Genomic DNA, 113,244 nt, shown 5'->3' on the forward strand with positions numbered 1-113,244 from the left:
TTCCAGATCGCCGAGCACGGCTTCGAAGTTGTGGCCGATCGAGATGACGTCGTCAGTCATGTCGTGGCCGCCGACCTCGATCAGTACGTGGTCGCGCTCGTAGACGGAGTTGAGGATGTCGCCGATCTGCTTCTTCACGCTCTCCGGCGTGATGCCGTTGGCGGTATTGTACTCGACCTGCTTTTCGCGGCGGCGGTTGGTCTCGGCGATGGCGCGCTCCATCGATCCCGTCATCTGATCGGCGTAGAGGATCACCTTGCCGTCGACGTTGCGCGCGGCGCGGCCGATGGTCTGGATCAGCGAGGTCTCGCTGCGCAAAAAGCCTTCCTTGTCGGCGTCGAGGATCGCGACCAGCGCGCATTCGGGAATGTCGAGGCCTTCGCGGAGCAGGTTGATGCCGACCAGCGCGTCGAACGCGCCGAGACGGAGGTCGCGGATGATCTCGATGCGCTCGATGGTGTCGATGTCGGAGTGCATGTAGCGGACGCGGATGCCCTGCTCGTGCAGATATTCGGTGAGGTCCTCGGCCATGCGTTTGGTCAGCACCGTGATCAGCGAGCGGTAGCCGGCCTGCGCGGTGGCGCGGACCTCGCCGACGAGATCGTCGACCTGGGTGCGGGCGGGACGAATATCGACGGGAGGATCGATCAGCCCGGTGGGGCGAATGACCTGCTCGACGAACACGCCGCCGCTCTCGTTCAGCTCCCAGCCGCTCGGCGTCGCCGACACCGCAACCGTCTGCGGCCGCATCATGTCCCATTCCTCGAAGCGCAAGGGTCGGTTGTCCATGCAGGAGGGCAGGCGGAAGCCGTATTCGGCCAGCGTCGCCTTGCGGCGGAAGTCGCCGCGGAACATGGCGCCGATCTGCGGGATGGTGACGTGGCTTTCGTCGGCGAAGATTAGCGCGTTGTCGGGGACGTATTCGAACAGCGTCGGCGGCGGCTCGCCGGGGCGGCGTCCCGTGAGATAGCGCGAATAGTTCTCGATGCCGGCGCAGCTGCCCGTCGCCTCCATCATCTCGAGGTCGAAGGTGGTGCGCTGCTCCAGCCGCTGCGCTTCCAAGAGGCGCCCCTGGTCGTTCAACTGGTCGAGCCGCTGTTTCAATTCGAACTTGATCGACTTGATCGCCTGCACCAGCGTCGGGCGCGGCGTCACATAGTGGGAGTTGGCGTACATCTTGATGAATTCGAGCTCGTCCTGCTTGTGGCCGGTGAGCGGATCGAACTCCTCGATATTCTCGATGGTGTCGCCGAACAAATTCACGCGCCAGGCGCGGTCCTCATAGTGCGCCGGGAAAATGTCGATGACGTCGCCGCGCACGCGAAACGTGCCGCGGGTGAAATCGGCCTGGGTGCGCTTGTATTGCAAGGCGACGAGGTCGGCGATGAGCTGGCGCTGGTCGATGCGCTCGCCTTTCTTCAGTGCGAAGGTCATCGCGGTGTAGGTCTCGACCGAGCCGATACCGTAAATGCACGACACCGAGGCGACGATGATGACGTCGTCCCGCTCGAGCAGCGCGCGCGTCGCCGAGTGGCGCATGCGGTCGATCTGCTCGTTGATCGAGGAGTCCTTCTCGATATAGGTGTCGGTACGCGGGACGTAGGCTTCCGGCTGGTAGTAGTCGTAATAGGAGACGAAATATTCCACCGCGTTCTCAGGGAAGAAGTTCTTGAACTCGCCATAGAGCTGGGCGGCGAGCGTCTTGTTCGGCGCCAGGATCAGCGCGGGGCGCTGCGTCTTCTCGATGACCTGCGCCATCGTGTAGGTCTTGCCCGAGCCGGTGACGCCGAGCAGCACTTGAGTGCGGTCGTTGCGCTGGACGCCTTCGACCAGTTCGGCGATCGCGGTCGGCTGGTCGCCCTTGGGCTGGTATTCCGATTTGATCTCGAAGCGCACGCCGCCTTCGGACTTTTCCGGCCGCGGCGGCCGGTGCGGCGTCCACACCTTGGTGGAGCCGTCGTTCTTGCGGAACTCCGGCCGGCCCTCGCGGATCAGCGCCTCCAGCGCATCCGCGGTCGCCTTGACGCCGAGCGCCTCCATCTTGCTGCGCGGCGGACGCGCCAGCGCCTCGGCATCGTCCTCCTCGGTGGGCAGGCCGAGCTGCCGCGCCAGTTCCGGATCGAGCGTCGGGATCGTGGCCGCGGTTCCGTAATTGGCCTGCGGCGCTTCTTCCAGCCCGCTAACCTCGCTGGATTGCCGGGCGCCCGCCGGCTGCGGGTTGGGCCGCAGCGGCATCGGCCGCGCACTGTCCTGCGGAAACTCCTTCGGCGTCGAGGCCCGCGCGCGATGCGCCGCAGCCTCGCCGCCGGAGCGGCGGTCGCGCGAATTGTCCGGCGGCGGCTGCAGCCCGGTGCCCGAGCCAAGACCGGCATCGCCACGATTGATCGCGGGATTGAGCAGCTCGGCCAGCGCCGGCCCGATCGGCTGCACATCAGGCCGATGTGCCTTCGAGTTCGGGGCCTTGGTCTTGGGGGATTTGCCGGATTTTTCGGAGGATGCAGGTTTCTTCGCCATGAGGCGAATATGGGATGAGTCCGCCTCCCGATAAAGGGCGAATGACCGTCCTCATGCAGCCTGCTGACAGCAGGTTGGCAGCAGGGTCGGCCTCACGCCGCCGGCCCGTCCTCGTCACCCGCCTGATATGGCTTGAGAACGTCGAGATGGATGCCGCCGCAATCGGTGCAGCGCATGGTCCAGTACTCGCACCCCGCGCGGCCGCCGATCACGCGGAGCACCGAAAGATCGCCGTGGCATTCCGGGCAGTTGGACAGCACATTGCGGGCGTAGATTCTCGGCCGCGGCGTGTCTTCGATTTCGATGACTGACATGACCCGGTTCCCCCCTTTGACGCTGCGCTGCCCCTGGTTCGCTCGCCGTCCGGCTCACTTATTCGTCGTCGCTGTCGGCCCGGCGGCGGAAGCGGTCGATGTGGTGCTTGGCGTCGGCGATCGCGGCGTTCTGATCGGGCCAGGCGAAGCCGACTTCCATCGCCGGAAACAGCACGCCGTCGATGGCGACGGGGCTGAGATCGGCGCGGCGGATGCGGGCGTGCCAGAGGCCTTTGCCAGCCTCGAAGGATTCAATGTCAAAGCCGTCGTAAAGGGTCGTCATTCTTGTCGGTCCCACGTTTCTTTTCGGAGGGTCAGGGGACCACGTTTGCGGATTCCGGAATGTGAAGTCGTTCACAAGCGGCAGGCTTTTTTGCCTCCGGCGTCAGTTTCGCGCGGCGACACGGCCCGTCCGCTTGACGGGGCGGGCGGCGGGTTCCGAGGCCGCGCGCATGATCCAGCGGCGGAACGCGGCAAAGTCGCGGTGCTCGGTTTGAAAGCTGCGATAGAGCAGGTACCAGCGCATGCCCTTGGGCACCGAAAGGTCGAACGGGGCGACCAGCCGGCCGGCGGCAAGATCGTCGTCGATATAGGGGCGGATACCCATGGCGATGCCGAGCCCGTCGGCGGCGGCCTGCAGTGCCTGGCCGTAGAACTGGAACTCCGGCCCGCGCGGATTGATGCGGGTAAGGTTCGCGGCTTTCAGCCAGATCGGCCAGTCCTCCGGCGAATGTTCGACGCGGATCAGGCTCGGTCCCTTCAGGTCGGCCGGCCGCTTCAGGCCGCTCGCAAGACGGGGCACGCAGACGGGCGTGAGATCGCCGGCGAACAGGGGCTCGGCGACCAGGCCAGGCCAGTCGCCGGTGCCGAGCTTGATGCCGCAGCTCCAATCCTCGCCGAACGGGACCGACGCGCCGCCGGTGGTAAAGCGCACCTCGATGTCGGGCTCTTCGCTGCGAAACTCCGACAGGCGCGGGATCAGCCAGCGCATCGCAAAGGTGTGGCCGACGCCGATCGTGAGCACGCGGACGCTTGCCGGCGCCGTCACCTGCGCGGTGAGGCTGGCCAGCGCATCGAAGATCGGCGTCAGGCCGCCCTGATAGGCGCGGCCGGGCTGCGTCAGCACCAGGCGATTGGCCTTGCGCTCGAACAGCGCGACGCCGAGCCGCTCTTCCAGGAGATGCACCATGCGGCTGACGGCGGCCGCCGACACGCTCAGCTCGAGCCCGGCCGCAGCAAAGCTGCCGGTCCGCGCCGCCGCCTCGAATGCCTTGATGCCGTTGAGAAACAGCAGACGCCGCAAAGGCCCAACCCTCAGGAAAGCTGATGCCAGGCCAAGATAACTCAGTTTGCGCGGAAGGAGCAAGCGAGGCACGTTCTCCTTCGCCTCTCCCCGCGCGCGGGGAGAGGCCGACGCGCAAAGCGCGGCGGGTGAGGGGGAGTCTCCGCGAGTCCATCTACCACCGTGATTGCGGAAGCGGCCCCTCACCCCACCCTCTCCCCGTAAGAACGGGGCGAGGGAGTGAAGCAGTCTGCGTCCCTTACGATGAGCCACCACCGGAGATTCCCCACGTGACGCCCATCATGATCGCTGCCCTCGGATTGCTGATGGTCGCCACCGCGTTCCTGTCGGGGCTGTTCGGCATGGCGGGCGGGCTGATCCTGATCGGCGTGCTGCTGGCGCTGATGCCGCTGCCGACCGCGATGGTGCTGCATGCGATCACACAGATGGCCTCGAACGGCTGGCGCGCATTTCTGTGGCGCGCGCATATCCGCTGGCGGCCGGTCGCGAACTATATGGTCGGCGCTGCCGTCGCGCTGGCGGCCTGGTCGCTCACCCGCTACGTGCCTGACAAGCCGATGGCGCTGCTGCTGCTCGGCGTTACACCGTTCATGGCGCGGCTGTTGCCCGCCAACATCAAGCCGGATCCCGACCGCCTCTGGCAGGGCACCGTCTATGGCACGATCTGCATGGGCTTGATGCTGATGACCGGCGTGTCGGGGCCGCTGCTCGACACCTTCTTCCTCGGCGGCGATTTCGGCCGGCGCGAGAAGGTCGCGACCAAGGCGATGTGCCAGCTCGTCAGCCATTTCACCAAGCTGATCTATTTCGGCGGCATCATCGACCAGGCGGCGAGCCTCGATCCCGTGCTCGCCGGCGTCGCCATCCTTGCCTCGATGCTCGGCACCACGCTGGCGCGGCGCATCCTCGAAGCCATGACCGACCAGCAATTCGTGGCCTGGTCGAACAAGCTGATCACCACGATTGCCTGCTACTACATCGCCTATGGCGGCTGGCTCATGGTTCGCACGCCAGTGCTGGCCGCCTTCGACAAGGGAGGTTTGCAATGAACGAGACTGCCGATCCCCTGGTGCTGGACTTCGTCGAATGGGTCGCGCGCGAGCCGCGCGCCTATGCCGAAGTGATCGCGACCTGGAAGACCTCGTGCCCGCGCCTCACCATCTGGGAAGATGCCACTGAGCGCGGCTACGTCGCGCGCGAGACGCTGCCCGGTTTTGGGCTGGTGATCGCGGTCACCGAGGGCGGCGAGAAATTGCTGCGAACCAACGGGCGCTAACTCTCGCCACATCGTCATTGCGAGCGCAAGCGAAGCAATCCAGAATGTCGCCGCGCGGCAGGCTGGATTGCTTTGTCGCAAGAGCTCCTCGCAATGACGGAGCCAGTGGAGGCGCCTTTGTCACTCAAACTCTACGAACTCGTCGGCACCGACGCCTCGCGTCCCTTCAGCCCATATTGCTGGCGCACGCGGATGGCGCTGGCGCACAAGGGCCTCGCGGCGGAATCGCTGCCCTGGCGCTTCACCGAGAAGAGCGCGCTTGCGCCGCACGGGTCGGAGAAGGTTCCGGTGCTGCTGCACGATGACAGACCGGTCGTCGACTCCTGGACGATCGCGACCTATCTCGAGGACAATTTCCCGGACCGTCCGTCGCTGTTCGGCGGCGAGGGCGGCCGCGCCATGGCGCGCATGATCAACGCCTTCGGCGACATCGCCGTGGTCGGCGGCATCTTTCCGCTGATCGTTGCCGACATCCCGAAAAATCTCGCCGAGATCGATGCCGCCTATTTCCGCAAATCGCGCGAGGCGCGCTTCGGCGGCAAGAGCCTGGAAGCGGTCATGGCGAGTCGCGACACCGGCGTGGTCGCCTTCCGCAAGTCGCTCGAGGTGATGCGCCAGACATTGAAGAAGCAGCCCTTCATCGGCGGCGAGACGCTGAACTACGCCGACTACATCGTGTTCGGCGGCTTCCAGTGGGCGCGCGTGGTGAGCCCGTTCAAGCTGCTCGAGACGGACGATCCGGTATATGCCTGGCGCGAAAAGCTGCTCGATGCGTTCGACGGCATGGCGCGGAAATCGCCGGGGCATGAGGTGTAAGGCACACTCTCTCCGATGTCGTCCCCGCGAACGCGGGGATCCATACCGCGTGATCTATCGAGCGCCGATGGTCGAAGTACCGCACGACGAGTCTTCACCAAACTTTTCCCTGGGGGTATGGATCCCCGCGTTCGCGGGGACGACATTGAGGGTGTGGCGGCTCTCCCGCGCTTAACGGGTAGCGCTCGCCGCCTCCGCCGCCTTGCGCAAGCACTCCCGGCACAGGCAGTCTTCCCCTTCGACCGGCATCGGCAGCTTCGCGGTTTCCTCCGCGCACCAGCAGGCGCCCGAGAGGTCGCAGCCGAACTCGGTGCCGCAGCGCGCGCAGGCGAGGCGGCGCGGTTCCGGTGATGCGGATTCTTTCGGATTTGTCATGATTTACGTCGAAGCTTCGCCGTGATTTTCATGTCGGGTTCATCGGTCGCTGCGGTATATTAGGCGTCGCGCGCGGACTCCGAAAGCGGCTCCCGACACGAAGGACAAATCGATGGCCCGCGATTCGCAAGCCGCGCTCGTCGCGCTCAACCGTTTTGGCTTCGGCGCCCGCGGCGGCGCCTCGGGCGATCTCATCAACGCAGCCTCCGATCCTCGCGGTTTCGTGAAGGCAGAGCTGGTCCGTGCGAGTGGGGTGCTGCTGGAGGCGCCCGGTCTGCAGTCGACCCAGCAACTCGGGCAGGCCGTCTTCGCCTATCAGGATCAGGTCAGGCAGGCGCGCGAAGCGGCGAAGGCCGCTACGCCCGCCGAGACGCAGCCGCCTGCGCCGAGTGAACCGAAGCCCGGGCTCCGCCGCAATCTCTCGCTGAATGCGGTAGCAACGGAGGTCGCCGGCCAGATGACCGAGGCCAGGCCGGCGGACAATGCGGCGAAGCCGGACGCGATGCAGCCCAATGCGGCTGCACCGCCGGCGGCCAAGCCGGCCCCGCAGCCGCTCAACGTGATCCAGAAGACCTTCCGCAGCGAAGCGCTGGCGCGCCTGCAGCGCGCGACGCTGGCCACCTGCGGCTTCACCGAGCGTCTCGTCGCGTTCTGGTCCAACCATTTCTGCATTTCCGCGACCAAGGGCGAGCTGGCGCGGATCTGGGCCGGCGCGTTCGAGCGCGAGGCGATCAGGCCGCATGTGCTCGGGCGCTTCGCCGACATGCTGAAAGCGGTCGAGCAGCATCCGGCGATGCTGTTCTTCCTCGACAACCAGCAATCGCTCGGCCCGGATTCGCGCGCAGGCCAGAACCGCAAGCGCGGCCTGAACGAAAATCTCGCGCGCGAGATCATGGAGCTGCACACGCTCGGCGTCGGTGGCGGCTACACACAGGAGGACGTCACCTCGCTCGCGCGGATCATTACCGGCTGGACCTTCGCCGGACGACAGGGGCAGCTCGGCACACCCGGCTCCTTCGTGTTCAACACGAATGCGCACCAGCCCGGCGCGCAGATGTTGCTCGGCAAGAGCTACGAGGCGACGGGCCTCGCGCAAGGCGAAGCCGCGCTCGCTGACATCGCGCGCCATCCGTCGACCGCGAATTTCATCGCCACCAAGTTCGTCCGCCATTTCGTCGCCGACGATCCGCCGCCGGGATTGGTGGCGCGGCTGCGCGAAATCTTCGTCAAGTCCGACGGCGACCTCAAGGCGCTTGCTGCGGCGCTGGTCGATTCCGACGAGGCGTGGAAGGCGCCGCTGACCAAGATGCGCTCGCCCTATGATTTCCTGGTCGCGAGCGGCCGGCTGCTCGCGCGCGTGCCGGAGGATCCAGGCGCCTATCTGAACAATCTCAACCTGCTGGGACAGCCGCTGTGGTCGCCGGCCGGCCCCAATGGTTTCCCCGATACCAGCGCCGCATGGGCCGCGCCCGAGGGCATGAAGCTGAGGCTCGATATCGCCGCGCAGATGGGCGCACGGCTCGGGCCCAACATCGATCCGCTGGATCTGCTGGAATTCGCAGCGGCGGATGCGGCCTCCATCGAAACGCGGCGGACCATCGAGCGCGCGGAGTCGCGCCAGCAGGCGCTGGCGCTGCTCTTGATGTCGCCGGAAATGCAGAGGAGGTGACGATGGACTGCACCGAGAACCGGCTCCTCACCTCGCGCCGCAGTCTCCTGCTTGGCGGCACCTCGTTCGCGGCCTGGGCTTATTTGCCGAAATTCGCGCGCGCGGCCGATGGGCGCGATCCCAGGCTGATCGTGGTGATCCTGCGCGGCGCGCTCGACGGTCTTGCGACCGTCGCGCCGATCGGCGATCCCGATTATGCCGGCCTGCACGGCTCGATCGCGCTCACTTCTGACGGCGCGCATCCCGCGATCATGCTGGATTCCTTCTTCGCGCTGCATCCGGCGATGCCGGAATTTACGCGCATGTATCGCGACCAGCATGCCGCGGTGATCCATGCCGTGGCGACGCCTTATCGCGACCGCTCGCATTTCGACGGCCAGGACGTGCTCGAGAGCGGCTATGCCGGTCCGGGCCGCGTGCAGTCCGGCTGGCTCAACCGCGCGCTGGAAGCGCTACCGCGCGGCGAGCGCGTATCGAGCGCTCTTGCGGTCGGGCCCACCACGCCGCTGGTGCTGCGCGGCAATGCGCCGACCGTCGGCTGGGCCCCGGTGGCGCTGCCGCAGGCCGATGACGATACCGCCATGCGCCTCGTCGATCTCTACCGTCATCGCGATCCCGTGCTGGCGATGGCCTTGTCGCAAGGCCTTCAGCTCGACAAGGCCGCGAGCGGAGACGACATGAAACCGAAACCCGGCAATGCGGTGGCGCAGATGCGCCAGGTCGCGCGCGGCGCGGCCAAGCTGATGGCCGCGGACGATGGCCCGCGCATCGCCGCGCTCGCCTTCGATGGCTGGGACACCCATGCCAATGAAGGCGGCCCCGTGGGGCGTCTCGCCTTCCTGCTCGGCGGGCTCGATGGCGCGCTCGCCGAATTCCAAAGCGGTTTGGGGGAGCGCTGGCGCGACACCGTCGTCGTCGTCGCCACGGAGTTCGGCCGCACCGCGCGCATCAATGGCACCGATGGCACCGATCACGGCACCGGCACGATCGCGCTGCTCGCCGGCGGCGCCGTGAAAGGCGGACGCGTGATCTCCGACTGGCCGGGCCTCAAGCTCGCGAACTTGTATGAAGCTCGCGATCTCAAGCCGACCACCGATCTGCGCTCCGTGATCAAGGGCGTGCTGCAGGGCCAGTTCGGCCTATCCGATCGCGTGCTGGCCGAGACGGTGTTCCCGGATAGTGCGGGAGTACGGCCGATGAAGGGATTGGTCGCCTAACCCCACGCGCCGTCATTCCGGGCCTGCGCCTTGCGGCGCATCCCGGAATGACGAGATAATGGTGCAGCATCAGGAGAACCATCCCCATGTACATCGCCATGAACCGCTTCCGTGTCGCCAAGGGCTCCGAGGCCGCTTTCGAGCAGGTCTGGCTCGGCCGCGATACGCATCTGGACAAGGTGCCGGGCTTCGTCGAATTCCATCTGCTGCGCGGACCCGAGCTCGAGGACCACACGCTCTATGCCTCGCACACCGTGTGGGCGAACCATGCCGCGTTCGAGGCCTGGACCAAGTCCGAAGCGTTTCGCGCTGCGCACCACAAGGCAGGCGACAACAAACCGCTCTATCTCGGCCATCCCCAGTTCGAGGGCTTCGAGGTGATGCAGACCGTGGGACGCGGCGCGAAGTAGCGCGCCGCGCCGGCCTTTGTTTGTCTGAGCATGATCTTTCCGGAAAACCGCTGCACACTTTTCCGGATCATGCTCTAGCCCAGCGTGATCCTGTCGATCTCCGCCATCTCCTCCGCGCTGAGCTGCCAGGCGATCGCCTTGACGTTCTGCTCGATCTGCTCGACGCGGGTGGCGCCGGCAATTACGCTTGATACTTGCGGGCGGGCGGCGAGCCAGGAGAAGGCGAGCTCGAGCATGCTGTGGCCGCGGGCCTTGGCGAAGGCCTGGAGCTTCTCGACGATATCCTCGTTGCGCGGCGTGACGTAGCGGTCGCGTAGCCGCTCCACCTTGCCGAAGCGGGTATCATCAGGCGCGGCCTCGCCCTTCCGGTACTTGCCGGTCAGAAGTCCGCTGGCGAGCGGGAAGAACGGCAGAAGGCCGAGCTTGTATTCCGTTGCTGCCGGCAGCAGGTCCTTTTCGATGTCGCGCACGAGGAGCGAGTATTCGTCCTGGCACGACACGAAGCGGCTGAGGTTCATCGCGCGCGCGACGTACTCGGCTTCCGCGACGCGCCAGGCCGGAAAGTTCGAATTGCCGATGTAGCGGACCTTGCCCTGGCGGACGAGATCGTCGAGCGCGCGCAGGCTCTCCTCGATCGGCGTCAGCGGGTCATAGTCGTGCTGCTGGTAGAGATCGATGTAATCGGTCCTCAGCCGCTTCAGGCTTGCTTCGACGGCGTCCATGATGTAGCGGCGCGAGGCGCCCTGCTTGGTTCCGTCCTCCGCCATCGGCTTGGAATATTTCGTCGCCAGCACGATGTCCTTGCGGCGATCGCCCAAGACGGCGCCGAGCACGGTCTCCGAGCCGCCCATGTTCGAATAGATGTCGGCGGTGTCGAACAGCGTGATGCCGAGATCGAGCGCGCGATGGATCACCTTGCGCGAGGTCTCCAGATCCGTGCGCTGGCCGAAATTGTTGCAGCCGAGCCCGACCGCGGACACGCGAAGGCCGGAGGCGCCGAGATTGCGAATTTCCATGGGAGATCCTGTCAGAGAGAGCAGCCACGCATTGTGACCATCGTGCGCCACAGCAGCAAGGCGCGCGCCGCGCTGCTGCCATGCTGACAAGGCGGACAAAAAAATGCGGCCCCTGTCAGACGCGGCGACTGACGGGGACCGCTTGGGGCGCTTGATCGGTGACGGGGGGCCAGATCAGACGCAGGCGCAGCGTAGTCCCGCTATGTTACGCGGGGGTGACAGCGGGAGTTATCCACAGGGTGCGGATGGGGATCAGAACAGCTTGCGATAGACGATGAAACCGGAACGCTCCGCGACCTTGTCATACAAGCGCTGTGCCGTGAGATTGGTCTCGTGCGTCTGCCAATAGACGCGCGGCGATCCCGCCAGTTTCGCCCGCTCATACACGCCGTGGATCAGCGCCGAGGCGACGCCCTTGCCGCGCGCGGCTTCCAGCGTGAACAGGTCCTGCAGATAGCAGGACGGCTCGATCGCGGTGGTGCTGCGATGAAACAGGTAGTTCGTCATGCCGAGCAGCCTGCCGTCGCTCTCGGCGACCAATCCATGCACCGGCTCATAGGCATCGAAGAAACGCTGCCACGTCATCGCAGTGATCTCGCCCGCCAGCGCGGTCGGGCCGGAGCGGCCGTAGAAGGCGTTATAGCCGTCCCACAGCGGCAGCCATTGATCGTAGTCCTGCCTGGTGACGGCGCGAATGGTGAGCGACATGGGGAATTCCTGCGATCGATGGGACGTCCTTCATACGTGATGACGGGCGTGCCGATCAATCGCCAGTCGCATCACTCCGCGGCGCGCAGATGCCGGATCAGCCTGCGGCCCGTGGGATCACGCAGCGAGCGGTAGTAGTCGGCGCGCGAGGGCGCATCGGTGTGGCGCACGAGATCGGTCACCGGCGTGTAGCTCAGCATACGTCCGCCATCGGGCAGGGCGTTGCAGACGAAGCGCAGCACCTCGCCGTTGCGCAAGGCGATGTTGATCGGCGTGGCATCGCCGATCCGCACCATCTCCATGCGCTGGGCGATGAAGGTGCCGAGCTCGTCCTCGGGCAATTCGAACGCGCCGGTGTCGCGGCTGTGATACATCAGCGCGATGAAGGGCGGCTTGCCGTCGGCGATCTCGTCCGGCACCGCAAAATAGTCGCGGAAGGCGCGGTTGATGAATTCGGCCCGCGTCTCGGCATCGAGCAGCACGATGCCGATATCGACCTGATCGAGCGCGGCCGACAGCCGCGCGGCCGTGGCGTGGCTCTGCCGTTCGGCCGCGACCGTACCGAGCAGCCGCTCGCGCATCAGTCCGGTGATGCCGGCGGTGGCGGCAGCCGTGATCGCCATGAGGCCGAGCGGGATCAGATCGGCACTGGTGGCGCCGGAAACGCCGTGGCGGCCGAGGAGGAGCAGCGTCGCCCCGATCACCGCGACGGCCGCGCTGGCGATGGCGGAGGCGAGACCCGACAATGCGCCGGCGAGCGCCACGATGCCCACGAGCAGCGGCGCGGGCGAGGGGATGAAGCGATCGAAGTGTATCGTCAGCAGCAGGGCTGCTGCCGTCAGCACCGGACCGGAGATCGCACGCCATCCGAACCGCATGGACCCGTCTCGCTCCTCCCGAACCGAGGTAACGTCGCAACACTGGCTGATCGTTGCGCCACCGCGATACCTTTTCCTGCGGTGTGTTTAAGGTCCGCTTGCGTGCAAGCTTCAGGTTTGCGGATGATTTTAGACCAAGTGGGCGTGCTTGAGGGGCTGTTGCAGCGCCGGCGCATTCAGCGTCGAAATCCCCGGGCCCTTGCGCGTGACGACAATCAACAGCGACGCCGCGACCAAAATGGCCGCAGTCAGTGTGATTGCAACGACTACCACAGGTGATTTCATCGACGTCCCGTCGCGATGCCTGAAGGCGCGGGGCACACGGCGCCTTGAAGGCTGGACCAGGATGAAACGGGAATCAGACCGGCAGGCCCATCGCCATGGTCGCCTTGGTCGACAGCACCGTCAGGGTGACGATCAGGCACAGCGAGAGCGCGGCGACGGCGAGCGAGGCCGCGACCGCGTTGGTCAGCCGGGAAGACGCTACGGTAGCGGGATGGCCCTGAAAGCCTGCCGTGCCGGACGCCCGTATCATGGTCTAAATCCTTCAACGCGCGAGCGAATCACCCGCGACTTTCCACAATTTCCCAGTTTCAACCGGCAATATTGCGGCGGCTATCGCGCGGAAAATGGCGGGATTGCGGCGAACGTCACCTTTGTACCCGCTATTCGCCGGAGGGCAGGGGCGCGCTCAGGCACCGGCTGCAATGCTGGCGGGGTCGTCGACGTCGGCCGGCCGCCAGTCCATCGACACGAAGCCCGGCGCAGCTTCCACCCGCTTCAGCCAGTCGCGGATCGCCGGGAAGGCCTGGAGGTCGAAGTCGCAGCGATCGGCGAGGTGGGTGTAGCCGTACAACGCGATGTCGGCGACCGTGAGCTGGCGCGCGGCGAAATAGGCGTTGGTCTTGAGGTGGTTCTCCATCACCTGGAGCGCGCCATAGCCGCGCTCCATCCAGTCCTCCAGCGAATGGGTCTGGAGGTCGCGCCCGCCCTTGACCAGCGACAGCCAGAAATAGGCGGCGCCGATGTTCGGCTCCAGCGCGTGCTGCTCGAAGAACATCCATTGCAGCGCCTCGGCGCGGTCGATGCGGTTCTCGGGCGCGAGCGGGGTGCCGACTGCGACGTACCAGAGGATGGCGTTGGACTCGGCGAGAAAGCGGTCGTCGCCGACCTCGAGCAGCGGCACCTGTCCCGACGGGTTCTTGGTCAGAAAGTCCGGCGTGCGGCTCTCGCCGCGCAGAATGTCCACCTCGATCGCTTCGTAGGGCACGTTGAGCAGCGCCAGCGCAAGGCGGACCTTGTAGCTGTTGCCCGAGCGTTGCATCGAATAGAGCTTGTACATTCTGAGAATGATTCCGGAAGACGGGGAGGCACTGCGCTCGTCGCCACGCGAGGCGGCTAAACAATGATGCCGATGCGAATCCGCCGCAAGGGCCGGCCAATAGAAAAACTCGAAATCCCTACCGCACTGCAGCGCTGCGGAAGATCATTTCCGCGCGACGATGCAAATCAGATCACGCTTGCGTCAGCATGCGCGCGCTTGGCTCGCGCGATTGTGCGCAGGGTGAGCGATTGGGGAGAGCGCCGTCATCAATCCATTGCGCCGGGCATCGACGTTCTTCGTGCCGCGGGCGAGGCGTGGATGGCCGGGAAACAGGCGAGCAGAAGCGACGCCGTCGTTCGGACGGCTATGCCCGGCCATGACGGCGCTTCAGCACGCAACACGCAAAAATTGCTCCGAGGACAAGCCTTCCGGGATATGAGCGATTCGCGCGGTAAAGTTGCGGAAAATTGCTGGAAATCGCGGCTTGAACCGCTCCAAATCCGCAAGTTTTTCCGAGATCGGGCCGAAGTTTCTTGCGGCGCAGCGGCACACGTTTTAGGGTATCTCATTCCCACAATCAGAGTCGTGAGGCCTAGGGCTTTTCGACGCTTGTCAGGAGATGACGATGTCCTTCCTTGCCGCTGCGCTCGACCGTGTGAAGCCGTCCGCGACCATCGCGGTCACGGATAAAGCACGCGCGCTGAAAGCGGCGGGCCGCAACGTCATCGGTCTCGGTGCCGGCGAGCCCGACTTCGACACGCCCGCCAACATCAAGCTGGCTGCGATCCGCGCCATCGAGGCCGGCAAGACCAAGTACACCGCGGTCGACGGCATTCCCGAGCTGAAGGACGCGATCATCGCCAAATTCCAGCGCGAGAACGGCGTTGCCTACAAGCCGAACCAGATCATCGTCGGCACCGGCGGCAAGCAGGTGCTGTACAACGCGCTGATGGCGACCATCAATCCGGGCGACGAGGTGATCATTCCCGCGCCGTACTGGGTCAGCTACCCCGAGATGGTGGCGCTCGCCGGCGGCGAGCCGGTGCCGGTGGTCTGCACCGCTGCGACCGGCTTCAAGCTCCAGGCCGAGGCGCTCGAGCGTGCGATCACGCCGAAGACCAAATGGGTGATCCTGTGCTCGCCGTCGAACCCGACGGGAGCCGCCTACACGCGTTCGGAACTGAAGGCCCTCACGGACGTGCTGGTGAAGCATCCCCATGTGTGGGTGATGACCGACGATATGTACGAGCATCTCGTCTATGACGACTTCCAGTTCACCACGGTCGCGCAGGTCGAGCCGAAACTTTACGACCGCACGCTCACCGTGAACGGCGTGTCGAAGGCCTATTGCATGACCGGCTGGCGCATCGGCTATGCCGGTGGCCCCGCGCAGCTGATCAAGGCGATGTCGACGATCCAGTCGCAGTCGACCTCGAACCCGTCCTCGATTGCGCAATGGGCCGCGGTGGAAGCTCTGAACGGTCCGCAGGACTTCATCCCCGCCAACAACAAGGTGTTCAAGGAGCGGCGCGACCTCGTCGTCTCCATGCTCAACCAGGCCAAGGGGATCGAATGCCCGCGTCCCGAAGGCGCCTTCTACGTCTATCCGTCCTGCGCCGGCACGATCGGCAAGACCGCGCCGTCCGGCAAGGTGATCGACAATGACGAGACCTTCGTCACCGAGCTCCTTGAGACCGAAGGCGTCGCGGTGGTGCAGGGTTCAGCCTTCGGCCTTGGCCCGGCCTTCCGCATCTCCTACGCGACCAAGACCTCGGATCTCGAAGACGCCTGCAAGCGCATCCAGCGCTTCTGCGGTAATTTGCGCTGAGATTGTTGCGGCAAGCGGTGTTCTCTTCTCGCGCTTGTGGGTTGGGAGTTCTCTCCGCGAGTCTGGACATCGTAGGGTGGGCAAAGGCGCACTTGCGCCGTGCCCACCATCTCTCTCGATCGCAAGAAATGCGTGGGCACGCTTCGCTTTGCCCACCCTACGATATCTGCGAAAAGGTCCGCTATTGGCGGGATTGTTTGCACGCTTATCGCCGCGCCTGATCTGGCACCTCCAGCACTCTTGTGGCATAGACGCGCAACGCGGGTGGCGCTCTCTCTGCTCGCATCCCTTCATCGCCGGAGATATTTCATGCGCCGTTCGTTCATCTTCGCCGGGCTCGCCGCCGCCAGCCTCGTTGCCTCTAGCGTGGGCGGCAGTGCACAGCAGCGGATGGCGCGGGTGGGCGTGCTCGAATGCCGCGGCGGCGCCAGCGTCGGCTTCATCGTGGGATCGGTGACCCATCTCGGCTGCGTGCTGCGCGCCGACGGTCTGCCCGACGATCGTTACGTCGCAACCATCCGCAAAGTCGGTCTCGACATCGGCATCACCCAGGAGACGGCTTTGGCGTGGGGCGTGTTCGCACCCGTCGACCGGCTCGGCCCGGGCGACCTCTCCGGCAATTATGCCGGCGCGCAGGGCAGCGCCTCGGTCGGTGTCGGCTTGGGAGGCAACGTCCTGGTCGGCGGCTCCAACAATTCGATCGCGCTCCAGCCGCTCAGCGTGCAGGGACAGGTCGGCCTCAACATTGCCGCCGGCCTCGAGAGCCTGGAACTTCGTCCGGGCCGTTGACGCCCGACGACGGTGTTTGCTGCTTTCACCTCTTCCCGCCGGGGAGAGGTGGAACACGCAGCCGACAGCCGTACTCGCCGCGTTAAGACCTAATCCAGCCGACGACGCACCGCAGCGACGTTTGATGCTTGCCAAATCTCGGGGACGGGCAGAGCATCTGCGGTTGCCGACCCAATCATGGGCCGAGCTCCACACCAAGGAGGCGGCGAATGGGACAAGACGTCAGAAGTCCCCGAGGTCCACGGTGCATCGCGCTGGTGGGCCCTTTCCAAAGCGGTAAAACCACACTTCTCGAAGCAATACTGGCGCGAACGGGCGCAATCCCGCGTGCCGGCAGTGTCGACGCCGGAACTTCCGTCGGCGACGCTGCGCCCGAGGCCCGTCATCACAAGATGACCGTCGGGCTCACTGCCGCCACCACGAGTTTCATGGGCGACAGCTACACCTTTCTGGATTGTCCCGGTTCCGTCGAGTTTGCCCACGACATGCGCGCCGCGCTGCCTGCGGTCGATGCCGCGATCGTGGTCTGCGAGGCCGACGAGAAGAAGCTGCCGCAGCTTCAGATCATCCTGCGCGAGCTGGAGGAGCTGAAGATCCCGCGTTTCCTGTTCCTCAACAAGATCGACCGCGCGAGCCAGCGCATCCGCGAGTCGCTCGCAATGCTGCAGCCCGCCTCCCGCGTGCCGCTGGTGCTGCGCCAGATCCCGATCTGGAAGGACGAGCTGATCGAGGGCTTCGTCGATCTCGCGCTGGAACGCGCCTTCATCTATCGCGAGCACAAGGCCTCCGAGGTGGTCGCGCTCGAAGGCGGCAATCTCGACCGCGAGAAGGAAGCCCGCTTCTCAATGCTGGAGAAGCTCGCCGATCACGACGATGCGCTGATGGAGCAACTGCTCGAGGACATCCAGCCGCCGCGCGATGCCGTGTTCGACGATCTCGCCCGCGAATTGCGCGAGGGACTGATCTGCCCGGTGCTGCTGGGCGCTGCCGCGCGCGAGAACGGCGTGCTGCGTTTGATGAAGGCGCTGCGTCACGAGGCGCCGGGCATTGCGGAGACCGCAAAACGTCTCGGTGTGCCCGAGACCAGGGACGCGCTCGGCTTCGTGTTCAAGACACTGCATTCGCAGCATGGCGGCAAACTGTCATTGACGCGGCTGCTCGCCGGCCATCTCGACGACGGCGCCACGCTGCAATCCGCTTCCGGAGGCGCGGGCCGCATCTCCGGCATCCTCGCCGTCAACGGCGCCTACGATACCAAGCGTGCCGCGGCCGAAGCCGGCGACACGGTGGCGCTCGCCAAGGTTGATCCGATCAAGACCGGCGACACGGTCTCGAGCGGCAAGACCCCGCCAGCGGCGCTCGCGGTCTCGGAGCCGACGCCGCCGGTGCTCGCGATCTCGGTTGCGGCCACCGACCGCAAGGACGACGTCAAGCTCGGCCAGGCGCTGACGCGGCTGCACGAGGAGGATCCCTCGCTCGTCATCGTGATGAACGCCCAGACCCACGACACCGTGCTGTGGGGACAGGGCGAGATGCACTTGCGCGTTGCCAGCGAGCGGCTGCGCGACCGCTTCGGCGTCAAGATCACCTCGCATCCACCGGCCATCGGCTATCAAGAGACCATCCGCAAGCCGATCGTCCAGCGCGGCCGCCACAAGAAGCAGTCCGGCGGCCACGGCCAGTTCGGCGACGTCGTGCTCGACATCAGGCCTTTGCCGCGCGGCGAGGGCTTCAAGTTCGCCGAGAAGGTTGTTGGGGGCGCGGTTCCGCGCAACTACATCGGCGCGGTGGAAGAAGGCGTCGTCGACGGATTGACGCGCGGTCCGCTCGGCTTCCCCGTCACCGATGTGCAGGTGACGCTGACCGACGGCTCCTATCACAGTGTCGACTCTTCCGATCTCGCCTTCCGCACGGCGGCGCGGATCGGACTCAACGAGGGCCTGCCGCAGTGTCAATCGGTGCTGCTGGAGCCGATCCACGTGGTCGAGATCGTCTGTCCGACCGACGCCACCGCCAAGATCAACGCGATCCTGTCGGCGCGGCGCGGCCAGATCCTCGGCTTCGACACGCGTGACGGCTGGAGTGGCTGGGACAGCGTCCGTGCCATGATGCCGGAAGCCGAGATCGGCGAATTGATCGTGGAGCTGCGCTCCGCCACCGCCGGCGCCGGCAGCTTCACCCGCACGTTCGACCACATGGCCGAAGTCACAGGCCGCGCCGCCGACCAGATCATCGCCGCGCATCAACACGCGGCGTGATCAAGCTGGCTTAGTCAGAGACGCACGCTCTCTCACACCCTCTCCCCGCTCTTCGCGGGGAGAGGGTGGGTGAGGGGCCGTCTCTACGCGTGCGGCGTTTCAAGTGTTCGCGCCCCAACCGCAAAAGCGAAGCAATCCAGAGAGTCGTTCCGCGGCAGGATTCTGGATTGCTTCGTCGCAAGGGTCCTCGCAATGACGGCGGCGTAGCTGGGCAACCTCTTGCCTTAAGTCCGATATGATGTATTTTACATCATTGTACACGTCTCAGATATCATTTATAAGTGCTGGTAAGTGAGGCCAAGGTGATCACGTCGTTCCAGATGCGGGCAGCCCGCGCGCTGCTCGGCATTGACCAGAAAACCCTGGCCGAGCTCGCCGGCGTTTCGCTGCCGACCATCCAGCGGATGGAGGCCAGCACCGGCAATGTGCGTGGCGTGGTCGAGACCCTGATCAAGGTGGTCGAGGCGTTCGATCGGGCCGGCGTCGAGCTGATCGGCGAGCAGGTCCGCAGCGACAGCGGCGGGCGTGGCGTCCGCCTGAAGGAGCCTGGGCCGCCGCGCCGGGTGGGGGCGTGATCTTGCGGGTCATGCCCGGAGCAGACTGAACCAACGCACCGTCGCGTCCGAATCGCGACCGCACGATGCGGTGGAGCATTGTGGGGCAGCGGAGCATGAGCATCACAAGCGATCACGCAAGCCGGCTGCACCAGCTGCGTCAGCCGACTTTTGCCGAACTGTATCTGCCAAAGCTCGTCACCGTCTGGCGTGAAGGCTACGGCGTCGCGGACTTCCGCGCCGATGTCTTCGCGGGCCTGACGGTTGCGATCGTGGCGCTGCCGCTGTCGATGGCGATCGCGATCGCCTCGGGCGTGACGCCGGACCGCGGTCTCTACACCGCTGTCGTCGGCGGCTTCATCGCCTCGCTGCTCGGCGGCAGCCGGTTCCAGATCGGCGGACCCGCCGGCGCCTTCATCGTCCTGGTCGCAGCGACCGCGGAGCGTCACGGCGTTGACGGCGTCATCCTCGCCACCCTGATGGCGGGCGTGTTCCTGATCGCTGCGGGCCTGCTCCGGGTCGGCACCTACATCAAGTTCATTCCCTATCCGGTCACGGTCGGATTCACCGCCGGCATCGCCGTGATCATCTTCGCCAGCCAGCTCCGCGATCTCGGCGGGATCACGCTTGCGGGCAAGGAGCCCAGCGAGTTCGTTCCAAAGCTGGTCGCGCTCGCCGGCGGTCTCAACACCATCAATCCATCCGCCGTCGCGGTCGCGATCGTCAGCATCGCCATCATCGCGGCCTTGCGGATCTGGCGGCCGTCCTGGCCCGGCATCCTGATCGCGGTCGTGATCGCGGCCGTTGCGTGTGCCGTGCTTTCGCTGCCGGTGGAAACCATCGGGTCGCGCTTCGGCGGCATTCCGCGCGAATTGCCGTCACCGGCGCTGCCGGCGTTCTCGGTCGCAAAGGCGAGCGCCGTGCTGCCGGATGCGATCGCGTTCGCGCTGCTGGCCGCCATCGAATCGCTGCTGTCGGCGGTGGTCGCCGACGGCATGACCGGGCGCCGTCACCGCTCCAATTGCGAGCTGGTGGCGCAAGGCGCCGCCAATATCGGCTCGGCGCTGTTCGGCGGCATCTGCGTCACCGGCCTGATCGCGCGGACCGCGACTAACATTCGCGCCGGCGCGCGCGGGCCGCTGGCCGGCATGCTGCATTCCGTGTTTCTGCTGCTGTTCATGCTGATCGCGGCGCCGCTCGCAAGCTACATTCCGCTGGCGGCGCTCGCCTCGGTGCTGGTCGTGGTGGCCTGGACCATGGCGGAGAAGCACGAATTCGCCACGCTCTTGCGTTCGTCATGGGGCGACGCCGTCGTGCTGCTCGCGACCTTCCTGCTGACGATCTTCCGCGATCTCACCGAAGGCATCCTGGTCGGCTTTGCGCTCGGCGCCGTGCTGTTCATCCATCGCATGGCGGAGATGACGGGGATCGAGGAACGCTCGCCGCTGGTCGCCGGCGATCGTCCCGACGACGGCAATGGCGATCGCGTTCGCTACGATCCCGCGCTTGCGGTCGATCGCGACGTGCTGGTCTATCGCATCACCGGCGCGTTCTTCTTCGGCGCGGCCTCCGCCATCGGAGGCGTGCTCGACGAGGTCGCCGACAAGCGCAAGGCCTTCGTGGTCGATTTCGCCGCGGTGCCGTTCCTGGATTCGACGGCGGCCAACGTGCTGGGTCGCGTCGCCGCCAAGGCGCACCGCCAGGGCATCCGCCTGTTCATCACGGGGGCTTCGCCCGCTGTCCGCCGCGCGCTGCTCACCCATGGCGTGACGCCGCCGCGGGCGCGCTATCGCCAGAGCCTCGACCGCGCGATCGCCGACATCAAGGGCCGGGCGGCCGACGAGGCTGCGGCGGACTAGCGACGTCCGCACGCTTGACAGGCCCCACGGGACGCGAAATGGATCGCCTCGGAAACGACCCGAGGGAAAGATGACCGCGCCCAAAGCTCCTGCAGCCTGTCTGATCGGATGGCCGGCCGCGCATTCGCGCTCGCCGCTGATCCATCATTACTGGCTGCGCACGCTCGGCATCCCCGGCGGCTATGTCATCGAAGCGGTTCCGCCCGAGGATCTCAGGGATTTCGTGCTGCGGCTGTCGCTGCGCGGCTTCGTCGGCGCCAACGTCACCATCCCGCACAAGGAAGAGGTGCTGGCGCTGTCGGCGCCCGATGCGCGCGCCAAGGCCGTCGGCGCGGCGAACACGCTGTGGTTTGCCGACGGCGAGCTGCGCTCGACCAACACCGACGTCGAAGGTTTCATCGGCAATCTCGACGCCAGCGCGCCCGGTTGGGATGCCTCCGAGGAGGCGCTGGTGCTCGGCGCCGGCGGCTCCTCGCGGGCGGTCGTGTTCGGCCTGCTCGAGCGCGGGATCAAGCACATCCATCTTGCCAATCGCACCATCGCGCGGGCCGAGACGCTGGCAAGACAGTTCGGGCCGAACGTGCATCCCGTGACGTGGGACGGGATCGACGACGTGCTGCCGCGCGCAAAACTTCTCGTGAACACGACCTCGCTCGGCATGCACGGCCAGCCCTCACTCGATGTTGATGTCGCGCGCCTGCCGCAGGCGGCGGTGGTCGCCGACCTCGTCTATGTCCCGCTGGTGACGCCGCTGCTCGCCGCCGCAACGGCGCGTGGCCTGAAGACGGCAGACGGGCTCGGCATGCTGCTGCACCAGGCGGTGCGCGGTTTCGAGCTGTGGTTCGGCCGGCGGCCGGAGGTCACGGCCGAGCTGCGGGCGCTGGTCGAGGCCGATCTCACAAAGACTTGAGAGAATAGCACGCGTCGTCCGGAGTTCTCCATTCCTGGGGGACAATCGGAGACCGTCATGTCTGTTCAACGTGCAACTTTCACACGTCCGCTCATCGCCGTCGCGATGGTGGCCGCTTCCACCCTCTATGCCTACGCGCAGAGGGCACCGGTGCCGACGCGCGTGCGCGGCACGATCGAAAGTGTCAATGGTGACACGATGCAGGTCAAATCGCGCAGCGGCGAGGACGTCAAGCTACGCATCGCTCCCGACGTGAACGTCTCGGGGATTACCAAAATTTCACTCGCCGACATCAAAGTCGGCTCCTTCGTCGGCGCCACCACGGTGCCCGGACCGGACGGCGGCCAGAACGCGGTCGAGGTCCACGTGTTTCCGGAGAGCATGCGCGGCACCGGCGAGGGCTCGCGGCCCTATGACCTCAAGCCGAATTCGAGCATGACCAACGCCACGGTGTCGGAGAGCGTGGTCGGCAATGACGGCCATACGCTGCTGGTCAAGTACAAGGACGGCGAGAAGAAGGTGTTCGTCGCCGACAACACGCCGGTGGTGACCTTCGTGCCCGGTGACAAATCCGACCTGAAGGCCGGCGCCAAGGTCATCGCCTTCATGAAGCAATTGCCGGACGGCTCGTTCGAGACCAACCGCGTCAGCGTCGGCCGTGACGGCCTGACGCCGCCGATGTGATGAGAAAGCAATCGTAGGGTGGGCAAAGGCGCGTCAGCGCCGTGCCCACGTCTTTCTCACATTACGCAGATTGGTGGGCACGCTTACGCTTTGCCCACCCTACGGCACCGCCGCTGCCGTCACATCGCGATGACATGATCGTCGATCTCGTCGATCCGGTTGACGCCGCACAGGCCCATGGTGGTGAGCAGCTCCTTCTGGATGATGTCGATCGCCTTGGCGACGCCGGCCTGGCCGCCGGCACCCAGGCCGTAGGCATAGGCGCGGCCGAGCATGCAGGACTTTGCGCCGAGCGCGAGCGCGCGCATCACGTCCTGGCCGGAGCGGATGCCGCCGTCGAACATGATCTCCATCCTGTCGCCGACCGCATCGGCGATCTCGGGCAGCACCTCGATCGAGGACGGCGCACCGTCGAGCTGCCGGCCGCCATGGTTGGAGACGACGAGCGCCTGCGCGCCGGTCTTGGCGGCTTCCTCGGCGTCCTCGACGTCGAGGATGCCCTTGATGACGAGCTTGCCCGGCCAGATGCTGCGGACCCACTCGACGTCCTTCCAGTTCAGCGAGGTGTCGAACTGCGAGGCCGTCCATTCGGCGAGGCGATTGAGATCCTCGGTGTTCTTCACGTGGCCGGCGATGTTGCCGAAGGTGCGGCGCTTGCCCTGCAGCACGCCGGAGACCCAGCCGGGCTTGCTGGCGAAATCCAGCAGCTTCGACAGCGACCATTCGGGGGGCACCGTCATGCCGTTCTTGATGTCGGCGTGGCGCTGGCCGATCACCTGGAGGTCCACGGTGAGCACCAGCGCGCTGCACTTGGCCGCGATCGCGCGCTGGATCAATTCCTTGATGAAGCCGCGGTCCTTCATGACGTAGAGCTGGAACCAGAACGGCTTCTCGACATTGGCGGCGATGTCCTCGATCGAGCAGATCGACATGGTCGATTGCGTGAACGGGATACCGGCGGCCTGCGCGGCGCGGCAGGCATAGATTTCGCCGTCGCCATGCTGCATGCCGAGCAGGCCGACGGGCGCGAGTATCAGCGGCATGGTCGAGGGCTCGCCGAGGATCGTGGTCGAGGTGTCGCGCTTGGAGACGTCGACCAGGATGCGCTGGCGAAACTTGATCGCCTGCATATCCTCGCGGTTGGCGCGCAGCGTCTCCTCGGCATAGGAGCCGCGATCGCAATAGTCGAAGAATGCCTTCGGCACGCGGCGCTTATGCAGCGTGCGAAGATCGTCGATACAGGTGATATGTTTCATGATCGTTCCCCGGCCCGTCTTCTACCCAGAGTCTTGCATCGGAAGATTTCGGGGTCATCTAGCATGGTTGGATGCACAGCCAAATCCGTTCGCAGACCGTTTTGCAGGAGGGCGCCATGACGAAGCCGCACGCTGGACCTTCGCCGGAAGAGATCAAGGAGAAGCGTGATCTCGAGGAAGCCCTGGAAGAGGGTCTGGAAGAGACCTTTCCGGGCTCCGATCCCGTCAACGTCACCCAGCCGGCGCCGAGCCGCGGCGATGGCCACGTCAAGCGCAGCGATTAAATCGGGTTCCACCCCGACCGGCGCCATGGGTAGGAAATATAATGTTAACAAGATGTTGTCGAAGCGGCGGCGCCCCGGTTCCGTAATGATTCATCATATTTTTTGAAGCCAAGTTAGCCCCATAGGCATTATAAGACGTTTAGCAAATCAGGGATGCGGGTCCCGTTCGGGCAGCCCGTGGTTGTAGAGGGGATCCCCTGGTTGTTGCTCGGGGGACGATATGAGTCGCAAATATTTCGGGACGGACGGGATTCGGGGCCGCGCCAACGGACTGATCACGCCGGAGCTCGCGCTCAAGGTCGGCCAAGCCGCAGGCCTTGCGTTTCAGCGTGGTGATCACCGCCACCGGGTCGTGATCGGCAAGGACACCCGCCTGTCCGGCTACATGATCGAATACGCGATGGTCGCCGGCTTCACCTCGGTCGGCATGGACGTGCTGCTGGTCGGCCCGATGCCGACGCCGGCGGTTGCGATGCTGACCAAGTCGATGCGTGCCGATCTCGGCGTCATGATCTCGGCCTCGCACAATCTGTTCGAGGACAACGGCATCAAGCTGTTCGGCCCGCAGGGCTTCAAGCTGTCCGACGACGTCGAGCGGCAGATCGAGCAGCTGCTCGACGAGCCCATCGACAAGCGGCTGGCACAGAGCGCGAGCCTCGGCCGCGCCCGCCGCATCGACGGCGTGCATGACCGCTACATCGAATTCGCCAAGCGCACGCTGCCGCGCGACCTCTCGCTCGACGGCCTGCGCGTCGTGATCGATTGCGCCAACGGCGCCGCCTACAAGGTGGTGCCGGAAGCGCTGTGGGAGTTGGGCGCCGACGTCGTGCCGATCGGCGTCGAGCCCGACGGCTTCAACATCAACAAGGATTGCGGCTCGACCTCGCCGGAAGCACTGTCGCGGAAGGTGCGCGAGATGCGCGCCGACATCGGCATCGCGCTCGACGGCGACGCCGATCGCGTTATCCTGGTCGACGAGCGCGGTCATGTCGTCGACGGCGACCAGCTCCTGGCGGTGATCGCGCAGAGCTGGAAGGAAGACGGCCGCCTGTCGCGGCCCGGCATCGTCGCCACCGTGATGTCCAATCTCGGCCTCGAGCGTTTCCTGAAAGGGCAGGGGCTCGATCTGGTCCGCACGCCGGTCGGCGACCGCTACGTGCTCGAGCAGATGCTGAACGGCGGTTACAATCTCGGCGGCGAGCAGTCCGGCCACATCATCCTGTCCGACTATGCCACCACCGGCGACGGTTTTGTCGCTGCGCTGCAGGTGCTCGCGGTCGTCCAGAAGCTGCGCCGTCCCGTGTCGGAGGTCTGCCACCGCTTCGATCCGCTGCCGCAGATCCTCAAGAACGTCCGCCACAAGGGCGGCAAGCCGCTCGACGATTCCGACGTCAAGTCGGCGATCTCCGACGGCGAGAAACGGCTCAACGGCCACGGCCGTCTCCTGATCCGCTCCTCCGGCACCGAGCCGGTGATCCGCGTCATGGGCGAGGGCGAAGACCGCATCCTGGTCGAGGACGTCGTCGACACCATCGTCTTCGCGCTCGGCCAGGCGGCGGCCTGAGGTCCCAAGCACCCTGCCGTAGGGTGGGCAAAGCGAAGCGCGCCCACGCTTCTGTTGCCGTATCGAAGGATCGTGGGCACGGCGCAAGGGCGCCTTCGCCCACCCTACGATTCCTTTTTCATGGCGAGATCCATGACCTTCATGGTGAGGAGCCCGTGAAAGCGGGCCTCTTGAACCATGCAGGTCGCGCTGCTCGCGGCAGAGCGCGCGCATTCCAGCCATTTGCGATTGGCAGTGGTTCCATCGCTCGTTGCATCGTACCTACGAGGTCGCGGCAATCTGCCGCGCCGGGATGCCGCATTGAACAAGCCTGTCGTCGTCTCAGAGGAAACGCTGACCGAGCCCGTCGTCGTCGCTGACGTGGCACCCGCCGCCAAAGCGGCCGGGCCGGCCTATGTCGTGCTCGCCGGCATCAGCTTCTCGCACTTCCTCAACGACACCATGCAGTCGCTGATCGCCTCGGTGTATCCGATCCTGAAGGACACCTACGCGCTCGACTTCGCGCAGATCGGCATGATCACGCTGGCCTTTCAGTTCACGGCCTCGCTGCTGCAGCCGGTGGTCGGGCATTACACCGACAAGAAGGCGCAGCCTTATTCGCTGGCGATCGGCATGGCCTCGACCTTCTTCGGCCTCCTGCTGCTCAGTGCCGCGCACCAATATCTCGTCATCCTCGTCGCCGCCGCGCTGGTCGGTCTCGGCTCGGCGGTGTTTCACCCCGAATCCGCGCGCATCGCGCGGCTCGCCTCCGGCGGCCGCTACGGTTTCGCGCAATCGGTGTTCCAGCTCGGCGGCAGTTTCGGCACCTCGATGGGGCCGGTGCTGGCGGCGCTGATCGTGGTGCCGTTCGGGCAGGGCAGCATCGCCTGGTTCTCCTCGATCGCCTTCCTCGCGATCCTCATCCTATGGCGCATCGGCCGCTGGTACGCGCCGCAGATCAAGGCGAAGAAGACAGCGGCGGTTCAGGCCCATCCCGACGCACCGAGCTCGCGCCGCGTCGCCGTCGCGCTGCTCGTGCTGGTCGCGCTGTTGTTCTCGAAACAGCTCTACGTGTCGAGCCTGTCGAGCTATTACATCTTCTACCTGATCGATCGGTTCGGCGTGTCGACGCAGGCAGCGCAGATCTATCTCTTCATCTTCCTCGCGGCGAACGCGGTCGGTGCGTTTCTGGGCGGTCCCTTGGGCGATCGCTTCGGCCGCAAGATCGTGATCTGGATCTCGATCCTGGGCGCGCTGCCGTTCACGCTGGCGCTGCCCTATGCCGGGCTCGTCGGCAGCGCGGTGCTGTCAGTCATCATCGGTCTGATCATCTCCTCGACGACGTCGTCGATCATCGTGTTCGCGCAGGAGCTGGTGCCGCACAGATTCGGCATGATCTCCGGCGTGTTCTTCGGCGTTGCGTTCGGCATCGGGGGCCTGGGCGCCGCCGTGCTCGGCAAGCTCGCCGACCACACCTCGATCGAGTTCGTCTACCAGGTCTGCGCCTACCTGCCGGCGATCGGCCTGCTTGCGGTGTTCCTGCCCAAGCTGCAGCGGCACGCGCGTTAACGGATTCTCTCCCGCTGCACTGCGGCTTTACACATCGTTAGCAATTGCGGCGCCAGGCGCTGCAATTTTGCAACGCTTCTCATCCGTGCGCGAGCAGTCAGGAAAAATCAACCTTAAAAATTAGGGTTAAGTGGCGCTTAAACATTTGCTGGCATCGTCCGCTCCGTGAGTTTCCAGAACGTGAGGCCTGCGTATTTGCCTCACCGGCCAAAAGGACGAAGCCAATGCGTAGCGTTAAGTCTCTCCTTGCCGCGGGTGCGGCAACCCTGATCTCGTCGATGGCGTTCGCTGCCGATATGCCGATCGCGGCGCCCCCTCCCATGTACGCGCCGCCGGCTCCGCCCGCGGACTTCGGCGGCTGGTATCTGCGCGGCGACATCGGCATGACCAACCAGAGCGCCAAGCGCATCGATAGCGCCCTGCCGGCCGGCTATTCCAAGACGACGGAGGGGCTCGGCTTCGACTCGGCGGGGCTGTTCGATCTCGGCGTCGGCTATCGCTTCAACAACTGGTTCCGCGCCGACGTGATCGGCCAGTACCGTGGCAAATCCAATCTGCACGGCAGCGACAACGTCGTTGGACCCGGCTTCGTCGGCGTCAACAACTACAGCGGCAGCAAGTCCGAGTGGGTTGTGATGGCCAACGCCTATGTCGACCTCGGCACCTGGTGGTGCATCACCCCGTTCATCGGCGCCGGTGTCGGCGGCTCCTACAACAAGATCAGCGGCTTCCGCGACGACGGCGTGTCCTACAACCCGCTCCTCAACAACAGCGTTGCCTACTTCGCCGATAACGGAAAGTGGAACCTCGCCTGGGCCGCTCACGCCGGTCTCGCCTACAAGGTCAATCCCGGATTCACCGTCGAACTGGCCTACAGCTACATGAACCTCGGCGACGCCGCGCCCGGCAATTACCGCTTGTTCGACAACAGCGCCTCCGGCCCGACCTCGATCAAGGTCAAGGAGCTCACCTCGCACGACATCAAGCTCGGCGTGCGCTGGGATCTCAGCAGCCCGCCGGTCTACGCGCCGCCGCTCGTCACCAAGGGCTGATCGATACTTCGATCGGTTAGGACTTCTTAACGGCGCGGGATCATCCCGCGCCGTTTTGCTTTGCGTATTTTTCATGGCGAGTAGCGATGAAGGCGGCCGACGCAACCATTGGTTAAGGTTAACGAGCCATGATCATGGATGAAAGTTCGAGTTCGATGGAGCGTTGCGATGCGTGGCCTTTTGTTGGCGGCGGCGATGTTGGGGACGGTGTCTGCCGCGCATGCGGCCGATATGCCGGATCTTCCCATCCTGCGCGGCAGCTTCACGGACGGTCTCACCCGGTCCAGCGTCAACTGGCAAGGCTCCTATATCGGAGCCCAGGCCGGTTATGGTTCGTCCGACGAGAACTTCAACGGCTCGACCAGCAACATGATGGCTGCCCTGTTGGCGGATACGTTGATCGAGAGCTCGATGGGCGTGTCTCAGTGGAATCTCGGACTGGGCAAGGCCTCGCAGCGCACCACCGGTTACGGCGCCTTCGTCGGATACAATGCGCAATGGGACGACGTCGTCCTCGGTCTCGAAGTGAGCTGGCTGCATGGCAGGTTCGGAGGATCGTCGTCGGCCAGCGAACGGCGCGTCAGCCCCACTGCACTGTCCGACGGCAATTTCCATGATGTCACGGCGACGTCGACCTCTTCGATCAGCATCAGCGACATCGGGACGTTCCGCGGTCGCGCCGCCTACGCATGGGGATGCTTCCTGCCCTACATGTTTGCGGGGCTCGCGCTCGGTAATGCCGACATCGTTCGCACCGTCAGCGTGCAGGACCGCGTGAGCGCGACCCAGCTCGGGGTCTACACGCCGCTGGCGCCGTTGACCTCGACCGATGCCCAGCACAATCACCTGATCTACGGCTACACCGCCGGTCTCGGCGTCGACGTCAATCTGGTCGGCGGCTTGTTCATGCGCGCGGAGTACGAATATATTCGCTTCACTTCCCAGGTCGACACCAGCATCAACACCGTCCGCGCCGGTCTCGGCTACAAGTTCTGACGGGACCGCGCTGCGCCGCGGTTGACAGCTCGCTTGCGTCCTGATGCTCTGTCGCTCCAAAGCGGGGCGGCAGCGATGAAGATCTACGGCGACAGCAATTCCGGCAATTGCCTGAAGGTGAAGTGGGTCTGCGACAAGCTTGCATTGCCCTACCAGTGGATCGAGATCGATACGCGCAAGGGCGAGACGCGCACGCCGCAATTCCTTGAGATGAACGGCGCCGGCCAGGTGCCCACCGTCGCATTCGACGACGGCCGCACGCTGGCGCAGTCCAATGCCATCATCCGCTATCTCGCCCGCGACAGCGCGCTCGTTCCGCGCGACGCCTTCATTGCGGCCAAGATGGACGAATGGCTGTTCTGGGAACAGTACAGTCACGAGCCCTATATCGCGGTGTGCCGCTTCCTCCTCGTTTATCTCGGCAAGGACGCATCCGAGCTCGACCCCGAAAAGGTCAAGCGCGGCTATGCGGCGCTCGACCGCATGGAGCAGCATCTTTCGGCCAGCCGCTTCTTCGCCGGTGAAGAGGTTTCGCTCGCCGACCTCTCGCTGCTCGCCTATACCCGCATGGCGCATGAAGGCGGCTTCGATCTCGGCCGCTATGCCGCTCTCCGCCGCTGGATCGGCGAGGTCGAAGCGTTTCTCGGCCTCCCGCCGGCGCGCTGAGGTTGGAGTTGTCTGACATGAACGCCGAATCCGTCTCCATTCGCCGCGCGCGCCGCGACGACGTTCCAGCGATCGTGGCGATGCTCGCCGACGATCATCTCGGCCGCGCGCGCGAGCGCGTCGAGGATCCGTTGCCTGCCGCCTATTACGATGCCTTCGCACGGGTCGAGCGCGATCCGAACCTCACGCTCGTGGTTGCCGAGAGCGAGGGCAGGGTGGTCGGCTGCCTGCAACTCGCGATCCTGCCGGGCATCAGCTCGCAAGGCGGCGTGCGCGGCCTGCTCGAAGACGTTCGCGTTGCTTCGGATTGTCGCAGCCGCGGCATCGGCGAGCGGCTGGTGCAATGGGCGATCGCGGAAGCGAAAGCGCGCGGCTGCAGTCTGGTCGAGTTGCTGACGCATGCGAGCCGCGTCGATGCGCAGCGCTTCTACAAGCGGCTCGGGTTCGCAGCGAGTCACGTCGGTATGACTGTCCGCTTTTGAGGCAGCTCTTCGCGAGCCTTGCGCGATCAGCGAATTCGGATCGCGCGCTTGTTCATATTAACAGCTGATAAACTACCCAGCCGTCGTTCACGTTGATCCGGGAACGAACGGTGCTACGGCAGCTTCAGACACCGGGCTCTGTCGGTTCGGGGATTTCGATGACAAGCTATTCAATGATCAAGGTCGGCAACGATTACGTCGTGCAGGCCAATGACAAGTGCATTTTGAAAGTCGGCAGCCGCCGCAGAGCCGCGCAATTGATCAGCGAGGCCACGGACTTACTGAATGCGCTCGCGGTCGTTGAATCCCCTGATATCGCACCGGAAGCACCATCACGCCGCCGTGAGACGCCGGAACTTCCTTGACGACTCTTCCTGTTTCCCGTATCAGCCGCGGCGGGACACCTCCCCCCAACGGGAGGCTGACTATCTGGAAGGGTAGATATGATGACTGTAGCGAAGCCCGCTTCGCGGCCGAACGTGCCGCATTTCTCCTCCGGCCCCTGCGCCAAGCGCCCCGGCTGGAACGCCCAAAATCTCAAGGACGCAGCACTCGGCCGGTCGCATCGCGCGAAGGTCGGCAAGACCAAGCTCAAGCTCGCGATCGATCTGACGCGCGAAGTGCTCGAAGTGCCCGCCGACTATCGCATCGGCATCGTGCCCGCCTCCGATACCGGCGCAGTCGAGATGGCGCTCTGGTCGCTGCTCGGTGCGCGGCCCGTCACCACGCTCGCCTGGGAATCCTTCGGCGAAGGTTGGGTCAGCGATATCGTCAAGGAATTGAAGCTCAAGGACGTCACCAAGCTCAACGCAGCCTATGGTGAGATCCCCGACCTCTCCAAGGTCGATCCCAAGAGCGACGTTGTCTTCACCTGGAACGGCACCACGTCAGGTGTGCGCGTGCCTGATGCCAACTGGATCAGCGCGACCCGCGAAGGCCTGACCATCTGCGACGCCACCTCGGCCGCGTTTGCGCAGCCGCTGGACTGGGCCAAGCTCGATGTCGTCACCTTCTCCTGGCAGAAGGCGCTCGGCGGCGAGGCCGCGCACGGCATGCTGATCCTGTCGCCCCGTGCGGTGGAACGGCTGGAAACCTACAAGCCGGCCTGGCCGCTGCCGAAGATCTTCCGCATGACCAAGGGCGGCAAGATCAACGAAGGCATCTTCGTCGGCGAGACCATCAACACGCCGTCGATGCTTTGCGTCGAGGATTATCTCGATGCGCTGAACTGGGCCAAGTCGATCGGCGGCCTCAAGGCGCTGATCGCGCGTGCCGACGCCAACACCAAGGTGCTCGCCGACTGGAAGGCGAAGACGCCGTGGATCGACTTCCTCGCCAAGGACGCCGCGATCCGCTCCAACACTTCGGTGTGCCTGAAGTTCACCGATCCCGCCATCACCTCGCTGTCCGAGGACGCGCAAGCCGAGTTCTCCAAGAAGCTGGTGGCGCTGGTGGAGAAGGAAGGCGCCGGCTACGACTTCGCGTATTATCGCGATGCGCCGGCTGGCCTGCGCATCTGGTGCGGCGCCACCGTCGAGGCCAAGGACGTCGAGCTGCTGACGCAGTGGATCGACTGGGCTTTTGCCGAGACCAAGGCCACGCTCGCCAAGGCGGCCTGAGTTCTGACCCTCCCCTGGAGGGGGAGGGTCGACGTACCGTCAGGTGCGGCGGGGTGGGGTGATCTCTCCACACGGCGCACTGGCGAATTTCGAATTCGCAGCTTCACCCCACCCCGGCGCTTCGCGCCGACCCTCCCCCCTCCAGGGGAGGGTGTGAAGGACACATCCCATGACCAAACCCAAAGTTCTCATTTCCGACGCGCTCTCGCCCGCTGCCGTGCAGATCTTCAAAGATCGCGGCGTCGAGGTCGACTTCCAGCCCAATCTCGGCAAGGACAAGGACAAGCTGGCCGAGATCATCGGCAATTACGACGGCCTTGCGATCCGCTCCGCGACGAAGGCGACCGCAAAGATCCTCGACAAGGCGACCAACCTCAAGGTGATCGGCCGCGCCGGCATCGGCGTCGACAATGTGGAGATCCCCGCCGCCACGGCCAAGGGCATCATCGTGATGAACACGCCGTTCGGCAATTCGATCACGACCGCCGAGCATGCCGTCACCCTGATGCTGGCGCTCGCGCGCGAAATCCCGCAGGCCGACGCCTCGACCCAGGCCGGCAAGTGGGAGAAGAACCGCTTCATGGGCGTCGAGATCACCGGCAAGGTGCTGGGCGTCGTCGGCTGCGGCAACATCGGCTCGATCGTCGCCGACCGCGCGCTCGGCCTGCGCATGAAGGTGATCGCGTACGATCCGTTCCTGTCGCCGGAGCGCGCCAAGGACATCGGCGTCGAGAAGGTCGAGCTCGACGACCTGCTCAAGCGCGCTGATTTCATCACGCTGCACACGCCGCTGACCGAGAAGACGAAGAACATCATCGACGCTGCCGCAATCGCCAAGATGAAGAAGGGCGTGCGCCTGATCAACTGCGCGCGCGGCGGTCTCGTCGACGAGCAGGCGGTGGTCGATGCACTCAATTCCAAGCACATCGCCGGCGCCGCGTTCGACGTTTTCGTCGAGGAGCCCGCGAACGCCAACGTGCTGTTCGGCCATCCCAACGTGATCTGCACGCCGCATCTCGGCGCCTCCACCACCGAAGCGCAGGAGAATGTCGCGCTGCAGGTCGCCGAGCAGATGTCGGATTACCTGCTCACCGGCGCGATCTCGAACGCGGTCAACTTCCCCTCGATCACGGCGGAAGAAGCGCCGAAGCTGAAGCCGTTCATCTCGCTCGCCGAGAAGCTCGGCTCGTTCGCCGGCCAGCTCACCGAGACCGGCATCCTCAAGGTCGAGATCACCTATGAGGGCCACGTCGCCGAGATGAAGATCAAGGCGATCACCTCCGCCGTGCTGTCGGGCCTGCTGCGGCCGATGCTGGGCGAGGTCAACGTGGTGTCCGCCCCCGTCGTCGCCAAGGAGCGCGGCATGGTGGTGGACGAGATCGTGCGCGCCGCCCAGAGCGACTATGAGAGCCTGATCACCGTGACGGTCGCGACCGAACGCCAGGAGCGCTCGGTCTCCGGCACCGTCTATCACGACGGCAAGCCGCGCCTGGTCGACATCAAGGGCATCCGCGTCGACGCCGAGTTCGGCAAGTCGATGATCTATGTCACCAACGAGGACAAGCCGGGCTTCATCGGCAGCTTCGCTGGCCTGCTGGGCGACGCCAAGATCAACATCGCGACCTTCCATCTCGGCCGCGTCGAGCAGGGCGGCGACGCTATCGCGCTGGTCGAGGTCGATGGCGCGGTCCCGGCGGACGTGCTCGCCAAGGTGCAGGCCCTGCCGCAGGTCAAGCAGGTCAAGGCGCTGACGTTCTGAGACGCTGACATATTCCGACCCGCGGAACAACGCCGCCTCCGTCACGGGAGGCGGCGTTTTTATTTTCCGCAGCCTTCAAACTTTGTGTACCAATGGCGCCAGGACAACTCGTTCAAAGAGCGCTCCGTTCAAAATCGCTCGACAAGGGAGAAACACATGCGTGAAGCCGTCATCGTTTCCTATGCGCGCACGGGCCTCGCAAAATCCGGCCGCGGCGGGTTCAACATCACGCCGCCGATGTCGCTCGCGGCGCACGCCATCCAGCACGCGGTGAAGCGCGCCGGCGTCGACAAGGACTATGTCGAGGACTGCTATCTCGGCAATTGCGCCCATGGCGCGCCCAACATCGGCCGCCAGGCCGCGCTGCTGGCCGGCCTGCCGAAGACCACCGCCGGCGTCTCGGTGAACCGGTTCTGCTCCTCGGGACTGCAGACCATCGCGATGGCCGCCAACTCGATCCGCTCGGACGGCGCCGACTGCATCGTCGCCGGCGGGGTCGAGAGCATCTCGATGCCGGGCGGCGGCACGCCGAAGGAATCGATCGATCCTGAATTGCTCAAGGTCGCGCCCGACATCTTCATGGCGATGATCGACACCGCCGACATCGTCGCCGAGCGCTACAAGCTCAGCCGCGAATATCAGGACGAGTTCTCGCTGGAATCGCAGCGCCGCATGGCGGCGTCGCAGCAGGCGGGCAAGTACAAGGACGAGATCGTCCCGATGAAGACCAAGATGAAGGTCGTCGACAAGGCCACCAAGGCCGAGACCATCGTCGACTACGTCGTCGATCGCGACGAGTGCAACCGGCCCGAGACCACGATGGAAGGTCTCGCCAAGCTCGAGCCGGTGAAGGGCCCCGGCAAGTTCGTCACTGCCGGCAATGCCAGCCAGCTCTCGGACGGCGCCGCCGCCGTGGTGCTGATGGAAGCCAAGGACGCCGAGAAGCGCGGCCTCAAGCCGCTCGGCCGCTTCGTCGCCTGGGCGACCGCGGGCTGCGAGCCCGACGAAATGGGCATCGGCCCGGTGTTCGCAATTCCGAAGCTGCTCAAGCGCACCGGCCTCAAGGTCGACGACATCGATCTCTGGGAGCTCAACGAAGCCTTCGCCAGCCAGTGCCTGTACTGCCGCGACCAGCTCGGCATCGATCCCGCCAAGTACAACGTCAACGGCGGCTCGATCGCGATCGGCCATCCCTTCGGCATGACCGGCGCCCGTCTCACCGGCCACCTGCTGCAGGAAGGCGCGCGCCGCAAGGCGAAGTGGGGTGTGGTGACGATGTGCATCGGCGGCGGCCAGGGCGGCGCCGGCCTGTTCGAGATCTACAGCTGAGCCGATCCGCAACCAACGGCTTGAAGGGAAGGAAGCACGGCGCGTACGAGCGCCGTGTTTTTTTGTGCACTTCACCGTGCATAAACGCCATCGAGACCTATCCTGTGACGTGTATCGTGCATAAGTACGTAGTCATACGTGTCCGCAAATTAACGGAAGTTTCCGCGCATTGAGGCTTCATTAATCGCATCAGCCACAACCAATTTTGAAATCAAAGATGCGATTATTCTCCCTGCGGCTCACCCACAAGATCACTGCAATCGGCGTCATCGGCGTCGCTGGTGTCGTCCTGATCGGCGGCATTCACCTCTATGGTGAGCGCGCGATGGCGGTCTATCGCAACGCCGCCGAGGAGGCGCGCACCGTCTTCGAGCTCAACAACAGGATCGCGGTCGAACTGCTCGAGGCGCGCCGGGCCGAAAAGGATTTCCTTCTTCGCAGCGATCCGGCCAGAGCCGAGCGCCAGGTCGAGATCAGCCGGCAGGCGGCGCTCGACATCGAGACGCTTCGCGGCAGGATCTCTGTCCTCGGCAAGCCCGAGCTGGCGCAAAAGATCGACGCGATGAATGCATCGCTGAAGACCTACCAAGCGCGCTTTACCGCGGTGGTCGAGGAGCGGCAGCGGCTCGGCCTCGACGAGAAATCCGGCCTGGAGGGGCGCCTGCGCGCGTCGGTCCACGGTATCGAAAGCCAGGTCGACCAGCTTCAGGATTCCTCTCTCAAGGTGATCATGCTGATGATGCGCCGGCATGAGAAGGACTTCATGCTGCGTCGCGACGCCAGATATGGCGATGACATCAAGAAGCGTGCGGCTGAATTTTCGGTCCTTCTCAACGCCGCAACCATTCCCGACAATTCGAAGGCCGAGCTTCGCCAAAAGCTCGCCGACTACCAGCGCGACTTCTCCGCGTGGATGGAGACCGCGTTGAAGCTCGCGACCGAGCTGAAGGCGATGTCCGAAGCGTTCTCGGCGGTCGAGCCCGTCATCGAGCAGGTCTCGAAGTCGGTCGACCAGATTCGCATCGAGGCGGACCGGCTGAACGAGGCCGAACGTGCCAACATCCAGTTCTGGATCGCGGTCGCGATCGCGCTGATCGCATCCGGCGTGCTCGGCCTCGGCATCTTCATCGGCCGCTCGGTCTCCAAGCCGCTGTCGGCCATGCGCGCGGCGATGATCGAGCTCGCCAACGGCAATTTCGCCATCGTGCTGCCCGGGCTCGGCCGTCCCGACGAGATCGGCGAGATCGCGCAGGCCGTCGAGACGTTCAAGGTCAATGCCGAGCGCAAGGCGCAGGAAGAGGCGGAAGAGAAGATCAGGCAGGACAAGCTCGCCGCCGAGCGCCGTCGCGCCGACATGATCAGGATGGCCGACGATTTCGAAGGCGCGATCGGCGAGATCGTCGAGACCGTGTCGTCTGCCGCCAACGAGCTCGAGGCGTCGGCGACCTCGCTGACCACCACCGCCAGCCGCTCGACCGAACTTGCCACCCTGGTCGAGGCGGCCTCCGAAGAGGCCGCGACCAACGTGCAGTCGGTGGCCTCCGCGGCGGAGGAGCTGACCGCCTCCGTCCACAAGATCAGCCGCCAGGTGCAGGCCTCCGCACGCATGGCCGGCGAAGCCGTCAGCCAGGCCGGGCAGACCAACGACCGCGTCAGCGAATTGTCGAAGGCGGCTGCGCGCATCGGCGACGTGGTCGAGCTCATCAGCGCGATCGCGGGCCAGACCAATTTGCTGGCGCTGAATGCCACCATCGAGGCCGCGCGTGCCGGCGAAGCCGGGCGCGGTTTTGCCGTGGTGGCCTCGGAAGTGAAGGCGCTGGCCGAGCAGACCGCGAAGGCCACCGGCGACATCGGTCAGCAGATTTCCAGCATCCAGGTTGCGACCGAGGATTCAGTCGGCGCCATCAAGACCATCGGCGGCACCATCGAGCGGCTGTCCGAGATCTCCTCCACCATCGCTGCCGCCGTGGAAGAGCAGGGCGCCGCGACCGGCGAGATCTCGCGCAACGTCCAGAATGCGGCCGCCGGCACCACGCAGGTGAGCGCCAACATCAGCAGCGTGCGCCAGGGCGCGACCGAGACCGGATCTGCCTCCGCGCAGGTGCTGTCCGCGGCGCAGTCGCTGTCGAACGACAGCAGCCGGCTGAAGATCGAGGTCAGCAGGTTCTTGGACACCGTGCGCGCGGCGTGATGCCTCCGTGTCGTCAGCCCCGGACAAGCCCGGGCATGACGAGCTTGTGGTCGTGACTGCTAAGCCCCCGCCACCACCGGTGCGAACACCACTTCGATCAGCGTGCCGGAATTCCCCGCGCTCTTGATGTTGAAGCGGGCGCGGTTGGCTTCGACCAGGGCCTTGGTCAGCGACAGGCTTAGCGCCGAATTGTCCGCGGCGTCGCCGGGCGGCGGGGTGCGGAACGGCTCCATCGCGGCGGCGACTTCGCGCTCGGAGAGGCCATGGCCGGTGTCGCGGATGCGCAAGCAAATCTCGCCGCGGTCGGACAGCGCGGTCGAGACGATGACCTGGCCGCCGGCGCTGGCGAGCCGGATCGAGTTCGAGATCAGGTTCATGGTGATCTGCCGCATCGCGCGCGCGTCCGCCGTGACCTGCGGCAGCGCATGCGCGAGCGAGGTGCGGATGATGATGCGTTCGCGATTGGCCTGCGGCTGCATCACGGTCACGCAGGCTTCGACGAGGTCGTTGAGGCTGAGGTTGGCGAAATTGAGATCGAGCTTGCCGGTTTCGATCCGTGACAGCTCCAACAGATCGTCGATGATCGTGATGACGCGCTCGCCGGAGGCGCGGATATCCTTCATGTATTCGCCGTAGCGCTCGTTGCCGAGCGTGCCGAAGCGTTCGGAGATCATCACCTCGGCAAAGCCGATGATGGCGTTGAGCGGCGTGCGGATCTCGTGGCTGATCCGCGCCAGCATGTCGGCCTTGGCGTTGGCCGCGCTATGGACGAGGTGGCGGGCCTGCGTCAACTCGCTCTCGCCCCTCTTGCTCTGCGAGAGATCGCGGAACACGGCGAAGAAGTTCGGGCCGTCCGGCCGCGTGCGGCCCATGATCATCGCAAGCGGAATGACGCCGCCCTTCTTCTCGCGTCCGAGCACCTCGCGGCCGTGGTCGAGCAGGCTCGAAATGTCCTGGCTCTTGAGGCTTTCGAGATAGTCGGCGACGATCTGCCGGCTCTCCGGCGCGAACAGCGTCGCCAGATTCTGCTCGAGCAGGTCGGTGCCGTCATGGCCGAACAGCGCCTCGGCGCTGCGGTTGCAGGCGTGGATGTTGCCTTCGGCATCGAACATGACGATGCCCTCGGCCGTGGTGTCGAGGATCGCGGCGAGATCCTCCGCATCGGCATCGCCGGCCGCGGATTCGAGCTCGGGCGCGTAGGGGAAGGATTCGGCGACGATGGGCTCGACGACGACGGTCTCGGCGATCGAAGCCGCCGCGACGCTGGGCGCCACAACAGGTGCAGGATTGGGCAGCGCGCAGATCAGCGCATGCGCGCTCTCGCCGTCCCAGTCGATCGTGTGCAGATGAGCCTCGGTGGTCGCAAGAGGCGCTTCACCGTTCGCGAGCGTCGCGCTGATCGTGACAGGCGTGCCGGCTTGCGAGGTGCTGCTGGCCGAGGACACGCCGGGCTCGACATAGAGCGCATCGAGCCCGCCGGCATTCTCCAGCGCGTTGATGCCGTCATAGCCCATGCGCGCGAGGAAGGCCGGGTTGGCGTAGAGCAGGCGGTCGAGCCGGTAGATCAGGATGCCGGTCGGCAACAGGTCGAGCAGGGTGCGGTCGCGCGCGCTGGCGCCGCGCGGCGGCGGCGCGGGCTCGCTCAGCCATTCGGCCGCAGCTTGCGGCGGTGAGGGCTGCGGCGCCGGCGGCTCGGTGGGGGTCTCCGCCACGGGCGCTTCTGCCGCGATCGTCTCGCGCTCGCGTTCGAGCCGTTCGGACAATTGCCGGGCGAGCTCGTTGAACGCGCTGTTCTCGACCGGCGTCAGCGTCGGCGATCTCTGATCACTGGGTGATCTGACATCGCCGTGCGGGCGGAACGGCACGACATTCGGAGGGGTTTCGACTGGCGTTTCCACTGACGTTTCCGGATCGGTTGGGTGTGAATTCGCGTCGCTGGTGGGTTCGGGCAGTTCAGGTTCGGATGCTGGCTCGGGTTCGGTTGCGGGCGGCTCGATCGGCGGAGGCGGCGCCTCCGCGACCGGCTCGGCCTCGGGCTCCGGCGCGACCAGTTCGGCAGACGGGCCGTGCTGCGCCGCCGGTTCGACCACCGTCTCGAAGCGCCTCAGCGCTGCGAGACGATTGAGGCCGTCGAGATCGCGGCAGACGCCAAAGCCCTTGAAGCCGGCAAAGTTGCGCGACTGGTCGTAGACCGGCAGGCCCGCGAGCTCGACCGGCAGATGCTCGCCGCCGTCAGCCGGCCAGTTCACGGTGATCCCGGCCCAGGTGTCGTGGCGCGCAAGCGCCTCCGCGACGCGGCCATCAGGATCGAGCGAAAAGTCCCCGGCGATCTCGCGCCAAGGGCGGCCGAAGCCGGCGGCAGTGCGCGCGCCGATCAGGCGGATGAATTCGTCGGAGAGAAGCACAAAGCGGCCCTCCGCATCCATCTGCCAGAGGAAGCGCAGCGGATGCTGACGCGGTGCGGGCTCTTGGCCCGACGAATCCCGGCCAGACGATTGCTGGCCCGACGGCGGCTCGACCATGCCGGGAGTGATCGGCGCAGCCTGCGGCGACACGATGGCTTGATGCGGGTTTTCAACCGGAGTCTTTGGCGCGATGTCGGCGCCCTGATCCGGCGTTTCGTGAGCTGGTTCTCGAACAGGCTGTTCGGCCGTGTCCTCGATCCCCGCCAAGTCCTGCGGTTCAGGCGCCATTGTCCCGGTTGCCTTGGGCGCCTCGACCGGCTCGGCGAACGCATCGAACAACGAGATCCCGGCCGATCCGTGCTGCGAGGGTGGCGGCTCGCACGGCATGGCCGCGGCCTGCTGCGCAGGTTCAGCCGGCGCCTCGTTTGCGGTTTCCGCCGTGCTCACGGGCACGGAAGCTGCGGGTGCTGCTTGCGTGGCCGGCTCGATCAGCGCGATCAGGCCGACATCGGCGCCGATGCCGACCCGTTGCAGCACCATCTGGCCGATGCCGATCGGCGTCTCGACGCGGCCCTCGCGAAGCGCATCGCTGCGCGCCTGTTCGAGCCCGGCCTCGCCGAGATCGCGAAAGCCGAGCAGGGAGCGGGCGGCCTCGCTGGCGCCGACGAACAGGCCGTCGGGCGCGAACGCCGCCATCGGCATCTTCGCGCCCTCGACCAGGCGATGCAGCCGCTCGACCAGCGGCATGCTGCGCAAGGTCGGGTCCATCGCGGTGACGAGCACGGCGTGTCCGCCATCGGCAAAGTCGAGCCGGGCGCAGGCGCAGGTCATCAGCGTGCCGAGCCGGGCGCCGAAGCCGCGCAGCCGTTCGAGCCGCACAGTGCCGTTCGCCGGCAGCTGCCGGGCGAGCCGGGCGACCTGGCGGCGATGGCTGTCCGCCGGGCCAAAAGCCCGCTCCGCCAGCGCTGCGCCATTCGCCGCGCCGAACAGCTTTGCGCCGACCGGATTGGCCCACAGCACGCGCGCGCCGTCGGTCGACCACAGCCAGGTCGCGAGCGGCGAGGTCGCATGCACGGCCAGCCGGGGATCGCCCACACCTCGCAACTGGAAATCCGAACTCGTCATCCGACCGGCTGTGTCTCGCGCTTGAAGCTGGCGGCTGCCGGGAATGACAGCCTTAAGAAAGGGTTAGTATCGCCCGCGCCCGCGGGCAGGTCCACGGCCCCGGTCCCCGGCGGCGGCCCTAAGCCGCGATAACCTTAATCAGCCCGAACCCGCAAGCCGCCGCCCGGTTCATCCAAGGGATTCGAAGAGAGAAGCGGTCACAGGCCGCGCGGCATCAAAGGTCCCCATCCTCCCCTGGAGGGGGAGGATCGGTTCGCATGGAGCGAAGCGAAATGCGAGCCGAGGTGGGGTGACAGTCTCTCCACATCGCACACTGCCCGAGGGGAGAGATCACCCCACCCCGCTCGCGCTACGCGCGACCGACCCTCCCCCTCCAGGGGAGGGTAAGAAAGACCCGCCGGGCAAACCACCCACCCCCTTACCTCAACCCCCGGTTCCCCGAACCCGGAACCTCGCCCTAACCTAGATTAAATATCGCGGCGCACCCTGCCGCCGCATTGCGCTGCACAATGTTGACATGATAGGCAGCCATAATCCTGGGCGCTGGGCGAGCCATCTCGTTTGTTTCGCGTTTCCAGTCTTTCGTACCCGCTCAATGTGTGACGGCCCAGACCGGGGGCCGGCGGGCGCGCCAGAAGGCTCACTCCATTTTTCATTATCGTGAGGGACAACCATGACAGGTGCGACTGATCCGTTTTCTGCCTCGATCATTCCGTTCGAGGTGCCCGAGCAGATGCGTGCGTTCGCCGAAAAGGGCGTGTCGCAGGCCCGTGAGAGCTACGCCAAGTTCAAGGACGCCGCCGAAACCCACAACGGCACCGTCGAGGCCGTGTTCACCTCCGCCAGCAAGGGCGCGAGCGAATACACCGCCAAGCTGGTGGAATTCATGAAAGCCAACAGCAACGCCCAGCTGGACTTCGCCCAGCAGCTGTTCGGCCTGAAGTCGCCGGCCGAAGCGCTGGAGCTGTGGACCGGCCACACCCGCACCCAGCTCGAGACCTTCCAGTCTCAGGCCAAGGAGCTGGTCGAGCTGACCCAGCGCGTCGCCGCCGAGACCGCCGAGCCGATCAAGGCCAGCGCCTCGAAGTTCTATAAGCCTGCCGCCTGATCCGGCTGGTGGGTTTGAATTTGAGAAACCCGGGCCGAAAGGCCCGGGTTTTTTCTTCGCCTCTCCCGCTCTTGTCCCGCCGAAGCCTTGGCGAAGGCGGATGCGCGAGAGGCCGGCGTCCGGGCGATGCGAAGCATCGTCGGGGCGACGGGTGAGGGTTCTCTCCGCCCGGGGATTGTCTCGGTAGGCGGCAGCGGGTGCGCAACACTCCGATGCCCGTCATCAGGCCGGATTTCATCGCACTGACGGTGATTTCAGCCGGTTTTTCGCACCAATGCGGCCTTGCCAAACCGGGCCGTTACACCTAGTTTCCGCCCCGTCCAGCCCCCTAGGTCGACGGCCTTTTCAGGTAGCCCCGAGGGCGGCTCGCCAGGATGCAGTTGTAGCTCAGTTGGTTAGAGCGCCTGTCTGTGGAACAGGAGGTCGGTGGTTCGAGCCCACCCAACTGTACCAACCCCGGGGGCTAGTGTAGCGTTTTCAGTAAGGTACTGCCCTATTCCATTTGAGAGAATGTTGCTCTCGCAGTGCATTCGCATGAGATTCGTCTTACGTTTAAGAGTCTCTCTCGATTTTCGCTGCTCCGTCTCGTCTTTCATTGGTCAAACGCAAACCAACGCTCGGTCCTTGCAATAACGGATACCGGCTTCACTCCTCTGCGAGCCGCGCGCACGGTGGCTCCCTCTGCGGCATCCCGCAAGGCCATCGGATATTTTTGAAAGTTCTCGAGCACTTGCTTGCAAATCTCGGCTGGAATCGGAGAATGAGAGTTGGCGAGTTGATGGTCGAAATTGGTCCCATGTACACCTCGCGCATATCCGTCACTGACAATTTTCAGCACCTCGTTCCAATCCAGTGTGCCCTTCAGGGCGGAACGAAATGCCTGGTTCTGCCGGAATTTCAGATACACCTGCGCTGAGCCAGAATAAGTTTGGAAGAACTTAAGAAAGACTTTTTCTCCAAATCGGTCGGAATCTCTCAACGCCAGCAAGTAAGAGAATCTCAGAGAATCGAGATTTGGAGCAAATTGCGTGCTGCCTTCCTCTTTGCCGGTAGGTCGCTTCACAGTGCTCTGTTGCAAAGAAGTCATCGTTGCTAACGTGGACCATTCCTCCTCGGACATGTTGTCCAACATTTCCTTCAAAATGCCTTCACATTGTACGATCGTATTGACTTGACCAAGCAAGATCAGCGCTTCGATCAAAAGTAAGCGCAGCGACTTTGATGCTCCTTTTGATTTCTCAAGAGCGTCTAGCCACCATCCGCTATCGGATCTCCGCGCCTTCGCTCCTCTGAGCCTCTGCGTTGTCGACAGAGATTGAGCAAAGAAATCGAATGCTGCGACTGATGCTCGGATGCGCCGTTGTAGAGCGCAATCTAGCAGTGCGGCCACAATAGCAGGACGAGATCCCCAAAGTGTTCGACAATTTTCTAACGCTGCTTCAAAAGCTGCGAGTTGTTGCGTGGCCGTTGCAGCCTCAGCGTAACTACGCGAAAGTTCTACTGATAGGTCATAGCACTGCCGTACAAAGGGGAATTTCTCGATGAGCTTCTTTTCAGTCTCAGGAAGTTCTGCATCTTTGAAAGAAGTGATAGTGTCACGCAGACCTACCGGTAGATACTGAAAACCGAAAGGGGTAGGTGCAATAGCGCTGTTCAAGAGGTAGAAGGGAGCCAGCGGCGGTTTCGGCCGCGGGATGTACCCACGTTCTGCAAAGAGCACGTTGTATAAGAGTTGAAGGTTGTGTTCCGAGGACAACGCGCACTCGGTCCTTCCCGCGCGGACCAGCACAATTGCCATGCTCCTTGTCAACGCAGTCTTATTGAGCTTTTCCCGCAGAACTTGACTATCGACGCGCGCGAGAGAGCCGAGATATCGACCAATCTGAAGCCATTTCGCAGGGTCGTTCTTGAAAGCATTGCTTTCGAGCCACCGCTTGTCACAGTCCTCAGTTGATGATTGCGCCCTTGCTATTTCGGCGAATGTCTGCTGCCGGTCCAGTGGTGTACCGTCAGCCTCAAGCAAAGCAAACGCAGTCTCGAAGATTCTGCGTCCACCTGATTGTGGAGGTAGTGGCGCAATATTTTGCCCGCCATAGCGTAGCGGAGAAGCGAGTCTACCAATGTAGTCCGGCGAGGACAACAACTCCACAAGTTGCGCAACCGCTTTGGGAGATTGCTCAAAAACCCAATCCGAGAGGAGCATGGCAGTAAGCTCAATCGGATGCCGAGTCTTTCCTACGAGCTTGTCTTCGATTAACGCCTTTACGCGGTCAGCTAAATCGAGCAACTCGCCTTTGCTGAAACATCCGGCCAGGAAACGAACGACGTTAAGCCAATAGAAGTTTCGTGCGGCAGCATCGAATCTGTCAGGCTTTGTTCCTTTCTTTTCCTTGCCTGTGGGTGAATACGACGCGGTATCATAGAGGAAGCGCGCAGCGAAGTATTCCCGTAGGGGTTGGACTTCAAATTCGTACGTACCTTGGATGCGTGGGACAATCATCACCACGCGCTCCAACATTGCTCCGAAGATCTCTTCGACAACTTCTGTTGGATGGCCTTCTGCAACCAAGTAATCGTTCAAAGTGGCCCGCAGTTCGTCTGCGGAGATTCGGCCGCTCGATTTCCGTCGATTTGTCTCGGCAGTCGCGTGAAGCGTCCATCCCAAAAATCGATGCAAGTCCTTGAGCAACACTATGTGTTTGCGCACCGTGGGACTCTTTGCAGATTCGCGACTGAAGAACATGTCAACGTAGTCGTCGTAGAGATTAGTTCGCTTGTCCGGTAGAGCGGATCCTTGCGTTAGAATTAGACTGAGCAGAATAGTAAGCTGCATAGGGTTGCGAGATAGATCGCGCAGATGTGGCGCAGTCATCTTTTCTTTGAGAATTGAACGAAATTCATCCCGCTCTCGATTTGTTAGTCCTCGCACTTCCATCCATCGCTCAGCGTAGGTGAAAATTTGCGAGCGTTTGACCGACAATAGCTCGATGTGCGGAAAGTTTGACGTATCGAATCCGGGGGAATTTGCAAAGGCAGCCGGTCGAGAGGTGATGACGACGCTAAGGTGCGGGCAATTCTCGCGCAAACGTGGTAGAGCTTTGCTTACCGCTGCTACCACGTCACTTCGTTGTTTGATTTCGACTACTTCATCAAGTCCATCTAGTGCGATTAGAAGCGGTGCAAGCTTCGATACCTGCAGCAAATCATTTACGTCGAAGTGAATTCCACCGGAGTGGAGCCGAACGAGACGTGCAAGAAACGACTCCATCGTCCTTGGCTCGGGTGGCAAAGGGTCCGGACTGAGCGTCTCGAAGGGGTCGCTGCCGGCCAACCACGCGGCGAGATCGCGCAAGTCGACCTTGAATGGTATTCTCAATGCAGAATTTTGGTCTCTTGAGGGGAGCTTCTCGAAGTCGTCCGGCTTATTCAAGATTCGGATGCGATGAACCTGACACATATATTGGGCGAGCGTAGATTTTCCTTGTCCGGGTGCGCCCTCTACGACGACCTGCCTGAGACGTTTGTGTCCCCAGTCTCCGAGCAGAAGGCTCGCAGTACCAGCGGTGTCTTCGTCGTCATCCTGATTTGTGAGGATCGCAGAATTGTTCTCGTAGAAAATTCTCGCGCTCTTGTGCTCAGCGTACATCATTCCTTTCATTGTTAATCGGAAAGGTAGATCGATGAATAGGTCTAGCAGCTTATTCTGAAGCTCGACCTGCTTAAACCCCATCCAGCAGCCGATTGAGGTCGTCCCGAAACCAACAGTGGATCGGAATCCCAATTTCATTTCTTAATGCACATAGGGTCTTGTCGATTGAACCGCTGTCGAGATGCGCGGTGCCAGGTACATTGGTAATTAAGAAATACTCCTTTGCCCCCCGCGCTTTTAGCCTCTCTATTTTTTCACGCTCTCCGTCGGTTTTCTCAGTGAGCCATTCAGTTAAATTACGGACTGAGCTAGGGTGCCGACTAAATTTAACCTGAAAGACGATGAACTCATCTTTTCCGACCTCTGATCCGGTCGGCTGTAGCGCGTCTCGTCCGCCGTCCGGTTGCCCAATCGGGAGGCATACCGTGCGAGGGTTTGTGGAAACCAGAAGTGCCTGAACCATTTGTTGAAATCGATCCGGACCTAAATTTTCGAAAGAATGATCCACTCCTCCCTCCTCGTTGTACGTCTAGCATCGGTTGTTCTTTTGCGTAATGCTTACGAAAAAGAGCGCCTTTTGCCAGATCGACGAAGGGCTTATGAACAGCATTCGGACGAGTAGACGGCGGTGAGTGTATGGGTACGTCCGCAACGCCGCTCAAAGCCAATTTATGCCCCGTCACCGTAGCTCCTCGGTTCGCAATGCGATATCGGTAGCGAGCCAAAGCCGTTCATGGACAAGCAAGCGGGCGGAAAAGATCGTGGGTTTCTTCGAGCGTCTCAAGGCAGAAGCATCCGTTGAGTGGCGGGCCTACACCGAACATCCCTTCACGAACGGATTGGCAGACGGCTCGCTCCCCGAAGCGGCGTTTCGTCACTATCTCGTTCAGGACTATTTGTTCCTCATCGAGTTTGCTCGGGCCTACGCGCTCGCGGTCTACAAGTCACCCAGGCTTGCCGACATGCGCGAGGCAGCGGGCGGCCTGTCGGCCATCCTCGATGTCGAGATGAACCTGCATGTGAAGCTCTGTGCCGATTGGGGCCTATCCCCGGCCGATCTTGAACAGGCCCCTCCGGCGGCCGAGACGCTGGCCTATACACGCTACGTGCTCGACGCGGGAATGCGCGGTGATCTGCTGGCACTCAAGGTGGCGCTTGCTCCCTGTGTGATCGGGTACGCCGAGATCGCAACGCGGCTCGCCTCGCGACCCCATGCGGACGCCGCGACGAATGCCTATCGCGTCTGGATCGCCGAGTACGCCGGCGTGCCGTACCAGGAGGTCGCTGCCAAAGCCCGTGCGCACCTCGACCATCTCGCCGATCTCTACGCCACGCCGGCCCGCGAGGCCGAGCTGACTGCGATCTTCAAGGAAGCCACCCGGCTCGAGGCAGACTTCTGGGAGATGGCCTGGCGCGAGGGCCAGTGTGTTGCCGAATTACGGTAACAGTGCACGAAACTCCTACGGAGCTGCACCGCCCCTCACGCGATCATCGCCTTGATCTGCGCAGTATCCGCAAACTCGATCAGCTCCGCGATCTTGCCATCCTGAAATCTGAACAGGTCCAGGATCTCGGTGCTGAAAGTCTTTCCGCTTGGATTGTATCGAACGAGAACCCGGGAATGGACTGCGACGCGATCCCCGTCGACCAGCTCAGTCAGGATCTCGCGGCTTTCGAAGCCGAAGGCGGCAGTGAACTGAGTGAAAGCCCCGCGCAGGGTCGGATGCCCCTCCATGCGCCCCGTCAGTTCGAGCGCGCCCTTGTCGCCCATCAAGGTGAAGTGGCCCTCGGGATGAAAAGCCGTCACCAGGCCTTCAACGTCGCCCTCACCGCGCGCGGCGTAGGCGGTCCTGATCAATGCGAGCATCTCTTCGCGCTGTGCCATGTCACCCTCCCTGCAGCACGTATCATGGCAGCCTAGCGACCTTCGCGTGTAAAGGCAAAATCATCGGGACGATGTTGCGCGTGCTCAGCGCGCCACCACCCAAACCACCACCGGTAACGTCACCGCCGCTAGCAACGTCCCCAGCGCCACCGCGCCGGACACCGGGTTCACCAGCCGCTGATACTGCACCGCGAAGATGTAGGCGTTGGCGCCGGTCGGCATTGCCGCGAACAGCACGACGACGCCGGCGGCGATCGGCGGCAGGTCGAGCAGTTTTGCCAGCACGAACGCGGCCGCCGGCATCGCCGCCAGCTTCAGCGCGCACATCACCAGGATACTCAGCTTCTCGCCCTTCACCTCGAAGCGAAACAGATTGATGCCGAGCGCGATCAGCGCGGTCGGCGAGCCCGCCTGCGCCAGCAGCTCGATGGTGCGGTCGACGACGGGGGTGAGGCCGAGACCGGTGAAGCGCCAGACCACGCCGAAACCGATCGCCAGCATCAGCGGGTTGCGGGCGAGATCTGTGAGCACGGGCCAGATCACCGACAGTGCCGAGCCGGTCCGCTTGCGGTTGACCAGCTCCATCTGCAGGATGCCGCAGAGCCAGAGCAGCGGCGTGTTCACCGACAGGATCAGCGCCATCGGCCCTGCGGCCTCATTGCCGAGCGCCGAGAGCGTCAGGGGAATGCCGAGCATCACGATGTTGCCGTAGACCGAGCCGATCGCGAACACGACGCCGTCTTCGCTGGTACCGCGCCGCGCGCGCAGCAGCGCCGAGATCGCCAGCGCCGCGATCCAGATGACGGCCAGCGCGCCGTAATAGGCGCCCCACATCCGGTAGGGGCTGACATCGGGGAATTCCGACACGACGATGGTGCGGAACAGCAGCGCCGGGATTGCGATGCTGAAGGCGAACTCGGAGATGCCCTTGTGCGCGCTCTCGGAGACGAAGCGAAACAGCACCGCGGCATAGCCGGCCGCGATCAGCGCAAACACCGGCGCGACGATCAGCAATGTGGCCATGCGCCGCTATGACCCCAGCTCGATGATCCGGCGCGCCATCCGCACATTGGCATAGTCGATCATCTTGCCGTCCAGCGTCACCGCGCCCTGTCCGTTCGCCTCCGCCTGCTCCATGGCGTCGACGATCCGCCGCGCCTGGGCCAGCTCATGCTCGGACGGCATGAACGCGCGCAGCGTCGGTTCGATCTGGTCGGGATGGATGACCTGCTTGCCGTCGAACCCCATCGCCGCGGCCTTTTGCGCGCTGGCCTCAGTCAGCCTGGCATCGCGGAACGCGCCGCAGGGGCCGTCGATGGCGATGAGGCCGAACGCGCGGGCGGCCACGAGGACGCGCATCATCGGATAGGCAAACAGGTCGAGCGGGGCCGAGGAATAGCCGCTTTGCGCCGATCCGACGTGACGGTAGCCATCCGGCGACACGCCGATGTCGGAGGAGCGGGCGCCGATCGAGGCCGCGAAATCGCCGACCCCGAGATGCAGCGCGGCGACGCTGGCGTGGCACGCGGCGAGCGTGTCGACATTGACGAGGCCGAGCGCGGTCTCGATCAGCAATTCCAGCGCGACCGGCGCGGGGCGGTCGGGGTTAGCTGCCCGCAACTGCTCGGCAATCCCGGCGATATCGCTGGCGCGCTCCGCCTTCGGCACGATCACCGCATCCAGCCGTGGAAGCGCCGGCAGCGCGCGGATCTCCTGGGCGATGAAGGGGCTGTCGACGGCGTTGATCCGCACCGAGACGCGCTTGTTGCCCCAGTCGAGCGAGGCGAGGGACCTGACGGCTTCCTCCAGTGCGAGGCTTTTCTCGGATGGCGGCACCGCGTCCTCGAGATCCATGAACACGGCATCCGCGGTCGATGCCGCGGCCTTGGCGACGAGACGGGAGCGATGCGCGGGGACGGCGAGGTAGGCCCGCGTTGGCCGTTGTTGCGCCATCGTCAAATGTCCTTCGACAGCCCGAGTTCGTTGAGGATGGCCTGGTTGTGCTGCCCCACATCCGGCACCGGATCCATCCGCGGCTTGACGCCTGGAATGGTCAGCGCGGGCAGGAAGCTCATCACCGGCCCGCATGGCGAGCCGACGCTCTGCACCCGGGACCGCGCGCGCAGCTGCTCATGCGCCAGGAAAGCCTCGACCGAGTTCAGATGCGCGTTGGCGATCGAGGCCTCATCCAGCAGTCGCAGCACCTCCTCGCTGGTCATGGATGCAAAGCGCTGCTCGATATGCGCCTGTAGCTCGTCGCGGTTCTGCATGCGCAGCGGATTGGTGCGGAAGCGCAGGTCGTCGGCGAAGCCGGCATCGCCGAGGACGATGCCGCACAGCGACCGCCATTCCCGATCGTTCTGGATGCCGAAGAAGATCGTGTTGCCGTCGCCGACCCGGAACGGCCCGTACGGCGCGATCGTCGCATGCCTGGCGCCGGTCCGCGGCAACGGCCGTCCCGTGCTGTGCGTGTAGAAGGCGGGATAGCTCATCCAGTCGGTGATGGAGTCGAACAGCGAGGCCTGGAAGGCGGTGCCCTTGCCGGTCCGCTCGCGACGGTACAGCGCCATCAGCACGCCGTTGAGGATGTACATGCCGGTGGCGATATCGACCACCGACAGCCCGACCTTGGCCGGCTCCGCCTCGGTGCCGTTGATGGCGAGAACACCGGCCTCGCACTGGACCAGGAGATCATAGGCCTTCTTGTCGCTATAGGGGCCGCCAGTGCCATAGCCTGAGACGTCGCAGGCGATGATGCGCGGATGTCTGCGCAGAAGCGATGCGGCGTCGAGGCCGAGCCGCTCGGCCGCGCCGGGCGCAAGATTCTGGATGAACACATCGGCCTGCGGCAGCAGGGCGTCGAGCACCTTGCGGCCGTCCTCGCTCTTGATGTCGATGGCAAGGCTTTCCTTGGAGCGATTGGTCCAGACGAACTGGCTCGACATGCCGTTCATCACGTGGTCGTAGTCCCGGCAGAAATCGCCGGTGCCCGGCCGCTCGATCTTGATCACCCGCGCGCCCCAGTCCGCCAGGTGCCGGCTCGCCAGCGGCGCCGCGATCGCCTGCTCGAGCGAGACCACCGTGACGCCGGACAGCGGCAGCTCCGCTTCATTCGCTTCCATGAGATCGCTTCCTCTCGTGCGCTTTTCGACCAGCGCAGGAGACAGGCCGATCACCCCACGCGCATCTTTTTGGATGGGACATGATGCCCCTGTTTTGCCCGACAAGTCAAACCTGATTTCGTCAAATCCTAAGACGAAATGCGCTGCGATTACCGTGGCTTGGCTACTGTGCATGGGGTTGTTTTCGCAGTTTTGTGTTTGAGGGCGAGACCCTTTCCTCGGCCACACCTGTCATCCCCCGCGAAAGCGGGGGATCCAGTACGCCGCGGCTTCTCGGGGAACGTCGGGCGTCTCTGGAATACTGGGTCACCCGCCTTCGCGGGTGACGACAGCGGTGGAGATGGCCGCCGCCGGCCTGTTGCCGAGACCGCACAGGTCCGACCTTTCGCATCTGCCCTCGTTGCCAACGAACCGCCGTTCACCCACTATTCCCTCCGACTCGACATGTGGGGGGATCGATGCCGGCGTTTCGCTTCAAGACATCCTTGGCTGCTGCAACCCTCGGGATGGCCCTGGCCGTTCTGATCCAGCCCGGTACCGGCTTCGCCTACACCCCGGAGGAGCAGCAGGCCTGCACGCCGGATGCGATGCGGCTGTGCGGCGAGTTCGTGCCGAACGTCGACGCCATCACGGCCTGCATGATCAAGAAGAAGGCGCAGCTCTCGCCGCAATGCCGGGTGTTCTTCCGTCCCGGACCCGAGCCGGGTGAGGCCCGCGCCGGCAAGCCGACCAGCATCGCGCCCAAAACCGCGAAGAAGAGCGGCAAACCCAAGAAGAAAAAGACCAGCGACGGCTGAGCGCGGGATAGCCCGCGTTCCTTATCCGAAACTTCGTAATGTAACGGACTCCTTTTGTTCGCGCAGGCCGCGCTGATGCCTGCGGCAATTACGAATGTGCGAAGGAAAAGAGTCGGGTAAGGGTTTGCGCGGGAAGGTTGCATTCCGCTTGGTCCCGTTCGGCTGCTCAAAGAACGCACAGATGCTCGCGCGGGCGGCGTTTCGCTGCAGTTGGTCTCTTGTCGTGCGACGCAGTGTGACTCAAAAGCCAACACGCCTTGTTATTTCGTGGCGGTAACGCAACCCCCGATAAATTTTTCTTTCACGAATCAGCGCGGTGATTCATTTTCGCGGCCTAGGGTCAATCTGGAGGCCGAAGGTATGAACGTTATTGTTTTTGCATCGCGTAAAGGCGGCTCGGGCAAGAGTACCCTAGCCGCGCATCTCGCCGCGCAGATCAAGGCGAGCAAGCAGGTCATGCTCGTGGACGCGGACCCGCAGGGCTCGCTGACGCTGTGGCACAAGCTGCGTGGCACCAACGAGCCGCCGATCAAGGCGGCGGTGAACTCCGTCAGCGGCATCGTCTCCGCTGCCAAGCGCGACGGTTATGAATGGGTGTTGATCGACACGCCGCCGAACCTCTCGGCCGTCGTCGACGACGCGATCAAGAACGCGACGATGGTGGTCATTCCGGCGCGTCCCGGCGTGTTCGACGTCAACGCGGTGCAGGAAACCATCCAGATGTGCCGCGCGGCGCGCAAGCCCTATGCGGTCGTGCTCAACGGTGCGCCGGCCAAGCGCGACGAAGCCGAAAGCCCGATCGTCACCATCGCCCGCGAAGCGCTGGCGAAATTCCGGGCTCCGGTGTGGGGCGGCCAGATCACCAACCGTTCGGATCTCTTGATGGCGCTGAGCCACGGCGAGGGCGCGCGGGAATACCAGGCCGAGAGCCGTGCGGCCCAGGAAATCGCAAGGCTGTGGGCGGCGATCGAGCGTTCAGTTAAGGCCATTCGCGGCACGGCGTCGGCGTCCGGCGCAATGCACAAGCAGGCTGCTTAATTTCATTATTCATTTCCCCGGACGAAAAACGCGCGGGAACGTCCGCGCGTTTTGCGTTTTCGGGATCTGCTGAAGGAGGCTACGCCACCATCAGCATGTAGAACACGATGACCGGCGACATCGTCAGGATCACCGACCAGATGCCGGCGGCCCAGAGAATGTCCTCGGTGGTAAAGCTCTGCTCGGTGGACAGCTTCTCCTGTCCGGCGCCGAAATGCGACGCCATCTCATTATGACTATTCATAAACGCCCCCGCGATTTCTTCGCTTATGGGCGTGAACGATACGCGGGATGTTTTAAGATTCCGGCTTGCAAACCGCTGCGCATTTTGAGCGCATTTGTGACGGCCGCTTAACCATCCGCGCGACGTGCCGCCTCAGGCGAGCCAGCGCGAAACAGCAGCGCCGGCATCAGGCCGAGCATCACGGCCCAGAACCCGAACGACGATACGACGAGAATTCCCTGCAAAAGATCGGCCGGCGCGAATTGCTGCGCGGCCGTAGGCCGGGTGCGATGTCCCATGGTCATTCCCCTCTGGAAGTTCCTGGAGAGCAACGATAGGGACGGATGGGTAAACGAGGCGTGGATGCGCCATGCGGCAACAGCGAAGGCCGTTGGGGCGCGGTTAACCAAGTGGCGGCTCTTACCCTCCCCTGGAGGGGTCCGGGACGAGCGAAGCTCGCCCGTGGGTCGGCTCACATTGAGCGCAGCGATCATGTGAGACGGGGTGGGGTGACGGTCTCACGACATCCAACAGTGCCCGAGTGGAGAGATCACCCCACCCCGCTCGCGCTTCGCGCGATCAACCCTCCCCCTCCAGGGGAGGGTGAACGAGAAACTACGCCGCCACCTTCGTCCGTCGCTCGATCTCGCGATCGATCGCGGCGGCGAGCTCGCTACTCACTTCCACCATCGGCAGGCGCACTTCGGGGCTGTCGATCAGGCCGCATCGCCACAGCCAGTACTTCGCCGGCGCCGGGCTCGGCTCGGTGAACAGCAGCCGCGTCAGATCGGCCACCTCGTGCCAGCGCGCCTGCGCCGCGTCATGGTTGCCGCGCTTGTGCTCGGCATAGATCGCCGCAAACGTCGCGGTCTCGACATGGGCGGACAGCACGATGCCGCCGTCGGCGCCGTCGCTGAGCGCCTCGAAAAAGTTCGCGTCCTCGCCGGTGAGCACGCGAAACTCCTTCGGCCGGTCGCGCAAGAGCGCGATCGATTGCTCGCGGCTCGCGCCGCAATCCTTCAAGCCGATGATGTTGGGATGCTCGGCGAGCCGCAGCATGGTCTGGTTGGTGATGTTCACCGAGGTGCGATAGGGAATGTTGTAGAGCGCAATCGGCCATGCCGCGTGATCGGCGAGCGTCTCGAAATGCGCCAAGAGGCCGCGCTGCGAGGGCCGCACATAATAAGGGCTTGCGATCAGATAACCGTCGATCGGCCAGTCCGCGGTCTCGTCGAGACGGTCCTTCAGCCGCGAGGTGTCCGCGCCCGACAGCCCGAGGCAGATCGGCAGGGTGCGCCGGCTCGCCGCCATCTCGTCGCGCACGATGGCGACGAGACGTTCGAGCTCGGCCTCGCGCAACGTCATGCCTTCACCCGAGGTCGCCCCCAGGATGAATCCGTCGATGCCTTGCGCGCTGTAATGTCGCGTCAGCCGCCGCAGCGATCGCTCGTCGAGCGCGCCGCCCTGAAACGGCGTCACCAGCGGCAGCCACAGCCCGTGCAAATGATCTTCAAGTCCGGTCATGTTTCCATCTCCTTCTCGGGAAACCTGAGACGGAGGGCACATGAAAAAACCCCGTCCAGGCGGCGGGGTTTTCGGGATTGCAGCGATGACGAAGCCGGTCTAGCGCGCGCAAAACTCCGAGGTCCCCGGATGGGGGCCTTTTTTCGAGGCGATCGCCTTCGACGAGATTGCGCACGACTTCGTGATCATCTCCAAATGATGCGGGGTATGCCTGGAACTGTCAATACACGCGGAGGGCGAAGGCCGATTTGACCGAAAAAAAGCCGGGCTCGAACGAGCCCGGCTTAAGGTATTGGCCACGTGAGGCCGACACAATCACCTTCCAAGAGGGATTACTGAACTCCCGCGCCACTGGAGGAGGGGGACAAATGCGCAACGCGAAGGCTCAGCGTGCAAACAGTATGAGCTTGACGAGCGCCATGCAGCAACAGCCGAGGCCGCATGTCAGTCATGCGGAAATCAGGACGGCCAGCGCTGCGCCTTGCTCACCACGAAGTCGCGGAACACCTGCACGCGCGCGACCGTCTTCAACTCTTCGGGATAGACAAAATACGTATCGAGCTGGATCGAATCCGACTCGCCGAACAGCTGCACGAGTTTGCTCTGTTCCTCGACGAGGTAATCGGGCAGCGCCGCGATGCCGAGGCCCTGCTGACAGGCGCGCACGAGACCGAGGATGTTGTTGACCCTGAAATAGGCTTCGCGCGGACCCGAGCCGTTGCGGCCCGCTTCGACCAGCCAGTTGCGGTTCTGCAGATGCGGCGCGAAGTTGCCGTCCGAGAGCGTGATGATGCGGTGGGAGTCGAGCTCCTCCAGCGTGCGCGGCGTGCCGAAGCGCTTGATATATTCCGGCGAGCAATAGGCGTGGAAGCCCATCGCGAACAGCTTGCGCTGGATGAGATCCGGCTGCGTCGGCTTGCGGGTGCGGATCGCGACGTCGGCCTCGCGCATCGACAGGTCGAGCTCCTCGTCGGTGACGATCAGGGAGATCCGGATTTCCGGATAGAGCGCGGTGAACTCGCCGAGCCGCGGGATCAGCCAGTTGATGCCGACGCCGGGCGTGGTGGTGATCTTGAGGTCGCCGCTCGGCCGCTCGCGGCTGTCGGTCAGCTTGGCGCGCGCCGCCTGAAGCTGCATGAACACGTCATGCGCGGTGCGGAACAGCAAATCGCCCTGCTCGGTGAGGATCAGGCCGCGGGCATGGCGGTGGAACAGCGAGACTGAAAGCTCCTGCTCCAGCGCCGAGACCTGGCGCGACACCGCCGATTGCGACAGGCCCAGCTGCTCGCCCGCATGCGTGAAGCTGCCAGCTTCCGCCGCTGCGTGAAACACCTTCAGCTTGTCCCAGTCCATATCCGTAAATCCGTCGCGTGTTCGGGGCATGATCTTTATTCCGCTGCCGCGCGCTCGCTGGCGCGCAGGGCCAAGAAACGTTCGGCTTCGAGAGCTGCCATGCAGCCGAGGCCGGCGGCCGTGACGGCCTGGCGATAGGTCTCGTCGGCGACGTCGCCGGCGGCGAACAGGCCGGGCACCGATGTCGCGGTCGAGTTCGGGGCGACCTCGACATAGCCCGACGGTTTGAGCTTGATCTGGTCTTTGACGAGCTCGGTCGCCGGTGCGTGGCCGATGGCGATGAAGATGCCGTCGGTCTTCACGTCCGTCAGCGCGCCGGTCTTGACGTTCTTGAGGCGGACATGGGTGACCTTGTTGGGGTTCTCGGTGCCGCAGATCTCGTCAACGGCGCTGTCCCAGATCACCTTGATCTTCGGGTGCTTGAACAGGCGCTCCTGCAGGATGCGCTCGGCGCGGAAATGGTCGCGGCGATGCACGATGGTGACCTGCGAGGCATGGTTGGTGAGGTACAGGGCTTCCTCGACCGCGGTATTGCCGCCGCCGACCACCACGACCTCCTTGTTGCGGTAGAAGAAGCCGTCGCAGGTGGCGCAGGCCGATACGCCGCCGCCCTGGAACTTTACTTCGGACGGCAACCCGAGCCAGCGCGCCTGCGCGCCGGTGGCGAGGATCACAGAGTCAGCGAGATAGACATCGCCCGAGTCGCAGGTGAGGCGGAACGGCCGATGCGAAGTGTCCAGCTTGATGACCAGGTCCGTGACGATCTTGGTGCCGACATGGACCGCCTGCTTCTCCATCTGCTCCATCAGCCAGGGGCCCTGGATCACATCGGCGAAGCCGGGATAGTTCTCGACGTCGGTGGTGATGGTGAGCTGGCCGCCCGGCTGGATGCCTTGGATCAGGATCGGCTCGAGCATCGCGCGCGCGGCGTAGATCGCCGCCGTGTAACCGGCGGGGCCGGAGCCGATAATGACGACCTTTGCATGAACAGGAGCGGACATTTCGATGGACGCCTTTCACGGGGGATTTGCAGCGCGGGCGCGGAACATGCCGGGAGGCGTCGCGGAGGCGCTGAAATATCAGAGCTAATCTAAGCGTTCTGGTGAGCTATGCAAGAATTGCATTCCCTCTCGGCGGATTTTTCCAACAAGGAACAAAAGTCGATTGCGGTGCACGCGCAATAAAATTGCGCTAGTCGTGCGGACTGGGCTATGAGGATTGCGGCAAACCCACCAATCAAGCCGCAAAGGCCAGGAGTTCCAATCAAGTGTCGCGGAACCTAGACGACATCGACCTGAAAATTCTGTCCGAGATTCAGGCCGACGGTCGAATCACGAATGTTGAGCTGGCCAAGCGGGTCGGCATCTCGCCGCCGCCCTGCCTGCGCCGCGTCCGGGCGCTGGAGGAGGAGGGCTACATCCACGGCTATCGTGGCCTGCTCGATGCCCGCAAGCTCGGCTTCGACGTCACGGTCTTCGCCGCTGTGCACCTGTCCAGCCAGGCCGAGGCGGATTTGCGCGCCTTCGAGGAGTTCGTCCGCGCCGAGCCCCTGGTGCGGGAATGCTGGATGTTGTCGGGCGAGGTCGATTTCATCCTCAAATGCGTCGCCCCCGACATGGCGACCTTCCAGGATTTCGTCACCCATCTGACCGCCGCGCCCCACGTGCGGAACGTGCGAACGTCATTGGTGCTGCATAATTCGAAGTATGAGGCGGCCGTGCCGCTGGACGTCAAGGGGCGGAGGTAGCCGCTCTAGAGTCCTGCCAATCCCGTCATCCTGAGGCGCGAGGCATCGGGCGCAGCGCGCCCGATGGGGAGCCTCGAAGGATGCGCGGCCAAGATGCAGCAGCGCGCGGCAACAGTTGGGCCGTCGCCCTTCGAGGCTCGCCGAAGAGGCGAGCACCTCAGGGTGACGGGAGGAATTAGGTTCGCTGCATCAACATCGTCATTGTTAGGAGGAGCTCTTGCGACGAAGCAATCCAGAGTCTTTCCGCGGCGGCAGCCTGGATTGCTTCGCTGCGCTCGCAATGACGGGCGGAGAGAGTGCGTTTCTCCACTCACGCAAGCGATGCGCTGAAATGAAGACACCCCAAAACAAAAAGGCCGCGCATCGCGCGGCCTTTTGAAACGTCTCGGTGCAGCGGCAAATCCTTACCGCCATTCCACCTTGGTAATTTCATACGCCTTGGCGCCGCCGGGTGCGTTGACCTCGACGGTCGAACCCTTCTTCTTGCCGATCAGCGCGCGGGCGAGCGGCGAGGTGATGGAGATGCGGCCCTTCTTGGCGTCGGCCTCGACCTCGCCGACGATCTGCCACACCGTCTTCTTCTCGGTGTCCTCGTCGACCAAGGTCACGGTGGCGCCGAACTTGATGGTGTCGCCGGACAGTTTCGAGATGTCGATGATGTCGGCGCGCGCGAGCTTGTCCTCGAGCTCTGCGATGCGGCCTTCATTGTGGGACTGCTCTTCCTTCGCGGCATGATATTCCGCGTTCTCCGACAGGTCTCCGTGCGAGCGGGCCTCCGCGATGTGCTCGATGATGCGCGGACGGTCCTCGGACTGGCGCTTCTTCAATTCTTCCCCGAGCGCGGCAAAGCCGCTCGCTGTCATCGGAACCTTTTCCATCTCTTCTCTCGTTCTTCGGTTACGCGCCCCCCAACAGCGGGCGCGGAAACCTTGATTCGTCGGTATTCCCGGCGCTGAACACGCGGCCACCGGAACGTTATGTGGGCTGGCGCCGGAACAGAACAACCACCATGGCCGGACAGTTCCTCCGGCCATTGTGGCTTCATTGCCAATCACTTAGCGGAGGCCTAACCCTTAAGGCTCGGCCTCCCGCTCGCGATCAGGTTTCCGAAAAGTAGCTCTGCAGGGTACGAACCTCAAGGTCCCCGCCGAGATAGGCGCGGATGCCCTGCGCGGCCGCCACGGCCCCGGAAAGAGTGGTGTAATACGGCACTTTATGCAAGAGGGCCGCGCGCCGCAGCGAACGGCTGTCGGCGAGCGCCTGCGGGCCTTCGGTGGTATTGAAGACGAGCTGGACGTCGCCATTGGTGATGGCGTCGACGATGTGCGGCCGACCCTCCAGCACCTTGTTCACCTTCTCGGTCGGGATGCCCTGATCGGTCAGGAAGCGCTGGGTGCCCGAGGTCGCCAGCACCTTGAAGCCGAGCGAATGCAGTTCGCGGACCGCATCGGCGATGCGCGTCTTGTCGCTCTCGCGCACCGAGACGAACACCGTGCCCTTGCGCGGTACTCGCGTGCCGCCGCCGAGTTGGCTCTTGGCGAAGGCGACCTCGAAATTGCGGTCGATGCCCATGACCTCGCCGGTCGAGCGCATCTCGGGGCCGAGCACCGTGTCGACGCCGGGGAAGCGCGCGAACGGGAATACCGATTCCTTGACGCCGACGTGCTTGAGCTTTGCCTTCTTCAGCTTGAAATCGGCAAGCTTCTCGCCGGCCATGATGCGCGCGGCGATCTTCGCGACCGGCGTGCCGACCACCTTGGCGACGAACGGCACGGTGCGCGAGGCACGCGGATTGACCTCGAGCACGTAGATCTCGCCGTCCTTGACGGCGTATTGCACGTTCATCAGGCCGACGACGTCGAGGCCGAGCGCGAGCTCGCGGGTCTGCCGCTCCAGCTCCTCGATCATCTCAGGCTCGAGCGAATGCGCCGGCAGGGAGCAGGCGCTGTCGCCGGAATGGATGCCGGCTTCCTCGATGTGCTCCATGATGCCGACGATGAAGGTGTCCTTGCCGTCGCAGAGGCAGTCGACGTCGATCTCGGTTGCGTCCGAGAGATAACGATCGAACAGCAGCGGGTTCTTGCCGAGCACGGTGTTGATCTGCCCGGTCTTGTCGTTCGGATAGCGCGCCTTGACGTCGGCCGGCACCAGCTCCGGCAACGTGCCGAGCAGATAATCGTTGAGCTGGTTCTCCTCGCGGATGATCTGCATCGCACGGCCGCCGAGCACGTAGGACGGGCGCACCACCAGCGGCAGGCCGAGATCGGCAGAGACGAGCCTTGCCTGCTCGACCGAATAGGCGATGCCGTTCTTCGGCTGCTTGAGACGGAGCTTGTCGAGCACGCGCTTGAAGCGGTCGCGGTCTTCGGCAAGGTCGATGGCGTCAGGCGAGGTGCCGAGGATCGGCACTTCGGCGGCTTCCAGCGCGCGCGCGAGCTTCAGCGGCGTCTGGCCGCCGAACTGCACGATCACGCCGTGCAGCGTGCCGTTCGTGCGCTCCTTGGCGATGATCTCCAGCACGTCCTCGGCAGTGAGCGGCTCGAAATACAGCCGGTCGGCGGTGTCGTAATCGGTCGACACGGTTTCCGGGTTGCAGTTGACCATGATGGATTCATAGCCGGCATCATGCAGCGCGAAGCAGGCATGACAGCAGCAATAGTCGAATTCGATGCCCTGGCCGATGCGGTTCGGTCCGCCGCCGAGAATGATGACCTTCTTCTTGTCGGACGGCGTGCTCTCGTCCGCCGGTGCGCCCGCGAACAGCGCCTCATAGGTCGAATACATATAGGCGGTCGGCGAGGCGAATTCGGCCGCGCAGGTGTCGATGCGCTTGTACACCGGACGAACGCCGAGCGCGTGGCGCTTCGCGGTGACCTCGGCTTCCGTCGTCTCGGCGAGCACCGCGAGCCGCGCATCGGAGAAGCCCATGGCCTTGAGCGTGCGCATGCCGAAGGCATTGCCCGGCAGGCCGTTCTTGCGGACCTTCTCCTCCATGTCGACGATGCCGCGCATCTCGCTGAGGAACCACGGATCGATCTTGCAGGAGTTGAAAATTTCCTCGTTCGACCAGCCGAGCCGCATCGCCTGGGCGACCTGGAGCAGCCGGTTCGGCGTCGGCGTGCCGAGCGCGGCGCGGATCGCGTTCTTGTCGTCGTCGCGGCCGAGCCCTTCGATCTCGATCTCGTCGAGACCGGTCAGTCCGGTCTCGAGCCCGCGCAGCGCCTTCTGCAGGCTTTCCTGGAAGGTGCGGCCGATCGCCATGACTTCGCCGACCGACTTCATCGACGTCGTCAGCGTGGTGGAGGCGCCGGGGAATTTCTCGAAGGCGAAACGCGGCACCTTGGTGACGACGTAGTCGATGGTCGGCTCGAACGAGGCCGGCGTGGCGCCGCCGGTGATGTCGTTGGCGATCTCGTCGAGCGTGTAGCCGACCGCGAGCTTGGCCGCGACCTTCGCGATCGGGAAGCCGGTGGCCTTCGAAGCCAGAGCGGACGAACGCGACACGCGCGGGTTCATCTCGATGACGACCATGCGGCCGTCCTCGGGATTGACGCCGAACTGCACGTTGGAGCCGCCGGTCTCGACGCCGATCTCGCGCAGCACCGCCAGCGAGGCGTCGCGCATGATCTGGTATTCCTTGTCGGTCAGCGTCAGCGCCGGCGCCACCGTGATGGAATCGCCGGTGTGCACGCCCATCGGATCGAGGTTCTCGATCGAGCAGACGATGATGCAATTGTCCTTCTTGTCGCGCACCACCTCCATCTCGTACTCTTTCCAACCGAGCACGGATTCTTCGATCAGCACTTCGTTGGTCGGAGACGCATCCAGGCCGCGCTCGATGATGTCGAGGAACTCTTCCTTGTTGTAGGCAATCCCGCCGCCGGTGCCGCCCATGGTGAAGGAGGGGCGGATGATCGCGGGCAGGCCGATCTCGGACAGCGCCATCATGGCCTGGCCGAAGGCGTATTCCTGGTAGCGCTTGCGGCGCTCGCTCTCGCCCAGCGTCCACTGCCGCTCATGCTCTTCGAGCGCGGCGCCGGAGAGTTTTTCGCGCTCGGCCTGATATTTGTCGCGGAACGATTTCTTCAGCGCCGAAGCGTTGGCGAGCCGCGACTTCGGCGTCTCGAGCCCGATCTTGGTCATGGCCTCGCGGAACAGCTGGCGGTCTTCCGCCTTGTCGATCGCATCCGCGGTCGCGCCGATCATTTCGACGTCGAACTTGTCGAGCGTGCCCTGGCGGCGCAGCGACAGCGCGCAGTTCAGCGCGGTCTGTCCGCCCATGGTCGGCAGCAGCGCGAAGCCGCCGGGGATGACGTGACGTTCCTTCTCGATGATCTTGGCGACGATCTCGGGCGTGATCGGCTCGATATAGGTCGCATCGGCCAATTCCGGGTCGGTCATGATGGTGGCCGGGTTGGAATTGACGAGGACGATGCGATAGCCCTCTTCCTTCAGCGTCTTCACCGCCTGGGTGCCCGAATAGTCGAACTCGCAGGCCTGGCCGATCACGATGGGACCGGCGCCGATGATCAGGATGGTGGTGATGTCTGTACGTTTGGGCATCAACTCTCGCCGGACTGGAATTTGGGCACAAAAAAAGGGCGCGCTCCTGCGCGTCCCTTTGGCCGAAGCGCGATCAGCAAAAGTGGCCACCGGTTTTGCGTCCGATCGCGCTTCTACCTCTTATAAGAGGCGCATGATCTTGACGCCAAACCGCCTACACTTTGGCGGATCATGCGCGCGCGCGGTGGTCTCCCTCGCGCGCGGGTGGGTCTTAGACCAGATTCCGGAGCGGCGAAACCCCGAAAAACGCCCATCAACCGGCAATTTTGACGGGTTTTGGCCTGGCCTGCCAGCCACGGGCGAGATGCACCAGAAGTGAGGCCGCAACGCTCGTTCCGCCGATCCAGCCGAGGTCGGTCGGCGAGAGGGTGGCCAGCACCGCCCCGCCCAATGCCCCGCCGATGGCGAAGCCGAGATACATGGCGGAGGCGTTGAGCGAGAGCGCGATCATCGAGGCCTGCGGCTCGATCCGGATGATGCTGGCGACCTGGGCCGGGTAGAATGCCCAGCCCGAGATGCCCCAGAGGAAGATCGCGCCCAGCACCGCATAGTGCGCCTGGCCCGGCATCAGCTTCAGGACCACCGAGTGCAGGATCAGCGCTGCTGCCATGCCGGCGAGCCCGAGGCCCACGGTGGCGAGCGTACCGAGCCGGTCGGCAAGTAAGCCGCCGAACATGTTCCCGATCGCGGCCGCGCCGCCAAACACCAGCAACGCAAGGCTGATTTGCTGCGCATCGAAGCCGAGGCCGCGCAGCGGAATCGCGAAGTAGGTGAATACGGTGAAGCCCCCGAGCGCCCATAGGATCGTGATCACAAGCGCGACCAGGACATTGCTGTGACGCGCCACGGCCAGCCGTTCGCCGAGCGAGGCGGTGTTGCGCGGCAGGCCGCGGGGCAGGCCGAGCAGCAGCCCGGCAAGCGCGACGGTGCCGATCATAGCGACCATGGCAAAGGTCGCGCGCCAGCCGAGCAGGCTGCCGACGAGGTTGCCGAGGGGAACGCCAATGACGGTCGCGACCGTCAGGCCCGACGTGACCAGCGCCACCGCTCGGCCGCGCCGTTCCGGCGAGGCGACCGCCACGGACACTGCGAGCGCCGTCGGCATGCAAAGCCCGGAGCCCAGCGCCATCAGCATCCGCGAGGCCAGCAGCAGGGCGTAGCTGGAAGCCACCATCGCGGCGAGATTTCCGGCGATGAAGGTCGCCAGCGCCAGGGCGAGCACGGTGCGGCGGTCGATATTGTTCAGCGCGACGGCCAGGATCGGGGAGCCCACGGCGTAGGTGAGGGCGTAAGCCGTGACCAATTGGCCGGCGGCGGAGACCGAAATCTGCAAATCGGCGGCGATGCCGGGCAAAAGACCTGCGATTACAAAGCCTTCGGTGCCGATCGCAAAGGCCGCCAAGGCCAGCCAGAATACGCTCATTGGACGAGATCCCTATGTTCAACGTTTATTGAACTATTGGGTGTGGCAATTTGTAAGTCAATTGGTTCAAGAACTATTGAACATTGTGGCCGCTTCGCTATCATTCACGGGTCATGAGCCGCACACCTCTCCACCCGACCCCCGAGCAGATCGAGCTGCCGATGGTGCTGGATTGCCTGAGCGATCCGATCCGGCTCGCCATCGTCTACCAGCTTGCCCAGCAGGAAGGTGTCAGCAGCGAGCTCTGCTGCGGCGACTTCAACGGGCTCGCGGGCAAGTCCAACCTCGCCTATCACTTCGCCAAGCTGCGCGAATGCGGCCTGATGCAGACGCGCGTGGCCGGCACTAACCGCTTCATGCGGCTGCGCCGCGAGGATCTGGACGCGCGTTTTCCCGGCCTGCTCGATGCGGTGATCAAATCCGCGGCCAGGGATGCCGAGCGGCTTCAGTTGCTGCCGGAGGGTGAAGTGGTTGCGGCAGATTGAGGTTGGGGCGGGCAGTCCGTCTTCGCTTCCGCTGCGCTCCAGCTACGCCGGACATGCTTCGACCCTGCGGATGGCTGCACCACGCCCGGCTTCGCCCTTCGGGCTTCGCCGCGGCAGCGTTCGCCACGAAAAGGCTTGCCGAGCCGAAGCTGCGTAAGCAGCGAAGGCTGGAGACCCGGCCTGGATTTGAACCAGGATGTAGAGCGTTGCACCGCCCTCGCGTAGACGCTTCCGCCACCGGGCCGAGGCGATCATTACCGATTGCAGTGCGACAAGCTACAACGGCTAATTGTTATGCTTAACGAACCAGAGGCGGCCGCGCGATGAAGGTCATGCGCCAGCGATTGTGGCCGATATTGGTGTGGGCGCGCTGGACCGCGAACCCGGCCGCTCTCAGCTTGGCGGTGATTTCCTCCTCGCTGTAGCGCTGGAGCCCGATACGCGTGCGCAGATGACGGTAGTCGGACAGCGCGGTGCTGATCAGCCCGATCAGCGCGTCTTTCAGGAAACCGTGGCGCAGGCCAAAGCCGAGCAGCGCCATGACGTCCCTGAACATGCCGACATTGGGCTGGAGGATGTCCCCCAGCACCAGCTTGCCGGAGGGCTTCAGGATACGGCGGATGGTGAGGAGCGCGGCATCGAGCTCGTCCGGCGCCATGTATTGCGCGACCGAGTTCATCACGACGAGGTCGATCGACTGGTCCTGCATCTTGCGGACATCGTCGAGCGAGCGGACACGGATCTTGGTGTTCGGGGCAAACCGCGCGATCAGCCGGCCGCGCACCCCCGGCGCGGGCTCGGCGAGGATCAGCTTGCCGCAGCTAGCGGCCACCTGGGTCGCCGAGAGCGCCTCGCCGCAGGCATAGTCCAGCACCGTCGCGTCCGGCGAGGGGATATAGCCGATGATGTCCCGCGCGATGATCTGGAAGTGCAAGTCGCGATGCAGCTTGCTGACATAGATCGTATGCGTCGAGTCGTAATAATCGATCCAATCGTCCATGGTATTCGATGGTCCCGGCCAAACGGTTCCCGTCAAGGAACCGGCGCTGCCCGCCTTGCGTTAGGGGTGCGACGGCGCGCCGTCAATGTCCGCGTCCTAACAGGAAGGCTTCCCGTGAGCAAAACCAACAACAAGGTCTCGCCCGATCTCGATACCCCCACCGACCTGTCGCCCGACGGGGTCAAGAAGGTTTCGGAGGCGCTCAACGTACTTCTGGCCGACGCCTTCGCGCTGTATCTGAAGACCAAGAATTTTCACTGGCACATCAGCGGCCGGCATTTCCGCGACTATCATCTGCTGCTCGACGAGCAGTCCGACCAGATCTTCGCCACCACCGACCAGCTCGCCGAGCGCGTCCGCAAGATCGGCGGCACCACGCTGAAGTCGATCGGCCAGGTCGCAAAGCTCCAGACCATCAAGGACAACAACGAGGACTACGTCCCGCCGCGCGAGATGCTGCGCGAGCTGATGCAGGACAACAAGCACGTCGCGGCTGCGATGCGCAAAGCGCACGAGGTCTGCGACGACGCCGGCGATGTCGCCAGCGCCAGCATTTTGGAAGTGTTCATCGACGAGACCGAGCGCCGGACGTGGTTCCTGTTCGAGGCCACGCGGCAGGAGGGTGGCAACGAGGCGTAGGGCACGGTGTCGTAGGGTGGGCAAAGGCGCGCTCTTGCCCGCCGTGCCCACTATCTTTCCTTTCGGCTTGAATAGATTGGTGGGCACGCTTCGCTTTGCCCACCCTACGGCGCCGCCGTTGTGGCTACCGCCACAGCCGCATCAACGCCCCATCCGTGCCCGTCACGGGATCGGCCGGCGGCATCGCGACGTTCGGAATCGTCTTCAACGCTTTCGCGTGGCTCTCCGGCGTTGGCCGCGTGATCTCCATCTCTGCCCCGGGCGGATAGGCGCCGATCACGCAGAAATCGTCGCTCGCCCTGATGCGTTGATGGCCGGTGCCGGCAGGCAGGATCGCGACATCACCCGCCTTGATCTCGAGCTCCTGGCCATGGTCGCCGCCGAAGCGGACGCGGGCACTGCCGCGCGCGACGCCGAGCACCTCATGCACCGTCGCGTGGTAATGCAGATAATCGTAGACGCCATTCCGCCACGTCCCGCCCCAGCCATTCGCTTCGAACAGGTTCTCGATGGTCTCTTCCGGCCGCTTCGGGTCGAGCTTCACCGCAGCCTGGTAGACCAGGAACGGAAGGATGTTGTTCGGCACGAGCCCGTCATCCTCGAACACGATGGCGAGCGGCTCGGCCTTGTCGCGGACGACGGACATGGCGGGACTCCGGCTGCAAAGACAGCGGGACAACATTCTATCGGGTGGAGGCGTTCCTCAACAGGTCACCTGTCCCGGACGCGCTGCAGCGTGCAACGCCGCGGCGCAGAGCCGGGACCCCAGAGCCGCGAGGCCCAGTCAGCGGGGCATGAGAGCGCGCGTCTTACGCGCTCTTCTTCTGCCGCATCAGATCCGCAAAACGCTGGAACAGGTAGTGCGAGTCGCGCGGGCCTGGTGAGGCCTCGGGGTGGTACTGCACCGAGAACACCGGCTTGCCGTCGAGCTGGATGCCGCAATTGGAGCCGTCGAACAGCGAGATGTGGGTCTGCGTCGCGCCCTTCGGCAGCGTGGTCTCGTCCACCGCAAAACCGTGGTTCATCGAGGTGATCTCGACCTTGCCGGTGGTCTCGTCCTTCACGGGGTGATTGGCGCCGTGATGGCCCTGATGCATCTTCTTCGTCTTGGCGCCGACGGCGAGGCCGAGCATCTGGTGGCCGAGGCAAATGCCGAAGGTCGGCGTGCCGGACTTGATGACGTCCCGGATCACAGGCACGGCATATTTGCCGGTCGCGGCCGGATCGCCCGGACCGTTGGACAGGAACACGCCGTCCGGCTTCATCGCCAGAATGTCTTCGGACGAAGTCGTCGCCGGCACCACCGTCACCTTGCAGCCGACGCCGGCGAGCAGGCGCAGGATGTTGCGCTTGATGCCGTAGTCGATGGCGACGACGTTGAACTCCACCTTGTCCTGGCGGCCAAAGCCCTTGTCCCACAGCCACGGCGTCTCGTCCCAGGTGAAGCGCTGGCCGCTTGTGACCATCGGCACCAGGTCCATGCCCTCGAGGCCCGGCCATTCGCGCGCCTCTTCCTTGAGGCCATGCAGGTCGAACTCGCCGTTCCTGGCGTGCGCGATCACGGCGTTGGGCATGCCCTTTGAGCGGATCAGCGCGGTCAGTGCGCGGGTGTCGATGCCGGAGAGGCCGATGATGCCGCGCGCCTTCAGCCACTGGTCGAGATGCTTGGTGGCTCGATAGTTCGAGGGATCGGTGATCGCGGTGCGCAGGATCACGCCGCGGGCGCCAGGTGTGGCGGCCATGTTCACCGTCTCGATGTCTTCCTCGTTGGTACCGACATTGCCGATATGCGGGAAGGTGAAGGTGATGAGCTGCCCGGCATAGGAGGGATCGGTGAGGATCTCCTCATAGCCGGTCATCGCGGTGTTGAAGCAGACTTCACCGACGGCGTGGCCTTCGGCGCCGAGACCGAAGCCTTCGAGCACCGTGCCGTCGGCAAGCACGAGGAGCGCGGTCGGTTTATGGTCCGGCCAAGCGGGATCGTTGTCATGTTGTGTCATGAGCGCGTTTCATAAGCCTGCCGGACGCCCCCGTCAAAGCGCAGATGCACCGATTCACATGCGTTTTTGCATATTTGACAGCCCGTCTCGGGCTCCTAAGCTTGGCCGCACAATTTCCGGCAAATTCCTGGGCTTGCGAGGCAATAATGGACCAGACCACCCCGATTCTGTTGGTTCCGGGGCTGGCCTCCTCGGCCCGGATCTATGCTCCGGTCATCCCGGCGCTGTGGCGTTTCGGCCCGGTTATGGTTGCCAACCATATCCGCGACGACAGCATTGCGGCGATCGCCTCCCGCGTGCTGAGCGAGGCCCCGCCGCGCTTCGCGCTCGCCGGTCACTCCATGGGCGGCTACATCGCATTCGAGATCATGCGCCAGGCGCCCGAGCGGGTGGTCAAGCTCGCGCTGATCAATACCCAGGCGCGGCCCGATACGCCGGAGGCGACCGCACGCCGGCGCGGCCTGATGGAACGCGCCAGGCGCGGCGAGCTTCGCGCGGTCCGCGAGGAGAGTTTTCCAGAGCTCGTGCATCCGTCGCGGCGCGATGATGCCGATATTCTCAAGCTGGTGCATGCACAGGACGAGGATGTCGGTGTCGAGGGCTATCTGCGGCAGCAGACCGCGATCATCGCACGGGTCGATTCGCGCCCGACGCTTGCAGCCATCAAATGCCCGACGCTGGTGTTGACGGGCGATGCCGACAACACCATCCCGAACGCTCTCTCCAGGGAGATGGCCGAGGGCATCGCCGGCGCAAGGCTCAAGGTCCTCGATCGCTGCGGGCACTTGCCGCAAGCCGAGCAGCCCGAAGCGACAGTGCGGGCCCTGACCGAATGGCTCGGAACCGAGGTTGTCTAGGGGCCGCGAACGGCCTAGATCAGGCGTCAGATATTGGAAGGGATCACGATCATGTTGCGCGACGACATCAACAATGCGGTCAAGGAGGCCATGAAGGCCAAAGACGAGCGCAAGCTGTCCACGCTGCGCATGGTCAACTCGACCATCAAGAACGCCGACATCGACGCTCGCGGCAACGGCAAGCCGCCGCTGTCGGACGCCGATCTGCTCGGTGTGCTGCAGAAGATGATCAAGCAGCGCCAGGAGGCGGTCGAGCTCTACGACAAGGGCGGCCGCGCCGAGCTCGCGGCCCAGGAGCGCGAGGAGATCGCGGTAATCTCGGCCTATCTGCCGAAGCAGATGGCCGACGACGAGGTGAAGAAGGCGATCGCGGATGCGATCGGCGAGACCGGTGCTGCCGGCATGAAGGACATGGGCAAGGTGATCGCCGTGCTGCGCGCGAAGTATGCCGGGCAGATGGATTTCGGCAAGGCGAGCGGCCTCGTGAAGGCCGCGCTGTCGGGCTAGCTGCTTACCCTCCCCTGGACGGGGAGGGTCGATCGCGCGAAGCCTAGCGGGGTGGGGTGATCTCTCCACTCGGGCAGCGCTTCCGCGGAAAGACTGTCACCCCACCTCGGTTCGCATGCCGCTTCGCTTCATGCGAACCGACCCTCCCCCTCCGGGGAGGATCGGTACCTTTGACGTGGCTGCGATCCGGTCTACTCTCTCGACAAGAAAAATCGGGAGGCACGATGACCGGCGCCATCAAACCGTTCCGTATCGCCATCAGCGACGACATTCTCTCCGATCTCAAGTCGCGTCTCACCCGCACGCGCTGGCCGGAGGCGGAGCTGGTCGACGACTGGAGCCAGGGCGCACCGCTGAAGTGGATCCGGGAGGTCTGCGCCTATTGGGCGAGCGAATACGACTGGAGAGCGCGCGAGGCAAAGCTGAACCGCTTCGATCAGTTCACCACCGAGATCGACGGGCTCGACATTCATTTTCTGCATGCGCGTTCGAAAGAACCAAACGCGCTGCCGCTGATCATCACCCATGGCTGGCCGGGCTCGATCGTCGAATTCCAGAAGGTGATCGCGCCGCTCACCGATCCCGTCGCGCATGGCGGCAATCCTGCGGATGCGTTTCACGTGATCTGTCCTTCGCTGCCGGGCTTCGGCTTCTCCGCCAAGCCGAAGGCGACCGGCTGGGGCGTCGATCGCATCGCCGCGACCTGGGCGAAGCTGATGGAGCGGCTGGGCCATGCGCGCTATGGCGCGCAAGGCGGCGACTGGGGCTCGGCGGTGACGGCCTCGCTCGGCGCACAGGATGCCGCGCACTGCGCCGGCATTCACATCACGCTGTCCTTCAACTCGCCGCCGCGCATGGAGGGCGAGCCGACTCCGGAGGAGAAGCGGGCACTCGCCGGCCTCAAGCATTACGTCGATTTCGACTCCGGCTATTCCAAGCAGCAATCGACGCGCCCGCAGACGCTCGGCTATGGCCTCACGGATTCGCCGAGCGGGCAGGCGGCCTGGATTTTGGAAAAATTCTGGGCCTGGACCGATTGCAACGGCCATCCCGAAAACATCTTCACCCGCGACGAGTTGCTCGACAACGTCATGCTCTATTGGGTGACGGAGACGGCGACTTCCTCGGCACGGCTCTACTGGGAAAGTTTTGGCAAGCGCCGCACCACGCCTGTCGTCAAGGTGCCGACCGGCGTCGCTGCGTTCCCGAAGGAAATCATCACGCCGGTGCGGCGCTGGATGGAACCGAACTTTCACAACATCACGCATTGGAGCGAGATGGAGAAGGGTGGCCATTTCGCCGCCTTCGAGCAGCCGGAGCTGTTCGTGCGCGATGTCAGGAAATTCTTCCGGACGATGCGGTAACTCTCTAGACTGGGCAACAACGACAAGACCCGGGAAGACGACCAAGCCCATGCTCACCGAAGCCAAGACCTACGACGAGCTCGTCCGGAATTTCCGCTGGGACATCCCGGCGCGCTTCAACATGGCGGAAGCATGCTGCGATCGGCATGCCGACGGCACCGGCCGGCTCGCGCTCGTTTATGTCGACGAGAACGGCGCCACCACGCGCACCTCCTTCGACGAGGTCGCGGACATGTCGCGCCGCTTTGCCAACGTGCTGAAGGCCGATGGGCTTTCGCGCGGCGACCGCGTCGCGGTGTTCCTGTCGCAGTCGCTGGAGCTGCCGATCGCGCATATGGCGGCGTTCCGCTCCGGCCTGGTCTCGATCCCGCTGTTCGCCCTGTTCGGCGAGGACGCGCTGGAATTCCGCCTGTCGAATTCACAGGCGAAGGCAATCGTCACTGATGAGGCGGGCTGGGAGAAGCTCACGAAGATCCGCGAGCGGCTGCCCTATTTGCAGGACATCTACATCACCAGCGGCGCCGTCCACGCCGGCGCAAAGCCATTCTGGCCGGCGATCGAAACCGCGTCCGAGGACTTCGCGACCGTCGACACCGCCGCCGATGATCCCGCGCTGATCATCTACACCTCGGGCACGACGGGAAATCCCAAAGGCGCGCTGCATGCGCACCGCGTCGTGCTCGGCCATCTCCCCAACGTCGAGATGTGTCACAATTTCCTGCCGCGTCCAGGCGATCTCATGTGGACGCCGGCGGACTGGGCCTGGATCGGCGGCCTCGTCAACGGCCTGCTCGCATTCTGGTATCACGGCATCCCCCTGGTCGGGCATCGCGCGCGCAAATTCGAGCCGCAGGCGGCGATGCAGATGATGGCCGATCTCGGCGTCCGCAACGTCTTCCTGCCGCCAACCGCGCTGAAGCTGATGCGGCAGGCGGACGTCAAGCACGCGGGCGTCAAGCTCCGCAGCATCTTCACGGGCGGCGAGTCCCTTGGCGGCGAGCTGCTGGGATGGGTGCGCGAGACCTTCGGCATCGACGCACATGAGGTGTTTGGCCAGACCGAGTGCAATCTCGTGATCGGCAGCAACTCCAACCTGTTTCCGATCCGCCCCGGCGCGATGGGCAAGGCGACGCCGGGCTTCGACGTCCGCATCGTCAACGACAAGGGCGAGGAATTGCCGCGCGGCCAGCGGGGCATCATCGGCGTGCGCCAGCCATGCCCCGTCACCATGCTCGAATATTGGCGCAATCCGGAGGCGACGGCGAAGAAATATGCCGGCGAATTCCTGCTCACCGGCGATCTCGGCGTGCAGGACGAGGATGGCTATTTCTGGTATGTCAGCCGCGAGGACGACGTCATCACCACCGCCGGCTATCGCGTCGGCCCGTCCGAGATCGAGCACACGCTGATGAAGCACCCGTCGGTGGCAATGGCCGCGGTGGTCGGCATCCCCGATCCGATCCGCACCGAATCGATCAAGGCCTGGATCGTGCTGCGTCCGGGCTTTACCGGCACCGACGCGCTGGCGCGCGAGATCCAGGAGTTCGTCAAGGTGCAGCTCGCCGCGCATGAATATCCGCGCTTCGTCGAATTCGCCGAGACGCTGCCGATGACGGCGACGGGCAAGGTGCTGCGGCGCGAGCTGCGGGCCAAGGGCTGACTTCTTAAAAGGGCTGACTTCTTAAAAGGGCTGACTTCTTAAAAGGGCTGACTTCCGACAATGGCCAAGACGTCTCAAGCCGCGGGACTTCACCGCGCTTCGCTCGACAAGCTGCACGATCTCGATGCGGCGCTGGAGCTCATGTATTACGGCTGGCGCGGGATGACGCTGGAAGCGGACGAATATCTTGCGAAGCAGGGCCTGTCGCGTCCGCATCATCGTATCCTCTACGTGGTGGCGCGGCGGCCCGATATCGCGATCGGCTCGCTGCTCGAGGTCCTCGGCATTTCCAAGCAGGCCTTGAGCCGGCCGCTCAACCTGCTGCTGGAACGCAAGCTCCTGACGTCGAGGCGCTCGCCCGAGCAGCATCGCTCGAAGCTGCTGCGTCTGACGGCCGCCGGGCAGCGCATCGAGCAACGGGCCTCGGACCACGAGCGCAAGGTTTTGCGCGAGGCGTTCGATCGCGTCGGCGCATCCGGGGCGGCGGCATGGATGGCGGTCATGGGGACGATCGCCGACAACAATTGACGGTTCTTAAAGTCAATGTAGTTGACATGAGAAGCGGGCTTTGCCACTGTCCTGGCAACAAGCCGGGGAGGGCCGTGTCGTCATGAGCGGACAGAATCCATTGAGCGCGCAGAAAATGAATCGCGCGGCCGCCGAGCGCTTCGTCGCGGCATGGTGCGCGAGCTGGTGCAAGGTCGATATCGACGCGGTGGTGGCGCATTTCGCCGAGAATGCGCAGATGCGCAGCCCTCTGGCGCTGACGCTGACCGGTTCTCCTGTCGTCGCCGGCATCGAGAATATCCGCAGCTATTGGCGAAAAGCCTATGGCCACATCGAAAGCGCGGACCTGAAGATCCTGAGCTGGAGCTGGGACGACACTATCGCGCGCCTGACGGTGTGGTGGCAGCTCGGCGACACGCGCGCCAGCGAGTTCATGGATTTCGACGACGCTGGCCGCGTCGTGCGCAGCGAAGCCTTTTACGGAAAATGACCATGCGCCTTTCGGATATCGTCCTGCTCCTCAACACGCTGTGGTTCGGCGGCGCCTTCATCCAGTTCAGCATTGCGCAGGCCAACACGCTGAAGATCTTGCTGCCGCGGGAAGAACGCAGCAATCCGATCGCGCCGACCCTGGCGGCCAGCGTTGCGTTCCTGGGCGGGATGAACCTGCCGATCGGGCTGTTGTCGTTCTACCTTCTGGTTGCGCGTCCGCTCTTCTTCCAGCCGGTCGAGGCGCAGCTCACGCTGTTCCTGTTCTTTTCGGCCTGCCATTTCAGCCAGTTCGCCTATAACCTCCCAGTGCTGATGCGTGGCGGACGTGTCGGGGTCGCCTACTGGCCGGTGTTGAAGGGTCCGATGCTCCGGATCTTCGTCATCGACGCGGGCCTGTTCGCGGCCAATCTCGCAGTGGCGCTCCAGCTCGCGATAGCGTCCTGATCTACCGCGACGGCTCCGAGAGCGCGGCCCGCAGCATCGCCGCAAGATCCTTTCGCCGGAAGGGCTTGGTCAGAATGCGGGCGTCGCCGTCCCCGTCCGGAGTCTTGACGGGCGTCTGGCTGTAGCCGGAGGTGAAGAGCACCTTGAGATCAGGCCGCAGCTCGGTTGCTTGCCTCGCAAGCTCCGGCCCGAACATGCCGCCGGGCATGACGACGTCGGTGAACAGCAGCTGGATGTCTCCGGGTTGGCGCATCACCTCCAGCGCTGCCGGTCCGTTCGACGTCGCGATGACCCGGTAGCCGAGCGTCCTGAGCTCGTTCTCGACATAGGCCCGCACCATGTCGTCGTCTTCGACGAGGAGAATGGTCTCGTGTCCCGCTTGTGTGACGGTCGCTTCCGCTGGGCGCAGGTCCTCGCCCGGCGGTGTTTCGAGGCGGGGAAAGAACAGCCTGACGACACTGCCTCGTCCCGGCTCGGACTGTATCTGCACAAGTCCGCCGGACTGTTGTGCAAATCCGTAGACCATGCTCAGGCCGAGGCCGGTCCCCTTGCCGACCTCCTTGGTCGTGAAGAACGGCTCGAACGCGCGGCTGACCACCTCGGCGCTCATGCCGCTGCCGGTATCGGTCACGGCCACCATCACGTAGTCGCCGGGCCGCGGCTCGCCGTTGACGTCGAGGTCGGATTCACCGAGCGAGCTGTTATGGACCTCGACCGTCAGCTTGCCGCCCTCCGGCATCGCATCGCGCGCGTTGAGCACGAGGTTGAGCAGCGCTGTCGTCAGCTGGCCGGGATCGACGCTGGCCGGCCATAAATCCCGTTCGAGCGCGAAGCGGCACTCGATGTGCTCGCCCAGTGTCCGACGCAGAAGCTGCTCCATGCCGAGCACCTTCTCGGCGATGTCGATCTTTCTCGGCCGCAGCGGCTGCTTGCGTGCGAAGGCGAGCAGGCTCCGTGTCAGGTCAGAGCCGCGCTCGGCGGCGGTCGCGATGTCGCCGGCGATGCGGTGCAATTCCTTGTTTCCCGCCAGCTGGTCGGCAAGATGCTCGGAGTTGCCGAGAATGACGGTCAGGAGATTGTTGAAGTCATGCGCCACGCCGCCGGTGAGCTGGCCCATGGCTTCCATCTTCTGGGATTGGCTGAGCTTCTGGTTGAGATCCGCGATCGCGGCGCGCTGCTGCTGCAGCGATTCGGCGGTGCCGTTGAGCAGGGTCATCAATCCGCCGAGCTCGCCGCCCGGATGGGGCTCCGGAATGCGCGCGCTGAGATCTCCGCGCCCGAGCCTCTTCGCCATGGTGGCGAGCCGCCCGACCTGGCGGCCGATGCTCACGGTCGTGAGGATCCATAAGCCGGCCAGGAGCAACAGCAAGGCCACCGCGAGAATCGCCATGTCCTCGTAAAGCCGGCGGTTCGCTGCCGCGACCAGTCCGTCCTTGGAGCGTCCGACCATGATGGTGAGGCCGGCCTTGCGCATCGAGGGCGAGCGGGCAACGCCCCAGATCTGCGTGCGGCCCCCGCGGTCGGTGACTTCCCGAAATGGCTCGCCATCGTGCGCTGCCGCAAAGCGGAACAGATCGGAGCCCGCAATGGTCCCGCCAATGGGCACGCTCCAGCCGCCGCCCTTGGGGGCGACCAGGACCGTACCCTTGGCGTCGACGAACAGGATGTCCTTCTCGGCCAGCAGCCGCTTGTCGTGAAATTCCGCGAATTTGTTCAGGTTGAAGGACGCGAGCAGCACGAATTTCAGCGCGCCCGCCTCCGATCGCACGGGATAGGCGATCTGGAGCACCGATAGCCCGGTGAGGCGGCCGAACACCGGCTCCGCGGCAACGACGCCTTGAAGACCCTTGACCTCTTTGAAATAGCCGCGGTCGTTCAGGTCGAGGGTGCGGTTGGTCCGAAGCGAGTCGCAGAACAGGCTGCCGTCGGGATCGATGGTCAAGATGCCCGTGAACTGCGGATATTCTTCGCGCACTTCCGACAGAAACGCCGAGCACGCCGCCTTGTCGCGCGTGTCGAGGTCGCGGGCGCGGGCCAGACCGTAGTGGAGCTGGGCGGTGCCCTGGATCTTCTCGTTCAGATCGCTCGCGATGTCGTCGGCGGATGCGGCCAGATTGGCCAGCGCCGCGTCGATCTCGCTGGCCCGGTTCTGCACAAAACGCAGCCCGACCAGGATCGCGGGCACCAGCATGGCGGCAATGACGAGGATCAGTAACCGGGTACGCAGGCTCATCGGTGGGGCGGTCCGCTCTCAGGCGCATCTGCTCGGAGGTACAATTTGCGGACGATCGTCTGCCCAGTCCATAGCATTGGCGCGAAAATCGCACCGATGGTGAAGGATTTCGCATCGCGAGCATTGTTACCTCGCCGCTGCTCTTCGCGCAGGCTGGCATCAAGTTGCGCCTGCGCGCGGCGGCGCTAGTATCGCAGCATGCGCGCGACGAAAGATCGCGCCGATGTGTGGAGGGAGCTGATGTCCATCTCCGGCAAGGTCGATCCGGTGGTACGTCGCGTCGCGGCGACCGATATCGCCGAGGCGCTGGTCGAGGGTCTGCGCGATTTCCAGGCGCTGCCGTTCTACGGTCTCTGCTTCGGCGCGCTCTACGCCGCCGGCGGCATCGCCATCATGCTGTGCCTCACCGCCTTCGGAATGGTCTATCTCGTCTATCCCCTGGCGGCAGGCTTCGCGTTGATCGGGCCTTTCGTGGCGATCGGGCTCTATGAGGTCAGCCGCCGCCGCGAGCGCGGCGAGCCGGTCTCGTTCGGCGCGATCTGGTCGGCTGTGCGCGCGCGCAGCGAGATCGGCTGGATGGCGTTCGTCACGCTGTTCGTGTTCGTGATCTGGATGTATCAGGTGCGGCTCCTGATCGCGCTGCTGCTCGGTCTGCACGCTTCGTTCTCGAGCCTTCAGGAATTCATGACCGTGGTGCTGACCACGAATGAAGGCCTGCTGTTCCTCGGCATCGGCAATGCGGTCGGCGCGGTGCTGTCGCTGATCCTGTTCTCGCTGACCGTGGTGTCGTTTCCGCTGCTGCTCGACCGCGAGGTCGATTTCGTCACGGCGATGGTGACAAGCGTGCGCGCGGTGGTGACGAGCCCGCTGCCGATGATCACATGGGCCGCCGTGATCGTGATGCTGCTGATCGTCTCGGCGCTGCCTTACTTTCTCGGGCTGATCGTGACGTTACCCGTGCTCGGGCATGCGACCTGGCATCTTTATCGGCGGCTGGTGGTGCCGGTGTAGCTAGTCGCCTCCGCTGCTTTTCCTTCTCCCCTTGTGGGAGAAGGTGGCGCGAAGCGCCGGATGAGGGGTTGCCTCAGCGAATTCTATTGCGGGAGACCCAGACGCGGAGACAGACCCCTCACCCGTCTCGCCGCTTTCGCGGCGAGCCACCCTCTCCCACAAGGGGAGAGGGGAAGAAGCGACCGCTGCTTGTTCTTCATCAATTAAGGCGTCTTGATCCCCATCGCCTTCAGCGCATCCAGCATCCGCTGCGGTGGGCCCATCTTCACCGCCAGCGGCTTGCCGGTTTCCAACAGGCTCTTGAGGCTGGACAGGATCGCGGGCCAGCCCGAACGGCCACCGGCGAGGATGTCGTCGCTAAGCGGGCGGTCGTGGCCTTCGCACATGGTAAGCCGGACCGCATCGCCGGCCTGTTCGATCTCGTAGGTGACGAGCGTCGGGCCGAGCTTCTCGATCAGCTCGGGCCAGTTCACGTTGAAGGTGACCGAGAGCTTTCGCGGCGGATCGTAGGCGAGAACCTCGCCGCTGATGTGTAACGCGCCATCGGGCGTGCGCACGGTGAACGCGCCGCCAAGGCGCGGCTCGACTTCCACGGCATTGCCGAAGAAATATTGCTTGCTGAACTCGGCCGAGGTCAGCGCCTCCCACACTTTCTCCGGCGTCGAAGCGATGTAGATGGTGTAGACCGTCAGCGGTTTGAATTGATCGAGGTTCATTTTGCGTCGAATCCCTTGTTGAGCGCCGTGCGGGGAATGGCGAGCACTTTGCCTCTCTCCAGCAGGCTCTTGAGCCCGGACAGGATCGCCGGCCAGCCATTGGAGACGGCGCCGAGATATTTGCCGCCCTCGACGAAGCCGTCATGCAACACGGTCAAACGCACGAGCGCGCCGAACGGTTCGATGGTGAAGACGACGCGTGAGATTGGCTCGCCGCGCAGCTCTTCGAATTTCTGGTGCTTGAAGCTGTAGGACAGGCGGCGCGGCGGATCGGATTCCAGGATCTCGCCGGAATCGGTGATCTCGCCGTCGAGCGTAAGCGCAAAAGGCGAGCCGACCTGCCAGTCGGAGCGGACCTCGGCGCCGAACCAGTACTGCCTGGTGAATTCGCTCGACGTCAACGCCTCCCACAGCTTTTCCGGCGTGGTCTCGATATAGGTCACGTAGACGAACTCCGGCTTACTCATCGCGCTTCTCCAACTGGCGTTTCAACTCGCTGAGTGCGGCGAGCTTGCCGCGCTCGAATTTTTTGATCCAGCGTTCGCCGATCTGATGGATCGGCACCGGATTGAGATAGTGCAGCTTCTCGCGGCCATGCCTGATGGCGGTGACGAGATTGGCCTCTTCCAGGATCGCAAGGTGCTTGGTCACGGCCTGCCGCGTCATCGCGAGGCCCTCGCAGAGCTCGTTCAGCGTCTGGCCGTTCCTGGCATGAAGCCTGTCGAGCAGCGACCGTCGTGACGCATCGGCGAGCGCTTTGAAGACCTCATCCATGGTGTCGATAATAGGCAACCAAATGGTTGCATGTCAAGATGGAGTCTTTGGCGCGCGCAGTCGGCCGTGCTAGCCTCGACGCTCAGCCAACGCAGATTGGTTCCGGGAGGATTTTGATGTTCCGTCGCGTTTCACGTGTTGCCGCTCTCGTCCTTTTCGCGTGCAGCACCGCGGCCCAGGCGCAGAAGCAGACCATCGGCGCGCCGCCTGAAGCCTCCAACATGAAGATCGTCGGGAGCAACGATCTCCAGGCCCGCAGCGCCTATCAGCCGACCATCCATCACCAGGGCGATCGCTGGATCGCCTATATCGGCCATCACGGCGGCACTGATGATGTGCCCGCGCCCGTCAATCCGATGACGGGCAAGGCCGAGCCGAACGGAACCTCAATCGTCGACGTCACCGATCCCGCGCGTCCGAAATATCTGCGGCATCTGCCGGGGCAGGAGGGCAAGTACGAATCCGGCGGCGCGCAGATGGTGCGGGTCTGCGACGGCAAGACCTTGCCGAAGGGCGATCCCAACGCGGTCTACATGCTGCGGACGTTCGGCGGCGAGGCGCACGAGATCTGGAACGTCACCGATCCCGCGAGCCCCGTGCTCATCACGCGCATCGGCGGCCTGAAGGACACCCACAAGAGCTGGTGGGAATGCGACACCGGCATTGCCTATCTCGTCTCGGGCGCGCCGGACTGGCGCACGCGGCGGATGACGCAGATCTATGATCTCTCCGATCCCGCGCGCCCGCAGAAGATCCGCGATTTCGGTCTGCCCGGTCAGGAGCCCGGTTCGACCGGCGCGCTGCCGACCGAATTGCACGGGCCGATCTCGACCGGGCCCGACGGCAACCGCGTCTATTTCGGTTACGGCACCAACAAGGGCGGCATTTTGCAGATCGTCGATCGCGACAAGCTCTTGAGCGGGGCAAAGGAGCCGACGCCGGACAATCTGCGCTATCCCGAGATTGCGCGCATGCCGATGTCCGCCTTCAACGGCGCGCACACGACGTTTCCGATGCTCGACATGCCCATCGCGGAATTCGCCGAGGACAAGGACGGCAAGACCCGCGACATCGTCATGATCGTGAATGAAGCGATCCTCAACGAATGCGGCGAGGCGCGGCAGATGGTGTGGTTCGCCGACGTCACCACCGAGATGCGGCCGATGATGATCTCGAGCTACACCGTGCCGGAGGCGAGCGGGCAGTTCTGTCAGCGCGGCGGGCGCTTCGGCGCGCATTCCTCCAACGAGAGCATGGCGCCGGTCTACTACAAGAAGATGGCCTTCATCGCCTTCTTCAATGCCGGCGTGCGCGCGCTCGACATCCGCGATCCCTATCACCCGAAGGAAGTCGGCTACTTCATTCCGTCGATCACCAGCGCGACCGACAAGCGCTGCATCCCGATCGAGGGCGGCGAGCGCTGCAAGGTCGCGATCCAGACCAACAATGTCGAGACCGATGATCGCGGCTACATCTACATCGTCGACCGCGCCAATACCGGCCTGCATATCCTGGAGCTGACCGGCCCGGCCCGCAATGTCGCCGGCCTGCCGAAGAACTGATGATGCGGCGCGGACCGATGTCGGCGTCGATGTTGGTACGTCGCTTCCACATTCTCCGCTGTCATTCCCCGCGCAGGCGGGGAATCCAGTATTCCAGAGACGTTGGTGAAGTGCGGAGGCGTCGCGGCGTACTGGATCCCCCGCTTTCGCGGGGGATGACACCGTTGGCTGAGCGCGCACCTTGCGCTCATCTCACTTCCCTCTGCGCCCGTCCCATGCATTAATACGGCCCAACGCTCCGAGCCGAGTCTCCCCCATGATGTCCATGCAAGCCTATTTCGCCTTCGTCGCCGCCTGCATTGCGCTGGCGCTGCTGCCGGGGCCGATCGTCACCCTCGTCATCGCCAACGGCCTGCGCCACGGCACGCGTGCTGCGCTGACCAACGTGGCCGGCGCGCAGGCCGGCCTTGCCATCGTCATCGGCATCGTCGCGGTCGGCCTGACCTCGCTGATGGCGACCATGGGCTACTGGTTCGACTGGGTGCGCTTTGCCGGCGCCGCTTATCTCGTCTGGCTCGGCATCAAGCTGATCTGGGCGCCGGTCGAGGGCGTCGATGTCGACACACCGCCACCGCCGCCGCGCGGCGGCTTCTTCCTGCAGGGTTTCCTGGTACTGCTGTCAAATCCGAAGGTGCTGGTGTTTTTCGGCGCCTTCATCCCGCAGTTCATGGACATGAGCCAGCCGCACTTTCCGCAAGTGGCGCTGCTGGGCGCGACCTTCATGGTCACCGCCGTGGTGACCGATGCGCTCTACGCCGTCGCCGCAGGCCGCGCGCGAAAATTCTTCTCGGCGCGCCGCACGCGGATGATGTCGCGCATCTCCGGCGGCTTCATGATCGGCGGCGGCATCTGGCTGGCGCTGACCAGGGCGAAGTGAGGCTTACGCCAACAGCTCCACCTTCAGCTCCATCTCGACCTCGGCAAGGATCCTTGCCAGCCGTTCGGCCCATTGCTGCTGGCCGGTGTGGTCGGTGATCAGATCCTGCCGGATCTCGATGCCGGTGTTGACGAGGCCCCGCCCTTCGCCGTGGACGGGGATGGTGTAGTCGGTGAGGTCGCTGACCGCGTAAGGCTCGTTGTCGCCGACAACGAGATCGCCCTCTGCGCGCAGATGTTTCAACAGCAGTTGCGGCAGCACGGTGTCGCGGTTGTACAGCGCGGCGATGTGCCAGGGCCGCGCGACGCCGGCATAGACGGGCGTGAAGCTGTGCAGCGACACCAGCACCGTCGGCCGCTTGTCGTGCAGGCGGGCGTCGATCGCGGCATCGATGCGATCATGATAGGGCTCGAAAATCTCGCGCCGCCGTGCCTCGCGCTCCCCATCCGAAATCCCTTCGTTGCGCGGGATCGCGGTGGCTTCGGAGATCACGGGGATCGAGCTTACAGCAGAAGGCGGGCGGTTGCAGTCGATCACGAGCCGCGAATAGCGCTGCGCGATCAGATGCGCATCCAGCAACCTTGCGAGCCGCTCGGCGACGCCGGCAATGCCGATGTCCCAGCCGATGTGCCTGACAAGCTCGCTTTCCGCGATGCCGAGATCGCCGAGCGCGCGCGGCAGCACCCGTCCGTAATGATCCGAGGTGAGCAGAAAGGGCGAAGTCCCTTCGGCATTTACCTCATGCACGGGCAAAATATCGCCCTCGCCGAGCAGTTGATCGGCGGCCTCGGCCGTGTGCAGATCCATCCTGATTGCCTATGAAACGATTACGTGTCTAAACGGAGTAACGATATTGCACCGACGTCGCAACTTTAGAGCAGCATGACCTCCGATCGCCTTTTCGTCTACGGCACCCTGATGCGCGGCTTCGACCATCCGATGGCGCGACTGCTCGCGGGCCACGCCGATTTTGTGGGTGAAGCGACCTGCCGCGGCCGGCTCGTCCTGGTGAAGCATTATCCGGGACTGCTGCTGTCGAATGCTGCCTCCGACATCGTTCATGGCGAGCTCTTCCGGATGCGCGTACCTGACGAGCTCCTGGGCGAGCTCGACATGTACGAGGCCTGCGGCGAAGGTTTTCCCGAGCCGACCGAATATCTGCGCCGGCTGATCGACGTGACGCTGCCTGATGGCACCACGGAGAAGGCCTGGACCTATGTCTACAACTGGCCCGTCACGGGTTTGCCGCTCATCGAGTCCGGGCGGTTCTTGGCGCACTAGTTGTTTTCGAGCATGATCTTCTCGGAAAACCGCTTCGCACTTTTCCGGATCATGCTCTAAGCCGACAGCACTTCCTTCACCACGCGCACGTCGACCTCGCGCTCGACGTAACTCCATTCCTCGGTTTCCCGGAGCATCGCCACCAGCTCCTCGAACAGCGAGGCGTGCGCGGGAGCGAATTCGAACCAGGTCAGGAAATCGAAGGGCTCGCCGAGGTCGCGGCAATGATAGAGCTGGCGCGCGACCGCGGGCAGGAAACGAAGGCTGCTCGCGATGTGGTGCGACTTGTCCTCGAAGATCTGGCGTCGCTCTTCCTGCGTCAGCTCCCACCAGGCCTGCGATTTGCGGATCGGGATCAGCGCCGCGCTGGTTGCTTCCATCCGGCCGAGCCCGGCCTGCACGGCTGTGAGCTGCTGCTTCTCGGGCCGCTCGGTGTAGCGCAAATTGCTGGGGGCGCCGACCAGCCGCCACGCATTGCGCGAGGGCACCAGCGGCAATGAGACGGCCTCGCTGTCGGTCACCGACAGCGCCGGCATGAAGGGCAGGGGCTCGCCGGTCACGGGTGCGATCGAGATCACACGCCAGCCCCCGCTGTGTCCGCCCCGAAAGGTCCTGAACATGGGGATATGGAAGCGTGGAACCGGGTTAGGTTCAAGGGGCTCGTCATTTCGGCACTACGGTCCCGTCATCCTGAGGCGCGAGTGGCGCGATGCCATGCATCGCTCCGGGAGCCTCGAAGGATGAACAGCCGAGGGTTAGAGCCGGGCCGTCGCCCTTCGAGGCTCGCCGAAGAGGCGAGCACCTCAGGGTGACGGGACCAAAGGCCTGTGAACAGCGCGTATAATCCTGACAAACCTGACTTTTAGGCCCGCCGCCCCTATATCCCTGATCTTTCGCCCGACTCACCCGGTTCGCGCTACAGAGGCCCATGCGTTTCACGCCCCAATTCCTCGACGAGCTTCGTACCCGGCTTTCGGTCTCCGAAGTCGTGGGCAAGCGCGTCAAGCTGAAGAAGGCCGGGCGGGAGTGGAAGGGGCTGTCGCCGTTCCAGCAGGAGAAGACGCCGTCCTTCTACGTCAACGACCAGAAGGGTTTTTACCACGACTTCTCCTCCGGCAAGCACGGCGACATCATCAGCTTCGTGATGGAGACCGACGGCCTGCCGTTTGCGGAGGCCGTCGAGCGGCTCGCCAGCATGGCGGGCCTGGCGCTGCCGGCGGTGACGCCGGATGCTGCGCGGCAGGAGCAGCGCCGCCGCACGCTGCATGACGTCATGGATCTCGCCGCGACCTATTTCGCGGAGACGCTGGCCTCGCGCGTCGGCGCCAAGGCACGCGGCTATCTCGCCGACCGCGGGATCTCGCCGGCGACGCAATTGCAGTTCCGCCTCGGCTATGCCTCGCCCGATCGCTTCGCGCTGAAGGAGCATCTCGGCAAGCTCGGTGTCTCCGTTGACGACATGGTCGAGACCGGCCTGCTGGTGGCCGGCGACGATATTCCCGTTCCCTACGACCGCTTCCGCGACCGCGTGATGTTTCCGATCACGGACTTACGCGGCCGGGTCATCGCCTTCGGCGGGCGCGCGCTGGAGAAGGACGTTCCGGCCAAATATCTCAACTCGCCGGAGACGCCGCTCTTCCACAAGGGCGACAATCTCTACAATCACCAGACCGCGCGCAAGGCCACCCATGACGGCAGCGCGCTGATCGTGGTCGAAGGCTATGTCGACGTCATCGCCATGGTCACCGCGGGCTTTGCCGGCGCCGTCGCGCCGCTCGGCACCGCGCTCACCGAAAGCCAGCTGGCGCTGTTGTGGAAGATGGCGGACGAGCCGATCCTCTGCTTCGACGGCGACCGCGCCGGCCAGAAGGCGGCGTATCGTGCCGCCGATCTCGCGCTGCCATTCCTCGCGCCCGGAAAGAGTCTTCGTTTCGCGCTGTTGCCGGAGGGGCAGGACCCCGACGATCTCGCGCGCTCCGGCGGTCGCGGCGCGATCGAGGAAGTCATCGCGGCGGCGAAGCCGCTTGCCGAGATGATCTGGTCGCGCGAGCTCGAAGGCGGCAATTTCGCCACCCCCGAGCGCCGCGCCGCGCTGGAGGCGCGCATCAAGGAGCTCGCGAACGGCATCCGCGACGAGGTGGTGCGGCGCTATTACCGCGATGATTTTGCCGAGCGGCTTCGGCGCACTTTCGCGCCTGAGGGTGGCCGCGGCGGCTTTGCCGGCCGGGGCAATCTCCAAGGTAATTCCAGCCGCCAATTCCAGCCCCGGGCTGCGGGGGGCGCGAATCGATTCGGCGGCCAGGGATTCGGGGGAGGCTTCGGTGGCAGCCGCCGCGGCCCGCCCGGTCCCATCCCGCTACCCTCCGGCCCCTACCAGGCGGCGAGCCCGCAGCTGGCGGCCAGCCCGATCATGCGCGGCCAGCGCAGCGCCATCTCCCGCCGGGAGGCGCTGATCCTGCAATGCCTGATCAACCACCCCTGGCTCCTGCACGACCACCTCGAGGAGGTCGCCGCCCTGGAGCTGGCCCATCCCGAGGCCCACAAGCTCAGGGCCGGCATCATCGCCGCCTTTGCCAATGACCACCACCATTCCCCGGACCCCGGCGAGCAGGCCGAAAAGATGCGCGGCGATCTCGCCAAAGGCGGATTTTCGCAAGTTCTTCAACGGGTTGAGAACGGCATCACGACCGCGGCGGTGTGGGGCGCCCGCGAGGGTGCCGCCCCCGACGATGTTCTCGCCACCTGGCATCAGCTGGTTGCCTTGCATCGGCAATGGCATTCACTACTTAGAGAGCTGAAAGACGCCGAGCTGGCCTTGGGGGAGGACCCCAGCGAGGCCAATTTGGCGTGGCTGCGTGACGTCAAGGCTCGGATAGGCGAGGTCGACGGCACCGAAGCCCTGATCGAGGGTTTTGGCGAGCTGTCGGGTCGGTTCCAGAAGAGCGTGTGATGAAAGAATCATGCGGACGGCCGGAGCCGGAACCGCTAAAAGACTCGCCAAATCCAAGGTTTGGCGGCAAAAACAGGGTTAATCGAGGCTTAACGGTCTTGTAGCACTTTGGCCACCAGGCGGCCGCAGGCAGAACAGACGCGTCAGGAATGAATCCGCGCAATTGCTGTTGGCACTACACCTGCATCCGCTGCGACAAAGAGGCTGACGAAGCGTTAGGCATTTCCGGCGAGAGAGAGTTGGGGGTGGCGAGAGATATGTGCGCCGCCCTTTCCGTGTCGAGAGCTGCCGAAGCGAGAGCGTCGGGCAACAGGTTCATGTGAATTCAGGCAGACGCGGCGAGCCGACTGCATTGAAGCGCGTTTAGGAGCAATGGATGGCCACCAAGGCAAAGACGCTGCAGGCGAAGGACAAGGAAAAAGACGACAAGGCAGCGGACGCGCCGGAAAAGGATTCCCAGGACGCGCCCTCGCCGTTGCTCGACCTGTCCGACGCCGCCGTAAAGAAGATGATCAAGCAGGCCAAGAAGCGCGGCTTCGTGACCTTCGATCAGCTCAACGAAGTCTTGCCGTCCGACCAGACCTCGCCCGAACAGATCGAGGACATCATGTCGATGCTCTCGGACATGGGCATCAACGTCACCGAAGCCGACGATAGCGAAGGCGAGGAGGACAAGGACGAGGGCGGCGAGGACGAGACCGACAACGAGCTCGTCGAGGTCACCCAGAAGGCCGTCACCGAGGTCAAGAAGAGCGAGCCGGGCGAGCGCACCGACGATCCCGTGCGCATGTATCTGCGCGAGATGGGCACGGTCGAGCTGCTCTCCCGCGAAGGCGAAATCGCCATCGCCAAGCGCATCGAGGCCGGCCGCGAGGCGATGATCGCAGGGCTGTGCGAAAGCCCGCTGACCTTCCAGGCCATCATCATCTGGCGCGACGAGCTCAACGAAGGCAAGATCTTCCTCCGCGACATCATCGATCTCGAAGCCACCTATGCCGGCCCCGACGCCAAGGCCGGGATGAACAATGCGATGATCGCAGGTCCCACCGGCGAGAACGGTGAGGCGCCTGCCGAGGGCGGCCAGGCCGCCGCGACCGGCGCGCCCGCGCATGTCGCCCCGCCCGCCGCGCCGCCGTCGCCGACCCCGTTCCGGGCCGCGCCTGCGCCGGGCGGCACGGAAGCCGGCGAGGAGAAGGATCCGGGCGAGGCTGCGGCCGAGTCCGACATGGACGACGACGAGTTCGAGAACCAGATGTCGCTGGCGGCCATCGAGGCCGAGCTTAAGCCGAAGGTGGTCGAGATCTTCGACAAGATCGCCGACAGCTACAAGAAGCTGCGCAAGCTTCAGGAGCAGGACATCCAGAACCAGCTCCAGAACGAGTCGCTCTCGCCGCATCAGGAGCGCAAGTACAAGAAGCTGAAGGACGAGATCATCGTCGAGGTGAAGTCGCTGCGCCTCAACCAGGCCCGTATCGACTCGCTCGTCGAGCAGCTCTACGACATCAACAAGCGCCTCGTCTCGCACGAGGGCCGCCTGATGCGCCTTGCCGACAGCCACGGCGTCGCGCGCGAGGACTTCTTGCGCAACTACACCGGCTCGGAGCTCGATCCGCGCTGGCTCAACCGCGTCTCAAAACTCTCGGCCAAGGGCTGGAAGAACTTCGTCCATCACGAGAAGGACCGCATCAAGGACCTGCGTCACGAGGTGCATCAGCTCGCCGCCCTGACCGGCCTCGAGATCGTCGAGTTCCGCAAGATCGTGCACTCCGTGCAGAAGGGCGAGCGCGAGGCACGCCAGGCCAAGAAGGAGATGGTGGAAGCCAACCTCCGTCTCGTGATCTCGATCGCCAAGAAATACACCAACCGCGGCCTGCAGTTCCTCGACCTGATCCAGGAAGGCAACATCGGCCTGATGAAGGCGGTCGACAAGTTCGAGTACCGCCGCGGCTACAAGTTCTCGACCTACGCGACGTGGTGGATCCGGCAGGCGATCACCCGCAGCATTGCGGACCAGGCCCGCACCATCCGCATCCCCGTGCACATGATCGAGACGATCAACAAGATCGTGCGCACCAGCCGCCAGATGCTCAACGAGATCGGCCGCGAGCCGACCCCGGAAGAGCTCGCCGAGAAGCTCGGCATGCCCTTGGAGAAGGTCCGCAAGGTCCTGAAGATCGCGAAAGAGCCGCTGTCGCTCGAAACGCCCGTCGGTGACGAAGAGGATTCACACCTCGGCGATTTCATCGAGGACAAGAACGCGATCCTGCCGATCGACGCCGCGATCCAGTCCAACCTGCGCGAGACCACCACGCGCGTGCTCGCCTCGCTCACCCCGCGCGAAGAGCGCGTGCTGCGCATGCGCTTCGGCATCGGCATGAACACCGACCACACGCTGGAAGAAGTGGGGCAACAGTTCTCGGTGACGAGAGAGCGTATTCGTCAGATCGAAGCCAAGGCGCTGCGGAAGCTGAAGCATCCGTCAAGGTCGCGGAAGCTGCGGAGCTTCTTGGATAATTGATCGGATCGTCATGCCCGGGCCCGACCCGGGCATCCATCGTAACGAAGACGGCGGGCCGAAAAGTCCGCCGTTTTTCTTTGTGCTAGCGCCTGGATTGCGTCGGATAGTAAATTGCGAAGCGGATGCCGTTGGTTTGCTCATTCCATCTCCGTTGCTCTTCCGCTTTTTTCAACCCCGCCAGCTATGCCCGACTATCACCTCACCGTCTGGTACAACACCCGCTGCCCCGTCTGCGACGCCGGCATCGACTGGCAGCGCAACAAGCTGCTAGCGCTGGTGCGCGCGGGTACGGTCGAGTTCAGGGACATCAACGAGCAGCCCGACGCGCTGGCGCACTTTGGTGCTTCGCTCGACGACATCAGGCGGCGCCTGCATGCGACCGATGAAGCGGGGCGGCTCATCGTCGGTGCGGATGTCGCGATTGCGTTGTGGAGGCTGACGCCGGGGGAGGGCTGGCTTGCTGCGCTGTTCGGCAATCGCGTGGCGCTGCCATTCACGCGGTTCGGCTACGACCGGTTTGCCGATCTGCTGTTTACCTGGAATAAAGGGAGCGGGCGCTGGTGAGCGCCTGCTTATGTCGTCCTACTTCTTCTTCACCCCGACCCGCTCGATCCGCTTGATCTCGAGCGCGGGGCGGCCGCTCTTTTCGGCGATCTCGCGGTCCTGCTCCATGATGAAGGCGCGGGCGGGTTCGTCGCCGTCGAGGCCTCCGAGCAGCTCGCTCGGTACGCGGCGGTTGGAGCGCTGGGAATCGTCTTCATAGAAGACGTTGAAAAAGGCGAATTCGCCTTTGGGATTGGTTCCGGGTTTTTTGGCCATGGCGGCTTGTCGTCGATAGCCGCGTCATAGTCAAATGACTTCGCGCGTCGCCGGGGTCGGTACGGAGCCGTGGGCCCGCTGCGCAAGGGATCCTTGCCTCAATAAACGGCGGGCCGAAGCCCGCCGCTTATTTTTGGTCTTCAGCGTCACCCGGGGCTGGCAGGGTGACAACCTAAAATAGAAGGCTATAGAAGACGCCCTGCGATGGCAAGGCAAATCGTGGCGGCGTTGATGTCGCAGCGAGCGGATCAGATATGCGATGGTCGCGACATCTGGTTTCGATTCACATCGAAGCAATTGTTTAGAGCGTCAAACCAGTTTGTTCATCTTGCCGGCCCTCGCGATGCAACGCGCGTAGCGCTCTGTGTCGGAAGGCGCGCCAGCCTGCACCTCTTCCCGCCTGCGTGCAGACAGTGTGATCTCGATTTGTAAAAGCGAGTTCCATCGTCGTGGCTGATGTCTCAATGCGTGCGCGTGCGCCGCGCCGTCTCCTGCACCGCCAGCCGCGACCCGTGTCCGCCGCCCTTGCCGCTGTGCTCTTTAAGTCCCTGCGCCATGATCGCGCTGCCCATCGCAGCCGAGCCGAAGGTGATGAGGAACGAAGCCACCAGCAGCGCGAGCGCGATGCCGGGCGAGCTGTCGGCGAAGATCAGCTCGCGCAGATGTCCGGGGTTGAGCCAGAGCAGGCCGCCGACGAGGAGCGTCGCGGCGCAGGCGCCGATCGCAAGGTTGATGGCGAGCAGGCGGAACAGGGGAATGCGGAGGAGGGAGCGGGCCGGTGAGGATGTTGATGGTTGGACATGGTTGATCGCTTCATCCTGGCTCAACGTCGTCGTCGATCGCGCAGCGGTGTGGCGCAAGCAACATTGTCACAGCGCCAGCTCTCTCATCCATCAATCCGGCCGGTCATGGACGCTTCTCCTTGGCGGCTCCCGTGTATCTGCAATCTAGACAGCAGGGCGTGAGACAGTTTGATGCGGATCAAGCGTGCTGCTTTGACGCTCGCTGCGTTCCCGGGCATGATCCGCGCGCTGCTTCGCAGCTTGAGATTTTTAAGGGGATTGCTCCACATGCTGAGACTGCTTCTCGCCGCCGCGTCCGTCATTTGTCTGGCCGGCGGGTCGGCGCAGGCCGCGCGCTGCGGCGGGGACTTCAACAGTTTCGTCGCTACCATGGCCCAGGAAGCGCAAGCGGCCGGCGTCTCGGCAAGCGTAACCAACGCGGCGCTCAGCGGCGTCACCCCCGATGGCGCGGTGCTTGCCTTCGACCGGCGCCAGCGCCACACCTTCAACAAGAGCTTTGAGCAGTATGTCTCGACCCGCGTCGGCCCCGGCCGCATCAACGGCGGCCGAGCACTGCTGCAGCGCCACGCTGCGCTGCTCTCGCGCATCGAGCAGCAGTTCGGCGTGCCCCGCTATATCCTGGTCGCGATCTGGGGGCTGGAGAGCGATTTCGGCAAGGGCGACATCGGCAAGATGCCGGTGGTCCGCACGCTCGCAACCCTCGCGCATGATTGCCGCCGCACCGACCTGTTCCAGGGCGAGCTGCTCGCTGCGCTGAAGATCGTGCAGCGCGGCGACCTTCCGCTGCGCGACCTGATCGGCGCCTTTGCCGGCGAGATCGGCCAGACCCAGTTCCTGCCGTCGTCCTACATCAAATACGGCGTCGATTTCGACGGCGACGGCCATGTCGACCTCCGCCACAGCGTCCCCGACGTGCTCGCCTCGACCGCGAATTTGCTCCACACCAGCGGCTTCAAGATGGGCCAGCCCTATGGCGAAGGCACCGCCAATTTCGAGGCGATGCGCGAGTGGAACAGGGCGGTGGTGTATCGCAAGACTATCGGGTATTTCGCCGATCGGCTGGCGGGGCAGTGACCACATACTCAGTCTCGTAGGGTGGGCAAAGCGTAGCGTGCCCACGACTTCTGTCGGCGGCAAAGAGATCGTGGGCACGGCGCAAGTGCGCCTTTGCCCACCCTACGACAGCGGAGGGCGAAGCAACGCCATCGCGTCCCCGACCTCACGTCCCCTTCGCCATTTTCTCCAGTCGCCGCTGCAGCGGCGCCCAATACGTTGCCGGCCGAAACCGCTGCAACAGGTCCATGAAGCGGGCGTCGTTGCCGATCAGGATGCGGGGCTCGTTCTTCTCGATACCCCTGATGATGCGCAGCGCGGCGTTTTTCGGCGTGGTCTTCGCCGCGTTCTCGAACCGCTCGATCGATTGCGCGCGGCGGGCATTGTCGGTGACGCCGACCCCGGTGCGGGAGTTGCGCGCGATGGCGGTAGCGACGCCGCCGGGATGCACGACCGAGAGCCTGACCGGGCTGCCCGCCACCGCAAGCTCGTGCCGCACGCTCTCGGAGAAGCCGCGCACAGCGAACTTGGCCGCCGCGTAAGCCGATTGCCCCGGCGGCGCGATGATGCCGAAGATCGAGGAGAGGTTGACGATGTGCGCCTCTGCCAGCGTCTTCAGATGCGGCAGGAAGGCGCGCGTGCCGTGCACCACGCCCCAGAAATTGATGTCGAACAGCCAGTCCATCTGCGCCTGGTCGATCTCCTCGAACGAGCCCATCAGCGCGACGCCGGCATTGTTGACGACGATGCCGAGCGCGGGATGGGTAGAGGTCGCCTCGTTCGCGAACTGCGCGATGTCGTCGGGCTCGCCCACGTCGACGCGGTGCACGCTGACCTTGCGTCCCGCGCCGATCTCGGCCGCGAGCGTCTTCAGCCCGGCCTCGTCGCGATCGGCCAGCGCAAGATCGCAGCCGCGCTGTGCAAGCTCGATCGCCAGCGCCCGGCCGATGCCGCTGGCGGCTCCCGTGATGGCGGCGGCGCCGCGAATCGTGGTCATGAATCCCCCCGTCAAGTCCCTGCGCGTGGAACCATGATTTACATTTTTTCAGAATGGAACTGAACCGCAGGCGCTCTGGCTCCTTAACATACGTTACGCAAGCGATCATTGGGAGACGCTGATGGGACAGGCACAGCCATTTCGTGCAACTGCGCTGATCGTTGAAGACGACGTCATGCAGCGGGAGATGCTGAGCCTGCTGCTGGAGGAGAGCGGCTACCAGGTCATCCAGTGCGAAAGCGCCGAGGCCGCCGAGCGCGTCCTCGACAAGAGCGCCGGCGCGCTCTGCCTGATGATGACCGACGTCCAGCTCGCGGGGCGCATGAACGGCGTCGAGCTCGCGCACGTCGCCAAGGACCGCAATCCCAAGCTCGACGTCGTCGTCACCTCCGGCCGCCCCCTGATGCAGCCCTTGCCCGACGGCGCAAAGTTCTGGGCCAAACCCTGGGCGCCGCTCGACGTGCTGCGCGAAGCCGAGCTCGCGCAGCTGGCGTGAAGCGAAGGTTTCGCTATCAAATCCGTCATCCTGAGGTGCGAGGCATCGGGCGCAAAGCGCCCGATGGGAAGCCCCGAAGGATGCACGGCCGAGACGCAGCCGGGCCGTCGCCCTTCGAGGCTCGCCCAAGCGGGCGAGCACCTCAGGGTGACGGTCAGAGACTGAAGGCCCGAGACCTGGCTTCCCCGCCGCGAGGCGGGTTGATAAGGTCGGCCCATGTCCTGGTCCTTCCTGCTCACCTCGCTCATCGTCGTCGCCTCGCCCGGCACCGGCGTGCTCTACACCCTGGCTGCGGCGCTGACGCGCGGCTCGCGTGCCAGTCTCGCGGCCGCCTTCGGCTGCACGCTCGGGATCGTGCCGCACATGATGGCGGCCATGCTCGGGCTCGCCGCCGTGCTCCACACCAGCGCGCTCGCCTTTGCCGCGCTGAAATGGGGCGGGGTGCTCTATCTGCTCTACATGTCCTGGCAGGCGCTGCGCGAGCAAGGTGCGCTGGCGGTCGAGGGCGAGATCCGCGAGCGTTCGGTCGGCCGCGTCATCGTCACCGGCTTTCTGATCAACATCCTCAATCCAAAACTGTCGATCTTCTTCCTCGCCTTCCTGCCGCAGTTCATCGCGGCGGACGAAGCCCATGTGCTGGCGCGCATGCTGGAATTGAGCAGCGCCTTCATGGCGATGACCCTTGCGGTGTTCGTGGTCTACGGCCTCTGCGCCGCCTCGGTGCGCGAGCACGTCATCTCCCGCCCGCGCATCATGGCCTGGCTGCGCCGCAGCTTCGCCGCTGGTTTCGCCGCGCTCGGCGCCAAGCTGGCGTTGGCGGAGAGGTAGTTCCTCCTTCACCTTTTGAAAGGTTCGTCATGCCCGGGCTTGTCCCGGGCATCCACGTTCTTGATGCGGCGTCCAGGAGGGGCAGCGTTCTCAACACCACCCAATAAAAAAGCGGGCCTCGCGCCCGCCACCTTCAAACTTACCCGACGCCCGGGCGGAGCAAGCTCCACCCGGGCAAAGAACAAGCCTCGTTACTTCTTCTTCGCCTTCTTGGCCTTCTTCGCCTTCTTCTTCGTCGCCTTCTTCGCTTTCTTAGCCATAGGATCCTCTTAAGGGTTAATGGTGGAACGCGACACGAGGGATGCTCGGCGGAGGGCCAGCCTCGCAACATCCTCGACGACAAACTCAGCAGATTCGCGCCTTCCTGCCCCGCGCTGTCACATCCGTGTCATCGCGTTATCCACAGCTCAGATGCATTTTCGGGTGATTTTGGTGCGCGAATCCGCATCGCAGCGTCGAAGCGGCGTCGCCGCCGACATCCCTAACGATCCGACAACGGAGCGGCGCCGTTCATGAATCCAAAACCAAAGGCGCGTTTTGCCGGAACGCGGTGAGACTCCATTAAGCGCGAAGGCCGCATTCTTCTCCGCAAGAAAACGGGGATGGGTCATGGACGGACGGCTGCCAGGGACGGGGGGCGCGACGCTGCGCATGCCGCACGCGTCATGCTGAACGTACCGACGCTCTGGACCGTCTTCGTCGTCAACTTCCTGGCGCTCGGCGTGATCTGGGCCTACGTGACGCGCTCCTATCCGAAATTCGCCGCCGCGCGGTTCTGGATGGCATCGTCCTTCGTCGGCGCGATCGGAGCGATGACGGCGCTGGTGCGCCTGTTCGTGGCGTCTCCCCTCCCGCTTCTGCTCGGCGCGGCCGGTGTCATCGCCGCGAGCTGCCTCGCCGCGATGGGCATTCAGCGCTTCTATGGCCGGCCGGTCTCATGGCGCCTGATGACGGCGACGGGAGGCTTGAGCCTTGTCGGCGTCGTGGTCTTCATGGTCGGCTTCGAGCACATGCAGCTGCGGATGCTCAGCTACACGCTCGGTCAGGCCCTGCCGCTGATGCTGGCGCTGCGTCTGCTGCTGTCGCCGCCGGAAGGGCGCGTCAGCCCGGGCGCGCGGCTGTCAGGCATCGTCATCCTCACTATCATCGCGATCCTCATTGCCCGCACGATCGGCAATCTGCTCGGCCACGATCTCTCGGCGAAGGCCGGCGGCCAGACCCATGCCGTGATGGTGCTGGGGCTGCTGTTCCTGTCGATGACGCTCAATTTCGGCTTCCTGCTGATGGCGATGGACCGGCTGCGGGGCGAGGTCGCCGACCTCGCGCTGCTCGACGATCTCACCGGCGTCGCCAACCGGCGGCATCTGTTGCAGCGCCTGACCGAGGAATGCGCCCGCTCGGAGCGCAGCGGTGCGCCGTTCTCGCTGCTGGTGATCGATCTCGACGGCTTCAAGACCATCAACGACACCCACGGCCATGCCGCCGGCGATGCCTGCCTGCAGCACTTCACACTGATGGCGCAGACGCGGCTGCGGCCCGGCGACATGCTGGCCCGCACCGGTGGCGACGAGTTCTGCGTCGTGCTGCCGTCCTCGTCCTTGCGCGAGGCCGCCGCGATCGCCCGCCGCGTGCTCGAGGTCTGCCGTCAGGATGCCGAGGCCTGCACCGGCAGCGAGATCCCGATCGCGATCTCGATCGGCGTCGCGCAGTGGGATCGCGGCATCGGCGAATTCCCGGATCGCCTGATGGCCAATGCCGACCACGCCCTCTATGCCGCCAAGAAGAACGGCAAGAACGATTTTGCCGTCTACGATCCGTCGCCGCCGCTGTCGCCTGAGCCGATCGGCCGGGGCGAGACCGTGCGCCATTTCGCCTGAGGCCATGCTAGGTTGCGGTCACCGTTGGACCCGCATGATGATCGCTCGCCTGCTCGCGGCCGTTCTGGCCGTTTTCTTTCTGATCGCCCCCGCCGCTGCCGAGGATGCCGAGCTCGCAAAGCTCGCACGCGCCTCCGGCACGCCCGACATTCCCGGCCTGAAGCTGGTCTGGCTGGCGCCCTGGGGTGACGTCCGGAACGCAAGACCCTGGCGCAACATCATCGTGCACCAGACCGAAGGGCCGGCGGGCTCGGCGCGCGGCGGTGCGCAAGCGCAAGCGAAGACCCCGACCCGGCGCGGCGTCACCGTGTGGGTGGAGACCGACGGCACGGTCTATTGGGCGGTCGCGGAAAACCTGGTGCCGACCCATGGCGACGGCGCCAACCGCAACGACAGCAAGTATATCGACAACAGCGCGACCTATCGGCAAGTGGTGCGCGACAATTCGATCGGCGTCGAGTTCGCCGGCAATTATCCTGATGTGACGACCGGTCCGACCGACGCGCAGGTCGCGGCGTGGCGCGTGCTCGTTCAGGTCCTGCGCGCGCGCTACGACATCCCGCTCGACCGCGTCTATGCCCACAACTGGATCGACTACAAGGACGCGCGCCATTGCGAAGGCTGCTGGCTCGCGACGCTGGCGAGGATGTGGGGGGAGTAGGAGGTGCGCTCCCTCGCCCCGCTTGCGGGGAGAGGGTTGGGGTGAGGGGGACTCTCCATGGGGACGGTGAGAGTTGGACTCGCGGAGAGTCCCCCTCACCCGAATTTGCGCTTCGCGCAAATTCGACCTCTCCCCGCAAGCGGGGCGAGGTGAACGACCGGCGGCCCGGATTGGCTACACCGCCTGCGCCATCCAACCGAAGAACCGTCGCATCAATCCCGGCCGCCGCGGCAATTCCGGCGGATCATCGACCGCCAGCACGCGTTTGAAGAAGTAATCCAGAAACACCATGTCGTTCGGCTCGGTGACGGTGAATGTCTCCTCGCCGAAGAACACGCTGTAACTGAAGAAGAATGGCCCCATCAGCGGGATCGTCGCCGTGCCTGCATAGTCCTTGGAGATCACGAACTCCGACGGCTCGAGCCCGTGCTCGCGCATCGCCTGCTCGACCAGCGGCAGCTTGCGCATGAACTGGGGAGAGAAGCCGCCGACGGTGGATTGCAGGATGATCGACACGGTGCGTGTCCGTTCTTGTGATGTGATCCGACCATCATGTGTCGGGCGACCCGTCATAGGCGTTCAAGTGCCCCCGCCAGCTTCGCGAAGCTGCCGCAGCTCACCCAACAAAAAAGCCGGCGTTGCCGCCGGCTTTTTCTCTTTCTCGATCCGCCAATCTCTTGCCGCGGAAACGCCCCGCTTAGTGCGCGGCTTCCAGCGCGGCCTGTTCGGCCCTTGCGATCGTGCCCTTGACCGCGGACTGCACCTTCTCGAAGGCGCGGACCTCGATCTGGCGGACGCGCTCGCGCGACACGCCGAACTCGGCAGCAAGGTCTTCCAGCGTCATCGGCTCATCGGCGAGGCGGCGCGCCTCGAAGATGCGGCGTTCGCGCGGGTTGAGCACGCCCATGGCGCCGTTCAGCGCGTCACGGCGTTCGTCGTACTCCTCGTGCTCGGCCAGCATGGCTTCCTGGTTGGGCGTATTGTCGACCAGCCAGTCCTGCCATTCGCCGGCTTCGCCGTCGTCGCGGATCGGTGCGTTGAGCGACGCGTCGCCACCGAGGCGGCGGTTCATGTCGATCACGTCCTGATCGGTGACGCCGAGGCGCTTGGCAATGATCTTCACCTGGTCGGGACGCAGATCGCCCTCGTCCAGCGCGTTGATCTTGCTCTTCGCCTTGCGCAGGTTGAAGAACAGCTTCTTCTGGTTCGCGGTGGTGCCCATCTTCACGAGCGACCAGGAACGCAGAATGTACTCTTGAATCGACGCCTTGATCCACCACATCGCATAGGTGGCGAGACGGAACCCCTTTTCGGGTTCGAAACGTTTCACCGCCTGCATCAGGCCGACGTTGCCTTCCGAGACGACCTCGGAGATCGGCAGGCCGTAGCCGCGATAGCCCATGGCGATCTTGGCCACGAGCCGGAGGTGGCTGGTGACGAGTTGGTGCGCCGCGTCGCGATCGTCATGCTCGCGCCAACGCTTGGCGAGCATGTATTCCTGCTGGGGTTCCAGCATCGGGAACTTGCGGATCTCGGCGAGGTAACGGGAAAGGCCGGATTCTCCATTGAGGACCGGCAAAGCAGCGGTACGGGCCATACTGAAGCCCTCCAAAGGTTCAGGCCCCCGATAGCGGCGGGCCAGGCAGACGACCGCTGTGTTAAAGCCGGCCGTAGCTGCGATGTTCCGTTGGTCATTTCCAACGCAGGCGCAATATACCCCATGGGGGGGCAAAAAGGGAAGGATTGCTGACGTCACGACCCCGTGTGGCAGCTATAATCTTTTGTAATGTAACGCTTTTCTTAAAGGGCCTGCGTCATACCGCCGCTTTGAGGGTGCTCTGGAGGAGAAGCAAATCCTCCGGCAAAGCCGCCTCCCAGTGGAGTAATTCTCCGGTCCTCGGGTGCTCCAATACCAGCAAATACGCATGCAGGGCCTGCCGCCCAAGCGCGGCCAGAGCGGCCTGCGACGAGGGCGCCAACTGGTTCGCCTTGGTCTTGAAATGCGGGCCATAGACGGCATCGCCCATCAGGGGATGGCCGATATGAGCGAGGTGGACGCGGATCTGGTGGGTGCGCCCGGTCTCGAGCTCGCAGGCGAGCAGCGTCGCGATCGGCTTGCCGTCGCGTCCGTTAAAACTCTCCAGAATCTCCCAATGCGTCACCGCCTCGCGGCCGCCCTGGCGCACCGCCATCTTCTCGCGCGCATGCGGATGGCGGTCGATCGGAGCGTCGACGGTGCCGCGATGGCGGCCCGGGACGCCCCAGGCAAAGGCCATGTAGCCGCGGCGCATCGCACCGGTGCGGCCGTGGTCGGCGAATTGCGCGGTCAGCGAGGCATGGGCGAGGTCGTTCTTGGCGACCACCATCAGCCCTGTGGTGTCCTTGTCGAGTCGGTGCACGATGCCGGGCCGGCGCACCCCGCCGATGCCCGACAGCGAAGAGCCGCAATGGGCGATCAGCGCGTTCACCAGCGTACCGGTCTCGTGGCCGGCCGCGGGGTGCACCACCAGCCCCTTCGGCTTGTTGAGGACGACGATGTCATCGTCCTCGAACACGATATCGAGGGCGATATCCTCCCCCTTCGGCTCCGGCGGGGCCGCCTCCGGCACGTCGATTATGATCGTATCGCCGGATGTGACGTGATAAGCGGGGTCGCGGACCGCGGAGGCCTTCAGGCTCACCGCGCCCGCCAGGATCAGGGCTTTCAGCCGCGATCGCGACAGGTCGGTGAGGTGTGCCGCCAGCACGCGGTCGAGCCGGGCCGACCCCTCGTTGCCGGCGACGACAACCTCCAACCTTTGCGCAGAGCCAAAATTTTCCATGACGACGACTGATACCGCTGTTCCCGAACCGAGCCCCGAGCAGGCCGCGCTGTTCGCGCGGGTGCGGCGGATGATGCTGATCGCGGGGTTGACCACGGCGCTGGCGATCTGCGCCGTGCTGATCGCGGTGGGCTACCGCCTTTTCAAGTCGGAGGGAAGGGCGGCCGAGGCGGCCAGCGACGTCACCGCCATCCTGCCGAAGGGCGCCAAAATCGTCTCGACCGGCCTCGCCGGCGACCGCCTCGTGGTCAGCCTGGATGTCGGCGGCGTCATCGAGATCCGCACCTTCGACGCCCACACGCTCAAGCCGGCCGGGCGGCTGAAATTCGCCAATGAGCCGTAAAAGGCTCCTCGGGGTCCTTGCGGCGGACAAATTTCGAGGCTATTGGCTAGCCCTCACGCTCCCTTCGTCTAGCGGTTAGGACGCGGCCCTCTCAAGGCTGAAACAGGGGTTCGATTCCCCTAGGGAGCGCCAAATCCGCGATATTCCTCGACTTTTTGCTGCGACCCCATCCGACGGCGGCCCGGTCCGGCCGCGCGATCTCGCTTGGTCATAGTTGCGCGCCGCAGCGTCGGCGCTGATGAAGCGATCGAGTGAGCCCGCCCCGACATTAACTCCGGCGCAAAGTAAGCCACATCGCGCCGTCGCTTCTGTGCCGCGCGATGGTTGCATGACGAGCGCGTGGCTCGGGCTCCCCTCAACGCCCGTTTGAGCGGCGATCGCGAGAGAGCCCTGGCCGCAAGTTCAGTGATGCGCCGAAATGCTCCTGACGGTCTCGGTGAGCATATCACCGGACGCGGAATGGCCGACGTCGCCCAGGCTGATGATGCCGACCATCCGCTTGCTCTTGTTGATCACCGGCAGCCTGCGGACCTGCAGCTTCTCCATGTGATGCATCGCCTTGGCGAGGTCATCGTCCTCGCGGCAGCAATGGATGCCCTCGGTCATCACGTCGCTTGCCGTCGCGCGGCCGGCATCGAAGCTGTGGCTCGCGAGCCCTTTGCAGACGATATCGCGGTCGGTCACCATTCCGACCAGCTTGTCATCCTCGCCGATCGGAATGCAGCCGATGTCATGCGCCCGCATCAGTTTGGCAATCTCGGTGATTGGGGTGTTGGGGCTGACCCAGTCGACACCCTTGTGCATCACGTCTTTGACTTTCATGGCGAGCCTCCGTTCGTGGGTTTCAAGTGCGTTGATGCATGCAACGGCACCCCCAATCTTCCGAACTCCGACCAGACAAGCGCAGACACTCTCGCCGCCACCCTGCGGAACAGTATGACGGCGACCTCACGGCCAGAGTTCCCGCCCAGGATCGCAACGGCAATCGGCGGTCTACAAAACCTCAGTCATGCGCGCTGAAGCGCCCGTGCGGTGCGTTGGCCGTCAGGCGCGCAAACTGCGCGTGACCCATATGGAGCAGCGTCTCATGATCGCCGGCTTCCATATAGATGTCTGGCTGTGCCTCGATGCTGTCCTCGACGATCATGTCCAATCCGTAGCATTTGCCGACGGCGGGAACCGCACCGTGTGCACAGTCGCTGAATAGCCGATTGACCTCGGTTTCATTGGCCATTTGGACATTGTCGCCGAGGCTTGTCCTCAGGTCCGACAGGCGGAGGTGATGCGATGCGGGCAGGATGGCCAGCATGTATCCGCCGTCGCGCCGCAACACGATGCCCTTGGCGAGGCGGTCGCCCGAGATATGGCATGCCTCGGCCGTTCGAGCGGACGTCATGCTGAGTTCGTGCGGGATCACCTCGTACTGGATGTTCTCAGCGGCGAGGTATTTCTGGAGCGTGGGAGCAATGGCCATGGCATCACCTCCGATGCGGAATGCAAACCATCCACCGCGAGGTCGACCCTGCAGACTCTCGCCATACGATGGGCGGCTGCCTGACTAGAGACCCAACATAGGTCTTCCATCCGCAAGCTGCAATTCAGCGTTCGCGGTTTTCTTCTGCGCGGAGCGCCATCGGTCGAGACTGGCACTCAGGGGCAAGCTTCGCGCATGGCTCGGCACAGCCTCTCTCTCACGCCGTTGTGCCGTCGATCGAGCGGCGGATCACCTTCTGCACCTCCGAATTCGATAGGAACAGGTCGTGGTTGATGATGCCCCAGCCTTCCTGGGAGGCATCGACCACACGCACGCCGAGCCGCGCGATGACCGCTTTCTCGGCCGCGCCGACCCGCGTCATGCCACCTGCGAGCTGTCCCGACAGCGCGAGTGCGCGATCGTTCGTCGCGGCGATCACGGTGATCTTGCCGGCCAGCGGGCCGATGCGCTGGATCGCCGACGAGAACACGTCCATGTCGATATCAGGCGCGGCAAACACCACGGCGCCGATCTTGCTCGTGACCGTGTCGCCGTAACGAGCGTGGAGCTGCCGCAGGCTTTCGAGCGTCAGCATGGTTCCCATGCTGTGGGCGACGATGTGCACGCGGCCGGCGCTTGGCGCGGACACCAGCGCAGAGAGTACGCGTTCGAAATCGTCGCGCGACCACATCGCGCTGTCGCGGTCATAGGCGTAGTCGAACAGGCCGGCCTTGGAGGGCCAGGAGAACACCATGGTCCGGCCGCGGAACTTGATCCCGTCGGAGAGATGGGCGCCGTCCAGCACGGCCGTCTCGAATGTCTGCTTGAAGCCATGAACATAGATCAGCACGTCTCCTGTCCCGGCTTGCGCAGCAAGATCGCCAGCGTCGGCCGGCACCGCTTCGACCCGATCAAGGCGCCAATCGCCAAGTCCAACGGAGGCGAGGGAAAGACGGCTCTCGTCCGGCGCCGCAAGCTTGGCCCGCGCGACCGTCATGGCCGTCGCGCGTTCCGGCCCAAACCAGGGTTTGGCACGGGCGCCGTTGACGGGCTTGCGCGTGGTGGTGACGAGCACGGTCGGGTCGACGGAGAGGGACGAGGCATCGAAGCGCGCGCCGGTCGCACCCAGGCCGGCGCATCCGCCGAGCGCGAGGGCACTCCCTGCCGACATAAGTCCGCCGAGGAAAGCGCGGCGAGAAACGGAACGACGGGAGTCGCGTTGCAGAGGACGTCGGACGATCACTGGGAACCTTTGGGAACTTTGCCCACCTCACGCCGCCCCGCCTAGCTCACTGAATGACAATGCAGGCGAGAAGACGGCGGAGCCGGTTCGCGGTCCAGATCAGCCGATAATCCCGATCGAATGGAGCGCGCACCACTCGCGTAACGCCTGCTCAGTGGCTAATGCCGCGAAGGCAAGCCGGTTTGTGTGGAGGCGAGTCCACGCTCGAGAAAGCTCGATATCGAACCTGGATACGCCGGTCAGCCCGACCGACGCCATTCATCCGCCGTCAGTAGTTTCAACTGGGCGAAATAAGTCTCATTCGGGTCCTGATCGGGCTTCGTCTCGACGTTGTCATCGCCCGATTTGGTCTCGCGCATCAGCTCGTTCATGTGTCCGGCAAGCACCGAGCCGATCGCATGGATGGCTTCGTGACGATCGAGTCCTTCGGACATCAACCGCTGCGCCTCGCTACGCACCGGCAGCGTGGGATCGGCAATTTGGCTCTCGACGATCACATGAAGAATAGCGTGCACTTTCTCCCGCGGAAGAGGGATTCCGACGCGCCGATGGTAGGCCATCACGAGATCAATCCGTTCCTCCTCGTCCAGCACAACCCACAGATCCGGGTCTGGCTCCGTGAATGGATCGTACGCCGGGAGCGCTTCTTCGTCTTGAAGCGCCGACCGGAGAACGCTCGGTGTCTGCACACTTTGGGGCGAATCGGATGACAGATCGTCCAACCTTTCCGAGTCGAGGCAACACTTCTTGAACTTCTTGCCACTGCCGCAGGGGCAGGGATCGTTTCGTCCTATCTTGCGCGCATTTGTCATGCGGGTACCCGTGACAGAATTTGATTGGATCACAATATACCAAAGCAGCTTGATCTAACGAAGCGACGCCTTTTGCAATTCATCCCGGGGAGATCGAGACAAATTGTACCGTCGGGCAAAACAGCCCGATCCGCTGTCAACCCCTCTCCACAAAAATATTCCACTTTACCGAAATTCGGATTTGTCGTATGTGTCGGCCATTCCAGCCCACCAAAGGGGCGGTCGTACGTCGTTTCGAGCGCGGGCTGGGAGTTGCGGTGGACGCGGGCGGCGTTAAGGCGGAGCTTGCGTGTGCAGGGCGAGAGAACCTCGTGAGCATGCGTGACCTGCGAAGACGAACGGCGCCCATGTCCGGCGGAGCCTCTTGGCGAAGCCGGATGGCCTGCGTACGGCAAAACCGTGTGGTCCTGGCCGTCGTTGCTACGGTCAAGCCTTTCGCGGAGATGCGAGCGAGCCCAACCGGGCAGACTGCATCATCCAATTCGCGGGGCGAGGGAGGCCAGAAGGAAGGTTCGGCTCCCGGGAGAGCGCGGCATATTGGCCGTCAGACCATCGCGCAGGGAAGGCCTGGTTTCGGCTGCCCTGTGTCTCCCCTGTGCATTGCGTGTGCAATCTGTTCAGCACGGGGGTCTTTACGGGTGCCAGCTGGCGCCCGGCCTTCCCTGCGCCCTTTCCTTCGAGAGGGTGAGGAGAGCAGCATCACTCGGGCAAAACATGCCGCGAGGACGCGGGCGCGCGTCCGCAGGTTGCCTGCGAAATGACCTTCCGTGCGAGCATGCTGCGTCGGCTTCAGTGGAGGTGGTCGTCGCTTCCGGAATCTGCCTTGATGCGATTTCGAGGTGGAGGGAGTGACGATATGAGCGGCTTGGTGATCTCTGGCGGCCGGGTGGTAGATCCCGCGGGTGGGATGGACGCCGTCGGCGACGTGGCGGTGGTGGACGGCAGGATCGCCGCGGTCGGCACGGGCCTTGGCGGCGCCGAGCGCGTGATCGACGCGACCGGGCTCGTGGTCGCCCCCGGCTTCATCGACCTGCACGCCCACGGCCAATCGATCCCGGCGGACCGCATGCAGGCGTTCGATGGGGTGACGACGACGCTCGATCTCGAGGCCGGCGTGCTGCCGGTCGGGTCCTGGTACGAGCGTCAGGCGAGAAAAGGCCGCGTGCTGAACTACGGCGCCGCCACCAACTGGGCGTTTGCGCGCATCGGCGCAATGACCGGCTCCAATGCGGAGAGTTCGCTGGAGGCGTTCGGCAACGCCATGCGCGACCGCCGCTGGATGGACAACGTGGCGAGTGATGCGGAGGTCGCCGGCATTCTCGAGCGTCTCGGGCGCGGTCTCGACGAAGGCGGCATCGGTATCGGCATCCTCAATGCCTACGCGCCGGGCGCCGGCGTGCAGGAGCTGACCGCGGTCTGCCAGCTCGCCGCCGCCAAGGACGTGCCGACCTTCACCCACGTCGCCTTCATGTCGCGCATCGACCCCGAGAGTGCGGTGGAAGCCTATATCCGTCTGATCGGCTATGCCGGCGCCACCGGCGCGCACATGCACATCTGCCATTTCAACTCGTCGAGCAAGACCGACGTCGAGCGTTGCCGCGTGCTGATCGCGAAAGCGCAGGCGCAGGGCCTGCCCATCACGGTCGAGGCCTATCCTTACGGCACCGGCTCGACCGTGCTGGCCGCCGCCTTCTTCAGCGACCCCGAATTCGTCGAACGCAACGGCACCGGCTACGACTCGGTGCAGCGCGTGACCGACGGCTATCGCTTCCACGACCGCGAGGAGCTCCTGAAGGCGCAGGCCGAAGAGCCGTCCTCGCTGGTGCTCTGGCACATCCTCGACATCGAGAACAATTCGCATCACCGCGACCTGCTCGACATGTCGGTGCTGTATCCCGGCGGCGCGATCGCGTCCGATGCGATGCCGTGGACGACGTCGGACGGCAAGACCTACGCCGGCGATGCCTGGCCGCTGCCTGACGATGCCACCTCGCATCCGCGCTCGGCCGGCTGCTTCACCCGCTTCATCCGCGAATGGGTGCGCGAGCGCAAGACCGTGTCGCTGCTGGAAGGCGTGCGCAAATGCGCGCTGATCCCGGCGGAAATCCTGTCGCAGAGCACGCCGGCGATGCGCGCCAAGGGCCGGCTAACGAAGGGCGCGGACGCCGACATCGTCGTGTTCGACTACGAAAAACTCTCGGACCGCGCGACCTTCACGGCGATGAACCGTCCGTCCGAAGGCGTGCGGCATCTCGTGGTCAGCGGCCAGATGCTGATCAGCGACGGCGTGCTGGACCTCGCGGCGCGTCCGGGTCAGCCGGTGCGCCGGCCCGTGGTCGGGGGCTGACCCGTGCCGGTCCCCATTCTCCTGGTGACGGGCTTTCTGGGGGCGGGCAAGACCACGGTCGTGAACCATCTCCTGGCGCATGCGGAGGGACGGCGGATCGCCGCGATCGTCAACGATTTCGGCGCCATCAACATCGATGCGGAGCTGATCGCGGGCGCCAGCGACGGCGTGGTCAGTCTCGCCAATGGCTGCATCTGCTGCTCGCTCGAAGGCGATCTGCTGCGCACGCTCTCGACGCTGCTGCGGCGCGATCCGAAGCCCGAACACATCGTCATCGAGACCAGCGGCGTCGCCGATCCCGCCGACATCGTCCGCAATCTGATGGACCCCGTGATCCTGCGCGAGGCGCCGCTGGAGACGGTGCTGTGCGTGATCGACGCCGCGACACCGCCGGCCGCACTGGACGACGCTCTCCAGCGCTCGCAATTGCGCGTCGCCGATATCGTGGCCTTGACCAAGCTGGATCTGGCGGACGAGGGCGCGGGGGCGCGGATGCGTCAAGCCATCCGCGCCTTGCGCCTTCCCGCCGTGGTGGTCGATGCGCCACATGGCGAGATTCCGTCCGCGCTCCTGTTCCCCGCGAACGTCGAGCGTGCGCCCGCGCCGCGTGATCCGGGCCCGAAACGACCGGCAGAAGAGCGCTTCGAGACGCTGAGCTGGACCTCGGACCGCCCGATCTCGCTGCCGCGCCTGCAGCAGGCCATCGGCCGTCTCGCGCCGAAGCTGGCGCGTGCGAAAGGCCTGTTCGAGACGGTCGAGCAGCCCGGCCGCCAGATGGTGTTTCAATTCGCCGCCGGCCGCGCCACGCTCGCCCCGGGCGATGCGCCCGCGCCGGGCGTGCCGCGCGCACGGATCGTCTTCATCGCCGAGCTCGGGGTGCTGTCGAAAGCCGAGCTCGACGGCATCATGGAAGCGTGCGTTGCTGGCGAGTAGGGCAATCCGCGCCGATCGCAGGGCGTATCAGGCGCCTCAATCCTCGATCGGCAGGGCACCGGCAGGTCCGCCCAGCTCACGCGAATTGCGCCAGCCCGTGACCGACGGACCAGTTCTCCTTGGGGGCATCGAGCACGTTCACGAACACGTCCTCGGGCCGGATACCCGGGCTTTCGCCGAGAAGGTCCGCGATCCGGCGATACAATGCCTTCTTCTGCTCGGGGGTTCGCGAGGCGAACACAGTGATCTGGATCAGCACCGCGTCGTCGCTGCGCTCGACGCCGTAGGCATTGCCGCAGCGGAAATTCGCCGGCTCATGCTCGGTGATGGCCATGAACGCGTCGTCCACGGGCACATTCAGCGCCTCGCGCATGGCGCGGTAGAGGCCGTCGAGAATCGCCTGCCGGTAGGCTTGCGGCTTGCCGGCGCGCATCGAGATGTGGAGCAGAGGCATCGCGCGTCCCTTTGCATGCGGGTCCGACCAGCAAGGCGAATGCGTACGCCGCTGTTCGGTCCAGTGTTGAAGCGGGCTATCAATTCCAATTGGTTTTTGACACGATGTCGAGAAAGCATGTTCTTGACGTCGTGTCAAATACTTCCCAAAGGAGCCGAGCTTGCGGCCGCGCGAATTCGACCATGACGATGTCCTGCGCATTGCGTTCGACCAGTTCTGGCGCAAGGGCGTGCGCGGCACCTCGCTGTCGGACATCGCGCGCGATGCCGGCGTCCAGCGCGGCAGCCTTTACAACGCCTTCGGCAGCAAGGAAGCGCTGTTCCTGCAGGCCTATGAACGCTATGCGGGGGATTATCTCCTCGCGCTGCAGAAGGCGCTCGGGACGGGCAGCCTGCGCAAGCGCCTCACCGCTTTCTTCGATCTGACCATCACCAACTTTCGCTCGGGCACGCCGCCGCGCGGATGTCCGACCACGCGCGGCCTGATGGAGCTCGGCGCCGCGGAAGGAGAGGGGTTGGACGAAGAAGCGCGCCAGGTATTTGCGGGCCTTATCTCGCGCATCACAGCACTGGTTCAGGACACGTTGTCGGCAGGCGCCGAGCGCGGCGAGTTCAACGGCAATGCCGCGGCCGCGGCGCTGCACATCGTCACCGTGACGCGCGGTCTCGCCGTGCTCGAACGTGCCTTCGGCGACGAGCCGCAATTGCGCAAGATCGCCGCGCATACCATCGATCTGCTGCTGGGCAGGAAGGGCGGCTAGCGCATGATCCGGAAAAGTGTGAAGCGGTTTTCCGGAAAGATCATGCGCAAACAACAGCCCTCAGCACAAGGCGAGCGCGTTGACCGCCCGCGTTGCCGCGGCTTCCTTGGCCGAGCCGACGAACGCGCAGACGATGGATTCGAGCTCGCCCGGCTGCTTGCTTCGCGCGACCGCCAGCAATCGCATCAATTCCGTCTCGTCCTTCGACAGCCGACGGCAGGACGGCGGCATGAAGCACAGTTCGCATGGCCGGCCGCTGCGCAGGATCCTGACCAGCGCGGCCACGCGCGCGACCAGCAGCGGACTGTCGGCAATATCAGGCGCCTCGTCGGCAAAGCGATAGGCGGCTTCCCAGCAATCGGAGGCGCCGGTCGTGTAGGCCGCCCCGATGAAGCGGAACAGCGACAGCGCGACGCGGCAGAAATCATCGTAGCTGTCGACGCAGGGGCGCGCTCCAAGCGCGGCCTGGAGCGGACAGAGCCGCGATGGGCCGGCGTCCGGCACCGAGGCGCAAATAGCTGGGGTCATGACCGATCTCGTCAGTGCAATGTCGGGCTTCCGACCAGCCAGCTCTTCATCGCCATGGTGCGGTCATGGTCGAGGGATCGCACCTGCCGGTCGGGCAGAATGAGGCCTGCCATGCGGAAGATCGTGGCGAGCCCCCGCACGGGCGCCAGCGCCCAATCGGCGCCGACCGGCGGCAGCCAGCTCTCGAATCGTTCGCGCACGATGTCGATGCGATCCTGTTGGGCCGCGGCGATGGCCTGCAGAATCCCGCGCTCGCTGTCCGACATGCGCGGACAGGTCGGGCAGTGCACTTCGATCGCGGTATGGGCCGTGCAGGCGAAGATCTCGATGATTGATTCCAGCGAGAGCACGGCATCGCCCACGCGGAAATGGTCGTACACCTCCTGGATATCCGCTGCGGTCGGAACGGCGCCTCCGCTGCGTGCCTTGGCCCGGAATCCCCAGATGAAGAGCCGTTCCGCCGCACTGAGCGCGGGAAGGTCGAGAGATCCTGATGATGTCGATTGATGCATGAAACCTCTGGCCCTTGGCTGCGCTCACGCCACAGCTGGCGCTGATTGTCTGCATCGATCGTTCTGCCGGAGCCCTCTCCAAGTCAACGCTCGCAGGGGCGATATCGAGGTCTTCTAGTTTTGAAGAGGTTTATATTCGAAGACGGGCGCGGCGCCGCGAGGGTGCGAAAACCGTGCGCGGCCGCCGGGCTTCGGCGGCCGCCTGGGAACCCGAATGCTTAAAGCTTTGCTAAGGGGATCGGGATAATCTGGCATGTCTGTCCCGCCAAATTTCGTGAGCTCCGATGATTTTCTCCCGCATCAGTTTCAAGCTGGTCCTGATTGTCGGCATCAGCCTCCTCGGCATGATCGCCCTGGCACCGATCGCCTTGTCGACCCTGCGCACGCAGATGGTCGCCGATCGCCAGGCCAAGACGCAGCAGATGGTCGATGTCGGCTACGGCATCCTCGCCCACTACCAAAAGCTCGAGAGCGAGGGGAAATTCCCGCGCGAGCAGGCCCAGGCCGCCGCGATCGCCGAGATCAAGAGCCTGCGCTACGACAAGGTCGAGTATTTCTGGATCAACGACATGGCCCCCAAGATGGTCATGCATCCGATCAAGCCGGAGCTCGACGGCAAGGATCTCTCCGAGATGAAGGATCCCGCCGGCAACGCGCTGTTCATGGGCTTCGTCGACGTCGTCAAGAAGCAGGGCGCGGGCTTCTACGGCTACCTCTGGCCGAAGCCCGGCTTCGACCAGCCGGTCGGGAAAATCTCCTATGTGAAGGGCTTTGCGCCCTGGGGCTGGATCATCGGCACCGGCATCTATCTCGACGATGTCGACGCCGTCTTCCGCCAGGCCGCGACGACGTTCGGCTATGTCTGTCTGGCCGTGCTGGTCCTGGTCCTCGGCGCGTCCTTCGTGATCGGCCGCAGCGTGACCCGGCCGCTGGCAAAAATCACCGCGCTGACCGAGCGGCTTGCCGCCGGCGACAGCGCGTTCGAGGTGCCCTATACCGACCGCAACAACGAGGTCGGCGCGCTCGCCAAGGCGCTGGCCGTGTTCAAGGACAATGCCTCGGCCGTCGGCCGCATGCATGCCGAGCAGCAGGAACTGAAGCAGAGGGCCGACGACGAGAAGCGCAAGGCCATGACTGACCTCGCCGGCAAGTTCGAGGCGAGCGTCCAGGCCGTCGTCCGCGACGTCTTCAACGAGGCGCGCGCGATGCAGCAGGCCGCGCAGGGCATGTCGGAAACCGCGGACAAGGCGACCGACCGCGCGAGCTTCGTCGCCTCCGCCTGCCAGCAGGCCTCGAGCAACGTGCAGACGGTGGCCTCCGCCGCCGGCCAGCTGTCGTCCTCGATCTCGGAGATCAGCCAGCGCGTCGCACAGGCCGCGACGGTGGCCGACAAGGCCGCCGCCGACGGCCAGCGCACCAACGACACCGTGCAGGGGCTGGCAGCGGCCGCGCACAAGATCGGCGAGGTCATCGACCTCATCAACCAGATCGCCTCGCAGACCAATCTGCTCGCGCTCAACGCCACGATCGAGGCGGCGCGCGCGGGCGAGGCCGGCAAGGGCTTTGCGGTGGTTGCGAGCGAAGTGAAGTCGCTGGCGAGCCAGACCGCGAAGGCGACCGACGAGATCGGCGCGCAGATCACCGCGATCCAGGCCGAGACCAACCAGGTCGTCGGCAACATCGAGAGCATCCGCGCCACCATCATGGAGGTCAACGAGATCTCCTCGTCGATCGCCGCCGCGGTCGAGGAGCAGGGCGCCGCGACGCAGGCGATCGCCCACAGCGTGCAGGAGGCGGCCTCCGGAACCGATCAGGTCTCGCAGAACATCTCCGGCGTCACCGACGCGACCGCGGCGACCGGCCAAGCCGCAGGCCTCGTGCTGCAATCGAGCGGCCGGCTGACGCAGAAGCTGCAATCGCTGGAAAACGAGGTCAGCGCTTTCGTCGCGGGCGTGCGGGCAGCGTAACGAAACGCGCTGCGAGAGACTTTCTTTTTCCGCGTCGCGGCATCGGCCGCGAGCCGATGCTGTTTTTCTTGACATGACCTCCGCCGTGCTCGACGTGTAGCGATGTCGATTGACGGCACGTGCGTGCCTTCGAAAAGAAAAGCAACACGGGAAAGACGTCATGAGCGCGGGCCTCAACGAGAAGGATTATCTCGCCACATTGCGTGGCCTGTGGGAGAAGGCCTGGCCGAACGGCATGCCGCGTTCGCCGAATTATCTGCACGGCGAAGTTCCCTTGACGGAATATCTGCGCGCCTGGGCGAAGCGCAGCCCGGAGCGGCCCGCAATCATCTTCTACGGCCACGTCACCACCTACGCGGAGCTCGACCGGCAGAGCGACCGTTTTGCGGCGCTGCTGCAAGCCAAGGGCGTCAGCAAGGGTGACCGCGTCGCCGTGTTCCTGCCGAACTGCCCGCAATTCCACATCGTGTTCTTCGGCATTTTGAAGCTCGGCGCGATCCATGTCCCCGTCAGCCCGCTGTCGCGCGCGTTCGAGCTGTCCTACGAACTGAACGACACCCAGGCCGATGTGATCGTGGCGCTCGACCAGCTCGTCCCCGTCGTCGAGCAGGTCCGCGGCGAGGTGCGCCTGCGCCAAATCATCGTCACCAGCTTCGCCGACGTCATTCCGGTAACGCCCGCGTTCCCCACGCCGGACTCGATCCGCGCGCCGCGCGTTGCGGTCCCGGGCGCGACCGATCTGCTGCCGACGCTGGCGGCAATGCCCACGCCTATGCCGCTGCCGCCGCCTGGGCTCGATGACGTTGCCGCGCTCAACTACACCGGCGGCACCACGGGCATGCCCAAGGGCTGCGTCCATACCCATCGCGACATGGTCTACACGGCCGCGGCCAATTACGGCATCTCGGTGCTGTCCGACGAGAGCAGCGTGTTCCTGTCGTTCTTTCCGGAATTCTGGATCGCCGGCGAGAACTTTGGCCTGATCTTCCCGCTGTTCTCCGGCGCGACGCTGGTGCTGCTGGCGCGCTGGGATGCCGTCGGCGCGATGGCGGCGATCGACAAGTACAAGGTCACGATCACCGCGATGCCGGTCGACGGCGCGGTCGAGCTGATGGACCATCCGCGCTGGAGCGAGTTCGACCTGTCGTCGCTGCAGCAGGTCCGCGTCGTCTCCTTCGTCAAGAAGCTCAACGCCGATTATCGCAAGCGCTGGAAGGGTCTGACCGGCACGATCCTGATGGAGGCGGCATGGGGCATGACGGAAACCCACACCTCCAACACCTTCACGGCGGGCTTCCAGGATGACGATTTCGACCTCAACAATCAGCCGATCTTCGTCGGCCTGCCGGTCCCCGGCGCCGAGTTCAAGATCACCGATTTCGAGACCGGCGCATTGCTGCCGCTCGGCGCGGAAGGCGAGATCCGCGTGCGCACGCCGTCGCTGCTGAAGAGCTACTGGAACAAGCCGGAGGCGACCTCCGAGTCGCTCGTCGACGGTTGGCTGCGCACCGGCGATATCGGCAACATCGACAAGGACGGTTTTCTGCACTTCCTCGGCCGCCGCAAGGAGATGCTGAAGGTCAAGGGCATGAGCGTGTTTCCGCCGGAGATCGAGGCGCTGCTCGGCCAGCATCCGAAAGTTCTGGGATCGGGCGTGGTCGGGCGCGACGATCCTGACAAGGGCCAGGTGCCGGTGGCCTATATCCAGCTCAAGCCGGAGGCGGTCGGCACCATCTCTGCGGAAGATCTGCGCGCGTGGTGCGCCGAGCGCATGGCCGTCTACAAGATCCCGGAAGTGCGTATTATCGATGCCCTGCCGCTGACGGCGACGGGCAAGGTGAAGAAGCAGGACCTCGATCCGAATCTTCCTGCTGCTGTCTGAATGAGAGAGACGATGTCGTTCAAGAAACTCCTGATCGCCAATCGCGGCGAGATCGCCATCCGCATCGCGCGCGCGGCGGCCGATGCCGGCATCGCGACCGTTGCGATCCATCCTACTGATGATGCGCTGTCGCTGCACGTGCGTGTGGCCGACGAGGCGGTCGAAATCCCCGGCCGCGGCGCCCGGGCCTATCTCGACATCGATGCGGTGGTGACGGCGGCGAAAAGCGTCGGGTGCGATGCCGTGCATCCCGGCTACGGCTTCCTCAGCGAGAACGCCGCATTCGCCAAGGCGTGCGCGGACGTGGGCCTCACCTTCGTCGGGCCGAAGCCGGCGGCGCTCGAATTGTTCGGCGACAAGGTCGCGGCGCGGCAACTGGCAAAGCGTTGCGGCGTGCCGATCATTGCCGGCACCAGCGGGCCGTCCTCGCTGGAGGAGATCACGGCGTTCTTCGCTTCGCTCGGCAGCCATGCTGCGATCGTGATCAAGGCCATGGCCGGCGGTGGCGGTCGCGGCATGCGTGTCGTCGAGAACGCATCCGATCTTGCGGAAGCCTATGCGCGCTGCCAGTCCGAGGCCAAGGCGGCCTTCGGCTTCGACGGCGTCTATGCCGAGCGGCTGATCCGACAGGCGCGGCATATCGAGGTGCAGATTATCGGCGATCGTCACGGCGCGATCTCTCATCTCTGGGAGCGTGAATGCACCATCCAGCGCCGGCACCAGAAGCTGATCGAGGTGGCGCCGAGCCCGTCGTTGAGCGATCCCTTGCGCGGCCGCATCATCGAGGCGGCCAAGCAACTTGCGTCGGCGGCGGCTTACGACAATCTCGGCACGTTCGAGTTCCTGGTCGACGGCACGGCCGAGGACAGTTTTGCCTTCATCGAGGCCAATCCGCGGCTGCAGGTCGAGCACACCGTCACCGAAGAAGTGCTCGGCCTCGACCTCGTCCGCGCCCAGCTCGCGGTCGCATCAGGCGCGACGCTCGCCTCGCTTGGCTTTGCGCAAGCTTCGATCCCGAAGCCACGAGGCCATGCCATGCAGCTTCGCGTCAACATGGAAACGCTGGACGAGACGGGCGCGACGCATCCGACCGGCGGCGTGCTCGCCGTTTTCGAACCCCCGTCAGGCCCCGGAGTTCGTGTCGATAGTTTTGGTTACGCCGGCTACAAGACCAGCGCGGCCTTTGACTCGCTACTCGCAAAAGTCATCGTGCATACGCCGGGCGAAGCCTGGCATGATGTGGTCGCGAAGGCATCGCGTGCCCTGCGCGAGTTCCGGATCGACGGCGTGGTCACCAACATCGCCTTCCTCCAGGCGGTGCTGGCGCATCCTGATTTCAGGACCAACCATATCGCGACCGATTTCATCGATCGCAATATCGCAAAGCTTGTCGATGCCGCCGATGGCGCGGCCAAGCCGCTTTATTTTGCGCCAACCGAAGCAAGTGGCGTTCACGGTGCCGAGACGCACATCGCGCAAGTGGTGCCTGAAGGCACGGTGATGGTCGCCGCACCGTTGCAGGGGACCATCGTCACCATTCAGGTGAAGGAGGGCGAGATCGTGCGCCCCGGCCAGCAGCTCGCCGTGATCGAGTCCATGAAGATGGAGCATCTGGTGATGGCCGAGCAGGGCGGCCGTGTCATGACGCTCGCCGCCGGCGACGGCGCCACGCTGATGCATGGCGAGCCGATCATGTATCTCGAGCCGCTCGACGTTGCGGCGGATAGGGCCACGGCCGAAGCCGACATCGATCTGGATCACATCCGGCCCGATCTCGCCGAGTTGATTGCCCGCCAGGCGAACACGCTGGATGCGAATCGCCCCGCCTCGGTCGAGCGCCGCCGCAACACCAACCAGCGCACCGCGCGCGAGAACGTCGCCCAGCTCGTCGATGACGGCTCGTTCATGGAGTATGGCAGCCTCGCGATCGCGGCGCAGCGCCGCCGGCGCAAGCTCGACGATCTCATCAAGAACACGCCGGCCGACGGCCTCGTGATGGGCGTTGCCACGGTGAATGGCGAGAAGTTCGGACCCGAGGGCGCGCGCTGCATCGTTGTGGCCTATGACTACACCGTGCTCGCGGGCACGCAGGGCCACATGAACCACAAGAAGATCGACCGCATGCTGACCCTTGCGGAAGACTGGCGCGTGCCGCTGGTGTTCTATGCCGAAGGCGGCGGCGGCCGGCCCGGCGACACCGACCGGCTCGGTATGACCGGGCTCGACGGTCCGTCCTTCGTGCAATTCGCAAGGCTCTCCGGCCTCGTGCCTGTGATTGGTGTCGTCTCCGGCTATTGCTTCGCCGGCAACGCCGCGATGCTTGGCTGCTGCGACGTGATCATCGCC

107 protein-coding genes and 3 tRNA genes (2 of these 110 cut by a window edge) are annotated in these 113,244 nt (G+C 64.5%); 60 read left to right on the top strand and 50 right to left on the bottom strand.

The annotated features are described in order from the left end of the window. From uvrB to GGD65_RS24250, 4 genes are all read right to left on the bottom strand, one after another. Window positions 1-2,514 carry the 5' portion of an excinuclease ABC subunit UvrB gene (gene uvrB, locus GGD65_RS24235; protein WP_183236828.1) on the bottom strand. 462 nt of this gene lie to the left of the window's left edge, so 2,514 of the gene's 2,976 nt are visible here — the first part of the coding sequence; its start codon is at window positions 2,512-2,514; the stop codon falls past the left edge of the window. A 92-nt stretch (window positions 2,515-2,606) separates the two neighbouring features. Next, window positions 2,607-2,828 carry a hypothetical protein gene (locus GGD65_RS24240; protein WP_183236830.1) on the bottom strand — a complete coding sequence of 74 codons (222 nt, stop codon included), beginning with the start codon at window positions 2,826-2,828 and terminating at the stop codon, window positions 2,607-2,609. A 58-nt stretch (window positions 2,829-2,886) separates the two neighbouring features. After that, window positions 2,887-3,111, bottom strand: coding sequence for a hypothetical protein (locus tag GGD65_RS24245; protein WP_018318312.1), 225 nt, complete (start codon window positions 3,109-3,111; stop codon window positions 2,887-2,889). A gap of 102 nt (window positions 3,112-3,213) precedes the next feature. Further along, window positions 3,214-4,131: a LysR substrate-binding domain-containing protein gene (locus GGD65_RS24250; RefSeq protein ID WP_177237057.1), complete on the bottom strand. Its 918-nt coding sequence runs from the start codon at window positions 4,129-4,131 to the stop codon at window positions 3,214-3,216. Between the two features lie 269 nt (window positions 4,132-4,400). On the opposite strand from GGD65_RS24250, the gene GGD65_RS24255 reads away from it, so the two are divergent. The 3 genes from GGD65_RS24255 (at window position 4,401) to GGD65_RS24265 (ending at window position 6,223) form a co-directional block, all read left to right on the top strand. Next, a complete protein-coding gene (locus GGD65_RS24255; RefSeq protein ID WP_179731566.1) occupies window positions 4,401-5,180 on the top strand; it encodes a sulfite exporter TauE/SafE family protein in 780 nt (259 codons plus the stop codon). Continuing rightward, complete coding sequence (locus tag GGD65_RS24260; protein WP_183236832.1) at window positions 5,177-5,407, top strand: hypothetical protein; 231 nt, start codon at window positions 5,177-5,179, stop codon at window positions 5,405-5,407. The genes GGD65_RS24255 and GGD65_RS24260 overlap by 4 nt, the downstream gene beginning before the upstream one ends. Before the next feature lie 117 nt (window positions 5,408-5,524). Beyond that, on the top strand, window positions 5,525-6,223 hold the full coding sequence (locus tag GGD65_RS24265) for a glutathione S-transferase family protein (protein ID WP_183236833.1): 699 nt from the start codon (window positions 5,525-5,527) through the stop codon (window positions 6,221-6,223). A 171-nt stretch (window positions 6,224-6,394) separates the two neighbouring features. Here the strand turns inward: GGD65_RS24265 and GGD65_RS24270 are convergent, their stop codons facing one another. Further along, window positions 6,395-6,598 (bottom strand): cysteine-rich CWC family protein, encoded by a 204-nt coding sequence (locus GGD65_RS24270; RefSeq protein ID WP_183236835.1) that lies wholly within the window; start codon window positions 6,596-6,598, stop codon window positions 6,395-6,397. 112 nt (window positions 6,599-6,710) lie between these two features. Here GGD65_RS24270 and GGD65_RS24275 point away from each other — a divergent pair, with 112 nt between their 5' ends. The 3 genes from GGD65_RS24275 to GGD65_RS24285 all read left to right on the top strand — a co-directional run bounded on the left by GGD65_RS24275 (window position 6,711) and on the right by GGD65_RS24285 (window position 9,894). Then, a complete protein-coding gene (locus GGD65_RS24275; protein WP_183236836.1) occupies window positions 6,711-8,267 on the top strand; it encodes a DUF1800 family protein in 1,557 nt (518 codons plus the stop codon). 2 nt (window positions 8,268-8,269) lie between these two features. Continuing rightward, complete coding sequence (locus tag GGD65_RS24280) at window positions 8,270-9,484, top strand: DUF1501 domain-containing protein (RefSeq protein WP_018318305.1); 1,215 nt, start codon at window positions 8,270-8,272, stop codon at window positions 9,482-9,484. 86 nt (window positions 9,485-9,570) lie between these two features. Further along, window positions 9,571-9,894, top strand: coding sequence for an antibiotic biosynthesis monooxygenase (locus GGD65_RS24285; protein ID WP_018318304.1), 324 nt, complete (start codon window positions 9,571-9,573; stop codon window positions 9,892-9,894). A 74-nt stretch (window positions 9,895-9,968) separates the two neighbouring features. On the opposite strand, the gene GGD65_RS24290 is transcribed toward GGD65_RS24285, so the two are convergent. From GGD65_RS24290 to GGD65_RS24315, 6 genes are all read right to left on the bottom strand, one after another. Beyond that, window positions 9,969-10,910 (bottom strand): aldo/keto reductase, encoded by a 942-nt coding sequence (locus GGD65_RS24290; protein ID WP_183236838.1) that lies wholly within the window; start codon window positions 10,908-10,910, stop codon window positions 9,969-9,971. A 252-nt stretch (window positions 10,911-11,162) separates the two neighbouring features. After that, window positions 11,163-11,618 (bottom strand): GNAT family N-acetyltransferase, encoded by a 456-nt coding sequence (locus GGD65_RS24295; protein WP_092255014.1) that lies wholly within the window; start codon window positions 11,616-11,618, stop codon window positions 11,163-11,165. A gap of 71 nt (window positions 11,619-11,689) precedes the next feature. Further along, entirely contained in the window at window positions 11,690-12,496 is an 807-nt protein-coding gene (locus GGD65_RS24300) for a PAS-domain containing protein (RefSeq protein WP_183236840.1), read from the bottom strand. 129 nt (window positions 12,497-12,625) lie between these two features. After that, window positions 12,626-12,781, bottom strand: coding sequence for a hypothetical protein (locus GGD65_RS24305; RefSeq protein WP_092255007.1), 156 nt, complete (start codon window positions 12,779-12,781; stop codon window positions 12,626-12,628). Window positions 12,782-12,854: 73 nt separating this feature from the next. Then, window positions 12,855-13,031 carry a hypothetical protein gene (locus GGD65_RS24310; protein ID WP_018318299.1) on the bottom strand — a complete coding sequence of 59 codons (177 nt, stop codon included), beginning with the start codon at window positions 13,029-13,031 and terminating at the stop codon, window positions 12,855-12,857. 156 nt (window positions 13,032-13,187) lie between these two features. Beyond that, window positions 13,188-13,838, bottom strand: a complete 651-nt coding sequence (locus GGD65_RS24315) for a glutathione S-transferase family protein (protein WP_018318298.1) — start codon at window positions 13,836-13,838, stop codon at window positions 13,188-13,190. 607 nt (window positions 13,839-14,445) lie between these two features. Here GGD65_RS24315 and GGD65_RS24320 point away from each other — a divergent pair. From GGD65_RS24320 to GGD65_RS24350, 7 genes are all read left to right on the top strand, one after another. Continuing rightward, entirely contained in the window at window positions 14,446-15,648 is a 1,203-nt protein-coding gene (locus GGD65_RS24320) for a pyridoxal phosphate-dependent aminotransferase (RefSeq protein WP_026201996.1), read from the top strand. A 309-nt stretch (window positions 15,649-15,957) separates the two neighbouring features. Beyond that, entirely contained in the window at window positions 15,958-16,437 is a 480-nt protein-coding gene (locus GGD65_RS24325; protein WP_018318295.1) for a DUF992 domain-containing protein, read from the top strand. A gap of 209 nt (window positions 16,438-16,646) precedes the next feature. After that, a complete protein-coding gene (locus GGD65_RS24330) occupies window positions 16,647-18,695 on the top strand; it encodes an elongation factor G (RefSeq protein WP_183236842.1) in 2,049 nt (682 codons plus the stop codon). Window positions 18,696-18,997: 302 nt separating this feature from the next. Further along, window positions 18,998-19,270 carry a helix-turn-helix domain-containing protein gene (locus GGD65_RS24335; protein WP_026201995.1) on the top strand — a complete coding sequence of 91 codons (273 nt, stop codon included), beginning with the start codon at window positions 18,998-19,000 and terminating at the stop codon, window positions 19,268-19,270. A gap of 95 nt (window positions 19,271-19,365) precedes the next feature. Further along, window positions 19,366-21,108 (top strand): SulP family inorganic anion transporter, encoded by a 1,743-nt coding sequence (locus GGD65_RS24340; RefSeq protein WP_018318292.1) that lies wholly within the window; start codon window positions 19,366-19,368, stop codon window positions 21,106-21,108. Between the two features lie 70 nt (window positions 21,109-21,178). After that, window positions 21,179-22,018, top strand: coding sequence for a shikimate dehydrogenase (locus GGD65_RS24345; protein ID WP_183236844.1), 840 nt, complete (start codon window positions 21,179-21,181; stop codon window positions 22,016-22,018). 57 nt (window positions 22,019-22,075) lie between these two features. Further along, window positions 22,076-22,702 carry a hypothetical protein gene (locus GGD65_RS24350; protein ID WP_018318290.1) on the top strand — a complete coding sequence of 209 codons (627 nt, stop codon included), beginning with the start codon at window positions 22,076-22,078 and terminating at the stop codon, window positions 22,700-22,702. A gap of 119 nt (window positions 22,703-22,821) precedes the next feature. Here the strand turns inward: GGD65_RS24350 and GGD65_RS24355 are convergent, their stop codons facing one another. Further along, window positions 22,822-23,958, bottom strand: a complete 1,137-nt coding sequence (locus GGD65_RS24355) for an alpha-hydroxy acid oxidase (protein WP_018318289.1) — start codon at window positions 23,956-23,958, stop codon at window positions 22,822-22,824. 116 nt (window positions 23,959-24,074) lie between these two features. Here GGD65_RS24355 and GGD65_RS24360 point away from each other — a divergent pair, with 116 nt between their 5' ends. From GGD65_RS24360 to GGD65_RS24415, 12 genes are all read left to right on the top strand, one after another. Then, the gene (locus GGD65_RS24360; protein ID WP_162832259.1) at window positions 24,075-24,242 is read left to right on the top strand and encodes a hypothetical protein; all 168 of its coding nucleotides are present in this window, start codon (window positions 24,075-24,077) and stop codon (window positions 24,240-24,242) included. 220 nt (window positions 24,243-24,462) lie between these two features. Then, on the top strand, window positions 24,463-25,806 hold the full coding sequence (gene glmM, locus GGD65_RS24365; RefSeq protein ID WP_028140521.1) for a phosphoglucosamine mutase: 1,344 nt from the start codon (window positions 24,463-24,465) through the stop codon (window positions 25,804-25,806). A 300-nt stretch (window positions 25,807-26,106) separates the two neighbouring features. After that, a complete protein-coding gene (locus GGD65_RS24370) occupies window positions 26,107-27,354 on the top strand; it encodes an MFS transporter (protein WP_183236845.1) in 1,248 nt (415 codons plus the stop codon). A 224-nt stretch (window positions 27,355-27,578) separates the two neighbouring features. Then, entirely contained in the window at window positions 27,579-28,406 is an 828-nt protein-coding gene (locus tag GGD65_RS24375; RefSeq protein WP_091958410.1) for an outer membrane protein, read from the top strand. A gap of 168 nt (window positions 28,407-28,574) precedes the next feature. Next, a complete protein-coding gene (locus GGD65_RS24380) occupies window positions 28,575-29,402 on the top strand; it encodes an outer membrane protein (protein WP_018318284.1) in 828 nt (275 codons plus the stop codon). A gap of 75 nt (window positions 29,403-29,477) precedes the next feature. Beyond that, window positions 29,478-30,068 carry a glutathione S-transferase family protein gene (locus GGD65_RS24385; protein ID WP_183236846.1) on the top strand — a complete coding sequence of 197 codons (591 nt, stop codon included), beginning with the start codon at window positions 29,478-29,480 and terminating at the stop codon, window positions 30,066-30,068. A gap of 17 nt (window positions 30,069-30,085) precedes the next feature. Continuing rightward, a complete protein-coding gene (locus GGD65_RS24390; RefSeq protein ID WP_183236847.1) occupies window positions 30,086-30,550 on the top strand; it encodes a GNAT family N-acetyltransferase in 465 nt (154 codons plus the stop codon). A 158-nt stretch (window positions 30,551-30,708) separates the two neighbouring features. Next, window positions 30,709-30,915, top strand: coding sequence for a hypothetical protein (locus GGD65_RS24395; RefSeq protein WP_028140515.1), 207 nt, complete (start codon window positions 30,709-30,711; stop codon window positions 30,913-30,915). A gap of 81 nt (window positions 30,916-30,996) precedes the next feature. After that, window positions 30,997-32,169, top strand: coding sequence for a phosphoserine transaminase (locus GGD65_RS24400; protein ID WP_092255895.1), 1,173 nt, complete (start codon window positions 30,997-30,999; stop codon window positions 32,167-32,169). Between the two features lie 169 nt (window positions 32,170-32,338). Continuing rightward, window positions 32,339-33,928, top strand: coding sequence for a phosphoglycerate dehydrogenase (serA, locus tag GGD65_RS24405; protein WP_183236849.1), 1,590 nt, complete (start codon window positions 32,339-32,341; stop codon window positions 33,926-33,928). Between the two features lie 156 nt (window positions 33,929-34,084). Continuing rightward, entirely contained in the window at window positions 34,085-35,257 is a 1,173-nt protein-coding gene (locus GGD65_RS24410; protein ID WP_092254990.1) for an acetyl-CoA C-acyltransferase, read from the top strand. Between the two features lie 217 nt (window positions 35,258-35,474). Then, entirely contained in the window at window positions 35,475-37,448 is a 1,974-nt protein-coding gene (locus GGD65_RS24415; RefSeq protein ID WP_183236850.1) for a methyl-accepting chemotaxis protein, read from the top strand. Between the two features lie 59 nt (window positions 37,449-37,507). Here the strand turns inward: GGD65_RS24415 and GGD65_RS24420 are convergent, their stop codons facing one another. Further along, window positions 37,508-40,978 carry a PAS domain-containing protein gene (locus GGD65_RS24420; protein WP_183236852.1) on the bottom strand — a complete coding sequence of 1,157 codons (3,471 nt, stop codon included), beginning with the start codon at window positions 40,976-40,978 and terminating at the stop codon, window positions 37,508-37,510. A gap of 673 nt (window positions 40,979-41,651) precedes the next feature. Between GGD65_RS24420 and GGD65_RS24425 the strand changes: the two genes are divergently transcribed. Beyond that, window positions 41,652-42,086 (top strand): phasin, encoded by a 435-nt coding sequence (locus GGD65_RS24425; protein ID WP_018318275.1) that lies wholly within the window; start codon window positions 41,652-41,654, stop codon window positions 42,084-42,086. Window positions 42,087-42,462: 376 nt separating this feature from the next. Next, window positions 42,463-42,539, top strand: a tRNA-His gene (locus GGD65_RS24430). A 139-nt stretch (window positions 42,540-42,678) separates the two neighbouring features. On the opposite strand, the gene GGD65_RS24435 is transcribed toward GGD65_RS24430, so the two are convergent. Next, window positions 42,679-45,816, bottom strand: coding sequence for an NACHT domain-containing NTPase (locus GGD65_RS24435; protein ID WP_183236853.1), 3,138 nt, complete (start codon window positions 45,814-45,816; stop codon window positions 42,679-42,681). Then, window positions 45,806-46,243: a hypothetical protein gene (locus tag GGD65_RS24440; protein WP_183236855.1), complete on the bottom strand. Its 438-nt coding sequence runs from the start codon at window positions 46,241-46,243 to the stop codon at window positions 45,806-45,808. The genes GGD65_RS24435 and GGD65_RS24440 overlap by 11 nt, the downstream gene beginning before the upstream one ends. Before the next feature lie 253 nt (window positions 46,244-46,496). On the opposite strand from GGD65_RS24440, the gene tenA reads away from it, so the two are divergent. Beyond that, window positions 46,497-47,180 (top strand): thiaminase II, encoded by a 684-nt coding sequence (gene tenA / locus GGD65_RS24445; protein WP_183236857.1) that lies wholly within the window; start codon window positions 46,497-46,499, stop codon window positions 47,178-47,180. 35 nt (window positions 47,181-47,215) lie between these two features. Here tenA and GGD65_RS24450 read toward each other — a convergent pair whose 3' ends face one another. From GGD65_RS24450 to GGD65_RS24465, 4 genes are all read right to left on the bottom strand, one after another. Then, window positions 47,216-47,620 carry a nuclear transport factor 2 family protein gene (locus GGD65_RS24450; RefSeq protein ID WP_018318269.1) on the bottom strand — a complete coding sequence of 135 codons (405 nt, stop codon included), beginning with the start codon at window positions 47,618-47,620 and terminating at the stop codon, window positions 47,216-47,218. A gap of 84 nt (window positions 47,621-47,704) precedes the next feature. Beyond that, on the bottom strand, window positions 47,705-48,643 hold the full coding sequence (locus GGD65_RS24455) for an AEC family transporter (protein ID WP_183236858.1): 939 nt from the start codon (window positions 48,641-48,643) through the stop codon (window positions 47,705-47,707). A 6-nt stretch (window positions 48,644-48,649) separates the two neighbouring features. Then, window positions 48,650-49,573, bottom strand: a complete 924-nt coding sequence (locus tag GGD65_RS24460) for a CoA ester lyase (protein WP_183236859.1) — start codon at window positions 49,571-49,573, stop codon at window positions 48,650-48,652. Window positions 49,574-49,575: 2 nt separating this feature from the next. Further along, on the bottom strand, window positions 49,576-50,742 hold the full coding sequence (locus tag GGD65_RS24465; RefSeq protein ID WP_183236860.1) for a CaiB/BaiF CoA-transferase family protein: 1,167 nt from the start codon (window positions 50,740-50,742) through the stop codon (window positions 49,576-49,578). Window positions 50,743-51,200: 458 nt separating this feature from the next. On the opposite strand from GGD65_RS24465, the gene GGD65_RS24470 reads away from it, so the two are divergent. Beyond that, window positions 51,201-51,539 carry a hypothetical protein gene (locus tag GGD65_RS24470; RefSeq protein WP_183236861.1) on the top strand — a complete coding sequence of 113 codons (339 nt, stop codon included), beginning with the start codon at window positions 51,201-51,203 and terminating at the stop codon, window positions 51,537-51,539. 360 nt (window positions 51,540-51,899) lie between these two features. After that, window positions 51,900-52,577, top strand: coding sequence for a ParA family protein (locus GGD65_RS24475; protein WP_025032179.1), 678 nt, complete (start codon window positions 51,900-51,902; stop codon window positions 52,575-52,577). Between the two features lie 79 nt (window positions 52,578-52,656). On the opposite strand, the gene GGD65_RS24480 is transcribed toward GGD65_RS24475, so the two are convergent. The 5 genes from GGD65_RS24480 to trxB form a co-directional block, all read right to left on the bottom strand. Then, the gene (locus GGD65_RS24480; RefSeq protein WP_018318263.1) at window positions 52,657-52,821 is read right to left on the bottom strand and encodes a hypothetical protein; all 165 of its coding nucleotides are present in this window, start codon (window positions 52,819-52,821) and stop codon (window positions 52,657-52,659) included. A gap of 107 nt (window positions 52,822-52,928) precedes the next feature. After that, entirely contained in the window at window positions 52,929-53,099 is a 171-nt protein-coding gene (locus GGD65_RS24485; RefSeq protein ID WP_183236862.1) for a hypothetical protein, read from the bottom strand. Window positions 53,100-53,415: 316 nt separating this feature from the next. Then, window positions 53,416-54,324, bottom strand: coding sequence for a 4-hydroxy-tetrahydrodipicolinate synthase (locus GGD65_RS24490; protein WP_183236863.1), 909 nt, complete (start codon window positions 54,322-54,324; stop codon window positions 53,416-53,418). Between the two features lie 459 nt (window positions 54,325-54,783). Then, on the bottom strand, window positions 54,784-55,707 hold the full coding sequence (locus GGD65_RS24495) for a LysR family transcriptional regulator (protein ID WP_026201990.1): 924 nt from the start codon (window positions 55,705-55,707) through the stop codon (window positions 54,784-54,786). 5 nt (window positions 55,708-55,712) lie between these two features. After that, entirely contained in the window at window positions 55,713-56,678 is a 966-nt protein-coding gene (trxB, locus tag GGD65_RS24500; RefSeq protein WP_183236864.1) for a thioredoxin-disulfide reductase, read from the bottom strand. 266 nt (window positions 56,679-56,944) lie between these two features. On the opposite strand from trxB, the gene GGD65_RS24505 reads away from it, so the two are divergent. Next, entirely contained in the window at window positions 56,945-57,424 is a 480-nt protein-coding gene (locus GGD65_RS24505) for an Lrp/AsnC family transcriptional regulator (protein WP_026201989.1), read from the top strand. 404 nt (window positions 57,425-57,828) lie between these two features. Here the strand turns inward: GGD65_RS24505 and greA are convergent, their stop codons facing one another. From greA to GGD65_RS24520, 3 genes are all read right to left on the bottom strand, one after another. Continuing rightward, window positions 57,829-58,302 (bottom strand): transcription elongation factor GreA, encoded by a 474-nt coding sequence (gene greA / locus GGD65_RS24510; protein WP_018318257.1) that lies wholly within the window; start codon window positions 58,300-58,302, stop codon window positions 57,829-57,831. 220 nt (window positions 58,303-58,522) lie between these two features. Then, entirely contained in the window at window positions 58,523-61,987 is a 3,465-nt protein-coding gene (carB, locus tag GGD65_RS24515) for a carbamoyl-phosphate synthase large subunit (protein ID WP_092260603.1), read from the bottom strand. Between the two features lie 253 nt (window positions 61,988-62,240). Further along, window positions 62,241-63,410 (bottom strand): MFS transporter, encoded by a 1,170-nt coding sequence (locus GGD65_RS24520; RefSeq protein ID WP_183236865.1) that lies wholly within the window; start codon window positions 63,408-63,410, stop codon window positions 62,241-62,243. Between the two features lie 113 nt (window positions 63,411-63,523). On the opposite strand from GGD65_RS24520, the gene GGD65_RS24525 reads away from it, so the two are divergent. Continuing rightward, the gene (locus tag GGD65_RS24525) at window positions 63,524-63,895 is read left to right on the top strand and encodes a helix-turn-helix transcriptional regulator (protein ID WP_179731512.1); all 372 of its coding nucleotides are present in this window, start codon (window positions 63,524-63,526) and stop codon (window positions 63,893-63,895) included. 168 nt (window positions 63,896-64,063) lie between these two features. On the opposite strand, the gene GGD65_RS24530 is transcribed toward GGD65_RS24525, so the two are convergent. Both GGD65_RS24530 and GGD65_RS24535 read right to left on the bottom strand, forming a co-directional pair. Then, window positions 64,064-64,139 (bottom strand) — tRNA-OTHER (locus GGD65_RS24530). A 54-nt stretch (window positions 64,140-64,193) separates the two neighbouring features. Further along, window positions 64,194-64,895, bottom strand: a complete 702-nt coding sequence (locus GGD65_RS24535; protein WP_183236866.1) for a class I SAM-dependent methyltransferase — start codon at window positions 64,893-64,895, stop codon at window positions 64,194-64,196. 114 nt (window positions 64,896-65,009) lie between these two features. Between GGD65_RS24535 and GGD65_RS24540 the strand changes: the two genes are divergently transcribed. Next, the gene (locus tag GGD65_RS24540; protein WP_018318252.1) at window positions 65,010-65,534 is read left to right on the top strand and encodes a Dps family protein; all 525 of its coding nucleotides are present in this window, start codon (window positions 65,010-65,012) and stop codon (window positions 65,532-65,534) included. Between the two features lie 124 nt (window positions 65,535-65,658). Here the strand turns inward: GGD65_RS24540 and GGD65_RS24545 are convergent, their stop codons facing one another. Continuing rightward, window positions 65,659-66,180: a hypothetical protein gene (locus GGD65_RS24545; protein WP_183236867.1), complete on the bottom strand. Its 522-nt coding sequence runs from the start codon at window positions 66,178-66,180 to the stop codon at window positions 65,659-65,661. Window positions 66,181-66,343: 163 nt separating this feature from the next. Then, window positions 66,344-67,534, bottom strand: coding sequence for a glutamine-hydrolyzing carbamoyl-phosphate synthase small subunit (gene carA, locus GGD65_RS24550; protein WP_018318250.1), 1,191 nt, complete (start codon window positions 67,532-67,534; stop codon window positions 66,344-66,346). Between the two features lie 146 nt (window positions 67,535-67,680). On the opposite strand from carA, the gene GGD65_RS24555 reads away from it, so the two are divergent. The 7 genes from GGD65_RS24555 to GGD65_RS24585 all read left to right on the top strand — a co-directional run bounded on the left by GGD65_RS24555 (window position 67,681) and on the right by GGD65_RS24585 (window position 73,365). Continuing rightward, window positions 67,681-68,391, top strand: a complete 711-nt coding sequence (locus tag GGD65_RS24555) for an alpha/beta fold hydrolase (protein ID WP_183236868.1) — start codon at window positions 67,681-67,683, stop codon at window positions 68,389-68,391. A 51-nt stretch (window positions 68,392-68,442) separates the two neighbouring features. Beyond that, a complete protein-coding gene (locus tag GGD65_RS24560; protein ID WP_018318249.1) occupies window positions 68,443-68,898 on the top strand; it encodes a GatB/YqeY domain-containing protein in 456 nt (151 codons plus the stop codon). A gap of 224 nt (window positions 68,899-69,122) precedes the next feature. Then, complete coding sequence (locus GGD65_RS24565; protein WP_183236869.1) at window positions 69,123-70,262, top strand: epoxide hydrolase family protein; 1,140 nt, start codon at window positions 69,123-69,125, stop codon at window positions 70,260-70,262. A gap of 49 nt (window positions 70,263-70,311) precedes the next feature. Then, the gene (locus GGD65_RS24570; RefSeq protein WP_183236870.1) at window positions 70,312-71,922 is read left to right on the top strand and encodes an acyl-CoA synthetase; all 1,611 of its coding nucleotides are present in this window, start codon (window positions 70,312-70,314) and stop codon (window positions 71,920-71,922) included. 60 nt (window positions 71,923-71,982) lie between these two features. Further along, complete coding sequence (locus GGD65_RS24575) at window positions 71,983-72,450, top strand: MarR family winged helix-turn-helix transcriptional regulator (protein WP_018318246.1); 468 nt, start codon at window positions 71,983-71,985, stop codon at window positions 72,448-72,450. A gap of 82 nt (window positions 72,451-72,532) precedes the next feature. Next, on the top strand, window positions 72,533-72,919 hold the full coding sequence (locus GGD65_RS24580) for a nuclear transport factor 2 family protein (RefSeq protein WP_179731501.1): 387 nt from the start codon (window positions 72,533-72,535) through the stop codon (window positions 72,917-72,919). Between the two features lie 2 nt (window positions 72,920-72,921). Then, window positions 72,922-73,365: a hypothetical protein gene (locus GGD65_RS24585; protein ID WP_104465320.1), complete on the top strand. Its 444-nt coding sequence runs from the start codon at window positions 72,922-72,924 to the stop codon at window positions 73,363-73,365. A 1-nt stretch (window position 73,366) separates the two neighbouring features. On the opposite strand, the gene GGD65_RS24590 is transcribed toward GGD65_RS24585, so the two are convergent. After that, window positions 73,367-75,598: an ATP-binding protein gene (locus GGD65_RS24590; protein WP_183236871.1), complete on the bottom strand. Its 2,232-nt coding sequence runs from the start codon at window positions 75,596-75,598 to the stop codon at window positions 73,367-73,369. A gap of 240 nt (window positions 75,599-75,838) precedes the next feature. Between GGD65_RS24590 and GGD65_RS24595 the strand changes: the two genes are divergently transcribed. Beyond that, window positions 75,839-76,609: a DUF2189 domain-containing protein gene (locus tag GGD65_RS24595; protein WP_026201985.1), complete on the top strand. Its 771-nt coding sequence runs from the start codon at window positions 75,839-75,841 to the stop codon at window positions 76,607-76,609. A gap of 203 nt (window positions 76,610-76,812) precedes the next feature. On the opposite strand, the gene GGD65_RS24600 is transcribed toward GGD65_RS24595, so the two are convergent. Genes GGD65_RS24600 through GGD65_RS24610 form a run of 3 tightly spaced genes read right to left on the bottom strand, consistent with a single transcriptional unit; the run spans window position 76,813 to window position 78,099 of the window. Next, the gene (locus tag GGD65_RS24600) at window positions 76,813-77,325 is read right to left on the bottom strand and encodes an SRPBCC family protein (RefSeq protein WP_018318242.1); all 513 of its coding nucleotides are present in this window, start codon (window positions 77,323-77,325) and stop codon (window positions 76,813-76,815) included. After that, window positions 77,322-77,792: an SRPBCC family protein gene (locus tag GGD65_RS24605; protein WP_018318241.1), complete on the bottom strand. Its 471-nt coding sequence runs from the start codon at window positions 77,790-77,792 to the stop codon at window positions 77,322-77,324. The genes GGD65_RS24600 and GGD65_RS24605 overlap by 4 nt, the downstream gene beginning before the upstream one ends. Then, entirely contained in the window at window positions 77,785-78,099 is a 315-nt protein-coding gene (locus tag GGD65_RS24610) for a helix-turn-helix transcriptional regulator (protein ID WP_018318240.1), read from the bottom strand. Before GGD65_RS24610 ends, GGD65_RS24605 begins: the two co-directional genes overlap by 8 nt. A gap of 116 nt (window positions 78,100-78,215) precedes the next feature. Here GGD65_RS24610 and GGD65_RS24615 point away from each other — a divergent pair, with 116 nt between their 5' ends. Both GGD65_RS24615 and GGD65_RS24620 read left to right on the top strand, forming a co-directional pair. Beyond that, the gene (locus tag GGD65_RS24615) at window positions 78,216-79,661 is read left to right on the top strand and encodes an LVIVD repeat-containing protein (protein ID WP_179735053.1); all 1,446 of its coding nucleotides are present in this window, start codon (window positions 78,216-78,218) and stop codon (window positions 79,659-79,661) included. Between the two features lie 256 nt (window positions 79,662-79,917). Then, window positions 79,918-80,538 (top strand): LysE family translocator, encoded by a 621-nt coding sequence (locus tag GGD65_RS24620; RefSeq protein WP_018318238.1) that lies wholly within the window; start codon window positions 79,918-79,920, stop codon window positions 80,536-80,538. Window positions 80,539-80,541: 3 nt separating this feature from the next. Here the strand turns inward: GGD65_RS24620 and GGD65_RS24625 are convergent, their stop codons facing one another. Beyond that, window positions 80,542-81,345 (bottom strand): N-formylglutamate amidohydrolase, encoded by an 804-nt coding sequence (locus GGD65_RS24625; protein ID WP_018318237.1) that lies wholly within the window; start codon window positions 81,343-81,345, stop codon window positions 80,542-80,544. A 75-nt stretch (window positions 81,346-81,420) separates the two neighbouring features. Between GGD65_RS24625 and GGD65_RS24630 the strand changes: the two genes are divergently transcribed. Then, window positions 81,421-81,819 (top strand): gamma-glutamylcyclotransferase, encoded by a 399-nt coding sequence (locus tag GGD65_RS24630; protein WP_183236872.1) that lies wholly within the window; start codon window positions 81,421-81,423, stop codon window positions 81,817-81,819. 56 nt (window positions 81,820-81,875) lie between these two features. Here the strand turns inward: GGD65_RS24630 and GGD65_RS24635 are convergent, their stop codons facing one another. After that, window positions 81,876-82,439, bottom strand: coding sequence for a chlorite dismutase family protein (locus GGD65_RS24635; RefSeq protein ID WP_183236873.1), 564 nt, complete (start codon window positions 82,437-82,439; stop codon window positions 81,876-81,878). A gap of 308 nt (window positions 82,440-82,747) precedes the next feature. On the opposite strand from GGD65_RS24635, the gene dnaG reads away from it, so the two are divergent. From dnaG to GGD65_RS24650, 3 genes are all read left to right on the top strand, one after another. Next, window positions 82,748-84,769, top strand: coding sequence for a DNA primase (gene dnaG / locus GGD65_RS24640; RefSeq protein WP_183236874.1), 2,022 nt, complete (start codon window positions 82,748-82,750; stop codon window positions 84,767-84,769). A 376-nt stretch (window positions 84,770-85,145) separates the two neighbouring features. After that, entirely contained in the window at window positions 85,146-87,287 is a 2,142-nt protein-coding gene (gene rpoD / locus GGD65_RS24645; RefSeq protein WP_092260643.1) for an RNA polymerase sigma factor RpoD, read from the top strand. Window positions 87,288-87,470: 183 nt separating this feature from the next. After that, window positions 87,471-87,851 (top strand): thiol-disulfide oxidoreductase DCC family protein, encoded by a 381-nt coding sequence (locus tag GGD65_RS24650; protein ID WP_183236875.1) that lies wholly within the window; start codon window positions 87,471-87,473, stop codon window positions 87,849-87,851. Between the two features lie 18 nt (window positions 87,852-87,869). Here GGD65_RS24650 and GGD65_RS24655 read toward each other — a convergent pair whose 3' ends face one another. After that, window positions 87,870-88,106: a hypothetical protein gene (locus GGD65_RS24655; protein WP_018318231.1), complete on the bottom strand. Its 237-nt coding sequence runs from the start codon at window positions 88,104-88,106 to the stop codon at window positions 87,870-87,872. Window positions 88,107-88,567: 461 nt separating this feature from the next. Then, the gene (locus GGD65_RS24660; protein WP_210317230.1) at window positions 88,568-88,933 is read right to left on the bottom strand and encodes a hypothetical protein; all 366 of its coding nucleotides are present in this window, start codon (window positions 88,931-88,933) and stop codon (window positions 88,568-88,570) included. A gap of 243 nt (window positions 88,934-89,176) precedes the next feature. Between GGD65_RS24660 and GGD65_RS24665 the strand changes: the two genes are divergently transcribed. Next, entirely contained in the window at window positions 89,177-89,983 is an 807-nt protein-coding gene (locus tag GGD65_RS24665; protein ID WP_183236876.1) for a lytic murein transglycosylase, read from the top strand. Window positions 89,984-90,128: 145 nt separating this feature from the next. On the opposite strand, the gene GGD65_RS24670 is transcribed toward GGD65_RS24665, so the two are convergent. Beyond that, window positions 90,129-90,959 carry an SDR family oxidoreductase gene (locus GGD65_RS24670; protein WP_183236877.1) on the bottom strand — a complete coding sequence of 277 codons (831 nt, stop codon included), beginning with the start codon at window positions 90,957-90,959 and terminating at the stop codon, window positions 90,129-90,131. 121 nt (window positions 90,960-91,080) lie between these two features. Between GGD65_RS24670 and GGD65_RS24675 the strand changes: the two genes are divergently transcribed. The 4 genes from GGD65_RS24675 to GGD65_RS24690 all read left to right on the top strand — a co-directional run bounded on the left by GGD65_RS24675 (window position 91,081) and on the right by GGD65_RS24690 (window position 94,821). Next, window positions 91,081-91,455, top strand: coding sequence for a response regulator (locus GGD65_RS24675; RefSeq protein WP_018318227.1), 375 nt, complete (start codon window positions 91,081-91,083; stop codon window positions 91,453-91,455). A 216-nt stretch (window positions 91,456-91,671) separates the two neighbouring features. Then, entirely contained in the window at window positions 91,672-92,283 is a 612-nt protein-coding gene (locus GGD65_RS24680; protein ID WP_183236878.1) for a LysE family translocator, read from the top strand. 665 nt (window positions 92,284-92,948) lie between these two features. Continuing rightward, a complete protein-coding gene (locus GGD65_RS24685; RefSeq protein WP_183236939.1) occupies window positions 92,949-94,160 on the top strand; it encodes a GGDEF domain-containing protein in 1,212 nt (403 codons plus the stop codon). A gap of 34 nt (window positions 94,161-94,194) precedes the next feature. Continuing rightward, the gene (locus GGD65_RS24690) at window positions 94,195-94,821 is read left to right on the top strand and encodes a peptidoglycan recognition family protein (RefSeq protein ID WP_183236879.1); all 627 of its coding nucleotides are present in this window, start codon (window positions 94,195-94,197) and stop codon (window positions 94,819-94,821) included. A gap of 174 nt (window positions 94,822-94,995) precedes the next feature. Here the strand turns inward: GGD65_RS24690 and GGD65_RS24695 are convergent, their stop codons facing one another. The 3 genes from GGD65_RS24695 to GGD65_RS24705 all read right to left on the bottom strand — a co-directional run bounded on the left by GGD65_RS24695 (window position 94,996) and on the right by GGD65_RS24705 (window position 97,643). Then, entirely contained in the window at window positions 94,996-95,337 is a 342-nt protein-coding gene (locus GGD65_RS24695; RefSeq protein ID WP_183236880.1) for a hypothetical protein, read from the bottom strand. Window positions 95,338-95,518: 181 nt separating this feature from the next. After that, on the bottom strand, window positions 95,519-96,418 hold the full coding sequence (gene rpoH, locus GGD65_RS24700) for an RNA polymerase sigma factor RpoH (protein WP_018318222.1): 900 nt from the start codon (window positions 96,416-96,418) through the stop codon (window positions 95,519-95,521). 217 nt (window positions 96,419-96,635) lie between these two features. Beyond that, window positions 96,636-97,643: an RluA family pseudouridine synthase gene (locus GGD65_RS24705; protein WP_183236881.1), complete on the bottom strand. Its 1,008-nt coding sequence runs from the start codon at window positions 97,641-97,643 to the stop codon at window positions 96,636-96,638. On the opposite strand from GGD65_RS24705, the gene GGD65_RS24710 reads away from it, so the two are divergent. Together GGD65_RS24710 and GGD65_RS24715 are read left to right on the top strand one after the other, a co-directional pair. Continuing rightward, window positions 97,642-97,986 carry a hypothetical protein gene (locus GGD65_RS24710; protein ID WP_028140457.1) on the top strand — a complete coding sequence of 115 codons (345 nt, stop codon included), beginning with the start codon at window positions 97,642-97,644 and terminating at the stop codon, window positions 97,984-97,986. The two genes, GGD65_RS24705 and GGD65_RS24710, sit on opposite strands and share 2 nt — an antisense overlap. A gap of 57 nt (window positions 97,987-98,043) precedes the next feature. Continuing rightward, window positions 98,044-98,118 (top strand) — tRNA-Glu (locus GGD65_RS24715). A 270-nt stretch (window positions 98,119-98,388) separates the two neighbouring features. Here the strand turns inward: GGD65_RS24715 and GGD65_RS24720 are convergent. The 4 genes from GGD65_RS24720 to GGD65_RS40290 all read right to left on the bottom strand — a co-directional run bounded on the left by GGD65_RS24720 (window position 98,389) and on the right by GGD65_RS40290 (window position 101,515). After that, window positions 98,389-98,808: a CBS domain-containing protein gene (locus tag GGD65_RS24720; protein ID WP_018317283.1), complete on the bottom strand. Its 420-nt coding sequence runs from the start codon at window positions 98,806-98,808 to the stop codon at window positions 98,389-98,391. Window positions 98,809-98,989: 181 nt separating this feature from the next. Then, window positions 98,990-99,460, bottom strand: a complete 471-nt coding sequence (locus tag GGD65_RS24725) for an aminoacyl-tRNA deacylase (protein WP_179735021.1) — start codon at window positions 99,458-99,460, stop codon at window positions 98,990-98,992. A 217-nt stretch (window positions 99,461-99,677) separates the two neighbouring features. After that, window positions 99,678-100,631 (bottom strand): alpha/beta hydrolase, encoded by a 954-nt coding sequence (locus GGD65_RS24730; protein ID WP_210317234.1) that lies wholly within the window; start codon window positions 100,629-100,631, stop codon window positions 99,678-99,680. A 311-nt stretch (window positions 100,632-100,942) separates the two neighbouring features. Continuing rightward, window positions 100,943-101,515 carry a YecA family protein gene (locus GGD65_RS40290; protein ID WP_246783393.1) on the bottom strand — a complete coding sequence of 191 codons (573 nt, stop codon included), beginning with the start codon at window positions 101,513-101,515 and terminating at the stop codon, window positions 100,943-100,945. Window positions 101,516-102,371: 856 nt separating this feature from the next. Between GGD65_RS40290 and GGD65_RS24740 the strand changes: the two genes are divergently transcribed. After that, the gene (locus tag GGD65_RS24740) at window positions 102,372-103,862 is read left to right on the top strand and encodes an amidohydrolase family protein (protein WP_183236883.1); all 1,491 of its coding nucleotides are present in this window, start codon (window positions 102,372-102,374) and stop codon (window positions 103,860-103,862) included. Between the two features lie 3 nt (window positions 103,863-103,865). Then, on the top strand, window positions 103,866-104,795 hold the full coding sequence (locus GGD65_RS24745) for a GTP-binding protein (RefSeq protein WP_018317277.1): 930 nt from the start codon (window positions 103,866-103,868) through the stop codon (window positions 104,793-104,795). Window positions 104,796-104,871: 76 nt separating this feature from the next. On the opposite strand, the gene GGD65_RS24750 is transcribed toward GGD65_RS24745, so the two are convergent. Continuing rightward, window positions 104,872-105,249 carry a tautomerase family protein gene (locus tag GGD65_RS24750; RefSeq protein WP_092260671.1) on the bottom strand — a complete coding sequence of 126 codons (378 nt, stop codon included), beginning with the start codon at window positions 105,247-105,249 and terminating at the stop codon, window positions 104,872-104,874. Window positions 105,250-105,409: 160 nt separating this feature from the next. Between GGD65_RS24750 and GGD65_RS24755 the strand changes: the two genes are divergently transcribed. After that, complete coding sequence (locus GGD65_RS24755; protein ID WP_183236884.1) at window positions 105,410-106,009, top strand: TetR/AcrR family transcriptional regulator; 600 nt, start codon at window positions 105,410-105,412, stop codon at window positions 106,007-106,009. A 60-nt stretch (window positions 106,010-106,069) separates the two neighbouring features. Here GGD65_RS24755 and GGD65_RS24760 read toward each other — a convergent pair whose 3' ends face one another. Together GGD65_RS24760 and GGD65_RS24765 are read right to left on the bottom strand one after the other, a co-directional pair. After that, window positions 106,070-106,537 carry a hypothetical protein gene (locus tag GGD65_RS24760; protein ID WP_183236885.1) on the bottom strand — a complete coding sequence of 156 codons (468 nt, stop codon included), beginning with the start codon at window positions 106,535-106,537 and terminating at the stop codon, window positions 106,070-106,072. A gap of 11 nt (window positions 106,538-106,548) precedes the next feature. Next, complete coding sequence (locus GGD65_RS24765; RefSeq protein ID WP_018317273.1) at window positions 106,549-107,049, bottom strand: hypothetical protein; 501 nt, start codon at window positions 107,047-107,049, stop codon at window positions 106,549-106,551. A 284-nt stretch (window positions 107,050-107,333) separates the two neighbouring features. Between GGD65_RS24765 and GGD65_RS24770 the strand changes: the two genes are divergently transcribed. The 3 genes from GGD65_RS24770 to GGD65_RS24780 form a co-directional block, all read left to right on the top strand. After that, a complete protein-coding gene (locus GGD65_RS24770) occupies window positions 107,334-109,016 on the top strand; it encodes a methyl-accepting chemotaxis protein (protein ID WP_183236886.1) in 1,683 nt (560 codons plus the stop codon). 160 nt (window positions 109,017-109,176) lie between these two features. Beyond that, window positions 109,177-110,898: an AMP-binding protein gene (locus tag GGD65_RS24775; protein ID WP_183236887.1), complete on the top strand. Its 1,722-nt coding sequence runs from the start codon at window positions 109,177-109,179 to the stop codon at window positions 110,896-110,898. A gap of 12 nt (window positions 110,899-110,910) precedes the next feature. Further along, a protein-coding gene (locus GGD65_RS24780) for a carboxyl transferase domain-containing protein (protein WP_183236888.1) crosses the window boundary here: on the top strand, window positions 110,911-113,244 show its 5' portion. 972 nt of this gene lie beyond the right edge of the window; the window shows 2,334 of its 3,306 coding nt (coding positions 1-2,334); its start codon is at window positions 110,911-110,913; the stop codon falls past the right edge of the window.

The organism is Bradyrhizobium sp. CIR18 (genome assembly GCF_014198295.1).
Lineage (GTDB): Bacteria > Pseudomonadota > Alphaproteobacteria > Rhizobiales > Xanthobacteraceae > Bradyrhizobium.

Coding starts and splice junctions, on each gene's coding strand:
- GGD65_RS24355 (WP_018318289.1), bottom strand. CDS start 23,958: ATGAAACATATCACCTGTATCGACGATCTTCGCACGCTGCATAAGCGC.
- GGD65_RS24775 (WP_183236887.1), top strand. CDS start 109,177: ATGAGCGCGGGCCTCAACGAGAAGGATTATCTCGCCACATTGCGTGGC.
- GGD65_RS24565 (WP_183236869.1), top strand. CDS start 69,123: ATGACCGGCGCCATCAAACCGTTCCGTATCGCCATCAGCGACGACATT.
- serA (WP_183236849.1), top strand. CDS start 32,339: ATGACCAAACCCAAAGTTCTCATTTCCGACGCGCTCTCGCCCGCTGCC.
- GGD65_RS24760 (WP_183236885.1), bottom strand. CDS start 106,537: ATGACCCCAGCTATTTGCGCCTCGGTGCCGGACGCCGGCCCATCGCGG.
- GGD65_RS24270 (WP_183236835.1), bottom strand. CDS start 6,598: ATGACAAATCCGAAAGAATCCGCATCACCGGAACCGCGCCGCCTCGCC.
- carA (WP_018318250.1), bottom strand. CDS start 67,534: ATGACACAACATGACAACGATCCCGCTTGGCCGGACCATAAACCGACC.
- dnaG (WP_183236874.1), top strand. CDS start 82,748: ATGCGTTTCACGCCCCAATTCCTCGACGAGCTTCGTACCCGGCTTTCG.
- GGD65_RS24485 (WP_183236862.1), bottom strand. CDS start 53,099: ATGGGACATCGCACCCGGCCTACGGCCGCGCAGCAATTCGCGCCGGCC.
- GGD65_RS24310 (WP_018318299.1), bottom strand. CDS start 13,031: ATGATACGGGCGTCCGGCACGGCAGGCTTTCAGGGCCATCCCGCTACC.
- GGD65_RS40290 (WP_246783393.1), bottom strand. CDS start 101,515: ATGACAAATGCGCGCAAGATAGGACGAAACGATCCCTGCCCCTGCGGC.
- GGD65_RS24615 (WP_179735053.1), top strand. CDS start 78,216: ATGTTCCGTCGCGTTTCACGTGTTGCCGCTCTCGTCCTTTTCGCGTGC.
- GGD65_RS24450 (WP_018318269.1), bottom strand. CDS start 47,620: ATGGCACAGCGCGAAGAGATGCTCGCATTGATCAGGACCGCCTACGCC.
- GGD65_RS24480 (WP_018318263.1), bottom strand. CDS start 52,821: ATGAATAGTCATAATGAGATGGCGTCGCATTTCGGCGCCGGACAGGAG.
- GGD65_RS24555 (WP_183236868.1), top strand. CDS start 67,681: ATGGACCAGACCACCCCGATTCTGTTGGTTCCGGGGCTGGCCTCCTCG.
- GGD65_RS24375 (WP_091958410.1), top strand. CDS start 27,579: ATGCGTAGCGTTAAGTCTCTCCTTGCCGCGGGTGCGGCAACCCTGATC.
- GGD65_RS24570 (WP_183236870.1), top strand. CDS start 70,312: ATGCTCACCGAAGCCAAGACCTACGACGAGCTCGTCCGGAATTTCCGC.
- GGD65_RS24690 (WP_183236879.1), top strand. CDS start 94,195: ATGATGATCGCTCGCCTGCTCGCGGCCGTTCTGGCCGTTTTCTTTCTG.
- GGD65_RS24415 (WP_183236850.1), top strand. CDS start 35,475: ATGCGATTATTCTCCCTGCGGCTCACCCACAAGATCACTGCAATCGGC.
- GGD65_RS24750 (WP_092260671.1), bottom strand. CDS start 105,249: ATGCCTCTGCTCCACATCTCGATGCGCGCCGGCAAGCCGCAAGCCTAC.
- GGD65_RS24340 (WP_018318292.1), top strand. CDS start 19,366: ATGAGCATCACAAGCGATCACGCAAGCCGGCTGCACCAGCTGCGTCAG.
- GGD65_RS24590 (WP_183236871.1), bottom strand. CDS start 75,598: ATGAGCCTGCGTACCCGGTTACTGATCCTCGTCATTGCCGCCATGCTG.
- GGD65_RS24380 (WP_018318284.1), top strand. CDS start 28,575: ATGCGTGGCCTTTTGTTGGCGGCGGCGATGTTGGGGACGGTGTCTGCC.
- GGD65_RS24710 (WP_028140457.1), top strand. CDS start 97,642: ATGACGACGACTGATACCGCTGTTCCCGAACCGAGCCCCGAGCAGGCC.
- GGD65_RS24350 (WP_018318290.1), top strand. CDS start 22,076: ATGTCTGTTCAACGTGCAACTTTCACACGTCCGCTCATCGCCGTCGCG.
- GGD65_RS24620 (WP_018318238.1), top strand. CDS start 79,918: ATGATGTCCATGCAAGCCTATTTCGCCTTCGTCGCCGCCTGCATTGCG.
- GGD65_RS24520 (WP_183236865.1), bottom strand. CDS start 63,410: ATGAGCGTATTCTGGCTGGCCTTGGCGGCCTTTGCGATCGGCACCGAA.
- GGD65_RS24585 (WP_104465320.1), top strand. CDS start 72,922: ATGCGCCTTTCGGATATCGTCCTGCTCCTCAACACGCTGTGGTTCGGC.
- GGD65_RS24410 (WP_092254990.1), top strand. CDS start 34,085: ATGCGTGAAGCCGTCATCGTTTCCTATGCGCGCACGGGCCTCGCAAAA.
- glmM (WP_028140521.1), top strand. CDS start 24,463: ATGAGTCGCAAATATTTCGGGACGGACGGGATTCGGGGCCGCGCCAAC.
- GGD65_RS24625 (WP_018318237.1), bottom strand. CDS start 81,345: ATGGATCTGCACACGGCCGAGGCCGCCGATCAACTGCTCGGCGAGGGC.
- GGD65_RS24725 (WP_179735021.1), bottom strand. CDS start 99,460: ATGGCCATTGCTCCCACGCTCCAGAAATACCTCGCCGCTGAGAACATC.
- GGD65_RS24435 (WP_183236853.1), bottom strand. CDS start 45,816: ATGGGGTTTAAGCAGGTCGAGCTTCAGAATAAGCTGCTAGACCTATTC.
- GGD65_RS24300 (WP_183236840.1), bottom strand. CDS start 12,496: ATGCGGTTCGGATGGCGTGCGATCTCCGGTCCGGTGCTGACGGCAGCA.
- GGD65_RS24465 (WP_183236860.1), bottom strand. CDS start 50,742: ATGGAAGCGAATGAAGCGGAGCTGCCGCTGTCCGGCGTCACGGTGGTC.
- GGD65_RS24390 (WP_183236847.1), top strand. CDS start 30,086: ATGAACGCCGAATCCGTCTCCATTCGCCGCGCGCGCCGCGACGACGTT.
- GGD65_RS24545 (WP_183236867.1), bottom strand. CDS start 66,180: ATGTCCGTCGTCCGCGACAAGGCCGAGCCGCTCGCCATCGTGTTCGAG.
- GGD65_RS24490 (WP_183236863.1), bottom strand. CDS start 54,324: ATGACCGGACTTGAAGATCATTTGCACGGGCTGTGGCTGCCGCTGGTG.
- GGD65_RS24610 (WP_018318240.1), bottom strand. CDS start 78,099: ATGGATGAGGTCTTCAAAGCGCTCGCCGATGCGTCACGACGGTCGCTG.
- GGD65_RS24285 (WP_018318304.1), top strand. CDS start 9,571: ATGTACATCGCCATGAACCGCTTCCGTGTCGCCAAGGGCTCCGAGGCC.
- GGD65_RS24275 (WP_183236836.1), top strand. CDS start 6,711: ATGGCCCGCGATTCGCAAGCCGCGCTCGTCGCGCTCAACCGTTTTGGC.
- GGD65_RS24305 (WP_092255007.1), bottom strand. CDS start 12,781: ATGAAATCACCTGTGGTAGTCGTTGCAATCACACTGACTGCGGCCATT.
- GGD65_RS24600 (WP_018318242.1), bottom strand. CDS start 77,325: ATGAACCTCGATCAATTCAAACCGCTGACGGTCTACACCATCTACATC.
- GGD65_RS24425 (WP_018318275.1), top strand. CDS start 41,652: ATGACAGGTGCGACTGATCCGTTTTCTGCCTCGATCATTCCGTTCGAG.
- GGD65_RS24605 (WP_018318241.1), bottom strand. CDS start 77,792: ATGAGTAAGCCGGAGTTCGTCTACGTGACCTATATCGAGACCACGCCG.
- GGD65_RS24360 (WP_162832259.1), top strand. CDS start 24,075: ATGACGAAGCCGCACGCTGGACCTTCGCCGGAAGAGATCAAGGAGAAG.
- trxB (WP_183236864.1), bottom strand. CDS start 56,678: ATGTCCGCTCCTGTTCATGCAAAGGTCGTCATTATCGGCTCCGGCCCC.
- GGD65_RS24730 (WP_210317234.1), bottom strand. CDS start 100,631: ATGTCGGCAGGGAGTGCCCTCGCGCTCGGCGGATGCGCCGGCCTGGGT.
- GGD65_RS24575 (WP_018318246.1), top strand. CDS start 71,983: ATGGCCAAGACGTCTCAAGCCGCGGGACTTCACCGCGCTTCGCTCGAC.
- GGD65_RS24395 (WP_028140515.1), top strand. CDS start 30,709: ATGACAAGCTATTCAATGATCAAGGTCGGCAACGATTACGTCGTGCAG.
- greA (WP_018318257.1), bottom strand. CDS start 58,302: ATGGAAAAGGTTCCGATGACAGCGAGCGGCTTTGCCGCGCTCGGGGAA.
- GGD65_RS24345 (WP_183236844.1), top strand. CDS start 21,179: ATGACCGCGCCCAAAGCTCCTGCAGCCTGTCTGATCGGATGGCCGGCC.
- GGD65_RS24770 (WP_183236886.1), top strand. CDS start 107,334: ATGATTTTCTCCCGCATCAGTTTCAAGCTGGTCCTGATTGTCGGCATC.
- GGD65_RS24685 (WP_183236939.1), top strand. CDS start 92,949: ATGCTGAACGTACCGACGCTCTGGACCGTCTTCGTCGTCAACTTCCTG.
- GGD65_RS24655 (WP_018318231.1), bottom strand. CDS start 88,106: ATGGCCAAAAAACCCGGAACCAATCCCAAAGGCGAATTCGCCTTTTTC.
- GGD65_RS24535 (WP_183236866.1), bottom strand. CDS start 64,895: ATGGACGATTGGATCGATTATTACGACTCGACGCATACGATCTATGTC.
- rpoD (WP_092260643.1), top strand. CDS start 85,146: ATGGCCACCAAGGCAAAGACGCTGCAGGCGAAGGACAAGGAAAAAGAC.
- GGD65_RS24245 (WP_018318312.1), bottom strand. CDS start 3,111: ATGACGACCCTTTACGACGGCTTTGACATTGAATCCTTCGAGGCTGGC.
- GGD65_RS24295 (WP_092255014.1), bottom strand. CDS start 11,618: ATGTCGCTCACCATTCGCGCCGTCACCAGGCAGGACTACGATCAATGG.
- rpoH (WP_018318222.1), bottom strand. CDS start 96,418: ATGGCCCGTACCGCTGCTTTGCCGGTCCTCAATGGAGAATCCGGCCTT.
- GGD65_RS24675 (WP_018318227.1), top strand. CDS start 91,081: ATGGGACAGGCACAGCCATTTCGTGCAACTGCGCTGATCGTTGAAGAC.
- carB (WP_092260603.1), bottom strand. CDS start 61,987: ATGCCCAAACGTACAGACATCACCACCATCCTGATCATCGGCGCCGGT.
- GGD65_RS24470 (WP_183236861.1), top strand. CDS start 51,201: ATGCCGGCGTTTCGCTTCAAGACATCCTTGGCTGCTGCAACCCTCGGG.
- GGD65_RS24740 (WP_183236883.1), top strand. CDS start 102,372: ATGAGCGGCTTGGTGATCTCTGGCGGCCGGGTGGTAGATCCCGCGGGT.
- GGD65_RS24325 (WP_018318295.1), top strand. CDS start 15,958: ATGCGCCGTTCGTTCATCTTCGCCGGGCTCGCCGCCGCCAGCCTCGTT.
- GGD65_RS24720 (WP_018317283.1), bottom strand. CDS start 98,808: ATGAAAGTCAAAGACGTGATGCACAAGGGTGTCGACTGGGTCAGCCCC.
- GGD65_RS24635 (WP_183236873.1), bottom strand. CDS start 82,439: ATGTTCAGGACCTTTCGGGGCGGACACAGCGGGGGCTGGCGTGTGATC.
- GGD65_RS24420 (WP_183236852.1), bottom strand. CDS start 40,978: ATGACGAGTTCGGATTTCCAGTTGCGAGGTGTGGGCGATCCCCGGCTG.
- GGD65_RS24315 (WP_018318298.1), bottom strand. CDS start 13,838: ATGTACAAGCTCTATTCGATGCAACGCTCGGGCAACAGCTACAAGGTC.
- GGD65_RS24560 (WP_018318249.1), top strand. CDS start 68,443: ATGTTGCGCGACGACATCAACAATGCGGTCAAGGAGGCCATGAAGGCC.
- GGD65_RS24330 (WP_183236842.1), top strand. CDS start 16,647: ATGGGACAAGACGTCAGAAGTCCCCGAGGTCCACGGTGCATCGCGCTG.
- GGD65_RS24595 (WP_026201985.1), top strand. CDS start 75,839: ATGTCCATCTCCGGCAAGGTCGATCCGGTGGTACGTCGCGTCGCGGCG.
- GGD65_RS24670 (WP_183236877.1), bottom strand. CDS start 90,959: ATGACCACGATTCGCGGCGCCGCCGCCATCACGGGAGCCGCCAGCGGC.
- GGD65_RS24455 (WP_183236858.1), bottom strand. CDS start 48,643: ATGGCCACATTGCTGATCGTCGCGCCGGTGTTTGCGCTGATCGCGGCC.
- GGD65_RS24650 (WP_183236875.1), top strand. CDS start 87,471: ATGCCCGACTATCACCTCACCGTCTGGTACAACACCCGCTGCCCCGTC.
- GGD65_RS24385 (WP_183236846.1), top strand. CDS start 29,478: ATGAAGATCTACGGCGACAGCAATTCCGGCAATTGCCTGAAGGTGAAG.
- GGD65_RS24280 (WP_018318305.1), top strand. CDS start 8,270: ATGGACTGCACCGAGAACCGGCTCCTCACCTCGCGCCGCAGTCTCCTG.
- GGD65_RS24240 (WP_183236830.1), bottom strand. CDS start 2,828: ATGTCAGTCATCGAAATCGAAGACACGCCGCGGCCGAGAATCTACGCC.
- GGD65_RS24765 (WP_018317273.1), bottom strand. CDS start 107,049: ATGCATCAATCGACATCATCAGGATCTCTCGACCTTCCCGCGCTCAGT.
- GGD65_RS24290 (WP_183236838.1), bottom strand. CDS start 10,910: ATGGAAATTCGCAATCTCGGCGCCTCCGGCCTTCGCGTGTCCGCGGTC.
- GGD65_RS24320 (WP_026201996.1), top strand. CDS start 14,446: ATGTCCTTCCTTGCCGCTGCGCTCGACCGTGTGAAGCCGTCCGCGACC.
- GGD65_RS24705 (WP_183236881.1), bottom strand. CDS start 97,643: ATGGAAAATTTTGGCTCTGCGCAAAGGTTGGAGGTTGTCGTCGCCGGC.
- GGD65_RS24630 (WP_183236872.1), top strand. CDS start 81,421: ATGACCTCCGATCGCCTTTTCGTCTACGGCACCCTGATGCGCGGCTTC.
- GGD65_RS24680 (WP_183236878.1), top strand. CDS start 91,672: ATGTCCTGGTCCTTCCTGCTCACCTCGCTCATCGTCGTCGCCTCGCCC.
- GGD65_RS24475 (WP_025032179.1), top strand. CDS start 51,900: ATGAACGTTATTGTTTTTGCATCGCGTAAAGGCGGCTCGGGCAAGAGT.
- GGD65_RS24525 (WP_179731512.1), top strand. CDS start 63,524: ATGAGCCGCACACCTCTCCACCCGACCCCCGAGCAGATCGAGCTGCCG.
- GGD65_RS24580 (WP_179731501.1), top strand. CDS start 72,533: ATGAGCGGACAGAATCCATTGAGCGCGCAGAAAATGAATCGCGCGGCC.
- GGD65_RS24665 (WP_183236876.1), top strand. CDS start 89,177: ATGCTGAGACTGCTTCTCGCCGCCGCGTCCGTCATTTGTCTGGCCGGC.
- GGD65_RS24260 (WP_183236832.1), top strand. CDS start 5,177: ATGAACGAGACTGCCGATCCCCTGGTGCTGGACTTCGTCGAATGGGTC.
- GGD65_RS24495 (WP_026201990.1), bottom strand. CDS start 55,707: ATGCCCCGAACACGCGACGGATTTACGGATATGGACTGGGACAAGCTG.
- GGD65_RS24400 (WP_092255895.1), top strand. CDS start 30,997: ATGACTGTAGCGAAGCCCGCTTCGCGGCCGAACGTGCCGCATTTCTCC.
- GGD65_RS24460 (WP_183236859.1), bottom strand. CDS start 49,573: ATGGCGCAACAACGGCCAACGCGGGCCTACCTCGCCGTCCCCGCGCAT.